The organism is Acidaminobacter sp. QWL-03, from assembly GCF_058683855.1.
In genome coordinates, this window is the sequence record NZ_CM178752.1 from 2,302,350 (window position 1) to 2,417,692 (window position 115,343).

Here is a 115,343-nt window from a genome sequence, read left to right on the forward strand (position 1 = left end):
CGCACTGATAGAACTTGAGTTCCGGACCGACGACGATAACCGAACGGCCTGAATAGTCAACACGCTTGCCGAGCAGGTTCTGACGGAATCGTCCCTGTTTGCCCTTCAGCATGTCAGACAGAGACTTAAGCGGACGGTTGCCGGGACCGGTGACTGGTCTGCCCCTTCTGCCGTTGTCGATCAGCGCATCGACCGCTTCCTGAAGCATGCGTTTTTCATTTCGTACGATAATGTCCGGAGCGCCGAGTTCCAGGAGGCGCTTCAGACGATTGTTTCTGTTTATGACCCGACGGTAAAGGTCGTTCAGGTCGGACGTTGCAAATCTGCCGCCGTCGAGCTGAACCATAGGCCGAAGATCCGGCGGGATGACAGGGATGACATCCAGAATCATCCATGTAGGATCATTGCCGGACTTTCTAAAGGCTTCGACAACTTCAAGACGTCGGATGGCGCGGATGCGCTTTTGGCCCGTGCTGTCTTCAAGTCTGGCGCGAAGCTCTTTGCTGAGCTCAACCAAGTCGATCTTCATGAGAATTTCCTGTATCGCTTCAGCTCCCATTGCCGCTTTGAAGAGATTTCCGAACTTGTCGCGGTTTTCCTGATACTCGCGCTCTGAGAGCAGCTGCTTATAGGCCAGCCCGGACTCACCCGGATCCGTTACTATATAAGACGCAAAGTAAAGTACTTTTTCCAGGGAACGCGGAGACATGTCAAGCAGAATCCCCATTTTCGAAGGAATTCCTTTGAAGTACCAGATATGGGAAACAGGCGCCGCGAGTTCAATGTGGCCCATTCTCTCGCGTCTGACCTTCGCTTTTGTAACTTCGACGCCACAGCGGTCACAGACGACACCCTTGTAACGAACGCGCTTATATTTGCCGCAATGACATTCCCAGTCTTTTGTAGGTCCAAATATTTTCTCACAGAACAGCCCCTCTTTTTCAGGCTTTAAGGTTCTGTAGTTAATCGTTTCCGGTTTTTTGACCTCACCCTTGGACCAAGAACGGATCTTGTCCGGTGAAGCCAGCCCAATTTTGATTGAATCAAAATTCGTAAACTCTAGCAAGGGCATTCCTCTCCCTTCGGATATCAGTCTTCGTTGTCAAAGAGATCTTCGTCCTGCGTGCCGAGATCTTCATCCTCATCATCGTAAATCGAAGCTTCGCTGTAGCCTTCGCTCACTTCGCGCTGCGCATCCTCGCGGATGTAGAGATCATGCTGCGGCAACTCATCTTCAAGCAGCTCGCTGTGAAGCATCATGCCGTCGTCATCATCTTCGCGGATTTCAATTTCACCGGCATCGTCTCTCAGCACCTTCACATCGAGCGCCAGGGACTGGAGCTCTTTGATAAGTACTTTGAAGGACTCTGGAATACCCGGTTCAGGAATGTTCTCACCTTTAACAATGGCCTCGTATGCTTTGACACGTCCTACGACGTCGTCTGACTTGACCGTGAGGATCTCCTGAAGTGTGTGTGCTGCGCCATAGGCTTCGAGTGCCCAAACTTCCATTTCACCAAATCGCTGGCCGCCAAACTGTGCTTTACCACCAAGCGGCTGCTGTGTGACGAGTGAGTAAGGACCTGTGCTTCTGGCGTGGATCTTGTCGTCGACAAGGTGGTGAAGTTTAAGCATATACATGTAGCCAACGGTGACGCTGTTGTCGAAGAAGTCGCCTGTACGTCCGTCTCTCACGCGCAGTTTGCCGTCGCGCGGATAGTTGGCTTGCTCGAGAATATCCATGATCTGAATCTCGTTGGCACCGTCGAACACTGCAGTAGCAATCTTCCAACCGAGTTTCTTAGCGGCAAGACCCAAGTGAATTTCAAGGACCTGGCCGATATTCATACGTGAAGGTACACCGAGGGGATTAAGGACAACCTGGAGCGGTGTGCCATCTTCGAGGAAAGGCATATCTTCTTCAGGCAGAATTCTTGAAATAACACCCTTGTTGCCGTGACGGCCGGCCATTTTATCACCGACGCTGATCTTTCTCTTCTTGGCAATATAGACTCTGACGAGAATATTGACACCCGGAGGCAGCTCGTCCCCATTTTCACGGGTAAAGACTTTAACGTCGACAATAATGCCAGACTCGCCATGCGGAACGCGCAGAGATGTATCCCGGACTTCACGTGCCTTTTCTCCAAAGATCGCTCTGAGGAGACGTTCCTCAGCCGTCAATTCCGTTTCACCTTTTGGTGTCACTTTGCCGACGAGGATGTCCCCGGAAATGACCTCAGCCCCAATCCGGATAATACCGCGCTCATCCAGATTTTTAAGTGCATCATCACTGACATTTGGAATGTCTCTGGTGATCTCTTCTGGGCCCAGCTTCGTATCCCTGGCTTCTGCTTCATATTCTTCAATATGAATGGAAGAAAGAACATCATACTTGACGAGTTCTTCGCTAAGCAAAATAGCATCCTCGTAGTTATAACCTTCCCATGTCATAAATCCAATCAGAAGGTTTGCGCCAAGCGCTATCTCGCCTTCGTCCGTAGACGGGCCATCTGCGATTATGTCTCCGGCCTGAACGCGCGCACCCTTCATAACCAACGGCTTTTGATTGATGCAGGTGCCTTGGTTGGAACGCTTGAATTTGAGAAGCTTGTGTTTTTCTTTCGAGCCGTCATCACACTTAATGATGATCTCATCCGCGGACACGAACTGTACCATGCCATCTTTTTGAGCGATTTCAACGACGCCTGAATCCTTCGCCGCGATATACTCAATGCCCGTACCAATGATAGGCGCCTGTGTCACGACAAGCGGTACTGCCTGACGCTGCATGTTGGAACCCATCAGGGCCCGGTTGGCGTCGTCGTTCTCAAGGAATGGAATCATAGCCGTTGCGACAGAAACCATTTGCTGTGCCGAAACTTCCATTAAATCTACTTCCGTTGAAGGGAAGAGTTTAATGTCCGCTTTTCTGCGGCAAACGACGGACGTGTTCTCAAAAAAGCTGTTCTCATTCAGTCTTTCATTTGCCGGAGCTATGATGAACTTTTCTTCAGTATCCGCTGTAAAATAAACCACCTCTTGCGTGACAACATTGTTCTCTTTGTCGATTATGCGATAAGGCGATTCAATAAAACCATACTCATTTATACGCGCATACGTGCTTAAGGAACCGATCAGGCCTATGTTCGGACCTTCCGGCGTCTCGATTGGGCACATGCGGCCGTAATGAGAGTGGTGGACGTCCCGGACTTCGAAGCCTGCACGTTCTCTGGAGAGACCGCCAGGGCCCAGAGCAGACAGTCTGCGCTTGTGAGTCAGTTCTGCAAGCGGGTTCGTTTGGTCCATGAACTGAGAGAGCTGTGAACTGCCGAAAAACTCTTTAATGGAAGCGACTACAGGACGAATATTGATCAGTGCCTGCGGTGTAATGGTCTCCATATCCTGAATGGTCATTCTCTCGCGAACGACGCGCTCCATCCTGGACAAGCCAATTCTGAACTGGTTCTGCAAGAGCTCGCCAACTGAACGAATTCTGCGGTTGCCCAAGTGGTCGATATCATCTACATCACCGATACCATGTGCCACATTCAGAATGTAGCTGATGGACGCGAGAATGTCATCTACAATGATATGTTTTGGAGACAGTTCTTTAAGTCTCTCACGGACAGCTTCCATAATTTCGTTTTCAGTAGATGCCTGATTGAGGATATCCATTAAGACCGGGTAATAAACCTTGTCTGGTACATTAATGCCTGTAATGTTAGGCACAAACGCTTTAAGATCAACAAATCGGTTGCCGACGACTCGGACGATTTTATCATCTTCAGCGTACACGTCCACAAAACGGATGCCTGAATTTTCAATGGCAAATGCCTTTTGTCGACTGATTTTCTGATCTTTTTCCAGCAATAGCTCGCCGGTGTTCGGATCAATGATATCGTGGGCGGCAATGGCCCCTTCTATACGATTGCTGATTCCGAGTTTTTTATTAAACTTATATCTGCCAACTTTTGCAAGATCATATCGCTTGTCATCAAAGAACAAGGACTGAATCAGGCTTCTGGCACTGTCCACGGTTGGCGGTTCACCCGGACGGAGTTTCTTGTAAATTTCGAGCAGCGCTTCTTCCTCTGAGCGCGTGCTGTCCTTATCCAATGTCTTGAGAAGTCTTTCATCCTCTCCAAACATGGAAATGATTTCCTGGTCCGTAATATAACCTAATGCCCTGATCAGAATTGTCATAGGAAGTTTTCTGGTGCGGTCGATTCTGACCGAGAGAACATCATTGGAATCCGTTTCGTATTCCAGCCATGCGCCGCGGTTAGGAATCACCGTTGTGGAATACAGTTTTGTACCCACTTTATCCAGCTTCATATCGTAATAAGTTCCCGGAGATCTGACGAGCTGGCTAACAATGACACGTTCCGCGCCATTGATAATAAACGTACCTTTGTCTGTCATGAGTGGGAAATCGCCCATAAAGACTTTCTGCTCTTTAACTTCTCCGGTTTCCTTGTTGACGAAACGGACCTGGACTTTGAGCGGAACCGCATAGTTTACGTCCCGTTCCTTACATTCCTCTACGTCATACTTGGATTCTTTTTCCAACTCGTAATCAATAAATTCCAGAACGAGATTCCCGGTGTAATCCTGGATTGGAGAAATATCCTCAAAGGCCTCCATAAGGCCTTCTTCGAGGAACCACTGAAATGACTTCTTTTGAATCTCAATCAGATTCGGAATGTCAATCAGCTTGCCAATCGTAGAAAAACTCATTCTCGTCTTGCTCCCGAGTTGTATAGGCTGTGGCATCAAGTCTTCACCCCTCATTAATAGTCAGACAGAATACAATGGATAACAACGTTTTATAAGCTAAATCTGGCGTTTAACAAAAAATAACGATAAAACGCCATCTTAACAATGACATTTTACTTACATACTTATGGCATTATAAAATAATAGCACAGTGAATTATCGAAGTCAACAACAGAATAGTCCGCAGAGGAAATTTTTGCGCTGTCTTTTGTTCGAAGCCACCTAAGCTGCTCAAAAACAAACCGCCGAATCTGATACACGGTGTTGATCCCGGTACCATCGGCAAGCCGGCAGTGTTTTTCAACTGCTTCAAGCGAAAACAAGGGATCGTCCGGCCGCACAAACGAGCAGGACAATCCCTTGATGACTCTAGCTTTATTACTTGAGTTCGACAGTAGCGCCAGCGCCTTCGAGGGCAGCTTTAACTTTGTCAGCTTCTTCTTTAGGAAGTTGCTCTTTAACTGGCTTTGGAGCGTTGTCGACAAGGTCTTTTGCTTCCTTGAGACCAAGGCCTGTAAGTTCGCGGACAACTTTGATAACTTCGATTTTCTTTGCGCCTGCAGCAGCAAGAATGACGTCAAACTCAGTCTTCTCTTCTACAACAGGACCAGCAGCAGCAGCACCGACAACAACTGGAGCAGATGCAGAAACGCCGAATTCTTCTTCACATGCTTTGACAAGCTCGTTAAGTTCGAGCACAGTCATACCTTTGATTGCTTCAATAATTTGCTCTTTAGTTACCATTTAGGTACACCTCCATAGATTAATGTTTCAGGATGCGGCCGGGAATCTCCGGCCAGGTTTTGGATTAAGCAGACTTGCCTTCTTGCTTGTCGATAATGTTCTGCAAGAGGTAAGCAAAATTGGAAACAGGCGATTTGATACTGCCAAGGAATTTCGCGATGAGCACTTCGCGTGATGGGATATCAGCGATAGCCTTAATACCGTCGAGATCATAGTAAGTGCTCTCAATGACACCTGACTTAAGCTCAAGATTCTTATGATCTTTTGCGAAATCTTTCAGAATCTTCGCTGGAACAACCGGATCACCATAGCCGAATGCAATAGCGTTCGGGCCTGTGAGATCATTCGCCAGCGTTTCGAAAGCAGTACCTTCGAGCGCGAGCTTAACAAGGTTGTTTTTGTAAATTTTATAATCGACGCCAGCTTCTCTGAAAATTTTTCTAAGCTCAGTTGCTTCCTCAACTTTGAGGCCGCGGTAGTCAACTATGACGACCGATTTAGCTTGTTCAAATTTTTCTTTGATTTCCTCGACGATTATCTTCTTTTTGTCAAAGTTATTAGACATCAGTCCACCTCCTCTGTGACTTATCTGGAACAAAAAACCTCTCTTCCGTAGACAAGAGAGGTTAAAAGCAAAACTGAGCTGCTCTATAATTGACCTCGGTAGGATATTAAGCGCTAAGGCACCTACTGTCTACGGTGGATATTCGATTGGTTGTCCGGTACTGAGTCCTCGGGTATTGTATCACTTGAAAAGTGATCCGTCAACCCCAAGATTACAGCTTCGCAGCGTTGATGCGAATGCCCGGGCTCATAGTGCTTGCAACCGTGACACTGCGCAGGTAAGTACCTTTGGCAGCTGCTGGCTTCGCTTTAATCAGCGCATCCATAATAACACGGAAGTTTTCGACGAGTTTCTCGTCTTCGAATGAAATTTTACCGATGACAACGTGAACAATGTTCGTCTTGTCAAGTCGATACTCAACTTTACCAGCTTTGATCTCGTTGACAGCGCGAGCGATGTCAAAAGAGACGGTGCCGGATTTAGGGTTTGGCATGAGTCCTTTAGGACCGAGCACACGGCCAAGACGGCCGACGAGACCCATCATGTCAGGTGTTGCAACCATGACATCAAAGTCAAACCAGTTTTCATTCTGAATTTTGTTGATCATGTCTTCAGCACCGACGAAATCAGCACCGGCATTCTCAGCCTCGACTGCCTTTTCGCCTTTTGCAATGACAAGGACTTTCTTAGTTTTACCGATACCGTGCGGCAGTACTACTGCGCCACGAACCTGTTGGTCCGCGTGACGGCCGTCAACACCAAGCTTGACGTGAACTTCAACAGTCTCATCGAATTTAGCGCGAGCGAGCTTTTTGACGAGTGAAATAGACTCATCCACATCATAAAGCTTGCCAGCTTCGATCAACTTTGCAGCCTCGGCATAATGTTTTCCAACTTTAGCCATTCTTTTTCCTCCTCGTGGTTTTAGCGGATATCCTCCCACTGATTGTCAGGGATTACTCCTCGACAACGACGCCCATGCTTCGGGCAGTACCCATGACCATGCTCATTGCAGCTTCTATGCTGCCGGCAGTGAGGTCTGGCATTTTCTGCTCAGCGATTTGACGAACCTGGTCCTTGGAAATCTTCGCAACTTTTGTTTTGTTAGGTACACCTGAGCCACTTTCGATATTGCATGCCTTTTTGATGAGGACAGCAGCCGGCGGTGTTTTAGTGATGAAAGAGTAAGATCTGTCTTGGTAAATCGTGATTACAACCGGGATAATAAGACCCGCTTGATCAGCAGTTCTTGCGTTGAAGTCCTTACAGAACTGCATGATGTTGACGCCGTGCTGACCAAGCGCCGGACCAACTGGCGGAGCCGGGGTTGCTTTAGCTGCAGGAATCTGAAGTTTGACCATACCTGTTACTTTTTTAGCCATCTTGATTACACCTCCTTGATGAAAAGATGTCAGTTCATGAACTGGATGAAATCACCAGCCGCATAAAGTTTCTGACGATCCATCTTATATAAAAAGCCGGTTAAAGCTTTTCAATCTGATCGAATTCGAGTTCAACCGGTGTTTCACGGCCAAACATCTCAATTCTCACTTTGACGGTCTGCTTTTCAGGATGAATTTCCTCTATGGCGCCGGAGAAATTCTGGAACGGACCATAAATCACCTGAACCACATCACCTTTTTTATAGTCCACTTGAACGACTCTGTGTTTTTCGATCCCCATTTTCCTGACTTCATCTTCCGTCAGCGGGATAGGCTTCGAGCCCGGACCCACAAATCCGGTAACGCCGCGTGTATTTCTCACGACATACCATGATTCATCCGTCATGAACATTTTCACGAGGACATATCCGGGGAAAATCTTACGGGACTTCGTCTTTCTCTTGCCATTTTTGATCTCAGTAATGTCTTCGGTTGGAACGGCGACTTCGAGGATTATGTCATCCATGCCGCGGTTTTCAACGATTTTTTCGATATTGGCCTTAACTTTGTTTTCGTGTCCCGAATACGTATGGACAACGTACCACTTTGCTCTTTCAGACATAATACGACCGGTTGTCTTTAAACAACCTCTGCCCCCCTTCCTTCAACTTATCCTTCCAAGATCCTAGAGGAACAGATTCAGTCCGGAAGTAAACACTGAGTCGACTGCCCAAAGAAACACAGCCATCAATATACACATGACTACTACCACTGAAGTATAGGAGATCATGTCTTTTCGATTTGGCCAGTTGACCTTCTTCAATTCCGCCTTGACACCTTTGAAGAATGCAGAGCTCTTCTTCGCTGTAGGATTTGATTGTGTTGTCATCTAATCACACCTTCACGTTTATAATCGAAGCGAAGCATTACTTCGTTTCCTTGTGTGCCGTGTGTTTCTTGCAGAACTTGCAGTACTTTTTGATTTCAAGTCTGTCCGGATCATTCTTCTTGTTCTTGGACGTATTGTAGTTACGCTGTTTACAATCTGTGCAAGCCAAAGTAATATTGAGTCTCACCTAAAACACCTCCTATAGGTTTGTTTATTATATTTAAGAGCGCACTCTTCTCCAGTGTAGCAGTACTGAATTAATCTATCACAGTTTAAATTCTGTGTCAACCTTAAAACGAGAAGCACGACAAAGAAAGAGCCTTTGAATCGGCTCCGAAGTTCCCTGAGAATTTGAAAGAGCCAGGTAGCCTGGCTCTTTCCGCATGACCCTATTTTATCTTTTAGGTTTCTTAATTACTTAATGATCTTGATAACGGAACCAGCGCCAACCGTACGGCCGCCCTCACGAATGGAGAACTTGAGGCCTTCTTCAACAGCGATAGGTGAGATCAAAGTGATCGTCATCTCGATGTTGTCGCCAGGCATACACATTTCTACGCCTGCAGGAAGGTGTGCAGAACCGGTAACGTCTGTCGTTCTGAAGAAGAACTGCGGTCTGTAGCCGTTAAAGAACGGTGTATGTCTGCCGCCTTCTTCTTTCTTAAGGACGTAAACTTGCGCTTCGAACTCAGTGTGTGGGTTGACTGAACCCGGCTTTGCAAGAACCTGACCGCGCTCGATCTCTGTTCTCTGTACGCCGCGAAGCAGTGCGCCGATGTTGTCGCCCGCACGACCTTCGTCGAGGAGCTTCTTGAACATCTCTACGCCTGTAACGACAACTTTGCGTTTCTCTTCTGCAAGGCCGACGATTTCAACTTCTTCCTGAACCTTGATAATACCACGTTCGATACGGCCTGTTGCGACTGTACCGCGGCCAGTGATGGAGAAAACGTCCTCGACAGGCATCAGGAACGGCTTGTCGACGTCGCGCTGTGGCTCTGGAATGTAAGTGTCGATGACTTCGAACATTTCGACGATCTTCTCTGCCCATGAAGAAGTTGGATCTTCAAGTGCAAGCAGCGCGCTGCCGCGGATGATCGGTGTGTCGTCGCCAGGGAACTCATACAGGTTGAGAAGGTCGCGAACTTCCATCTCGACGAGCTCGAGGAGCTCTTCGTCATCAACCATGTCGCACTTGTTGAGGAAGACGACAATGTATGGTACGCCTACCTGACGTGCAAGCAGGATGTGCTCGCGCGTTTGCGGCATTGGGCCGTCTGCTGCGGATACAACCAGGATGGAACCGTCCATTTGCGCTGCGCCTGTGATCATGTTCTTGACATAGTCGGCGTGGCCTGGGCAGTCAACGTGAGCGTAGTGACGGTTAGGCGTCTCGTACTCAACGTGTGCAGTTGAAATTGTGATGCCGCGCTCTCTCTCTTCTGGTGCTTTGTCGATGTTGTCGAATGCGACTTCTTCGCCAAGGCCATATTTTGTAAAGAGAACTTTTGTGATTGCTGCAGTCAGCGTCGTCTTACCGTGGTCAACGTGACCAATTGTTCCGATGTTGACGTGCGGCTTGTTTCTAAGAAACTTTTGCTTACCCATTTACGGAGTTCCTCCTTTTTGTATGCATTCACAGTTTAGATGACTTTAAACAACAACGCGATTCATTGGTGACTTAAACTATTGTGGAGCCCACGAGCGGACTTGAACCGCCGACCTCCGCCTTACCAAGGCGACACTCTACCTCCTGAGCTACATGGGCACGAAAGATCACCAATAAATCGTTTTGAGAGACTAGGAAACTAATTCTTTTCTTCCTGAAGAAACTTTTCAAGTTTGCGTTTCACTCTCTGTAAAGCATTATCTATGGATTTGACATGTCTGTCAAGGTCTTCCGCAATTTCTTGATAGGATTTTCCTTGAAGATAAAACATGAGGACTTGCCATTCAAGCTCGCTGAGGACCTCGCCAATTTTCGCCTCAATACTGTCGAACTCTTCCCTTGAGATCAATAATTCCTCAGGATTTGAAATGACTTTACCTGACAGAACATCCAGCAGCGTGCGCTCAGATTCCTCATCATAGATGGGTTTATTCAGGGAAACGTAACTGTTCAGCGGAATGTGCTTCTGCCGCGTCGCAGTTTTGATGGCAGTAATAATCTGCCTTGTAATGCATAATTCGGCAAATGCACGGAAGGATGACATTCTGCCCGGCCTGTAGTCACGAGTGGCTTTAAACAGTCCAATCATGCCTTCCTGGATAATGTCTTCCCGATCCGCACCTATTAAAAAATAAGTTCGGGCTTTGGCGCGGACAAAGTTCTTGTACTTCTTGATCAGATATTCCTGGGCTTTGGCATCACCAGTTCTGGCAAGCGCCACAATATCTTCCTCATGGCAGCTGTCCAGGTCGGACACCTCTTCAAACCGAGAATAGATCTCCATAAACTTTGCCCCCTGCAATATGCCGTCTTTTTCATTATACCTGATCCAGAATTGTCACGTCAAGATTTATTCCCTTTTCGAATGGTATCCAAAAGTGCTTTTGCTTCGCCGGAAAGCTGCGCCTCTATAGAATCCCCTGTTTTAACCTGCTTGGGCAGACGTTCCTGGATTGCCTGCCGTACCCGTTCCAGTTCAAAGCAGAACTCGCGCGGCGTCATTCTGACCGCACCGCTTCCCATGACCACCTGCTGTTCAGCCCAGTCCGAAGTGACTACGCGAACAAGATGCTTGGGGTCTTGAACTAAACGTTCCACTTCCGATTCAATATAGCTGTCAGCCGTTTGATGCTCCTTAGTATAGATCACAACAACCCCTTTGAACATCTCACGTTTGATCTTTTTGCCCTTGGAGGTGTATGCATCAAAGACAACCACCACAGCATCTCCAGTGAACGCCTGGTAATCGACAAGATCATCCAGAAGGGCGTAGCGGGCAGATTCAAGAGACGCCCTGGACAGCGATTTGTAGCGTTCTACAGCGTGAATGACGTTGTAGCCATCCAGCATTAAGAATTTATTTCTCCCTATCAGCCTTTTGTTTTGTCTTGGTAACTTAGGTCTGTTTTCCATAGCGCTGTCTGAACACTTCATACATCAGAATGGAAGCAGCCACAGAGGCATTCAGCGAAGAGACTTTTCCCTTCATGGGAATTTGCACGAGAAAATCACAGTGAGACTTAACCAGGCGGCTGATGCCCTGACCTTCACTGCCTATGACAAGGGCAATGCTTCCTGTCAAATCCGCGTCGAAATGGGCAACACTGCCCTCCATTTCAGCAGCCGCGATCCACAGCCCTCTCTTTTTGAGCATCTCAATGCTCTGGCTTAAATTTGTCACTCTGCAAACCGGCACATATTCAAGTGCACCTGCACTGGTCTTGGCGACTACCGCCGTCAAGCCAACGGAGCGCCGTTTTGGAATTACAACGCAATGAGCGCCAACCGCGTCCGCAGTCCGAATAATCGACCCGAGATTGTGAGGGTCTGTAATCTCATCGCATAAAATCACAAAAGGCTTCTCACCCCGTGCTTCGACCTGATCGAGGACTGTTTCAAGATCCGAATAATCATAGGCAGCGACATAAGCGATCACACCCTGATGACTGTCCGAAGTCGAGATCTGATCCAGTTTAGCCCGCGCGACTTTCTGAATAATAATATTCTTTTCACTCGCCATGGCGAGAATTTTTTTGACAGAGCCTTCTGCTGCGCCTTCAGCGACCAGAATCTTGTCAATTTCCCTGCCTGCCTTTAATGCCTCTATGACCGGATTGCGGCCCTCAATAATATCGCTCATAGCGCCTCCAACTTACAATTGTTTAAATTTTTCGCGAATTTCCACTATTTTCCCACAGGTCATGACGCCCTCTGAACAAGGTCCGCTGGCACAAGCCGGTCCAGCACTCGCAAAGACATTTGGCGCCACTTGTTTCACCAGGCGAAGCATTTCTGTAGCCAGCGCCCTGATTTCCCACTGTGCGCGCTCACAGCAGCGATGCCTGAAGAAGTTCATCAGACTCCTGGCGTTCATAGTCACGACAATTTTTGTCTCACAGGCATTGGGAAAGACGAACCGCGCATCCTCAATAGCTGCTTTCTCAGCGTTTAATGCCGCCTTTTTCGGAGAAACCCCTTCAGCGAGCATCCTGGCCTCAATTTTGGGCTTCAAGATCTCAACCAGCTCGTCATAAGCCTTTTGAGCCGACGTCATGGACGCCTGGAACAACCTGGTGGCCGCTTCATCCTGCGCAATTTCCGGCGGTGTAATGTACTCAAAATGATCGAGCCGGACGTAGCGCTGGGACTGCTGGGAGTAAGACGCGATCCTGTGCCTGACCAGCTGATGGGTCAGCACCCGGCTGACGCCTTCAACGGCAAAGGTAAAGGACATGTGTTCAATTGGGGATTCGTGACCGAGTTCTCCAAGAATTGTCAAAAACTTCGAAATCGACTCCGGATCGAGGGTTCCCGCCAAATCAGACGCGCCGGTTCTCGAGTAACACAGTTTGGCCGCCGCCGCAACAACCCTTTCAGGCTCCGGCGTATGCGCCAAAAGTTCAACATGCATTATGGATTTCCTCCCGTCTGGATGGTTTTAATGGCAATATAGTCACCATAGGGCATAACCCCGAACAGATATTTCCTGAATTTTCCTTTGTAAGCTGGCTGACCTTCAGAGACGATCTCCTCAAACTTGACCATCCTCACGATTTTTAGCGGAGGCACCTCGAGAGAGTCTATGGTTTCCTGCCTGAAGGCCTCCACCTCGGGCGACTGAAGCGCAACAGAATCCAAAAAAGCGGACTTGACGACCAGCAGCGCCAGAGAAACTGCCAAAAGGAGGAACAACATCTTTTCATAACGTGTCAGAGTTTTTTTCATGCCTACCGCTCCTCATCAGCTGCTTCAGCACCGTGCGTCGCCTTGGCAGACTGAACCGAGCACTGGTCGATAATTTCCATGGATTTAGCCACGACCTCTTCCAGCCGCTTTGAGTCCTTTCTGAGGCTCAGATAACCAATCAGCGTCTCAAAGCCGGTCGCAAGACGGTAATCTGAGGTCTGCGTATTTTTAGGTGCGCTGTGCCCCTTCTGGTTGCGCCCCTTTCGAATCATGTCGCGTTCCTCTTCCGTCAAAAAATTCTCCAGATTCTTGACAACATACGCCTGCGCCGTTGCACGCACATAGCGCGTTGACTGACGGTGAAGCAGATGAAGGCCGCCTTTGGTCTTATGAATCACGGCCATGCGGACATAGTGTTCATAGACCGCGTCCCCAATAAACGCCAGTACCAGGGGATTAGCCATCTTTAAATCCCGCATTTCCTTTTCGGTAATGCCCATCAACCCCAAAAACCGTTTCATGCTGCCGATGGTTTCCATTACCCCAGCCTCGTTTCCCACTTCATACAGATTTTCGACCGTCTGCCGGGCAGGATTCCCGGCAGACTCGCTTTTATTTCTCATCATTTGACTTTTGACCATTTTACACCTTGAGGTGTATCCTCGAGCACAATGCCCATAGCTTTAAGTTCATCCCTGATCTCATCAGATCTGGAGAAATTCTTGTTCCTTCTGGCTTCCTGACGCTCGGCGATCATGGACTCCACCTGTGCGTCAAGGCCGCCCTTTTCCCTGCCAAGAATCCCCAGAACACCTGACAGTTCCATCAGAAGTTTATAGGCATTCTCAGCGAAAGTACGGGTAGGTGCATCCTGAAGGTTGGTGTTGATGTCCCGCACGAGTTCGAAGATCGCCGAAATGCCGTCTGCAGTATTGAGGTCGTCATCCATAGCTTCAATAAAGCGCTCCTTGTGGCGTCTGAGGCCGGAGAGAATCTCGATCTCTGTGACTGTCAAAGGTGCCTCGCCGCCGGTTTCCATGGCATAGAGCAGATTCTCCTTGGCATTGTAAAGGCGCTCAAGGCCGCTTGAAGCCTGCATGATGAGTTCTTCGCTGAAATTGATTGGGTTTCTGTACTGCGCCGAGAGGATGAAAAATCTGAGAACTTCAGCTTCATACTGCGCCAGAATATCCCTGACCGTGAAGAAATTCCCTTTGGATTTGGACATTTTTTCGTTGTTGATATTGATATAGCCGTTATGCATCCAGTAATGGGCGAAAGGCTTGTCCGAATAAGCTTCGCTCTGGGCGATCTCGTTCTCATGATGAGGAAAGATCAAGTCCTGACCCCCGGCATGAATGTCAATGGTTTCACCTAAAAATTTTGTGCTCATGACGGAGCATTCAATATGCCAGCCGGGACGCCCTTCACCCCAAGGGCTGAGCCAGCTCGGTTCACCGGGCTTTTTGGCCTTCCAGAGCACAAAGTCGGCTGGATGCTTTTTTTGCTCATTTACTTCAATTCGCGCGCCTGCCTCCAGATCATCAAGGCTCTGACCGGAAAGCTTGCCGTAAGTCTCGAACGTCGACGTGTCATAGTACACATCTCCGCCCGAAACGTAGGCATTGCCTTTTTCAATCAGCTTTTCAACATAAGCGATTATGTCCGGAATGGTATCAGTCACCTTTGGATGATGTGTAGCCCTTCGAATGCCCAGCGCATCAGCGTCCTTGAAGTATTCTTCAATGTATTTCTCACTGATTTCCAGACTCTCCAGACCTTCTTCCTGAGCGCGTCTGATGATTTTATCATCTACATCTGTAAAATTCTGAACATAATTGACCTCATAACCCCTGTATTCCATATAGCGTCTGAACGTGTCGAAAATCAGGAATGGTCGCGCGTTGCCAATATGAAAAAAGTTATAGACCGTTGGTCCACAGACGTACATGCGGATTTTGCCTTCTTCAATGGGGACAAACTCTTCCTTTTTTCGGGTAAGGCTGTTGTACAGCTTCATCTGATCTTCACCCCTTTACGAAAGTCTTGCAATGGCGTCTTCAACCCTTGAAATCAGGCGCTTTTTCCCAAGGATCGTCATCAGATCCACCATTTCCGGTCCATGAAGCTGTCCGGAAATCGCGGCGCGGATTGGCATGAAGAGCGCCTTTCCTTTAAAGCCGGTCGCCGTCTGGACATCCTTGAAAACTTGTTTGGCAAACACAGGATCCACTGTATCAGCGGCTTCAACCAGACCTTTGAAGACACCCAGCATCTCCACCACATGTGGCTGCTTCAACATTTCAAGTGTTTCCTCGTCTTCCGGCTCAACCGTTTTAGCCCTGAACAGCGGCACAAGATCCGTGCTCTGCGCCAGGTAATTCATGGAATCCTTCGAAATACGTACGATGTCAGCCGCAAAAGCACGACCGTGCTCGCAGCCCGGATCGACATAACCCTTTTCTATAAAGTATGGCATACAATAATCTACCAGAGTCTCCAGCGGCATTTCCTTAATATAGAGACTATTCATCCAGTTCAGTTTTTGGACATCAAAGACAGCGCCGGATTTGGACACGCGCTCTAAAGAAAACTTCTCGACCATTTCAGCCATGGACATCTTTTCTTCGTTGCCCTCCGGACTCCAGCCCAGGAGAGCGATGTAGTTGACCAGAGCTTCCGGGAGATAACCCTTACGCTGGAAGTCCTCTACGGCGACGTCGCCCTGGCGTTTGCTCAGCTTCTTCTTGTCGGGATTAAGAATGTTTGGAAGGTGAACGTGTTCCGGCGCTTTCCATCCGAATGCTTCATACAGGAAGATGTGCTTAGGCGTGGACGGCAGCCATTCCTCACCGCGTATGACATGCGTGATCCCCATATTGTGATCATCTATGACAACCGCCATGTGGTAGGTCGGAAAACCATCGGCTTTCATAAGCACTTGATCGTCCATGTCATTCGTGTTCACGGTCACACGGCCGCGTACGATGTCTTCAAAGGAAATATCGAGATCCGCCGGAAGCTTGAGACGGATGACGTGCGACTCGCCGTTTTCAATTCTGCGGCGGGCTTCCTCCAATGGAACGGAGCGGCAAAGGCCGTCATAGCGCGTGATCTTGCCCTCGATCTTTTGGGTTTCTCTGAGATCATCCAGCCTCTCCTTGCTGCAGAAGCATGGGTAAGCATGGCCGTTGTCGAGCAGCGTCTCAACATGTTGCCTGTAAATGTGAAGACGTTCAGACTGGACGTACGGACCGAACTCGCCCTTCTGAACCACCGAGCCTGCCTCGAGGAACGGACCTTCATCATGATGGAGCCCAGCCCAGTCCATAGCGGTCAGCATCCCTTCGACAGCGCCCTCAACCAGACGAGTCTGGTCGGTATCCTCAATTCTGAGAATATATTTGCCGCCGCTCTTTTTTGCAAACATAAAATTATACAGCGCAGTTCTAAGACTGCCAATATGGACATAGCCTGTCGGGCTTGGCGCGAAGCGCACTCTTACCGTCATGGTCATCCCTCCTGATTTTATCTGATTTCGATTTCTTAATCATATCATAATTAGAGGTCTTCCGGCAGCATTTTCGCGCCTTCCATGACCAGACCCATCTTTTCCATAATCCTGTCATAGCTGTCCGGTCCGTGTGGGACTGAACAGTTGGTGCAATCCTTGATGCCGTTCTTGAGATATCTGAAATTCCCGCCGCACTGATCTTTCAACAGATAAAGCGGACAAAAGCAAAACAGACAGTTATAAGTCTCTTCGGGCACACCTTTATGACAGGGAAAGAATTCACAGCTGCGATGCGTCACACGCCGGTAGTTCTGAGTTTCCAGGCCACCCCTTAGACCTTTTGAGCCCCCGTCCATTTTAATACGCCTTAGCTACGTAGACCATGTGCTTCGCCGGTTTGCCGCAGAAGTGGCAGACGGCTCCAAGGTCTTCCTGTTCAAACGGCATGCAGCGAATGGTCGCCGCCGTATCCGCCTTGATTTTGTCCTCGCATTCGCGCTCACCGCACCACATGCCCTTCGCGAAGCCGGCTGTGGTCGCCATGCGGCTTTTGAATTCTTCATAATCCTCCACGACAAAGGTCATACTGTCGCGATGATTTTTCGCCTTTTCAAACATGTCATTGTGGATAGTGTCCAGCATACCAACGACGTTGTCCGCAAATCCATCCAGAGAAATTGGCGCTTTTTCGAGGGTGTCACGTCTGGCAGCCATAGCCTGGTTGTTTTGGATGTCTCTTGGACCAATCTCGATACGAAGCGGCACGCCCTTCATTTCGTATTCATTGAACTTCCAGCCCGGTGTATAGTTGGTGTCGTCATTCAACTCAACGCGAATCCCGCGCTCAACCAGCGCCGCTTTGAGTTCATAGGCCTTGTCGAGGACACCTGGCTTGTTTTGGGCAATAGGAATGATCACAACTTGAGTTGGCGCCACACGCGGCGGCATGACCAGGCCGCGGTTGTCGCCGTGAACCATAATCAAGCCTCCGATCAGGCGCGTCGATACGCCCCAGGAGGTGTGGAACGGAAACTCCAGCTCCCCGCCTCTGCCCAGGTACTGAATTTCAAAAGCTTTAGTGAAGTGCTGACCCAAGTTGTGGGAGGTTCCGGATTGAAGGGCTTTGCCATCGTGCATCAATGCTTCAATGGTATAAGTGGCATAAGCGCCGGCGAATTTTTCCTTTTCGCTTTTTCGGCCTGATACCATTGGAATCGCGAGAAGCTCTTCCGCCATTTGTCGATAGATGTTCAGCATTTGAATCGTCTCGTCCTGTGCCTCTTCATAGGTCTCGTGAAGGGTATGACCTTCCTGCCAGAGGAACTCGGAGGTTCTCAGGAACGGCCGAGTCGACTTTTCCCAGCGGACGACGGAGCACCATTGGTTGTAGAGGTAAGGCAGGTCTCTGTAAGACTGCAGCCATTTGGAATACATTGAGCAAATAATGGTCTCTGAAGTCGGGCGCACACAAAGCCGCTCAGCGAGCTCTTCCTTGCCGCCGTGGGTCACCCAGGCAACCTCCGGCGCAAAGCCTTCGACGTGCTCTTTTTCACGGTTCAGGAGACTCTCTGGGATCAGCAGCGGGAAGTACATATTTTTGTGGCCGGTATCCTTAAACCGTTTGTCCAGGAATGCCTGGATGTTCTCCCAGATCTCGTAGCCGTAGGGGCGGATGACCATAAAGCCTTTGACCGGAGAATAATCCACCAGTTCCGTTTTCAGAATAACATCTGTATACCACTGGGCGAAGTCGTCCTCCATGCGTGTAATTTCTTTTACAAATTCCATCTCTTTCTTTGCCATGATGAGCCTCCTATGAATCTTTGTCAAAAAATTAAAAAACCGCCTCTTAAGCTAGAGGCGGAATCCGCGGTACCACTCTAATTAACACAGCCGTCATGCAGGCTCACAGGCCCCGGCGTGTTCACTTGTCCCGGCTGTAACGCGCCGGCCGCGTGCTTTTCAAGAGCATGGCTCCAAGACAGGTTCAAAGCGCCGGCCGGAGTCTTTTCACCAAGCAGACTCTCTCTGTGCAGCATAGCCATCTTTTACTGGTTCTCTTCAACACCTTATCATTATATTCCTGACATACACTATATAATAGAAAAATTGAAGCTGTCAACGGAAATTTTAGGGGGTTATCCCGTCTGCTTTTCCAATAGACAAACCGCCGTCACCGAGATGCCTTCTTCCCGGCCCTCAAAGCCGAGCCGCTCCGTCGTGGTCGCTTTGAGATTCAAATCCTCTGCCTCAAGTTGAAGGATTGGGCCCAGCGCCGACTTCATGAGCGCCATAAATGGCAGCAGTTTTGGCCGCTGCGCCGCAATAACAGCATCGACGTTGCCCACGGTGTAACCCGTCTCCCGGATCAGCGCCATGACGTGCTCAAGAAGTTTAAGACTTGAGATCCCCTTATAAGCTGGATCTGTATCCGGGAAATGCCTGCCAATGTCACCCAGCCCCGCAGCGCCCAGGAGCGCGTCCATAATGGCGTGGGTCAGCACGTCGGCATCTGAGTGGCCAAGGAGGCCTACTTCGTGGGGAATTTCCACACCGCCCAGAATCAGTTTCCTGTCCGGTACCAGCTGGTGGACGTCGTAACCAATGCCTACTTTGATCTTCAAACCGTTCCCCCCTGCTCCTTTGAAGTGCTTTTGCCGATGGTAGGGGCAATCGCCGCCAAAATCGCTTCCGCCATGACCATGTCTTCCGGCGTGGTGATCTTCAGATTGAAATAATTGCCTTTCACAAGGTGCACCCGGTGCCCCAGGCGCTCAATCAGCGCACTGTCATCCGTAGCGTCCCACCCGTTTTCCTCAGCGAGTCGATGCGCCTGTTCGAGCCAATCCCGTCTGAAGACCTGGGGAGTCTGGACGAGAAACAATCGGCTGCGGTCCGGTGTGGATTCTACCACGCCGTCTGCCGCTGCGACCTTGATAGTGTCCTTAGCCGCCACTGCCGCCACCGCCGCGCCGGTTTCAGCTGCTTTCCCGACGCAGGCACGGATGGTATCCAGACTGACAAAGGGCCTTGCGCCGTCGTGGATCAAAACAAGTGCGGCTTCTTTGGAAAGCTTCTCAAGACCCCTTCGAATCGAAGCCATGCGGTTCTCACCGCCTTCCACGCATTGAATGGGAACACCTTCCTCATTGTGAAGCTGCCTGACAAGGTCTATGTATAGCGACAATTCTCCCGCCGGAACGACGACAACGCACTCAGAGATCATGCCTGAGGCACACAGCCGCTCCACTGCATGCGCAAGAATCGTCTTGCCGCCAAGGAGCATCCTCTGTTTACTGATCCCGGCACCCATTCTGGTACCCATTCCGGCTGCCGCTACTATTGCTGCTGTTTTGAGATCCGCTTTACTCACTTCATTCACCCCATTAGAGAGGTTTGACAAAAATCATACGCCCGGCTGCGGTTTGCAGCACGCTGGTCACAAGAACCTCAAGGGTCTCGTTGATGTGGCGCTTGCCGCCCTCGACTACGATCATAGTGCCATCATCGAGATAGGCGATGCCCTGATTGGACTCCTTGCCCTCTTTGATGACGTGGACGACCATTTCCTCACCCGGCAGGACCACCGGTTTGATGGCGTTCGCCAATTCATTGATGTTCAAAACCCGAACATCCTGCAGCTCAGCGACCTTGTTTAAATTATAGTCATTGGTAACGACAAAGCCATTGATCAGTTTGGCTAGTTTGAGCAGCTTGATGTCGACTTCACTGACATCCTCAAAATTGGTTGAGACAATCTTGACCTCAATGTTGATTTCTTTTTGGATGACCTTCAGGATATCCAGGCCTCTTCTGCCGCGGTTTCGCTTCAGACTGTCCGATGAATCAGCAATATGACGCAGTTCTTCAAGAACGAACTCTGGAATGATAATGGGACCTTCGACAAACCCGGTCTTGCAAATGTCAGCAATTCGCCCGTCAATTATGACACTGGTATCCAATATTTTAGGCTTCGCCCCCCCTTGGTCTTTGGACCCGGTCGACTTGGAACCGGTGCGGCGAAACATGTCTGGCAGCCTCGAAAGATCTGCCATATTTTTTGTGGCGAGTCTGGCGCCAAGGTAGCCCAGGAAAATATACGCCAAAATAGACAAGAATCCGCTGACAAAAGGAATGGGGATAATGTTGATTGCTCCGTTGATCAGATAGGCGATCATGAGGCCCAGAATGAGTCCCACTGAACCAAAGAGCATCTGGTTCGCCGGAATTTTTTCCAGCTCTTTTTCAGTGTGCTTGGCGACGCCCATAAATCTGCGGATCAGGTAAGGCGATAGCATATAAAGGATAAAACCGATTATAAGTGCGACAACCGTTGAAAATATGACCTTAAAAGCCATATCAGACGGATTGTAATTAAAAGCGGCCCGCAGCCATTCAAAATTAAGCATTAATACGCCAAGCGCGTAACCACCGGAGACACCAAGCAGCGTCAGGGCAGCTCGAATTATTCTTTTAAGCATTTCCAACCTCCTCTCTTGTTTTTTGATTTTGAAACAAAAATCGAATAAGCTTGATTTATACTAACATATCCGTTCTTAGTCCCACTATTTGTTTTTCAGATTGTAACGAAACTTTAACATATTTTAACAAACTTCGCTATCCGAAGTTGGGTGTCAAATTTTTGAGTGCCACGAGCATGAGCTGAAGACGTGGAAAAGCGCCCCCTTTATGGCGACGCCCTAGGCAGCTCTATGTGATTAATGCACCGAGGTCTCGATCATTTTCTCAATAGCCTTTTCATCCTGCTCCATGACCAGCACAATTTCGCTGATGAGAATCTGTTTCGTATTGTTCAGCATCTTTCTTTCTCCGGTGGATAATCCTTTTTCCCGCTCCATGTGAATCAGATCCCTGACGACCATGGCAACCTCAAAAATGTCACCGGATTTCACTTTCTCCATGTTGTTCCTGTAGCGCCTGTTCCAGTTTTGCTGGAGCTCAACGCCCTCTTCTCTCAAAACGCTGAAAACCTCGTCAATAGCGTCATCCTGAATGATTTCCCGGAGGCCGATGGTTTCGACATTGTCGACCGGCAGCATGACCTTCATATTTTTGAGCGGCAATCTCAGTATAAAATACTTGCGCTTTTCACCCAAGATTTCTTTTTCCTCTACGCCCTCAATAATACCGGCGCCATGCATTGGATAAACGACCTTATCGCCAATTCTGAACATTTTTCCACCCCCCGGATCTGTGACCCTAAGGCTATTATACAACATAATACGAGTTGCGGTCAATTGAATTTAATATTCTATCATAGGGACAAAGCCAATGTCAATTACAGGATTTTAATATTTATATAGAATGTCACCAGAATGTCACCTTTCCAGTGACGGTGTGGATAGGCAGGCGACCATCGGCAGCATGGGGTCCGGGAAACAGTTCCCATTTTAGTTTTACTATGTCGGCGACCTGTGCTAGAATTGAATCAAACCAACCAACAGGTGCAGAATATTGAGGTGATCCGCATGAGCGACATTATTTATGATCAGTTTCAGAATACCGTTCAGGAAGTTCTGATCCGTCACAACAGCTTGCTTGACATCATTACGAAGCTGGATGAGTCAGGCGCGCGCGTCAACCGCGCTGCCGTTAAAACCATTACATCCTGCGGCTGTCTGAAGCTTCACGCCGAGAAACAGGATCTCCCCGAGGATGCCGATTATCTGGATATCAAGAATTATGCCGGCACTGAGCTCTCAGGCGAAATTTGCCCGGTCTGCCGCGACAAAATTGACCAGGAGATTGGCTCACACCTCTTCTACCTGGCTGCGCTGTGCAACCATTTGAACATCAGCCTTTATGATGCTTTTCTCAACGAATATAACCGCATCAAGACACTCGGGCCGTACAGCCTGTATTAAAAGAAACGTCAAAAGAAGGTACCCCAGCCCCCGGTCGTCCCCGACCGGCAGCTGCGGCACCTTCTTTTTTCCTTTGGAAGCACCGCCCAACCATCACCTCAGCGTCGCGTCCAGCGCTTCCTCAACCGTCCTGACGCCCACGATCCGAACACCCGGCGCCGGTTTTTCAAGGCCATCTAGATTTCCGGCGGGAATGACAAAGGTCTTGAACCCAAGCTTCTGACCCTCCGAAATCCTGCTTTGCACGTGGGCGACATTGCGAACCTCGCCGGTCAGGCCGACCTCGCCAAAAAACATCATCTCCGGATCGATCACAATATTCTTGAAGCTCGACGCCAGCGCAATGATGATGCCCAGATCCGCAGCGGGCTCGTCGATGCGGATGCCGCCCACCACATTGATATAACTGTCCTGGTCCTGAAGCTGCATGCCAATTTTCTTCTCGAGTACCGCAATCAGCATGATCACCTTGTTGTAATCGACGCCTATAGCCGTTCTGCGAGGGGCGGAGAAGCCGGAGTGGCAAACGAGGGCCTGGATTTCCACAAGCATGGGCCGTGTCCCCTCCATGGTGCCTACGACTACGGAGCCTGAGGCTTCATCCCGTTTTTCCGAAATAAAAAGCTTCGAGGGATTGGAGACGCCAATCAGTCCCTGATTCGTCATTTCGAAGACGCCTATTTCGTTCGTCGAGCCAAAGCGGTTCTTGACGGAGCGCAGCAGCCTGTAAGTGTTGAAGCGCTCGCCCTCGAAGTAGAGGACCGTGTCCACCATGTGCTCCAGGACCTTTGGCCCCGCTATGGCGCCTGACTTGGTGACATGTCCCACAATAAAGGTGGAGAGTCCCTCGCGTTTCGCAGTCTTCATCAGAGACGCGGTGCACTCCCTGACCTGGGAGACGCTGCCTGGTGCTGACTGAATGTCCGAGCGGAACATGGTCTGAATGGAGTCCACGATCAGCACATCCGGTCTCAGGGTATCCACGGTGTTCATGATGGCTTCAAGATCGTTTTCCGAGATAATGTAGAGGGATTCTGAAGCAACACCCGTCCGGTCTGCCCTCAGCTTGGTCTGCTTGACGCTCTCTTCTCCGGAGACATAGAGAACTTTTTTCTTTGTAAAGGCAATTCTGTCTGCCATTTGAATCAACATGGTCGACTTCCCAATGCCGGGATCTCCGCCCACCAGGACGAGGGAACCCCGGACCACGCCGCCGCCCAGCACATTGTCCAGCTCCCGGATGCCGGTCGTATAACGGTCTTCCCGGTCCACAGACACATCGATCAGCCTGATGGGCTTCGCGGAATCAGAAATGCGCCCCTGTGCAGTGGTTTTTGGCGATTCTGCTCTGACATACTCTTCCACATAGCTGTTCCAGGCGCCGCACTCCGTGCAGCGTCCGACCCACTTCGGAGACTGCGCGCCGCAATTTTGACAGACATGGATGGTTTTATTTTTAGACATAGGTTCCTCCCAGGGCGGGCTTGACTGAGAGACCCGCCTCTTACATTATAACCTGCCGGGCGGCGAAAAATAAAGCGGGATCCAGATTAAGGGACCCCGCTTTTGACTTTTGTCGACGGTCTTTATGGTTTGTCTCTTAGTGATTGTTCTTTTCGGCTTTGGATTCCTCGACAATCTTGATGGCCAGCTGCATAGGCACTTCCTCATAGCGGTTGAACTCCATGCTGAAATAGCCGCGTGCCTGGGTCATGGATCTGAGGTCAGTGGCGTACTTGAACATTTCCGCTTCAGGCGCTTCCGCATAGACCTTTTGGTAGCCCATTTCGTCCGGCTCCATGCCGAGAATGCGTCCGCGGCGTTTGTTCATGTCGCCCATGATGTCACCCATGTATTCATCCGGCACAAAGATGGTGATGCGCATGATTGGCTCAAGGAGAATTGGCTGGGCGATCTCCATGCCCTTTTTGAAGGCGATGTGGGCCGCGAGCTTAAAGGCCATTTCGTTGGAGTCGACCGGGTGGTAGGAGCCGTCAACCAGCGTTGCTTTGATGTTGACGACCGGGAAACCGGCCAGGATGCCTTTTTCCATTGCCTCCCGGAGGCCCTTCTCAACAGCCGGTACATAGTTCTTCGGCACTGATCCGCCGAAGATTTTCTCTTCAAAGATGAACGGCTCGGTAGAGTGCTCAAACTTGATGTGGACGTCGCCAAACTGACCGGCGCCGCCTGTCTGCTTCTTGTGTCGGCCCTGAACGGTGACATTGCCTTTAATGGTTTCTCTGTAAGGAATCTTCTGGTCGATCATGTTGACGTCGACGCCAAAGGTGTTCTTGAGCTTGTTGACGATAATGCCGAGCTGCATGTTGCCCTGACCGCCAATCAGCAGCTGCTTCGTCTCGTTGTTCCTGCTGACGAGGAAGGACGGATCCTCCTCAGAAAGGCGCTGCAAGGACGCGCTGATCTTTTCTTCGTCGCCTTGAGCCTTCGGCTCTACCGCCATAAACAGACACGGCTTAGGCAGATTGATGCCGGTGTATTTGATAGGCTGAGTCTTGTCGCAAAGGGTATCGCCAGACTCCGTCAATGTCAGCTTCGCGGTTGCCCCAATATCACCGGCATTGATGTGATCGACTTCCAGCTGGCTTTTGCCTCTCATCAGGAAGACAGGACCTATTTTCTCAGTCTCTTCCTTGTTGGCGTTGAGGAGTTCAAGGTCGCGCTTAAGTTTGCCGGAATAGACTTTGAACAGAGAAATCTTGCCCACAAACGGGTCGACAATGGTTTTGAAGACGAATGCAGATACCGGCTCAGCGTCATCCACTTTACGGGAGACTTCCTCTCCTGTCAAAGGATTGACGCCCACTGTAACGCCCCCATCCATATCTTTTGGCGTCGGAAGGTAGTCATAGATCATGTTGAGCAATGTATGAATACCGATTCTGTTTTCAGCAGAACCAATCAGAACCGGGACGATTTCGTTGTTAATGACGCCTTTTCTGAGGCCGGCGTGAATCTCTTCCGTGGTGAATTCGTCACCGCCGAAATATTTTTCCATGAGCGCTTCATCACTTTCAGCGACGGATTCGATGATCATATCGCGAAATGGCTTGATGCGCGGTTCCATGTCAGCCGGCACCGATATGTCGATACACTCTTTTCCAGTGTATTCTCTGCCGATCAGATCGACGACGTTGACGAAGCCTTTGAATTCATTTTGCTCGCCTAACGGAATACAGAACGGCGCGATTTTCTTTCCAAATTTATCCTTGAGATCTCGGATCAATTTGACATAATCAATATTTTCTTTGTCCATTTTGTTGATGAAGATGATCTTTGGCATATTGCGTTTCTCTGTGAACGTCCAGGCTTTTTCTGTGCCGACTTCAATGCCGGAGCCCGCGTCCATAACGATCACCGCGCCGCCCGCAACTCTCAGCGCGCTGAACTGGTCGCCGACAAAATCAAAGTATCCCGGCGTGTCCAGGAAATTATACTTCGACTCATTCCATTCTACAGGAATGACACTGGTACCAATTGAAAACTGACGAGAGATTTCTTCTTTGTCAAAATCTGAAACAGTATTGCCTTCCGTGACTTTTCCCATGCGTTTGGTAACGCCTAGTGAAAAAAGAATCGCTTCCGTCAAAGTCGTTTTGCCACAGCCGCCGTGGCCGAGCAACGCAACGTTGCGAATTCTGTCAACACTGTAATTCTTCATGTGATTCTCCCCGCTTTCTGATGTGTTGGATTTTGTGCGTCCGTGTTAAATTCTACATTACATCTCAAATTCCTTTTTTTCATCAATTCATTTTTTTAATATTGTGATAATTGTAAAAAATCAGTATGCACTGTCTATACCCAATTTTGTGATCCCTACCAACAAACTTTCACCAATGTTATAATGATAAAAATGTTTGAAGATGGAGGAGAGCTATGAGGCGCTTTGACGAACGCGATATCCCTTTTGCCCGCTTTAACTACGAACAGGATTCCGAGGTCTTTGACGACTACTACCGCAGACACCCTGAGAAACTTGAACGGGATCTGCGAATCCGCTCGCTCCCCCAGTTATGCTCAGAAGGGACTATGACTTGGAATCCGCTGATGAGTCCGGTCGCAGACGCTATTTTTAAATTTTTGGGCGACCTCAATCCGCTGTCTGAACAGCCAGTGCGCCGGGAAACCCCATTGCCGGTCGATCCGGCACTTCTGACAAAAAAGGTCAAGGCGCTCGCAAAGCATTTGGGCGTGCAGGATGTCGGAATGACGTGTCTGAAAGACGAACACCTCTATTCGCACCGCGGCAGAAAGGCAGAGCACTACGGTGAGCCCGTCGTTCTCGATCACACTTATGCCATTGCCTTTACTATCGAGATGAATGAAGATATGATTGACCGATCCCCTCAGCTTGAGGAGGTCATCGAAACCAGTACCGGCTATCTCAAGGCCGGCATTGCCGGCATGATCCTCTCCTACTGGCTGAGAGAACTCGGTTACGACGCCCGCAACCACATGGACGGCAACTATCTGCTGGTGGCGCCGCTGGTGGCCGTAGAGTCAGGACTGGGCGAAATTGGACGAATGGGACTTCTGACGACTCGAAAGAGCGGGCCCCGAGTCCGGCTGGGCATTGTCACGACGAACGCCGAGTTAGTCCCTGATGCACCGGACACCTTTGGACTTGATGCATTCTGCGAAATTTGCGGAAAGTGCCAGATGACTTGCCCGGGTAAAGCCATTCCCCTAGAAAAGAATGCGGTCTACGAAGGGCAGGCCTACTGGAAGATCGACCACGATAATTGTTATGAGCGCTGGAGGAGCCTGGGAACCGACTGCGGCATCTGCCTGTCGACATGCCCGTTCAGCCATGGCATTGAATTTCCGGACAGCGGCAGTTTTGAAGGGCGTCCGGAGGCGATTCGGGAGGCGCTGGCAGCCTCTCAGGAAAAATACGGCATGCGCCGCTATATCCGGGAACCTCTTGAGCTCATGAAGTAAGTGCTTAAAAAAGGCGCGAACGCGGATTGTCCTGTCCCTTGACAATCTGCGTTCGCGCCTTCGTTCTTCAGTTAATATTCAAGAGGAAATCTCTCTGAATCTGCTCGGCAGCAAACGTCCTTACTCTGCATCCACCAAGGCTTGCAGCGCCGTTTTAACCGTTTCAAAGTCCAGGTCCTGCTCCGTGCAGAAGGTCTTGATGACCGTCAGAGGATTTGGCATTTCTGACCCAAGAGCCCGTTCAAGATCCGCTTCGCTGACGCCGGCGTCAAGCACTTCTCTGAAAGTGGTTTTTCCTTTGATCAGCAAATCTGCTGCTGCAGCGTTGCCATCAGCCTCACCAGAAATCGGCGTTTCTACAGTGCTTTGTTCAGCGCTCTCTTCAGTCGTGACACTGCCAGCTTCGACAGCCGGAATCTCGACCGCAATCGACTTAAGCGCTTCCGCTGCTTCTCCCGCAACTTTTCCTTCCTCGATCAGAAGCGCCACTGCCGGCTGAGGCAGATAGACTTCTTCAGTAAGTTCATAGGGCAGTCCGGTGTATAAGGCTACAAAATATCGAACAGAGCCCGTTCCCACCTCAGTTCCCGCCTCAGCGAGAGCTTCATACATAGTTTCCAGTGATTTCAGCTGGAAACCCTCAGATTCCGCCGGATCGACGCCAAAAGCCTCTGCCAATATCTCAGACTCGATATCAAACGCCGCTTCCACATCCCCAAAGCTGTAAGACCCGCGGATATCCGCTGGATCTGCCTCGCCTGCGAATTCTCCGGTTGAAATCACAGCCGGCGTTTTCGTACTCTCTGTTTGCCAATAGCCAAGGGCGTCAGAGATCAAAACCGACCCAAACATAATGCCCACCGCGACAACGCCAAGCATCCAGGCTCTCATCTTCATTTCGCGTCACCACCCAACACCTTGAGCTCTACCGTCGCAGGCACCGGGCAGTGATATTCCGATGTACACTCCAGGCAGGAAATACACTGATGGTCTTTGACGACTTCCATCCCAGATACTCTGATCCCCATCGGACAAGCCCTGTCACAAGCTCCGCAGTCAATGCAGGTGGAGGTTGCCCGGCGAATCCTGAAAATCCGGATCTTGTTGGAAAGCCCCAAAACTGCGCCGTATGGGCAGGCATATTTGCACCAAGGCCGCTCCGTGATCAGAGACAGGAGCGCCGTCGCTCCGAGCACTGCGAGAGCCGCCGGCGCGAGCTCCTCCGACCAGAGGTTGAAGAGCGCGTAATAGGGATCCACATCCTGAAAAATAAGTTTTCCGGTGACCGCTGTTTGATAGATCACCCAGGCCAGAACCGCATAGCGGAAGTATCGCAGAACACCGTCCACCTCAGAAGGTATGTATTTGCCAAACCGTTTACCGGTCAGCTTTCTTCCAAGCTTTGAAATCCACTCCTGAAACGTCCCCAGCGGACAAATCCAGCCACAGAGTACCGGACCGGCCAGAACTGCCAGCACGAACGCCGCCGCCATCAGCACAAAAGCAGACTCGTGAATCTTTTGAACGAAGGTACCCACTGCGAAAAACTGGTAAAGTGAAACGACGCCGCCAAAAGGGCAGATCGCGTGCAGTGACGCCTGAGGCCAGAAGGGGATCGACTTTCCGCTTTCCTCAAGCAGGTGGTTGAGACTGGTGATCAGAACAAAGATGAAAAAAAATCCCTGAATCCATGGCCGAACTTTAACCGCCTTGTTCCGGCTTGCTGCGTTGTTGGTATGCACAGACATGGGAATGCCTCCTCACAAGTTGTCAAACAAGGCCCGCTTTGGATGCAGCCTCGTAAACCTTACTATGACTTTACGCCACAATTGTGAAGAAAAAATGAAAATTGACCGCCGTCTCCATAAATTTTACAACATAATGTGTTAAGTGCCGCGTCCATCGGCAAAAGGTCTTAAAAACGTTCTGCCGATGGTCGCCTGAGCTTCAAACCGCCAGAATCCCAGCCATGGTGACAACCTCCAGCCCCATGCGCCTCCAGGCCTCCGCGATCTTGCGAAGTCCAATAGAGTCCGACGCCATGTGCCCAGCGATAATCACATTGCCGTAGCCCTGTTCCTCAACCGCCTTCTTGACGTCCTCTGGCATGTGCATTGCAATAATCGTCCCCACGCCGGCATCGAAGTAGGCCTTGTAAACCTCTGCCCCGCCGTTCGTGCCGCCTGCCATCAGAACGGCGATTTTTCCGGCATAATCCTTTTCGGAACCCACTCGGATCACCGGTCCGGCCGGCGCGTTGGCGTATGCCTCCATCCCTTTGAGAAAATCCATCACCTCTCCAAGGGTCGCCTTGGGCTCGCTGCCGAAGCGCTGGTCCAGCATGGTCTGGACTTCGTTCTCAGTCATCAGATCCGCGGGCATATGCACATTGAAGTAGGCCAGATCGAGAAGCCTCGCCGCACTGGCAGTGCGGTCGTAGTTGCTGACCTGCATGCCTATATCCACGCTGAGCTGCTTTTTCCTGAGTGCCTTTTGCGCCCGGTTGATAGGCACACCAAAGCTTACCATTTTGTCAATCTGAATCTCCATGACCTTGGCAAAATCGATCATGGCACTGCCCGCATGGGGATGATGGCTCACGACGCAGTCGAAGCCCAAATGCTTTGCCAGCAGCAGCTCCTGGGTTTCCATATCTATGCCGAACAGCACCCGGCGGACATCGTCGCCAGCTGTGATGATTTGAGAGTCGCAGGGCAATGCCTCAAGGCCTGCGAGCTCGAGGGCTTTTTGAACAAGATCCTGGGTTGTAATGGTCGCTTTCTGCATTTGATATTCCTCCTCGTGGTAGTCGCTAAAAAAATCCCCCGACAACCGCTTGTCAGGGGGAAAGGATTTATAAAAAGAGAGGTGTTAGCGAACCGGACACGCGCCGCTCTCACAGCCATCTGTGCCAATGTCAAAGACAGTTTCCTGCTTTTCATATTTGGCGATCAGAGATGGCCTAAACGGCTGCATGGCTTGTACACGGCGGTCGAATTCATTTTCTTCGATTGCTTCATAAGGAAGCAGCTCGTAGAAGTTGTCCTCCAGGGACAGGAACGACAGCGCCATGACGTCGTCCCAATTGTTCCAGACCCATTCCTCAACCGCTTCCCACTCATGGTTTCGGACGTGAATTGTGATGGAACAGTTGTGGTCGACATAGTTTTCCATAAAGAGTTTATAAATCTCAAGTTGCTCAAGGGCCGAAACCTCATACTTGGTTTTGCCGATAGGCGCCTTGACCGGAAACTCAATGACTTTCGTCGAACATGTCTCCAGATCCTGGCCAACCTCCGGGAATACCGGATAATTGAGCTCCTCGCAAACTTTAACCAACGGATCATCCGCACTGATCCGAACGCGACGGATATAGTACGGCGAGTGAGAGAAGTGAACGCCACTGGAGACTGTAGGCAGCTGGCTCAAAGTCCCTTCCGGCTTGATGGTCGTCACCAGGATTGGCACACGTCCGCCAAGTTCAACCGCGTAAACTTCAACTTCTTTCTTTGCCACCGAGCGGAGTTTGCGAAGAAGATCCGCTTGCTGCTCGACTGTCATCTGGGTCGCGTTGACCATGTCCTGCCAGCCTGTAAGCGAGCAGCCGACGAGTTTGTCTCTCTGCTGTACCGCGTCCCAGGTTGGGATTTCGAGCTCAACGCAAGTCATTCTGTAACCCGCCTTCGCCGACAGTCGCTGGGCTTTGAACAGACCGTTGTAATCCAGTGTGCCGTCAGGCCGTACAAACGCAAATACGTTGACCGTCGTGAGATTACATAAGCCCTTGTTGTCCAGCAGGATCTCCCCGCACGGGTTGACCCCGTTGAAGTTTGGTCTGCGCTTGGCGCCCGCTTCCGCGTTTACCCAGCCCGGTTCACCGGAATATCGCATGCGGTCGATTTGCCATCTGAGGCGCTCACGGCTCGGTTTTCTCGTATAGTAGATTGAGTTATTGCTCATTTGCCTATGGATAATATCCTTGTCCACAACCCACTGACCGTCAATCTGCTTGTAAAGGTTGGATTTGGCATCGATACATTCCTCGTCATCCTGATCGATCAACAGAATTTCCGCTGTTCTTCTGACACCGCCGACCACGACATTCTCACCGATGATATTGGCAATATCCAGGCAATCCAGCGGCTTGAGCTTGACGCGCTTTCTTTCATCCAGCGCTCCGTCGCGAAGTCCAGCCTTCTTGATGGCTTTGTTGATTTTCTCAAACATATTCTTCAGGCTGATATGGCCGCTTGCCGTACCGCCGAAACTCTTGAGCTTCTCGCCTTTAGGCCGCACATGGTCATAGTCGATGATAATCGTCTTAATGTTGCGGTACTCATTGCTGTACAAAATCTTGAAGAAATAGTCGATCGACTGAACCCAGCCTTCCTTGCTGTCACCCACTGTAATTTTGACTGTGTGGTTGTAGAAATACTCAAGGCTGGTGGAATCTTCGCGCTCTGACATTGAGATCGCGCTGTAGTCTTTGTGGATCAATTCAAAGTCCGTGCGAACCTTTGGAAGCTGTGCGATATCCTCTTTTAGAATTCTAACCCCTACGCCGGAGCCAATCATGAGAAGGTAGAAAACATCCCTGAACGCCTCAAAGCTGTCGATAATCTGGAAGGAACAGTTGAAGTTCGCCATAGGATAATTCTTGGCAACGCTTGTGTTCCCCACCCAGAAGGTTCTGCCTGATAAAAACTGACGCAGGTAAAAGATGTTGTCGAAGAGCTCTTCCGCTTCCGCCCGGGTCGTCGGGACCAGGCTGCAGTTGTATTCTACAGAGCGTCGTACCGTTTCCCACCAGTACTCACGACGTTTTTCCTCCGGCAGCCATCTGGAATAAGTCCGGTAGTAAACGAAGCTGCCCAGCTGATTCATAGGGCTGTCAAGGTGCTTGTAGCGGCTGATGAATTCATCCGTGAGCAAGCGGCTGTCCGTCTTGCGGATCTCCCTGGTCTTGCTCTGCTCGTTTCTGTAAATAATATACTGCTTGGCGACGTCCTTGCGAGGACTATCCATCAAGTATGTTTCCACCAAATCCTGAATCTCTTCTACTTCCATAGGGAGACCGCTGCCAGCAGCAACCGCCTCTATGCGCTTGGCGATTTCAAGGCTTAGTTCGGAGTCAATGCCGAGTTCAGTCTCCTTCATAGCCATCTCAATTGCCCTTTGGATCTTTTCAGGCTTGAACTCAACCACCGCTTTGTTCCGCTTCATTACTTTTGTCACGTCTGGTTCCTCCCTATGAGCTGCAGGTATTATTTTGTCTATATATTGTATAATTATTTGCTTTTGTTGCTTCTAGACACTAGATATTGTACCACTCCAAGATGGCGAGCGCAATATTCAGATGCTCAGCATCTCCATTATTTCTCTCGCCGTATCCAAAACATAGCCCCCTGCCCGATAGTCCCGCATCATCACAATGCGTTTAAGCTGGTCCTCGCTCTGCTCCAAGTCCCGGATGACTTTTGGCCTTTCCACAAAAACCCCCAAAGGATTACCCTGATCATCCAGCGGCACAATGGTGGGGATTCGCGCCTTGATGCCATCACCGAGACCTATAATCACTTCTTCATTGCCATCCCTTGGCTGCACCCTGACTTCCAATATTTTTACCTGTTTCATTATGCCCGCAAGCGCTGCGGCATTGATGACGCAGTCAGGACACCACAGCTCTCCAAAAAACAGAATGCGCATTGGCATCTCAGGTGTCTCAATCCAGGTGAAATCTGTTTTTTCCAGTATATCAAGGATTGTTTTTCTCTGATCCGCGTCTGCGCTTTGAAGAAATTTATCGAAAGAAAGTCCGTGTTCGAACAGGTTTTCCAAAGAGGTTTCAAACTCATGCGAATGTGTCACAGCAAGCCCTCCCACTATATATTGTATCTACTCGTCTATCATATCACTATATGCGGTGATCCACAATAGAAAAGACTGAAGAAAGGAGCGAAACTGGGTGTCTGACACCGAGTTTCTTTTTGAGGAAACTGGGTGTTTGACACCGAGTTTCGTCCTGTTATGCAATAAAAAACGGACATCTGCGTAATGCAAATGTCCGTTTTTTGTTACCCGGCGACGACTTACTCTCCCAGGGGGCTGCCCCCCAAGTACCATCAGCGATGAAAGGCTTAACTTCTGTGTTCGAGATGGGAACAGGTGTGGCCCTTTCTCTATAGTCACCGGATCGTTAGCTTCAAGAGGCGGCAAACTTGCCTTGCGCTCTGATCTAACCAAGTCTGAAAGTATGATTCACACCTTCAAAACCGCATACGGAAGATTACTCTAATATCGATTTGTAAACCTTGATCAAGCCCTCGACCTATTAGTATCTGTCAGCTGAAAGCGTTACCGCTCTTACACCTCAGACCTATCAACCTGTTAGTCTATCAGGGGTCTTACTTCTTTCGAATGGGAAATCTCATCTTGAGGGGGGCTTCGCGCTTAGATGCCTTCAGCGCTTATCCCTGCCGCACATAGCTACTCGGCCGTGCTCCTGGCGGAACAACCGATACACCAGCGGTGCGTCCATCCCGGTCCTCTCGTACTAAGGACAGCGCCTCTCAAATTTCCTGCGCCCACAGCGGATAGGGACCGAACTGTCTCACGACGTTCTGAACCCAGCTCGCGTGCCTCTTTAATGGGCGAACAGCCCAACCCTTGGGACCTACTTCAGCCCCAGGATGAGACGAGCCGACATCGAGGTGCCAAACCTCCCCGTCGATGTGGACTCTTGGGGGAGATAAGCCTGTTATCCCCGGGGTAGCTTTTATCCGTTGAGCGACGGCCCTTCCATTCGGTACCGCCGGATCACTAAGTCCTACTTTCGTACTTGCTCGACTTGTCTGTCTCGCAATCAAGCTCCCTTTTGCCTTTGCACTCTTCGCGCGATTTCCAACCGCACTGAGGGAACCTTTGAGCGCCTCCGTTACATTTTGGGAGGCGACCGCCCCAGTCAAACTGCCCACCTGGCAGTGTCCCCAAGCCGGATCACGGCTTCGGGTTAGAACAGCGATATTGAAAGGGTGGTATCCCAACGTCGACTCCGCACAGACTGGCGTCCATGCCTCTTAGTCTCCCACCTATCCTGTACATCCAATACCAATGTTCAGTGCCAAGCTACAGTAAAGCTCCACGGGGTCTTTCCGTCCTGCTGCGGGTAATGGGCATCTTTACCCATACTACAATTTCACCGAGTCCATTGTTGAGACAGTGCCCAAATCGTTACGCCTTTCGTGCGGGTCGGAACTTACCCGACAAGGAATTTCGCTACCTTAGGACCGTTATAGTTACGGCCGCCGTTTACTGGGGCTTCAATTCAGTGCTTCGATCGCTCTGACACTTCCTCTTAACCTTCCAGCACCGGGCAGGCGTCAGCCCCTATACATCATCTTTCGATTTAGCAGAGACCTGTGTTTTTGTTAAACAGTCGCTTGGGCCTGTTTTCTGCGGCCCCAGTCGGCTTTGACACCGTCTGGGGCACCCCTTCTCCCGAAGTTACGGGGTTATTTTGCCGAGTTCCTTAACAATGGTTCTCTCGCTCGCCTTAGTATTCTCTACTCATCTACCTGTGTCGGATTGCGGTACAGGCGCCTTATAACTCGATAGAAGCTTTTCTTGTCAGTCTGAAATCAGCAGCTTCGTTACTTAGTTTCACTCCCCATCAAGCGTCATCCTTATACAGGGGGATTTGCCTCCCCGTACAGACTTCGCCCTTGGACGCACTCTTCCAACCGTGCGCTCTGCCTATCCTCCTGCGTCACTCCATCTCTCAAACGCTATTTGGCGGTACAGGACTCTTCACCTGTTGTCCATCGCCTACGACTTTCGTCCTCAGCTTAGGTCCTGACTTACCCTGGGCGGACGAACCTTCCCCAGGAAACCTTAGATTTTCGGCGGGCAGGATTCTCACCTGCCTCTCGCTACTCATGCCAACATTCTCTCTTGTGTAATGTCCAGCACGCCTTTCGGTATACCTTCTGCCCTTACACAATGCTCCCCTACCCCTGATGCATAGCATCAAGCCGTAGCTTCGGTAGCAGGTTTTAGCCCCGGACATTTTCGGCGCAGAACCACTCGACTAGTGAGCTATTACGCACTCTTTAAATGTATGGCTGCTTCTAAGCCAACATCCTAGTTGTCTGTGCAATTCCACATCCTTTTCCACTTAACCTGCATTTTGGGACCTTAGCTGACGGTCTGGGCTGTTTCCCTTTCGACCATGAATCTTATCACACATGGTCTGACTCCTAAAGTTAAGATCACGGCATTCGGAGTTTGATAAGCTTCGGTAGCCGGTGAAAGCCCCTAGGCCATTCAGTGCTCTACCTCCGTGTCTCATTCTTTAAGGCTAGCCCTAAAGCTATTTCGGGGAGAACCAGCTATCTCCGAGTTCGATTGGAATTTCTCCGCTATCCACAAGTCATCCCAGCCTTTTTCAACAGACATGGGTTCGAGCCTCCACAAAATTTTACTTTTGCTTCACTCTGCTCATGGATAGGTCACCCGGTTTCGGGTCTACGTCACACAACTTTCGCCCTATTCAGACTCGCTTTCGCTTCGGCTCCGTACCTTAAGCACTTAACCTTGCTGCGTAACGTAACTCGTTGGCCCGTTCTACAAAAAGTACGTGGTCGCGCATCTTCAGGCGCTTCCACTGCTTGTAAACATAGGGTTTCAGGTTCTATTTCACTCCCCTCCCGGGGTTCTTTTCACCTTTCCCTCACGGTACTATGCGCTATCGGTCACCAGATCGTATTTAGCCTTGGGAGATGGTCCTCCCTGCTTCCCACAGGATTTCACGTGTCCCGTGGTACTCTGGATCGAGCTCTTTCAGTCTTCACCTTTCGTCTACGGGGCTATCACCCTCTACGGCAGCGCTTTCCAGCACTCTTTGACTAGGTTACCTCTTACTCTATGGCTCGTCCGCAACCCCGACGCCCGTAGGCCTCGGTTTGGGCTGTTTCCCTTTCGCTCGCCGCTACTCAGAAAATCGATACTTTCTTTCTCTTCCTTCGGGTACTTAGATGTTTCAGTTCCCCGAGTCTCCCTTCCGCACACTATGTATTCATGTACGGATATCTGCCCACTACGGCAGATGGGTTTCCCCATTCGGACATCTGCGGATCAAGGTTTGCTTGCAACTCCCCGCAGCTTTTCGCAGCTTACCACGTCCTTCATCGGCGTCTGGTGCCAAGGCATCCACCCTATGCTCTTTATTGCTTGATCATATGACGATCTCTCGTCATGGGTTTATCCTCGATATTTCTTCGTTTTCTTCCATATGCAGTTTTCAAGGTGCGAGGCGCAAAAGCTCGCAAGTCGATCGCCGACCTTACGGCGCTCTCCTTTCGACTTTTGCTCTGTTGATGATGCAAAGTTACCAAGTAACCTTACGCCAACAACTCAATATGATGTTTTTAAGAAATTGACTTTCATCAATCCCTCAAAACTAAACAGTGTACCCCAATTTTCTCCTTAGAAAGGAGGTGATCCAGCCGCACCTTCCGATACGGCTACCTTGTTACGACTTCACCCCAGTCATTGGTTTTACCTTCGACAGCTTCCTCCTTGCGGTTGGATCACTGGCTTCGGGTCCCCCCAACTTCCATGGTGTGACGGGCGGTGTGTACAAGACCCGGGAACGCATTCACCACGGCATGCTGATCCGCGATTACTAGCAACTCCAACTTCATGCAGGCGAGTTTCAGCCTGCAATCCGAACTGGGACCGGCTTTAAAAGATTTGCTTCACCTCGCGGTTTCGCTTCTCGTTGTACCGGCCATTGTAGCACGTGTGTAGCCCAGATCATAAGGGGCATGATGATTTGACGTCATCCCCACCTTCCTCCGGTTTGTCACCGGCAGTCCCTCTAGAGTGCCCACCATAATGTGCTGGCAACTAAAGGCAAGGGTTGCGCTCGTTGCGGGACTTAACCCAACATCTCACGACACGAGCTGACGACAACCATGCACCACCTGTCTCCTCTGTCCCGAAAGACCTGCGCTGCTAAGCGCCATTCAGAGGGATGTCAAGACCTGGTAAGGTTCTTCGCGTTGCTTCGAATTAAACCACATGCTCCGCTGCTTGTGCGGGTCCCCGTCAATTCCTTTGAGTTTCAGTCTTGCGACCGTACTCCCCAGGCGGAATACTTAATGCGTTAGCTGCGGCACCGGGCTTTGACCCCCGACACCTAGTATTCATCGTTTACAGCGTGGACTACCAGGGTATCTAATCCTGTTTGCTCCCCACGCTTTCGTGCCTCAGCGTCAGTTACAGTCCAGAAAGCCGCCTTCGCCACGGGTGTTCCTCCTAATATCTACGCATTTCACCGCTACACTAGGAATTCCGCTTTCCTCTCCTGCACTCAAGCTGACCAGTTCCAAAGGCTTACAATAGTTAAGCTATTGCCTTTCACCCCTGGCTTGATCAGCCGCCTACGCACCCTTTACGCCCAGTGATTCCGGATAACGCTTGCCCCCTACGTATTACCGCGGCTGCTGGCACGTAGTTAGCCGGGGCTTCCTCCTAAGGTACCGTCACTTCTTCTTCCCTTAGGACAGAGTTTTACGACCCGAAGGCCTTCTTCACTCACGCGGCGTTGCTGCATCAGGCTTGCGCCCATTGTGCAATATTCCCCACTGCTGCCTCCCGTAGGAGTCTGGACCGTGTCTCAGTTCCAGTGTGGCCGTTCACCCTCTCAGGTCGGCTACTGATCGTCGCCTTGGTGAGCCGTTACCTCACCAACTAGCTAATCAGACGCGAGCCCATCCTGTACCGCTTGTGGCTTTGCCCATTGGACCATGCGGTCCTTTGGGGTTATGGGGTATTAATCACCGTTTCCAGTGGCTATCCCCCTGTACAGGGCAGGTTGCTCACGCGTTACTCACCCGTCCGCCGCTTTCATAGTCTTCCCTTTGGCCGAAGCCTCCAGTCCAACTAATCGCGCTCGACTTGCATGTGTTAGGCACGCCGCCAGCGTTCATCCTGAGCCAGGATCAAACTCTTAATCATAATCCTTAAACTGCAGTTGTAACACTGACTTCCGTTATTTCCATAATCAGAAATCACTTCGCCGGTTCCAAGCAGAACCGACTTTTTATTTCAGAATTTTGGGTTGTACACTGTTTAGTTTTCAAGGATCGAATGTGTCTTGCCTGTCTTGCGTTTGCTCACCTTTGAATCGGCGACTTTTTAATTATATCTATGTCCTACCCCCGCGTCAACACTTTTTTCAAGTTTTTTCGAACTAAATTCATCAAATCGCCGCACGCCTTCAAATGACTGGGTTTCACCAACCCTCGATTTCGCTGTTGATTTACATAACTTTTTCAAACATTACAATTTTCAACTGGGAAACTACTTCATGATGTGATAATATGGTAAAAATTTAATAAACGAAAGGTGTGAGTTTAATGAACTATATAGTGGTGTCTCCAAGCTTTCCCGCCAATTTCATTCCGTTCTCGGTCGCGCTTAAAAACGAAGGGGTCAATGTCTTAGGTATAGGGGAAGATGCTTACGATACGCTTCCTGCGGACTTAAAAACAGCACTGACCGAGTACTACCGGGTAGATTCTATGGAAGATTATAATCAGATGTTCAAAGCTGTAGCCTTTTTCTCTCACAAGTATGGAAAAATTGACAGACTTGAATCCCATATCGAGCACTGGCTGGAGTCAGATGCCCGATTGAGGACCGACTTCAACATACCGGGCCTCAAAACAGAAGACATGAGCCGGGTCAAATATAAATCCGGCATGAAAAAGGTCTTTAAGAAAGCTGGTCTGGAAGTTGCACCAAGCACTTTGATTGGTACTATGAAAGACGCCGAGAAGTTTATCAAGAAGCACGGTTACCCCGTTATTGTGAAACCGGACCGGGGCGTTGGCGCCATGGGCACTTTCAAAATTGACTCCCCTTAGAAACTCGAAGCCTTCATGTCTCAGAAAGAAGCGCTTCAGGATCAGGCCATCTATATTATGGAAGCCTTTGTTAATGGCAATATTTATTCTTTTGACGGTTTAACTGACCAGGAGGGCGAAATCGTCTTCCACTCCTCACTGGTTTATGGCGCCGGTGTCATGGAGTCTGTCAACGACGGGAATGATACAGATTTCTACATACCAAAAGAACTGAATGCGAAGGTTGTCGAAATGGGCACCAAAGCCATCCAAGCTTTTAAATTGAAAGAGCGATTCTTCCATTTAGAGCTGTTCGTCCTCCCGGAGGGCGAAATCGTCGCCCTCGAATTGAACGCACGGCTTCCAGGTGGTAAAATTGTGGATATGTTCAATTATGCCAATGACATTAACATTTTCGAACAGTATGCCAAAGTTGTGACAAAAAATGTCTTTGACGCAGAGCTGACACGCCCTTACAGCTGCTTCTATGTTGGAAGAAAGGACAGTTTAAACTATAAGCGTCCTTTGGAAGACATCCTTGAAACTTACAAAGATGAGATCGTGCATCACTATAAAGTTGAAAAGATATTCTCCCTTGCTATTGGAGACTACGGGATCATCTTTAGGACTAAGGACCATGAGAAGGGACTTGAGATTCGACGTGAAATGATCGCCAAGCAGGCGTAAACTACAAAAGCTGTAAGATAGACTGATGGTTTTGAATTAATGACCATCGGCAGCAATCTTTAATAAGGTGAGGGACCCGCTATGAACGACTTTTCACAGCAAGATTGTACTTTCCTGCACCGGTTTTACTCCAGGGCTCTTGACAACTTCAGATCACTTTATATTTATTTGCCGCCTTCTTACAGACTCGAAGACCAGCGACATTATCCGGTCCTCTACATGCACGACGGGCAAAATATCTTCACCGGGGAAGCTTCCTACTCCGGCATGGGCTGGGAAATACATCAGACGGCAGACGAGCTGATCCGGGGTGGGGCAATGGAGGAAATAATCATTGTGGGCATAGCCAATATAGGCGAGGCGCGCCTGAGCGAATATGCCCACTATGACTACCACTCCTTTGGGAAGAACGTACCGGGCCGCGGCGCACTTTATGAACGCTTTGTGCTGGAGGATGTCATGCCGTTTATCGAAGCCAATTTCAGGGTGATGACAGGCCCTGAGAATACGGGGCTCATGGGGTCTTCCATGGGCGGGCTGATCACGTTTATGATAGGGACCCATCGGCCGGATGTCTTTGGTAAGCTTGGCATTGTCTCACCCTCATTTTGGTGGAGCCCCAAGGATCTGCTGCCCTACGTGGAAAGCCTGGATCCTGCAGGCATGCCTGAGAAACTTTGGATCGACATGGGCGATGCTGAGGGCGGGCTAAAAGAGGGTTTTGACGTGATTCTGGGCCGTCTGCTAGAACTGCGGGACAAACCCAACGCCAACTTTGAAATGGAAGCTTGGATCGTGCCCGGCGGGAAACACAGCGAATATGACTGGCAAATGCGCGCCCATTGTCCGCTGCTGTACCTCTTTGGCGACATTGGCAAGCCTGTCAGCCTCGAGCTGCATGCACCGGAGACAATCGTCCAAGGGGACCTGGCTCATTACCTGAGACCTGTCCTGGCCTACGACAGCGGCTTCTGTGTGACACCCTTTGAAGCCACATGCTGGTCAGCCTCACCGGAACTGTTAAGCCTGGGCTGGGACCTGCAGCTTTATCCCAACGCCGTCGGCACAGCCGTCTTGCATGGGTCCATCGATCAGTTGAAGGCTGCCTGTAAATGCACCGTCTTATCGCCTAAAAAATCCAAGCGTGAAGCTGGACGGCAGCGTGCCCGGTAAAATCGTCCGCAGCCACGCGCAGGGACCTTTCTGATGACTGCCACGTCTTGACCACACTACTGGTGGCGACATGAATCAAGCTTTGCGTTTCCAAACCACAAAAAAGCCGCTCATTGCCAACGAAATCGCTGGAAATGAGCGGCTTAACACTTTGCCTTTTAGTGATCCAATTTTGCGCTTACATGAAACTAAGCTTCTTCTTCCTCTGACGCTTCAGCGCTCTGCTTCTTACTTCCCGGTTCTTGTTTTCCGATAGGCTTCATAGTCGGGAATAGAATAACGTCGCGAATGGAGGCCGCGTTCGTCAGGAGCATTACCATGCGGTCAATGCCAATACCGAGGCCGCCGGTCGGCGGAAGTCCGACTTCCAGGGCATTGAGGAAATCTTCATCCATCATGTGCGCCTCTTCGTCGCCGCCTTCACGGGCATTGACCTGCTCTTCAAAGCGCTCGCGCTGATCGATTGGATCGTTGAGCTCAGAGAAAGCATTCGCAATTTCCCACGTGTTGGCAAAAGCTTCGAAGCGATTGGTGATCATTGGGTTATCAGGATTGCGCTTTGCCAGAGGAGACACCTCAACCGGGTGATGCGTAATAAAGGTCGGTTGAATGAGATGCTCTTCGCAGAAAGTTTCAAAAGCCTCGTTGATGACGTGGCCTTTTTTCATGCTGCTGTCAACGTCAAGACCAAGCTTTTTGCCCAACTCACGTGCCTCTTCATCCGTCTTGGCTGCATCAAAGTCAGCGCCGGCATAAAGTTTGACCGCTTCTGTCATAGGCAGCCTTCTCCAAGGGGGCGCAAAGTCGATCTCAACACCCTGATAATTGACCTTGGTTGTGCCATTTGCCTGGACGCAGCAGTGCGCGACCAAGTTTTCCGTCAGCTCCATAATATATTGGAAGTCTTCGTAGGCTGCGTAAACTTCGATTGCAGTATACTCCGGATTATGCTTGATAGACATGCCTTCATTCCTGAACATTCTGCCCATTTCATAAACCTTATCAAAACCACCCACAATGAGTCGCTTCAAATAAAGTTCGTTGGCGATTCTCATGTACATATCTATGTCCAGGGTATTGTGGTGCGTGATAAATGGTCTTGCCACAGCGCCGCCTGCAATTGTTCCAAGGATTGGCGTGTCGACCTCGAGGAAACCTTCATTGTCAAGGTACTCCCTGACCGCTCTCAAAATTTTATTTCGTTGAAGGAACGTCTTCTTGACCTCAGGATTGACGATCAAATCCACGTATCGCTGACGATAACGCGTATCCGTATCTTTCAGACCATGGAATTTTTCCGGCAGGATCTGAAGGGATTTGCTGAGCAGCAGGATTTCTGACACGCGGACAGAATCCTCGTTCTTCTTGGTCTTGAACACAGTGCCGACAATGCCGACTATGTCCCCTATATCATAAGTAGAGACAATCTCATATTCCGCTTCGCCTATGGCATCTTCACGAATATAAGATTGAATTCTTCCGTCCATATCCTGAATATCAAAGAACGATGCACGTCCCATGGTTCTCTTCGCCATAATACGGCCGGCCATGCGTACTTCTTTGCCTTCAAACGCTTCGAAATCATTGTGAATTTCTGCACTCATAGCAGTTCTAACAAACTTCTCGTGGATAAAAGGGTCTCTGCCCATTTCGCGGAGCTTTGCGAGCTTATCCCGTCTTACCTGCAGTACCTCGCTTAAACTCAGTTCCTCACTCACGTTCTGCCACCTCCGACTATCTTCCGATCTTCATGATCTGGAATTTTGCGAACCCATCCGGAACCTGAACCTCGATCGTTTCGCCAACACGTTTGCCGATCAGAGCTTTCCCGACAGGAGACTCATTGGAAATTTTATTTTCATATGGGTCTGCTTCTGTAGGCCCTACAATGGAATACTCCATCACTTCATCAAATTCAATATCTTTGACAGTGACCGTAGAGCCTACGCTGACCTCATCCTTTTTAATCTCTGATTCATCGATGAGCTTGACGTTGCCAACGATGCCCTCGAGCTTCATTATACGCTTTTCAAGCTCAGCCTGTTCATTTTTTGCCTCATCATACTCAGCATTTTCACTGATATCTCCGAAGGCGAGCGCGGCCTTAATCTTCTCCGCAATTTCTCTACGTCGGACGGATTTAAGATGATCGAGTTCTTCTTCTATTTTTCTGAGCCCGTCTGGTGTCATGAGCACTTCTTTAGACATCATCGCAAGTCACACCTCTCCATGAATTGATTCTCTACAGAGAAAAAAGCACCGAATGTTCAGTGCAGTTGAAGTAAAAAGCTCTTAAACCTTTGTTATTTCAAGCATTCAGCCTAATTTGAGCGAATGTTCGCAATAACTTATTTCACTATTATATTGAAGAAGACATTTTATGTCAAGGATTGCTTCTTTTTATTGCGCGGTTCTGCGATTGCGATTGCCTTACGATTTCCGTCAGGTCGTGGCATGGCTGAACATTACCCAGCGGGTTCTATTCACCCGGTGCGCTTCTGAGAAGCTGAATCACTCGATCCGGATCTTTCTCTACATTAATCAGTGTTCTCAGTTTTGCGGCGCCGTGGATGCCTTTCAGATACCACGCCGCGTGCTTACGCATTTCAAGGACAGCAACATGCTCTCCCTTTTCCTCGATTAACCCTAAGAAATGTCGAACAGCTGTTTCTATACGCGCTTTCTCAGAAGGCAGCTCCGGCACTGGCCGGCCAAGCAATGCTGCTTCCGCCTGGCCCAACAGCCAAGGATTTCCCTGAACGCCCCGCGCCGCCATGACCGCGTCCACGCCTGTCTGCGCCACCATACGGAGTGCGTCTTGATAGACAAAGATGTCCCCATTTCCAATCACAGGTACCCTAACCGCTTCTTTAACTTCCCGAATGATTTCCCAGTCGGCTGTTCCGGTATAAAACTGGTCTCTGGTTCTGCCGTGGACTGTAATTGCCGCAGCGCCTGCGGCTTCCATGCGCTTTGCGAATTCTACCGCGTTGATTTCTGCAGTGTTCCAACCCTTTCTGAATTTAACCGTGACAGGCTTGGATGAATGTCGTACCATGGTCCTGACAATGGCTTCAGCCAGCTCCGGATCTCTCATCAAAGCAGAGCCTTCACTGTTCCCAACAATTTTGGGCGCAGGACACCCCATATTAAAATCGATCACAGAACAGGGATGATCCTGAAGTGCGATAACAGCTTCTCCAAGTGTTTCCGGATCTGACCCAAACAGCTGAATCGACAGCGGCAGTTCCTCAGGAACGGTCACCAGCATCTGAGCAGTCTTCTTGTCCTTGAAGCTCATGGCCTTTGCGCTGATCATTTCAGAAACCATCAATCCCTTAAATTGTTCTCTGCAGATTTTTCTGAAAGCGAGGTCTGTGATCCCGGCCATTGGTCCGAGAATCACTGGGCTTTCGATTTCAAATGTACCAATTTTCAACAAAGCTTCCCCCGTTAATTCTTGTCCGTATTTAAGTGGTAGATCATATTGAGCCCTTCCAGTGTCAGAAATTTGTCGACCGTCTCGATCCACTTCGACTCGGTCGCAATGAGAGAGGCAAGACCACCCGTCGCGATCACCCGCGGATTTTTCCATTTCATCTCAAGTTTTATCCGCTCAACAATGTAATCCACAGAACCAACATAACCATAAATGATGCCGGATTGAATGCTCTCGGCTGTATTCCTGCAGACAACCGTCTCCGGTTTGATCAGCTCAACCCGCATCAGCTTCGCTGTCTTCTCAAAGAGGGCATCGCTCGAAATTTTGATCCCGGGCATGATCGTCCCACCGAGATACTCTCTGTTTTCCGTGATGGCACAAAAAGTCGTGGCGGTTCCAAAATCCACGACAATGGCCGGTCCGCCGTACTTCTCAATGGCTGCAACGGCATTGACAATACGGTCCGCACCGACTTGTTTCGGATTGTCATACTTAATGTTGAGACTGGTCCTGATGCCGGGACCAACCACCATAGCCTCAGTATTGCAATATTTTATCGCCATATGCTGAAGTGAATACATTATTGTTGGAACGACGGAAGAAATAATAACCGCCTTAACATCCGCCAGCGATAATTTTTCATATTTAAATAACTGATCGACAAATATGCCAATCTCATCCGCGGATCTCCCTTTGTCTGTGGACATGCGCCAATGGGTAAGCAGCTGATGATCTTTAAATACACCTAAAACAATATTTGTATTGCCTACGTCAAATGCCAGCAACATGGCTTTAACCACCTTTATGCGTAAAAGTCAAGGCCTCTGACCGAGACCTCGCCAAAATGTATGAGTTCGCGTTCTCCATCCGGATAGACAACCAACAGTTCGCCTTCCTTTGTGATGTCAATAACGCGTGCTGTTCGATTCTGTTTGCCCACCAGGCGAACTTCTTTCCCTAGTGTGGCAGATTTTAAGCGATACACTTGATGCATGCTCTCCAGCGCTTCATTGTCTGTCAGCGCGCTGAGATAGCCGCCAAATCGAGAGACCACTTCGGCAAGCAGTTTCTGGCGGTCAATGCGCCTGCCCGCCAAGAGCTGAAGCGATGCCGCTTTTTCCTTGATGTCATCCGGAAACAGCGCTTGATTCACATTGATGCCAATACCAACTACCAGATAGTTGACTGCCGTCATCTCTGCACTTAACTCTGCCAGAATGCCGCACACTTTCTTCCCCCGAATGACAAGATCGTTAGGCCATTTGATTTGTGTCTCCAGACCTGTTGCGGCTTCAACTGCTTCAGCGGCAGCTACTGCTGCGATCTGCGTAACCCGTGATGCTCTGGAAGGCTCAATGTCTGGCCGGATCAGCAAACTCAAGTAAAGACCTGTCCCCCGCTCAGACAACCACTGCCTTCCAAGGCGGCCGCGACCCGCTGTCTGCTCCTCCGCGACAAAGAGTGCCGATTTCTTAGGATGCTCCTCCGCAAACCGCTTGGCTTCAGAGTTCGTCGAATCAATTTGGTGAAAAAAGAAACCCACATCCAGATAGTCTGAACTCGCGGCAATCGAGGCTACCCCGGTCGGACCCAGAGCATCCGGTTCTTCTGCCAACTCATAGCCCAGTCTGGGACTCGAGCGTATGATATAACCCTCTGCTCTCAGTGCCTCAATGGCTTTCCAGACTGCAGTCCTGGAAACGCCAAACCGACCGGATATGTCCTGACCGGAAAGCGCCTTTCCCTTATGCTGTCTGAGAAGCTCAAGAAGTTTACCTTTCAATTGATCACCCACTTTGTTCATACTGCTAACAATAGTACACTGTTTCGTTCAAAATTTCAATGGATGTCAAAAGGACCGCCGCGGAATGAATCCATTCATTTCGCAGCAGTCCTAAAGGTTCAATTCATAACGCTTCAATTATTGGAACAGTGTCAGCAATATGCCGGCCGCAACCGCAGAGCCTATGACGCCTGCGACGTTTGGACCCATGGCGTGCATCAGAAGGAAGTTGCTTGGATTCTCTTTCTGACCGACTACCTGGGAAACACGCGCTGCCATTGGTACTGCAGATACACCCGCAGAACCAATGAGCGGATTGATTTTCCCGCCGGAAAGCTTACACATCACTTTGCCGAGGAGGACACCGCCCGCGGTACCAAAACCGAACGCTACAACACCCAGGATTACAATCGCAATAGTCTGAAGGTTGATGAATTTCTCAGCGGTTGTAGTAGCGCCAACAGAGACACCGAGGAAGATAACGACTATGTTCATCATGGCATTCTGAGAGGTATCAGAGAGACGCGGCACAACGCCAGACTCTCTGAACAGATTACCCAGCATCAGCATGCCGACAAGCGGTGCAGCTGGCGGGACAATCATGGAAACGAAGACCGCGACGAAAACCGGAAACACAATCTTTTCCATCTTGGAAACCGGACGAAGCTGTTCCATCTTAATCATGCGCTCTTCTTTAGTAGTGAGGAGCTTCATGATCGGCGGCTGGATGATTGGCACCAGCGCCATGTAAGAGTAAGCCGCGACTGCTATTGGGCCAAGGAGGTGCGGTGCCAGCTTCGTTGTCAGGAAGATCGCTGTTGGGCCGTCCGCGCCGCCGATGATGGCAATGGAGGCTGCTTCTTGAGCATTGAACATTCCCGACGCGATCGCGCCAATAAAGGTGATAAAGATTCCGAACTGAGCTGCCGCGCCAAGGAGCAATGATTTAGGATTCGCGATGAGCGGACCAAAGTCCGTCATGGCGCCTACGCCAAGGAAAATCAAAGGAGGGAAGAGACCCAGTTTGACACCCTGATACATGTAATAGAGCAGTCCGCCAACTTGACCATCTTTTCCCGGATTCATCATATCCGCCAAAGGCAGGTTCGTCAGCAGCATACCGAAAGCAATTGGTACCAGCAGCAAAGGCTCAAAGCCCTTTTTGATCGCCAGATAAAGAAATACAAAGGCGATACCCATCATGACCAACTGCTGCCATGTGATGGCAACAAAGCCGGTACTCTGCAAAAATTCAATTACCGCATTAAACATTTAGTCATCTCCTTCCAAAGGGATTCTTTCGTTACGCGATGACGATCATAACGTCTCCGGAATTCACGGAAGCTCCCTTTGAAACGCTGATTTGAGCAACTTTACCTGCAACTGGAGCCATGATCTCATTTTCCATCTTCATGGCTTCAAGAATCATCAATACATCATTGACTTTAACTGTATCGCCTACTGCGACCTTAATGTCGAGAACGGTTCCAGGCATTGGAGCGCTGATGGTGGAGCCGCCCGCTACAGGTTCTGCTGCTGGCGCTGCAGGTGCCGGAGCTGCTGCAGGTGCCGGAGCTGGAGCAGGTGCCGCTTTAGGGGCTGCAGGTGCTGCTGCCGCCACAGGGCGCACCGGCATGGCCGCAGCCACGCCTCCGATTTCTTCTACCTCTACTTCATAAGCCTTGCCATTGACCGTGATATTAAACTTTCTCATGAAAGATCCTCCTCGGCTATTATTCATTCTTTTTGTAATTCAGGTTTTTCTTTGCTTCAAGCGCGTCACGCGGGTTTCTTAGAACCTGCTGCCCATCTGCTCTGTACGGCCGGCGCGCGACCATGTCGGCGTCTGATCCGGGAGCTGTCTGACATTCCTGACGACGATATTATGCATGGAGGTGTTCAGCGACGCTGCAATTGCCGCGGTCAAAATCGCGATGAGGTTTTCATCTTCCTGAGGCTCTGCAGCTGAGGCTGCAGGGGCAGCAGGAGCAGGGGCAGCAGAAGGCTTTGAAACCTCTACCGTAGAAGCCTGCGCGATCTTGTTCTTGTTCTCAATGCCCATGATGATTTTTGACATCAGTACCGTCATGCCCCAGATGGCAATCAGCGCGACAAAGGTTATGCCCATGCCGAGCAGCGTGACAAAAAGTGACGTGATGATTTTTTCACCAAGACCTATGGCGCCGATGGTCTCCGGATTAACAAAGTTTTCAAAATTACCCATTCATATCACTCCTCGCTGGATTAAAGCGGAATGTTTCCATGTTTCTTCGCAGGGCGGGTTTCACGCTTGGAAGACAGCATATTCAGTGCATCCGCGATACGAGGACGCGTTGCAGCCGGTTCGATGACATCATCGACAAAGCCGCGCTCTGCTGCCTTGTATGGTGTCGCGAACTCATCTGTGTATTCCTGTACCTTTTTAGCGCGCTCTGCTGCTGCATCCGCTGCTTCTGAGATCTCCTTGCGGAAGATGATGTTGGCTGCGCCCTGAGGACCCATAACCGCGATTTCAGCTGTAGGCCATGCGAGCACCAGGTCGGCCCCAAGATCTTTGGAACACATAGCCAGGTAAGCGCCGCCGTAAGCTTTTCTGACAATCAGGGTAATCTTAGGCACAGTCGCTTCGCTGTAGGCATACAGCATTTTAGCGCCGTGGCGGATAATGCCGCCGTACTCCTGATTCGTTCCCGGAAGGAAGCCGGGGACGTCGACTATATTGAGAAGCGGAATGTTAAACGCGTCACAAGTGCGGATAAAGCGGCCGGACTTGTCTGATGCGTTGATATCAAGGCAGCCTGCCAGGAACTTTGGCTGGTTGGCAATGATACCAATGGATTGGCCGCCAACTCTGGCAAAGCCGGTAAGTATGTTTTTAGCATAGTGCGGCATGTATTCCATGAAATCGCCATTGTCGACGACCTGACGGATGATGTCGTGCATGTCGTAAGCCTTGTTAGGATTGTCCGGCATCAAGGTATTGAGAGCTTCAGCCAATGTGTTGACATCCTCACCGGACTCAAACACCGGAGGGTTCTCCATGTTGTTGGACGGTAGGAAGTCCAGGAGTCTGCGAATCTCTGCGATACAGACTTCGTCATTAGCTGACATGAAGTGTGCGACACCGGAGATGCTGTTGTGGGTCATGGCGCCGCCGAGGGCTTCTGCGCTGACTTCTTCGCCGGTGACTGTCTTGATGACCTGAGGACCTGTGATAAACATCTGGGACGTCTGATCCACCATGAACGTAAAGTCTGTCAGTGCGGGTGAATAGACCGCGCCGCCGGCGCATGGGCCCATGATGGCTGTGATCTGAGGAATGACGCCGGATGCCAGTGTATTCTTGAAGAAGATTTTGCCGTATCCGGAAAGTGCGTCTACCGCTTCCTGAATACGAGCGCCGCCGGAATCATTGAGTCCAACCACAGGCGCGCCAACTTTGAGGGCGTTGTCCATGACCTTGCAAATTTTTGCGGCGTGCATTTCGCCAAGGGAACCGCCAACCACTGTAAAGTCTTGAGCATAGGCGTAAACCAGTCTGCCGTCGACATAGCCGTAGCCCGTGACAACGCCTTCAGCCGGAGCGTCGACCAGTTCCATGCCAAAATTGGTGCAGCGGTGCTTCATAAAGGCATCAAGCTCAACAAAAGTGTTCTCGTCAAACAGGAGGAGCATGCGCTCGCGCGCAGTCAGTTTACCGCTTTCGTGCTGTTTCTCGACGCGTTTTTTGCCGCCTGCTTCGATGATCTTTGCTTTTCTTTGGCGCAGATCCTCTATCTTATTGATGGACATACCGTATAACCTCCAGTCGATTTTTACTCGTTGCGTTCGCTGAGTTCAATCAGAACACGGCCTGTGCTCTTAGGATGCATAAACGCGATTTTCGCGCCGCCGGCACCGTAACGCGGTGACTCGTCGATCATTTTGAGACCTTTGTCTTTCATGGCCTGGATTGCCTCTTCAATGTTCTCGACTTTGAACGCGATATGCTGAATGCCTTCTCCGTTCTTCTCGATAAATTTTGCGATTGGGCCATCCGGGGATGTAGATTCAAGGAGCTCCACTTCAGTGTCGCCTACAGGAAGAAATGCGACCCTAACCTTTTGCTCTTCGACAACTTCTGTTCCTGCAAGTTCAAGACCAAGCACTTCTGTGTAAACCTTAACCGCTTCGTCAAGATTGCTGACAGCTATGCCAATGTGGTCAACTTTTAAAGCCTTCATGCCTGTTACCTCCAATTCAACATTTTCAAGCTGGTTTACTTTCTATAAAATCTTAACCCGTTATGTTTAGAGCACACTCTGAATCAACTCTTCTACTGCTGTCAACGGATCGACGATGCGCGTCGCAACGTCCATAGCCAACTTTTCGACGCGCTCTGCCTTGACATCATGATTCAGCAGCTGCTCGACAACACGGGATTTTACCATTTCCAGAAGTTCATTTCTGGCATTTTCAGCCCTTCTCAGCATGAATTTGCCGTCTTCCATCATGTAATGCCGATGGTCTTCAATAGCAGCGAACAATTCCTCAATACCTTTGCTGTCCACCGCAACAACCATTTTAACCGGCGGTCTCCAGTCGGCGTGAGAAAAATCGAGCATCATTTCAATTTCTCTCGCTGTTCGGTTCGCACCGTCACGGTCCGCTTTATTGACCGCAAAAACGTCTCCAATTTCCATGACGCCGGCTTTTATTGCCTGTATGTCATCCCCGAGACCCGGCACACTGACCATAACGGTCGTGTCGGAGTTCTTGACAATATCCACTTCAGACTGACCTACACCTACGGTTTCAATGAAAATATATTCTGCACCATAAATGTCCAGTATTTTCACCGCGGCGCTGGTAGCCTCGGAGATCCCGCCAAGATGTCCTCTGGCACCCATGCTTCTCACAAAGACACCGGGATCTGTCGCCAGATCCGACATGCGAACCCGGTCGCCAAGAATAGCGCCTCCGGTAAAGGGACTGGTTGGATCCACTGCTATGACGCCAACCTTAGCGCCAGTTTTTCGAACATGCTTGACGAGTTTGTCCGTCAAAGTACTTTTGCCAGCGCCTGGCGGCCCCGTAATCCCAATCACGTAGGCCTTCCCGCTCTGGCTGTACAATTGACGCATGATCTCTTGAGATTCCGGATCCTTGTTTTCCACCATGGAGATCAGGCGCGCTGCCGCGCGCCTGTCTCCCATGAGCAGCCTTTCAGCAAGTTCCATGTCATCACCGCTTATCGCTTGATGTTGTTTCGAATGAATTGAATAGTCACATCTGTAGGCGTACCCGGCGTAAAGACTTCAGCAACGCCGTGCTCTTTAAGAAAAGGAATATCTTCTTGCGGAATAACACCGCCTGCGACGAGCAGGACATCATCAGCGCCTTCTTTTCTAAGAAGTTCCGCAATTTTAGGTATCAAAGTGCCATGTGCACCTGAAAGAATGCTGACCGCAACACAGTCGACGTCTTCCTGAATGGCAGCGTTTGTAATTTGCTCAGGCGTTTGTCTGAGGCCGGTGTATATAACCTCCATACCTGCATCTCTAAGTGCTCTCGCAATAACCTTGGCACCGCGGTCATGTCCGTCAAGGCCAGGCTTTGAAACCAATACTCTAATAGGTCTATCCATGATTGATCCTCCCATTCCCTTCGATTACAGATTTACGCTTTGCTGATATTCGCCAAAGACTTCACGCATTACACCACAAATTTCTCCGAGCGTTGCATAAACGCGAACCGCGTCGAGAATGAAAGGCATGACATTTACTGTGCCCTCGCAAGCAGTCTTGAGCGCTGCAAGAGTTGCTTCAACCGCTGCATTGTCACGCTTGGCACGAAGCTCAGCGAGTCTTGCTTTTTGGTTTTCGCCAACAGAAAGGTCAACGCGAAGCAGGCCTTGCGGCGCAGCTTCTTCGACTTGGTATTTGTTCATGCCTACGACAATGCGCTGGCTGGATTCAACTTCTTTTTGGTATTTATAAGACGCATCCATGATTTCCTGCTGGATATAGCCGAGATCGATAGCACGCGGCGCGCCGCCGAGTTCGTCGATCTTGCGGATGTATGCCATAGCTTGTTCTTCAATTTCTGAAGTTTTAGCTTCAATATAGTAAGAGCCTGCAAGCGGGTCTACTGTGCTTGTAACGCCGCTTTCATAACCGACGATCTGCTGTGTTCTGAGTGCAACTTGAACGGAAGCTTCGGTTGGGAGCGCCAGGGCTTCGTCTTTTGAGTTTGTGTGGAGGGACTGCGTGCCGCCGAGGACAGCTGCCAAAGTCTGGATTGCAACGCGGACGATATTGTTGTCAGGCTGTTGAGCTGTCAGCGTAGAACCACCTGTTTGCGTGTGGAATTTAAGTGCCATGGATTTTGGATCTTTTGCGCCAAAGCGATCTTTCATGATTTTAGCCCAGAGTCTTCTTGCTGCTCTGAACTTAGCCACTTCTTCGAGAAGATCGTTGTGGGCGTTAAAGAAGAAGGAAAGTCTTGGTGCGAAGCTGTCCACGTCGAGGCCAGCTTTGATTGCCGCTTCAACGTAGGCAATGCCGTCAGCGAGTGTGAAACCGACTTCCTGAGCTGCTGTGGAGCCCGCTTCACGAATGTGATAACCGGAGATGGAGATAGTGTTCCACTGCGGGACCTCTTTGGAGCAGAATTCGAAAATGTCTGTAATCAGTCTCATGGACGGATCAGTTGGGAAAATGTAAGTGCCGCGTGCAATGTACTCCTTGAGGATGTCATTCTGAATTGTACCGCGGAGTTTTTCTGCAGATACGCCTTGCTTTTCGCCTACAGCGATGTACATTGCAAGGAGGACAGAAGCAGGCGCGTTGATAGTCATAGAGGTGGAAACCTTGTCAAGCGGAATGCCGTCGAAGAGTATTTCCATATCCGCAAGTGAGTCAATAGCGACGCCAACCTTGCCAACTTCACCCTCTGAAAGAGAGTGGTCTGAATCATAGCCAATCTGAGTAGGAAGGTCAAATGCGACAGAAAGTCCGCTTGAACCTTGCTCTACGAGGAACTTGTAACGCTTATTGGACTCTTCTGCAGTCGCAAAGCCAGCGTACATACGCATAGTCCAAAGCTGACCGCGGTACATGGTCGGCTGAACGCCGCGTGTATACGGGAATTGGCCAGGAATGCCAAGATCTGTCTCGTAATTGAGGCCCTCTACATCAACCGGTGTATAAAGTCTGTTGACTGGTTCGCCAGAACCCGTTTCGAAGACCTTATAGCGTTCAGGACGCTTGGCGAGGGAAGCTTCTGTCTTTTCATTGTAAGCATTGACTTTCGCTTTTAGTGCGTCAATCTTTTCCTTTTCGTACATGCAAAATTTCCTCCTCTTGATTGCTCGGTTTTTAGAATATCAGATCTTACAGTTTCGTCAAAGTCATGAAGCATGGAATTCAGGCTGAGTCGGTTTAATAACAACGCCACTTCCTGCGCTTGGCTTAATTTATTTAGCCGATGCTCCCGACTTGAAACAGACACGCTTTTCAGAATGATCCTCGGAGCATTCCTCCCTTTATTATGTAATCTGGAAACGTATAGATTAGTGACAATAAAAAAAGTTAGATTCCAAAAAAAGCTACAATAAAGCATAGCCAATCGGTCATCTAACTGGTGATCCTCAGGGTGTGAGCAGAAGGTCATTCTGCCCAATTGAAAATCAAGTTAAATTTCCAGGCGTCTCTGAATTAGGATTCGCTGAGGACCTGCCTGTACTTCTCGTATGCAATTTTAATTGCAGAAATTAACGCTTTTCGGGCTGACCCAAAATATCTTAGCGTTAGGGCTTCTTCAATTTCTGTGATGTGATCCAGCGACTTCCCAACCAGCAATTCTTTTATGAACTTTTTGGCGAGATCTGTGACTAAAGAGCACTCAGCGTCCAAAATCAGCCCGGTATTTCTGTCGACAATCATTCCGACGACCATGACAGTGTACATCTCTTCAGCTGTGATACCTTGTGGCAATCTGGCATATCCCGAGACGAAAATTTCGGATGTTTTCATGCGCGCACCCACCAAAAATGAAATCTTACTTTCATATTAACATGAGGTTTTGATTTTGTAAATTTAATAACAAGGATTTCAGGACAAAATAATAAAAAAAATCCGCATATTTCAACGCTTGTATACAATTATACCCGTATAATTAGAAAAAAGGCACATTTGCAGCCAAATTTGCAGGATGACTTTATGTTATCCTTCAGCAAAATGAATGCCTGTGCCTTTTTTAATGATTTTGTGCTGCCGATGGTCTCTTGCCCTCCTTACAGAGCCTAATCCACCATCGGCATCCTATCTTGCAACGCCGCTGTCGGCCGCAGCCTTACGCACAGCATCTGCAACATTTTTTGCAACCTGAGGATCAAATGCTTTTGGAAGGACGTATTCCGGGGTCAGAAGATCCTCGTCCACGGTCGCCGCAATGGCTTCCGCAGCAGCAATCTTCATGGCCATGTTGATATCGCGGGCCCTTACATCCAGCGCACCTCTGAAGATGCCCGGAAAAGCGAGTACGTTGTTGACCTGGTTCGCAAAATCAGAACGGCCGGTACCAACGATATAAGCCCCTGCTTTGAGTGCCTCATCCGGCATAATTTCCGGGATAGGATTGGCCATAGCGAGTACGATCGCTTTGTCCGCCATGGCAGCAACCGCTTCCCCATTTAGGATATTAGGACCGGAAACGCCAATAAACACGTCCTTGCCGCTGAGAACCTCCGCCAGCGAGCCTTGCTCGTCGCGCTTGTTCAGACGAGGCATGAGCTGGCGCTGGGCACCGTTGGCATGATCGCTGAGGCTCGAGAGTGCGCCGCGGCGATCACACACTACAATATTGCCCACGCCGCGTTCGAGAAGGAGCTCTGCAATGGCAAGTCCAGCTGATCCAGCGCCGCTGATGACAACATCCAGCTCAGAAAACTTTTTGCCGGTGAGTTTGCAGGCGTTGATCAATGCGCCAAGAACGACTATAGCCGTGCCGTGCTGGTCATCGTGGAAAACCGGAATATCCAGTTCTTCTTTGAGTCTGCGCTCGATCTCAAAGCAGCGCGGCGCGGAGATGTCCTCCAGATTGATGCCGCCAAACACCGGCTCAAGCAGCTTGACCGCGTGTACGATCTCGTCCACGTCTTTGGTTGCCAGACAGATTGGAAAAGCGTCGACATTCCCAAAAGTTTTAAACAGAATCGCTTTGCCTTCCATGACCGGAAGCGCAGCTTCCGGACCAATGTCGCCCAGGCCAAGGACCGCTGTCCCGTCAGTCACCACCGCTACGAGATTGCCTTTGCTGGTATAACGGTACACTGCTTCTTTATTTTCAGCAATTTTTCTGCACGGCTCAGCCACACCAGGCGTGTATGCCACGGATAAGTCAACGCTGTCCGCAACGTCTACTTTGGACACCACTGCAATTTTCCCTTGATGTTTCTCATGTAATTCCAATGCCATTTGATTATAATCCATCATTTAGCCACCTTTCTCTTCTGAAAACCTTATGAAAACCTTATCTCATTCATATTATGATTGATTATGCAACCCGTCAAGCGCTTGCGCTTTGTTTTTTTGATGGGATGGAAGCTGGAGTCTGACACCGACTTCCACATTGACATCGACTTCCATCTTAATTTAACTCAAAATCACAAAAAAGAAAAAGGCAACCCGCTCACAAGCGGTGCCTTCTTCAAATAGTAAATTAACGCTGCGTTTTAGCTCTGTTCATCTTCCGTCTTATCCGTTGTCACCGCTTGAGCAGTTTCGGACGTCTGATGCTCTGACGCCGCTTCGGACTTTGGCTTCGAATTCGCCTGGGGTTGGTCCGCTTGCTTTTGTGCCTCTTCGCGCGCAGCCTTCAACCGATTCTGCTCCGCTTCATAAACAGCGATATCCTTCAGACGATCCGCCTCAATTTGCTTCTCTTCGTGCTCTTTCTTCTCCTTGAGTGCTTCAAATCCGGACTCGAGTGCAATGCTGAACTCTTCGCCGTTAATGGTTTCGTACTCGAGAAGCGCATTCGCGACTTCATGAAGCTTGTCTATATTCTCGCTCATTATACGCATTGCCTCGTCATAAGCGTCATCCACCAACCGTCTGACTTCGCGGTCAATATCCGCCGCTACCTGCTCAGAGAAGTTGCGGCGCGTTGTCATGTCACGGCCGAGGAAAACCTCTTCTTCGCTGCCATAAGACATGGAGCCGAGGTTTTCGCTCATGGCGTATTTCGTCACCATAGCCCGGGCAATGTCACTGACCCTGGAAAGATCGTTTTGAGCCCCGGTGCTGATGTCATGCAGGATGAGCCTTTCAGCGACGCGGCCGCCCAGCAGAACGATCAATTCATTTTCCATATGGCGCTTGGTCATATAGTTTCGGTCTTCCTGCGGCAGCTGCATTGTAAAGCCACCCGCCCGGCCATGCGGAATGATTGTAATCTGCTGCACGGGATCCATTTCAGGGATGATCGCTGCAAGTATAGCATGCCCCGCCTCATGGTAGGCTGTGAGGCGACGTTCTTTTTCACTGATGACGCGGGATTTCTTCTCAACGCCCGCAATGACCTTGGTAGTCGCTTCTTCAATAGTTCTCATTCTTATTTTACGTTCGCTCTTTCTGGCTGTGAGAATAGCGGCTTCATTCAAAAGATTCTCAATATCCGCCGGCGTAAAACCAGGGGTTGCCTTTGCCAGTGTCTTGAAGTCAACGTCATCAGCGACAGGCTTGTTTCTTGCGTGAACGCGGATGATCTCCTCGCGTTCCTTCACATCAGGCCGCCCTACTGTGATCTCCCTGTCAAAGCGGCCCGGTCTGAGAAGCGCCGGATCCAGGATGTCAGGCCTGTTTGTGGCAGCCATCAGAATAATACCCTCGTTCTCACTGAAGCCGTCCATCTCAACAAGAAGCTGATTGAGGGTCTGCTCGCGTTCATCATGGCCGCCGCCGAGACCGGCGCCGCGCTTACGTCCAACCGCGTCAATTTCATCAATGAAAATAATGCACGGCGAATTTTTCTTTGCATTTTCGAAGAGATCTCGAACACGGCTGGCGCCGACGCCTACAAACATCTCGACAAAATCCGAACCGCTGATGCTGAAGAACGGTACCCCGGCTTCACCGGCGATCGCTCTTGAAAGATAGGTCTTACCGGTACCCGGAGGTCCAATCAGCAAAATACCTTTTGGGATCCGCGCGCCAAGCTCAATATACTTCTTGGGATTCTTAAGGAAGTCCACCACTTCGTACAGCTCTTCCTTTTCTTCCTTAAGTCCCGCGACATCTGCAAACGTAATCCTCTTGGAGTTATCCTCCTTGATCATTTTCGCACGGCTTTTTCCAAAGGACATAACTTTGTTGCCGCCGCCCTGGGAATTTTGCATGAACACAAACCAGAGTACGACTAAAATCAACACGCCAAAGATCATAGGCAGCAGAGACAGAATCCATGGCTCCTGCGCCGGTGCTGTACCGGTAACCTCGAGCCCCGCCCTGGTCATGGCGTCAAACAAATACTTTCCAACATCTTCAGTCATGACGGAAGGAATGTACGAATAGAAGACCGCGTCATCCTGAAGTGTGCCCTGGACACTGTTGTTCTCAACCAGATTGATGGTTTTAACTTTTCCTTCTTCAATACTGCTAACCAGTTCCGTCAGCGTCAGATTCACAATTTCCGGTTCGGTCGTTGGAATCACCTGTCTCGCGATCATCAGGATCAACAGAAAGACAAATATATAAAACGCTGCGTTTTTAAACATCTTTCGCATATAATTCCTCCTAGAGCTTTAGTGCATACTCGTCATTCTAACATATTTTCAACAAGGGAACAACTCAGACTGCCACTCAAAAATTGAGCTTTATTCCACCCGCCTGAGCGTCAGCCAGCCGATTCTGACTGTCGACTGTCCAACTCGGACTTCTTCAGACATACGATACCCGTATACCCAAATGATCCGGTTCTCATCACATACCAGAGGAATTTTATGTCTCTTTGCCTCAGGAATTTTTTCATCAATCATAAAACGTTTGAGTTTTTTGCTTTCCTTCATGCCAAAAGGCTTGAAACGGTCTCCCGCTTCACGGTACCGGACCCGCAGAGTTCCTTGAATCAGATCAAGATCCACGGCAATCCCATTCGAATTGCCCCGCCTCATCAACCATTGCTCATGGGTGATAGGCTCCACAAGCACTTCCCACACCAGCGGGCTTTCGACGCACTGTGTGCACTTCAGTCCCGGCGCCGCTTCAGAATCATCCAGATGCTCCGCGCCTAGCCTGCGCATCCACAGGACGTCATAGACCCGCTCGGCCTCCACGACACCAAGCTGAAGAGATTTGCTCCCCTCATGAAGCATTGCCAGCTCCAGAACCGCGTCCGTGTGTGCCTGGCTGAAATCCGTCAGGACCCCGCCGCAGGCCTCTCTGGCAAGATGCCGGATCAGCCTTCGTTTCAGCGCGGGTTCATAAGCCGAAAATGTCTTCAGGGACATACCAGCTTCATGCGCTGACGCACCGGCTGAAGGCAGCCTGATCAACTCATACGCCTCCTGAGTCACGCGATCCAGAAGCCGTTCGTCTTCCCTGAACAGCTCTGCGGTTCTGGCCAAAGTGTCTGCCAGTCTTGGATTAAAATGCGATTCCAAAAGGGGAATGACCTCCAGTCGAATTCGGTTCCGTTCGTAATCCGCCTCCATATTAGTGTGATCCACTCTCGGCTCTAACTCATTCAGGCTGCAATAAGCCTCAATAGCCGTCCGCGGAACCTCGATCAGCGGACGTATAATGCGTCCGTCTCTGACTGGCAGGATGCCGCCGAGTCCTTTGAGCCCGGAGCCTCTGAAGAGCCGCATCAGCACCGTCTCGCACTGGTCGTTCAGGTTCTGGGCCACGGCAATTTTGGCGCAGCCCTCTTCCAGTGCGACCTGATCGAACGCCTCATAGCGAAACTTTCGTCCTTCCATCTCAAAGGAGGTGCCGGATGCCTTGGCCAAAGCACTGATATCCGCCTCGAACAGGTAAAAAGGCACTTCGTGATTCAGACAGAAAAGCCGTACAAAAGCGGCATCCGCATCTGCCGCAGCGCCGCGGAGACCATGGTGAACGTGAACAGCCACAAGTCTCAGACCCCAGCTTTCCCTGAGCGTCAGCAGCGCATGCAGGAGCGCCAGCGAATCCGGCCCTCCGGATACCCCGACTACGATACTATCTCCCTGTTCAAACATCTGATAGCGCTGATTCGTCTTGATCAGCTGAGCTACCAAATCGACCCTTAAGACCTCACTATCGACCAACGTCGCTTTCACCTCTGCACACAACTCATTCCACAATCCACTTCATCTTACCATGTCCCGTCAACTTTTTCAGGCTATCCTTCAAGATTTCACCAAATCTTAAGGAATTGCACCGGAAGCGCTTCATTTAACGCTAAGGGCCCCGGCCTCAGCTGCCTGAAATCGAAAGGACACCCACATCCAGCGACGGAGCGCCAAAGGCGCTGCTCCCGCCAACGGATTCAAATTTCAGATCGTCCGCCGCCGCGCGGATCCCTTTAAGCAGTTCAAAAAAATTGCCTGCTGCCGTAATCTGCGTCACCGGTGCGCCTATGCGGCCGTCCTCTATTCTAAAGCCCCTCGCCGAGAGGGAAAAGTCCCCAGAGATGGCGTTCAGCCCAGCATGAAGTCCGTCAAACGCCGTAATCAGAAGGCCGTCACCAATGCTTTTCAAGAGACCATCGGCAGAGATTCGTCCTGGCTCAATATAAAAATTGGTGGGCGCAATCCCCACACTGGACTTGTAAGAACCCCGAAAACCGTTCCCCGTAGGCGCCACGCCGGATTTCGCAGCCGTGCGCAGATTATGGAAATAAGTCGTCAGAACGCCCCGATCCACCACACGCTTGAGCTGTGTCGGCACACCCTCGCTGTCAAAAGGCGCACTGGCCGGACCATCTTTTAGATGGGGATTTTCAACAATGGACAGGCAGTTCGAGGCAATTTGCTCGCCCAGCTTGCCCTTCAGCGCTGAGAGCCCCTTATCCACCGCTTCCGCAGAAAAAATCGACACCATAGCTTCAAATAGGCTGACTGCTGCATCATAACGGAGCGCCGTCCTGTATTCGCCGCTCGCCACAGACGCCGCACCCAGCATGGCTACGGAAGCTTCTGCTGCCTCCACTGCCACCGATCTAAGCAGATCCCGGTCAAAATGGCGCATAAGTGCAAATTTGTGTTCGTTCCTGGTCTCCTCGCCCTGCCGAACAATGGGTGCAAAGACTGTATAAGCCAGATCGCTCTCATGTGCAAGATCCAGCCCCAGCGTGTTCCGGATCGCCACACGCCCGCAGCCTTCGCTGTAAAGATTGTAGCTGACCTTGCTGATCTGCGGATACTGAGCCATGACCTCTGCCTCGAGCTCGATCAAAGCCCGGGTTTTTTCGGCCGGCGGTGTGTCAAAAAATGTCGAAGGGGTCGTCTCAACCACTGCGTAGGACGTGTTGGCCGATGGTCGGTAAAGCACCGGCTCAAGCTCACTCTCATTGAGCGCGGCATTATCACTGCAGCTTTTTAAGAGCGTCTCCAGATCCGCCTCTGTCTCCAGAATTTCCGTAAAGGCGTAGCCCATCTTGCCGTCTCGAATGCCCCGGACGGATACTCCGGCAGAACTTGCCAAATTAAAAGTATCAATCTCTCCCTCGAACACTTTCACACTGAAGTGGCTCCCGCTCTCGCTATAGACTTCAAGGGCTTCAAAGCCGAAATCAGCAGCTCTTCGAAGCGCTTCTTCCATCCAGAATGTCTTCACTTGCTCTCGCCTCCATTTCTGCCACCCACAGTAATTTCGCTGACCCGGATGGCCGGCTGGCCGACAATGGCCGGAATGGAACCGCTGGACGAGCCGCACATGCCATAACCGTAAGCGAGGTTGTCCCCCACTCGGTCAATTTTTTTGAGAATCTCGCTGCCCGTGCCAATCAGCGTCGCGCCTTTGACCGGCTCGGCCAGCTTCCCGCCACGGATCATATAAGCTTCATTGACCGAAAAATTGAATTCGCCAGTCGCAGGATTGACGGAGCCGCCCCCCATACTGCTGGCGTAGAGACCATAATCTGTCTCCGAGATCATGGTCTCAAGCTTTGAGGTTCCAGGCGCTATAAAGGTATTGCTCATCCGGCTTGTCGCGGCGAATTTGTAGGATTGTCTGCGGCCAGCGCCGTTTGACGGCAACCCCAGCTTCTTGCCGTTGAAGCGGTCCACCAGAAAGGATTTTAGAATCCCGTTTTCAATTAAGACCGTTCTCTGAGTTGGGGTTCCCTCGTCATCCACGTGACCGCTGCCCCATCCATTCAAAAGTGTACCGTCATCAATGGCGGTAAGGAGCTCTGAAGCGATTTGTTCCCCCATTTTTCCCGTATAAACCGACGTGCCTTTGGCAATAAACGCCGCTTCCAGACCGTGACCGCAAGCTTCATGGAAAATGACGCCGCCAAAGCCGTTGTCAATAATGACAGGCAGACGACCACTCGGCGCGTGTTTGGCTTTCGCCATGGTCACCGCGATTTGAGCCGCCTTCAGGGCCAGCTCGTCCGGATTTACATCATTGTAAAGCTCAAAGCCGGAAAGCCCTCCCAGATTGTGGCCGCCGGACTGCATTTCGCCTTCATGCTCGGCGACACAATTCACCGACGTTCGGGTACGCACCCGGCGATCCTGGGTCAGCAAGCCCTCAGAGTTTGCAATTTGGATGGTTTGGTCCTCATCCATATAGGTGACGACCGTTTGCCGAATCATGGGATCATAGGCAGCAGCCCTAGACGAGAGGTCTCTGATCCACTGAAGTTTTTCATTGGCATCAACCGCTGAGGGCAAAATCCTGAAATGATGACGCGGCTCATAATTCCGTTGACTCAGTTTTACCGCGGCTTTTAAGTCATTTTGACCGGCCATGGCAGACAGGCTCCTTGCAAACTGAATCAAAGCAGCCTCCTCTGTGTCTGAGGTATAAGCATAAAAGCTGTTGATGCCTGTGACAATCCTGAGTCCGAGGCCGTACTCACGTCCCCCCAGGGCATTTTCAAGTTTGCCGCCAATCATTTCAAAATGGGTTCTGCTTTTATCTTCCGCAAAAAGTTCCGCGAACTCTCCACCTCTGGAAAGCGCGGATTCAAGTATTCGTTCGAGCAGCGTTTGCTGAAGCAATTTGAATCCTCCTCAAGTCTTATGGTAATCTTTTTTTTCACATTACTCTATTCCAATTCAATCCCATTTGCTTCTATGGTATAATTGTAACACAAAAAACCAACCTGCGAGGAGGGTGAATCCACTTGAGCAACGAGGTAAATAACGGCAGTGATTTCACCTGCGAGACTTTCACCATCCGGGAGCGGGTCGATCAGCTGAATAACCAGGCTGAATTCATTGAACGGACGACGCCTGCCGAGACGTTGAGATTATCCCAAAAAGCGCTCCAAATGGCCGCTTCTATTCATTATCCGAGCGGTATCGCCAAAAGCCTTTATCTGATTGGCAGAGGCCATCTGCGGCTCGGAAGTCTGTCTGATTCTGAAGAATTTCTTAAAAGAGCTTACAATCAGGTTAAGATACTGAATGAACCCAGTCTGGAAGCGGATATTTTAAACGCACTGGGGATCGTGAACCTCTACTTTAAAGTCTATGATCTAAGCTTCAAGTACTTTCAACATGCCTTAACACTGTGTAAAAAAATCGAGAATCCCTCCATTGAAGCCCGGGTTCTAAACAACATTGGAGAAATTTACAGGGAGTTGAAGGATTACACAAAAGCCTTGGAATATTACCAGCTCAGCCAATCCGTCCACCTCGAAGTGAGCAGTCCCATCAACAAATCTGTGGCGGTTTCCAATCTCGCAGGACTTTATCTTGAAATGGAGGACTACGACAACGCCACGCTTTACATAGACAATGCGATTCAACTTGCCAAAGATGAAGAGAATCTCATGATTGAATCTGCCTGTTACCATTACGCGGGCATAGTTGCAAGAAAAAAAGGAAATTACGAGGTGTCTCTGACCCTGTTGAAAAAAGCCTTGCAATTGAATCAATCCACCATGGAGATGATTCACGAAGCTGAGGTTTTGATTGATCTACATAGAACGCTGTTTGAAAAGGGTGAGCGAAGCCGGTCGCTTAAAGTACTGTTTGATGCACTTAAAATCGCTCAGAAACTTAACTCCGAAACACTGCTCCTTCAGGTTTACAACGAAATGATCCCCGCCTGTGAGACCCTCGGCAAACTGGAAGACGCATTAGCCTATTCCAAAAAGCGCCACGACTGCATCCAGGCTATCGAAAAGATCGAGTTGGAGCAGCGACTGCGCGGACTCACCATTCAATTGGAGGCTGATACTTCTTACCAGGAGAAGGAAGCCTACCGCAAACTCAGTCAGGAACTCGAACAGAAGGCCAAGGAATTGGAAGATCGTTCCAACGAGCTTCAGGATGCCTATCACACGCTGCAGGTCATCAGCGAGATTGGAAAACAGATCACCGCGGTCCTGAGTCTGGAAAATATTTTTACAATCATACATCAGCATATATCCGACCTCATGACTGCGGATCTCTTTGGCATAGGCCTCTATAACAGCGAAACGGATGCCATCCACTATGACTACCTCATCGAAGACGGCATCAGACTGCACAATGTTCAAATTCCAATGTCCAGAGAAAACAGCTTTGCTGTTTGGTGTTATAAGAACCGCAAAGAAATCATGGTTAATTCCGACGCCGGCGTCCTACCGGACTCCGTGAGCAAGTTTTCCTCAAGCTTTGGCTCTCTGATGCCCGCCATTATGTTTCATCCCCTGATTGTCGAGGACCAGATCATTGGGATTATCACAGTCCAAAGCCGAACCTGCAACGTCTTTACCAGACAGACGCTTGAAACCCTCAGCACCTTGTCCGCTTACCTTTCGGTCGCTATACAGAACGCTCAGAAGTCCGAGCGCTTACACCTGGAAATTCAGCAGCGCGAAGCGGCACAGCAAGAACTTTCACAGCTCAATCAAGAACTGTCTGCACTGTCTGAAATGGATGGCTTGACTGGGATCGCCAACCGACGTCGCTTTGATGAGTTCTACCTGCAGGAATGGGGTCGAGCCAATCGGGCAAAAGAGCCTCTGTCGCTGCTTATGATCGACATTGACTTCTTCAAGCAATATAACGATACTTATGGTCATATCACCGGTGATGAAATGATTATTCGCATTGCATCCCTCATCAGCCAAAACGTGAAGCGCACCAGCGACTTGGTCGCTCGGTATGGGGGCGACGAGTTCATCGTCTTGCTCAGCAACACAGACGAACATGGCGCCCTCAAAGTCGCCAGCGAGATCCGCAGTACGCTGTCCGCCGCAAGTCTTCCTCATGAACGCTCTCCACTTGGCGGGGTCGCGACACTGAGCATTGGCATGTCGACGTGTATTCCCGGCGCTTCTTTGTCCATTGCCGAGCATATCCAGTCTGTTGACGCCGCGCTTTATGAAGCCAAGCAAGCCGGCAGAAACCGAATCGTGGCGTGCAGCATGACCGAAAAACGTTTTACGGAATATGCCTCCTAGACAAAGGGATCATGGGGATCACAGCGAAGCGCCTCCCCTCGGCATTTTAATCACCTGACCATTCACCATGTAATTTTTACCAGTCAAATTTATTATTATTCAAGCCCGGTTCGCGGTTGACGCTGACCGGGCTTTCTATTATACTTACTCATTATTAAATGATTTTTCAGATCGATCAATGACACACCCGCGAGGGTGAAAGCCAAATTGTTCTTGATAGCCTGAGAGTGGTGGGTCATCCGACAACGGGGGACCTCTCACTCTTTTTTTGTTGGAAATCAACAATCCAGGTGATGTTTCCAACTCAATTATATTAAAGGGAGGCTTATTCAAATGACAACCAAGTACATCTTTGTCACAGGCGGTGTGGTCTCATCCATCGGCAAAGGGATCACTGCAGCGTCGCTGGGAAGGCTTCTGAAGTCCAGAGGCATTCGAGTCGCCATTCAGAAGTTTGATCCCTATCTCAACATGGATCCCGGTACCATGAGCCCCTACCAGCACGGCGAGGTCTTTGTCACTGAGGACGGCGCCGAGACCGACTTGGATCTGGGACACTACGAGCGTTTCATAGACCTCAATCTGACCAGAAACTCCAACGTGACCACCGGCAGGATTTATTGGTCTGTCATTTCCAAGGAACGCCGGGGTGAATATTTGGGGGCAACCGTTCAGGTCATTCCCCACATCACGAACGAGATCAAATCCTGGGCTTACCGGATTGCTGAGGACACCGCGCCGGAAGTGGTTATAACAGAAATCGGCGGCACCGTGGGTGACATCGAGAGCCTCCCCTTCCTCGAAGCCATTCGCCAAATTCGATATGACCTCGGCCGTGAAAATGTGATGTACATCCACGTGACCCTGGTCCCCTATCTGGAAAAGTCCGGCGAGCTTAAGACGAAGCCTACCCAGCATAGCGTCAAGGAGCTGAGAGAGATCGGCATACAGCCGGACATGATCGTTTGCCGGACAAGCGTCCCATTGTCAAGTGAAATCAAAGAAAAGATCGCCTTGTTCTGCAATGTTGGCTCAAAGGACGTCATACAGAATCTCGACGCCGAGACCTTGTACGAGGTGCCATTGAAGCTGGAAGAAGAAGGACTGGCGGATAAGGTCTGCCAGCGTCTGGCCTTGTCCTGCTCTGAGCCGGATTTGTCAGAATGGCGGGCCATGGTCGACGCAGAGAAGACAGCCAGCCAGCATCTGCGTATCGCATTGGTCGGGAAATACGTCGAGCTCCACGACGCCTACCTTTCCGTGGCAGAAGCGCTAAAGCACGCCGGTATTGCCAACCAGACCAAGGTCGAGATCAACTGGATCCACTCCGAGCTGGTAGATGACGAGAACGTCAGGGAAAAGCTGGCTGATGCCGATGGTATCCTTATCCCAGGCGGCTTCGGCGATCGGGGAATAGAGGGAAAAATCACCGCGATCCGCTTCGCGCGCGAAAACAACATCCCCTTCTTCGGCATTTGCCTCGGGATGCAGCTCGCCGTCATCGAATTCAGCCGGAATGTTCTTGCACTCAAGGACGCCAACTCCTCCGAACTGAATCCGTTGACGCAGCACCCTGTCATTGATCTGATGCCGGATCAGCACGGCATCATTGACAAGGGCGGGACTATGCGACTGGGACGTTACCCCTGCGTCGTCAAGGAAGGCACACAAGCTTTCGCCGCCTATGGCAGCAACTTGATTCACGAACGCCACCGGCATCGATATGAGGTCAACAACAACTATCGGCCGCAGCTGGAATCCCACGGTATGGTCTTCAGCGGCTTGTCCCCGGACGGCCGGCTCGTCGAGATGATCGAGCTGCCGGACCACCCTTGGTTTGTCGCAGGCCAGTTTCATCCGGAGTTCGTCTCAAGGCCGACCAGGCCTCAGCCGCTGTTTCGGGATTTTATCAAAGCCGCCAAAGCACTGCGGTTTCAGAAGCGTTAGACTTCGGATTAAAAAAGCATTAAGTTTGCCGGATAGCCATTGCAGAAAATATAGTTTCGTCAGATACTGAGGGTATAAAGACCAAGACAAAGGAAGGGATCCACGGTGAAAAAACTGGCACCCATTGTCATTACAGCTATCCTCATTGGTTATCTCGCCTTCTATCTTTGGATTCCGTTCAATTTAACCCTCGGGCCGGAGCCGTGGTTTGGCAAGATCATAGCTGCCGCTGTAGGTGCCGGCGCTGTTGGCATGATGACTGCCGCAGTTTACACGCTCATCATTCGTCTCAAAGAAATAGACAAAGAGGAGAAGGATAAAGATGATCTTAGTAAATACTGATTTCATTACGGGAAAAGAGCTTGAAACCCTCTCTATCGTCAAAGGGTCCACCATCATGTCCAAACATTTGGGAAAAGACATCATGAGCGGACTGAAAACGCTGGTTGGCGGGGAACTGACAGAGTACAACGACATGATGAACGAAGCCCGGGCACTGGCTACCAAACGCATGGTCGAAGAAGCGACTGAGATGAGAGCAGACGCTGTCATCAATATCCGCTACGCCTCCAGTGCAGTAATGCAGGGCGCAGCAGAAGTTATTGCCTATGGCACGGCAGTCAGATTCAAATGATGAATCAGAATGCGCAATTTACATAAAACAAAAGGAAGAAGGCCGCGGCCTTCTTCCTTTTGTTTTAATTTTGGCTTGCTGAACAGCATAAAATCAATTTACGACAGCTAAGTACTTGATTCGTATTTCAAGATTTAGATATTGATTCATTCATTTGCAGTATGTGTTAATAGTTCTGTACTTGAAGCGCAGGCCGTTCTTTTCGTTAACTTCTTCACAACAACCAAGTTAAGGACGATGCCCACCAGGCACATCAGAATGGCAATAATAAATGCGGGTGAATAATCACCTTGATTCATAATTTTTATAACAGCAGCCATACGCGGCCCTATAAAGGCTGCAAATCCATAAGCCAGGAACATGATACCAAAATTGATGGGCAGGTTTTTTGATCCAAACGTATCTGCAGTTAAAGAGGCGATCATTGACATAAAACCGCCATAGCAAGTGCCAATGAACATAACCATCACTACAAAAAGATACTGCCCCGTAAAGTAAATCAATCCTAACAATGCGAGGGCTGTAATAGCATATAAAAAATAAATCGTTTTTAGTCGGCCAATCCTGTCAGAAGTCCATCCCCAGAACAGTCTGCCAAGTGTATTACACAGCGCCAGGAATCCAAGCATAGCCGCTGCTTTCTGCGGCGTAAAATTCATGATTTCCTGAAACATTGGAGAGGCGTGTCCAATAATCATGACGCCGGAGGTTGTACCTGTTGTAAAGATCCCTGCCATTAAATAGAATATCGGATCTTTCAGCATAGCCTTCCAATCCTTATCTGCTCCAGTTAAGGTCTCTGTGGTTTTCTTGGGTATCCATCCCTTTGGAGCGTAGTCTTGCGGTGCGGTGTCAATGAGTAACGAAAGCCCGCAAATAATTAATATGAAGGCAATGCCAATAATCCTAAAACTAGGCATAACACCAAAATTCGAGATCAGCGCTGCAGCCAGCGGGGCAAGGATGACCGCGCCGCTTCCCATGCCAGCAGCCATGGCACCAGAACAAAATCCGCGTTTATCCGGAAAAAATCTGACCATGTTGGACAGACTTCCTGAATAAACAATACCAACACCCAGTCCAACACCTACGCCATAAACTAAATATAACTGAGCAAGGGACTGGATTGATCCAGAAAAATATACTGAACCACCCAAAAGAAGGCCTCCTGTGAAAACAAGAACACGCGGTGATATATAGGCTTGTGCCATACCAACCAATGCCATGGGCAAAGCGGAGACCCCCATAACCAAAGTGTACGCCAGAGACGCCTGAATCGCGTTCCATCCAAACTGCTGCATCAAGGGGTTTTGGAAGACACTCCATGCATAGCCAAAGCCTGCACAAATATTTATGATAATACCAGCGACCAACAGGATCCACCGTTTAGATTCATTATTCATGATTATAGCCTCCTGATTAATTATGTAGCCATTGATAAATAGGGATTTTTAAACAGATCACCATGTATTTATGGCAGACTGGTTCTAAATTGTATTTCAAATAATTATTTGAAGATAAAATTGGGACATAAGCGCGGTCTATCCTATTCAAATCGAAAAAAGCCAAAAAAGTACTGCAGTTTTGGGTTCTCCATAAACTGCAGCAGCCTTCTGAATCAACTTGCTTCAACCTCTTTCAGCAAGTCCTGAATCAGTTTCTCTCTTCATCTTACATTGCTGCCAGCTCTTTAAACAATTCCACCGCGGTTTCGATGATGTCATCATTGAAGTCATAGTTAAAGGAGTGGACGTTAGGGTAATCCATTCCATTTCCAATGTAACAAATCGCACCTTTAGTCTGCTTAAGATAATGGCCAAAATCCTCCGACCCCCGGAATGCCTCCGGCATTTCCACAACTTCAAAGCCTTTGTTGAAAGCTGCTTTTCGAATCTGATCCGAGCTCTCTTTGTGATTAAAAGTCTCCGGGAAGTAATCCTGATAGGTGAAGGCGACCGTCATCCCCTGGTCTTCTGCCAGTGAGGATGCCAGATTCTCAAGATTTTGCTGCAGCCGGTCCATTTCTGCCTCATAAAGCGCGCGGATCGTCAGCAGAAGTTCGCCTCTGCTGGCATTGACACCGAAAGCCTTCTCCCCCACATCAACTTGGATCACGGTACAAAGCACCATGCCCTTGTTTTTTTCCGGCGCAATAAAGTCAGGAATAGCATCGATAATTTTCGCAAATGCAAAGGCAGGATTGACCCCCTTCTCAGGCTCGCTGGCATGAGAAGGTTTCCCTTCCATCCGAATGATCATCCCTTTTGAGGCGCAGTTGCTCGCGCCATCTATGACATTTATGGATTTGAAGGCCATGCCGCTCATGTTGTGGTACGCAAAGATTTCTTCAATGTCGTTTTCTTTTATGAACACAGCACACTCCGCCGCGCCATCGCCGGTTTCTTCCGCGTGTTGAAAGAGAAAGAAGATATTCTTGTCGGCGCCCTTTTGATCAATTTCCAGCGCAAAGCCCGCCAGCGAGGCAGAATGACCGTCATGACCGCATTTATGAGAAACGCCGGGAAAGACGGAAGCATGAGGCAGCTCAATGCCCTCGTTCATCTTTATGGCATCGAAGTCCGCGCGGAAGGCTATGTTCTTCTTGTTCTCTCCCGCACGATACACGCCGTAAAACCATCGGCCGCGGTCAATGATCTCCAGCTTTGTATTGGCTTTGAGAAAATCGATCAAGTGCTGCTTCGTCCATGTTTCATGATTGGAAAGCTCTGGGTGCTGATGAAGCTTGCGGCGCAGCTCTATCGCCAGCGCCAGGTTCTGTTGTTCCAAAATGTCCAACTCCTTTATCTTCGCAAATCGTCTTTTGACCGGAATAATTTGTGTGCCTTTGTTTGATGCTAAGTAATGCAATATCGATGCCAAAATGGAACTATTATTCCAAGACTACTCACTTGCGAAAGACAAGGCCTGCCATTTGTTGGCCCGCACCTGCCGGGTGTTCTGAATTTACCCGTGTGACAGATTCTATGAAACCCCAAAATTTTCAGACAACTTTAATTCATGTTGAGAATCAAAAACGATATTAAACAGAAACCTCTCGACCAGCTAAAGCACATTGTAAAAATGACTGTGCAGATCGTAAATTTATTTTTACACCTCACATACTAAAACGCTTTCAGATCACAGCGCAATTTATCCAACACGCGGACCGTCAGCGTACTGCCTCAACTCACAAAAAACTGAATCCATCAATTTGGACTCAGTTTTTTTATCCCCTATTGCGGCTCTTATACCAGCGGGTCCCTCTTCTCCACAAACCTGACCCTGGCTTTCATGAACCGCCTGATGATGTGCCGCTCCTCATTGAATTCCCTGGATTCTATGAACAAGTTCGAGAAGGTTTCCCACATGAAGACCCATCCCCCAACAAACAGCCCGTCCTCCATGATTCGGACCGCCAGCGTATCTGCCTTAAATGGCCCCATATAAGCAATGATAAAAAACAAAATACCAAGCGCAAAGTATTTCGCGGCTTCAAGCCGTTCCTTCTGCAGCTTCTTCTCATTGCGAATCTCCATATAGTCAAAATGGTGCATCAGGGCACTGACTAAAATCTGCTCTTTCTGTACGTTTTTAAGCGCCGCAGGAATGAAAAATTCGAAAATGATGTCTTCTCGCTTTGGTATGTCTTCCACTGAATCCCACAAAAAGTCGAGAAATTCATCCTCAATATCCCTCATTTTAAACGGTGAAGGATCCCAGTCATCAAAAACGTCATCATAGCTGTCCAGCCAGATTGGAATGATATAGGCGTCCGTTTCCCGATCTCTATAATAGTTTTCAGTGAGCTTCTTCTTTTTCTTCTTAAAGTTCATCCGGATCACTCCATTCACCTCCCCCAGCGACCTGTTTCATTCATACATACCCACTGAGATTCAGACATACCCGTTCGTTTGCAGTTTATGGCAAATAAAAGACCACCGCCCGCAGGATAACCCCAAATGGGCTTAAACTGCGTATCGATGGTCAAAAGGGGAACAAGTTATTGTGCGGTCGCAATCCCGGCTGTGAACAATTTTGCGTTCACAATCTGCCGCTCGACCTCAGTATATGACGTACCGCCAAAACTATTCCTATTGGCGATGCAATTTTCCACACTGAACTGGGATAAATTTTCGAGTTCAACCGGGAATTCGACAAGATCCAAATCCGCTTTCCCAACCTCTGCGAAAGTCATTTTCCTGTTTTCACAGTATTTGACCAACCGACCGACGATCTCATGGGCCTCCCTGAATGGGATCTGCTGCATGACCAGAAATTCCGCGAGGTCTGTCGCTTCAATGAAACCTTTTTTCAGCTGCTCTCTGAGCACATCTTCATTGAAGGTGATATGTTCAAGCATTCTTGCGAAGATGAATAACGTTCGGTCAAGCGTATGGATACTGTCGAACAGCGCTTCCTTGTCCTCCTGATAATCCTTGTTGAGTGTCAGAAAAGTGCCCTTTAGCACTGTCAGCAAGGTGACAAGATTTCCAATCGCTCTTCCGGCCTTGCCTCTGACAAGCTCCGCAATATCTGGATTTTTCTTCTGCGGCATAATACTGCTGCCCGTGCAGAAGCTGTCATCAATGGTAATAAAATTGAACTCTTGAGAATTGAAAACGATTATTTCTTCGGCGAAGCCGCTCAAGTGCGCCATGCAAAGCGCTGCATTAAACAGATATTCCGAAATGCTGTCCCGGTTCGCGACAGTATCCATAGCGTTTTCTGAGGCTGCCGAGAACCCCAGGAGCCTCGTGGTGACCATACGATCCGTCGGCAGCGTCGTTCCCGCCATGGCACAGGCACCAAGAGGATTGACATCCAGACGTCTCAAGGTGTCTTGAAACCTCTCCACATCCCGCTTCAGCCCCTGAAAATGGGCCATATAGTAGAATCCCGCTGTAATGGGCTGAGCGTGCTGCAAATGCGTAAAGCCAGGCATAATCTTATGAGCTTCTTCCTCAGCCTTGACAGTAATGACTTCCAGCAAATCTTTAAGATGTTCAATCGTCTTCTTCACAGCATCCCTTAAAAACAGCGTTTCATCCACAGCATTCTGATCATTTCGGCTTCTGGCAGTATGCAGATACTTGCCCGCATCGCCAATCTCCTTAATAAGTTCCTTTTCAATGATCATCATAATATCTTCATCAATGAGGCTGAATTCAATCTCATTATGATCCAGTTTATTTTCGACCACTGACAGTCCGCGCAGAATCTCGTCCCGGACCTCCATACTGACAATACCCTGTTCTGCCAGCATCCTGACATGGGCTGCGCTCCCCATTATGCTGTATTTGTAGAGTTTGTGATCAAAGCTGATGGATTCGTTATAATCTGCCGTAAAATGCGCCATTTGCTTTGAGAACCGTCCGCCCCAAAGGTTAGACATAAAAGTTCGCCTCCCTGGACGATCCTTTTGATCGCCCGTCAACTGTGCCGCTTAGGAACTATGCTTCGCGGCTGATAGCTTCAAGCGGATCGACAAAAGGAATGCCATGCTTATCCGCTGTTTCTTTCAGCGTCAGCAGCCCTTTGTAGGTCGTCAGTCCACGCCTCAAATGAGGGTCTTTCTTCAGCGCCTCGACAATGCCTCGATTCGCGATCTCCAGTGCATAAGGCAGCGTTGACGCAGACAGCATTTGTGATGCGGTCTCGGCGAAGCCGGAAGGAATATTGTCCACGGCATAATGAAGAATGCCTTCTTCAAAATAGACAGGATCGTCGTGAGAGGTGCTTCTGCAGGTTTCAACAGCACCGGCGTCGTCACAGGCTACATCTACAATCATAGCGCCATTTTTCATCATCTTTAAATCTTCCCGGAAAACCAAATGATCTTTGCGAGTTTTAGGCCATAGGATGCAGTTAATGAGCACATCCGAACGCTTAAGGCAAGTCTCTAAATTTTCCCTGTTTGAATACAACAGTTCAACGTTGACCGGCAGCTTGGCCCTGGCGTTTTCCATTGCCTTTTTACTGATATCCAGCATGGTCACCTTGTTTCCAAAGGCAGCGGCGAGCTCAGCAGCGCCTATACCCGACCATCCACAACCAATTATGGTGATCTCCGGCGTTGGAACACCCACCACTCTACTGAGCAAAAGTCCCCTGCCTCCATGGACGCTTTGAGAAAAATGAAGGGCCGCCAAAAAACCGCCTTTCCCCGCAAGGATACTCATGGGTGCCAGCATTGGAAATTCGCCATGTTCGTCATCTACATCCTCATAGCACAGTCCGGTAACGTTTCGTTTTAACAGTTCTTCCGTCATTTCCCTGTGTGCGTTTGAGTGGAGATAGGACAGCACAATCTGATTTTCGTGAAGCATTTCATATTCCGAAGCTTCAATTTCTTTAACCTTGTACAGCAGATCGCAGCGCTCATACAGCGCCTCTCTAGGCGTAATCTGGGCGCCCGCCCTGACATATGCCTCGTCAGGATACCCGCTGCCCGCACCGGCATCAGGTTCCACCAGCACTATGTGGCCATTTTTTACAAACGATGCTGCCGCTGAAGGTATCGCGGCAACGCGGCACTCATTTTTTTTGATTTCCTTGGGTATGCCGATGATCATGTTATCGCTCTCCCGTCTCAAATCATCTTTTCAGTCCCGCATGATGACTCGCCAATTCTATCTTCCGTTGACAACATAACAAGCCACAAAATGCTCAGGCGCCGTCTCAACAAAATCAGGATCGCGCTGTGAACACTCAGGAACCGCATAGTCACACCGGGAGGCGAATCGACAGCCAGGTTTTACATTTACAGGACTGGACACTTCCCCTTTAATCAACTGGAATTCCTTATTGCGCATCCGGATATCAGGCTTTGGAATAGCTGCCAGCAGCGCTTTAGTGTATGGGTGCTGCGGGTTTGCAAACAGCTCGTCCGAAGTCGCTCTTTCGACACATTTCCCGAGATACATGACCATAATATCATTGGAAATGTGTTTGACCACAGACAGGTCATGGGTCACAAACATATAAGCCAGGCCAAGTTCATCCTGAATGTCCATCAAAAGATTCAGGTTTTGCGCTTGTACGGAAACATCCAGAGCTGAAACCGGTTCATCGCAAACAATGAATTTCGGATTGAGCGACAACGCCCTGGCTATGCCTATGCGCTGACGGCGTCCGCCATCAAGCTCATGGGGATAAGAGTTCGCGTATCGCCTGGCCAGACCGACCATGTCCATAAGGCCAGCAGCTTTATTAAAGGTATCGACCCTGGATTTGTAGAGTTTATGAATAAACATATACTCCGAGATGATCTCTATGACGGATTTCCTTGGATCTATACACGAATAGGGATCCTGAAAAATGATTTGCATATCCTTGCGTACGGGCCTCATCTTGCTGACTGAGTATTTTGTTATGTCATTTCCTTCAAAAAGAATCTGACCGGAGGTCGGCTCAAGTAATTTCAGGATGGTTCTTCCAAGCGTAGATTTTCCGCAGCCGGATTCTCCAACGACACCCAAAGTTTTTCCTGCATAGATCTTCATATTGATGCCGTCCACCGCGTGGAGATGCGAACCACCTTTTAACTTAAACAGCTTGCGAAGCTCAATGGTTTCAAGTAATGGTTTGGGTTGATTGTCACTGGGCATTTAGATCTACACCTGCCTTTGAATTGCCTGATGCTTCAGAAAATAAATAGCACCTGATCTTGTGAGTCCCCTGTTCAAAAACATCCGGACGTGCTTCCAGGCAGATCTCCATGCGGTGCTCACAACGCGGCGCAAAGACACACCCTTTTGGAAGATTTGTCGGGTCAGGCATAAGACCAGCTATTGGACTGAGCCTCTCGGATTTCACATCAAGATTCGGGATTGAATTAAATAATCCAATTGTGTAAGGATGATGCTTATCCCCTAAAAAGATGTCTTCCGCCGAACCTGCTTCGATTATGATGCCTGAATACATGACCGCGACATCATCACAGGTTTGAGCTACGATGCCTAAATCGTGAGTGATCATCAGCATGGAAGTCCCAAGTCTGTCCCGCAGCTCCCGGATCATGGTTAAAACCTGAGCCTGTATTGTAACATCCAGCGCGGTGGTCGGTTCATCTGCTATCAAAAGTTCCGGCTCGCAGGAAAGTGCCATGGCAATGACCACGCGCTGCTTCATCCCGCCTGAAAACTGATGCGGGTAATCTCCGCTGCGAGAAGGCATGATCCCAACCATATTCAGAGTAAAGGCAACTCTATCATCCACCTCTTGCTTCGTCATTTGAGGATTATGCAGCTGAACCGCTTCCGCGATTTGATCTCCTACGGTCAGAACCGGATTCAAGCTTGTCATAGGATCTTGGAAAACCATTGAAATTCGGTTTCCTCTAATGGTTTGCATGTCGTGCTCACTTTTCTTGATAATGTCCTCGCCATCAAAATAGATCTCACCTTGCAAGATCCGTCCGGTGATGGAAGGTAAAAGTTTGAGGATCGACAGCGCTGTTGTCGTTTTACCCGCGCCCGTTTCACCGACCAGACCCAGTGTCTTTCCTTTTCCGATTTTCAGGTCCAGACCATTGACAGCTTCAACTACCTCCAGATCGGTTTTGTATATAACCTTGAGGTCTCGTATTTCAAGTATGTTTTGGGTTTCTGTGTGCGCCATGAACAAACCTCCCGGCTATGATTTCAGATGAGGATCCAACGCGTCGCGCAGGCCATCTCCCATTAAGTTGATCGAGGCAGCGGTGATGACGATGGCTGCAGATGGAAACAGCATCAGCCACGGTGCCGTTCGCATGAATTCACGCGCCTCAGAAAGCATCAAACCCCATTCAGGCTGCGGCGGAGGCATGCCAAGTCCAAGGAAACTCAGCGTTGACTCATATAGAATGATTTTGGCAACATTCAGAGTCGTATTGACGATGATAACACCCACTGCATTCGGTATGATGTGCGATAAAATAATCCTCGCGCTCCCCGAGCCACCCGCACGGGCTGCTTCAACGTAGTCCTGCTCCGCGAGATTCAGCACCTGAGAACGCACCAGCCGCACGTAATTGGTAAAATAGGCCAAAGTGAGGGCGAATAAAAGGTTGGTGAAGTTCGCGCCCAGCGCATAGACTACAGCCATGGTAAAGAGAATGTCCGGTACCGACATAAAGATGTCCAGGCTTCGCATGATAAAGCTGTCGACTTTCCCGCCAAAAAATCCCGATATAGCACCAAGCGCACTTCCTAGAACCGCTGAAGTGAACGTGGCAATCAGCGCGATACTGAGTGATGTCCGACCACCATGAAGCAGCCGCGCGAAAGCATCCCGGCCGTAGCCATCCGTACCGAAGAAATGTTCACGCGAAGGCGCGGCTAATTGTTGGGAGAAATCCTGTTTTATGGCGGCTTCGTATGGCACGATAAAATCAGCTGCCAGCAGCATTACAGCAATAATTGAAAATAGGACAAATCCAATTACCGCGCCCTTGCTCTTGCTGAACCTCCTCCAAATCTCTTTGGTTTGGCTGGGACGTTTGAAGCTATCCACTGTCGTGGACTGGACCTTTTGAGGGCTCATTTTAATTTCCACGATAGTCTACCCCTTTGTATTGGAATATTTCGCACGAATGCGAGGATCAATAAAAGCATAAATGATGTCTACAAGCAGCATGACAAGTGTGAAGCATATGGAGATGAGGATTGTCCCTGCGATGATGACCGGTTCATCCTTGTAAGCGATGCGGTCGACGATCAGGCTTCCAATACCGGGTATTGAAAATATTTTTTCCGCCACAACCGCGCCTGCGATCAAAACGCCCAGGCTCAGGCCAATCTGTGTCACAACCGGAAGCAATGCGTTCCTCAGCGCGTGTTTCCATACGACCGTCCGCTCCGCAGCGCCTTTGGCCCTCGCCGTCCGGACATAATCCTGACGAATTGCTTCAAGCATGGAGGATTTTGTGAATCTCATATTTTGTGCCGCAGGCGGGATGGATATGGCGAGAGCGGGCATTATGTAATGTTCAAACGAGCCAATACCGTAAGACGGCAATAAGTTCAATTTCAAAGAGAAATAGTACAAAAATAACAGTCCGAGTACAAAAGAAGGGAATGCTGCCATAAAAAAGGCTACCAGAGAAGGAATCGTATCCCACAGGGAATACTGCTTAACGGCAGCATAAATTCCAAAGGGGATCCCAACCGAGGCGGCAATAAAGACGCCCAAGAATGCCAACTTAAGTGTTTCAAGGAATCTCGGCCAGATTTCATCAAAAACAGGCTGTTTTGTCAGGTATGAAAATCCAAAATCCTGTTCAAAGACCATGGCCTTCACGTAATTGAGATACTTGATTGGAAACGGGAGATTATATCCCAGCGCTGCATTATAGGCATCTACATCAGCCTGTAAGGCGCTTGTTCCCAGCATCGCTCGGCCGGGATCACCGGGGGTGATGCTCATGACGGCATAAATAATCAGCGTGACACCCAATATTGTCGGAATAAGAAACAGGAGTCTCTTAATGACATATCTGTACATAATCGAATCTCCTTTATAAAGTATGGCATCCCCACACCTCAAACACGGGAATGCCATACTTGTCGATGATAGTCTGTATTACCTCTGCTGACTAATTAGATTATTGAACCCATTTAAAATTGTAAATGTGGTAGTAAGTAGGTGATAATCCACCCGGATCCAGCTTGGATGACCATGCGATCCCAACCGGATTGTGGTACAAAGGAAGAATAGTAGCAGAATCCATGACCATAGACCAGAGTTCTGTGTAATAGCCGAGGCGTTCCTCGGTATCAGCAGTGGATACACCAAGCGCTACCAACTCTTCGAGTCGCTTATAATCCAGCGGACTCTTGTCATCAGCGTATTTGACTACATACATGCCTGTAGACTCTGAATGGACCTGTTGTCGGATGTTATTGAAGTCATAGTTTCCGCTGTCTCCGAAAATACACATGTCATAATCTTGCGCATAGAGCTTAGGCGTGACTTGTGCTGCTTCAGCAACATAAATCTCACATTTCAAACCGACTTCTGCAAGATTTGCCTGAATAACTTGGGCTGCCTTGGCTTTTTCCGCAGTAGCTGCGCCGTAAGTCATCAGGGTGCCGACATCAATGCCCTCTGCGATTTGCGCATCCGTAAACCCAGCTTCTTTAAGCATGGATTTTGCTTTTTCAGGATCATAGTCATAAATCTTGAATCCGCCGTCTTCATAGGATGGTGATGTTGCTACATATTCATGAGGCATATATTCGTAAGCTGGCGCTCCGTAGCCGCTGGCTGCAGCTGCATTAATGTTGTCTTTGTTGATTGCATAGAATATTGCTTCGCGAACTTTCAAATTCCCAAGAATATTGTTGTTCGTTGGTGAGAGATAATTGATCGCCATGAAGCGAATGTTGTTGCCTTTTGTAAGTGAGTTATTTTCGCCCGAAGCAGCTACCAAAGAATCCCACTCGGAAAGCGGCGCATCCGGCAAGTATTCAAGTTCGTCGTTCTCAAACGCAATAACCGCAGCAGCATCATCTGAAATGACGATGTACTCGACATTCTTAATATTAGGTACGCCTTTCCAATAATTTTCATTAGCTTTTAACTTTAGGCCGGATGCGACATCATACTCTGTGATGATGTAAGGACCCGTCGCTGCAGTATGAGGGACCGTACCAAATTTGTCGCCTTGCTCTGTGACTTCTCTTTCGCTAGAGATCTTGATAGACCAGAAGGTGTGTGAAATTGCGGAGTAAGGATAGTCAAGCGTGAAAACAACGGTCTTGTCATCCGCTGCTTCAACAGATTTGATCATAGAGGTAACGTAGTTGAAGCGGGAGTTTTCCATAGCGCGTTTGTAACTGAAGACAACGTCAGAAGCTTTTAAAGGATCTCCATTTTGGAATGTGGCATCTACTAATGTGACTGTGTAGGTCAAGCCGTCCTCGCTGATGGCCACTTCTTTTGCAAGCTGGTTCTGATAACCGCCGGCTGCTTCATCAATAGTATAGAGACTTTCAAAAACCTGTACCCACATGATCTGCATGTCAAAGGTGTTGGTAGTTGCCTCCCAGTCTGTGGATTGAAGTGAGGCTGTTTTCCTGATGGTCAGAACCTCTTCATCAGGATTCACGGCCGGTGTTTCAGTTCCGCCTGGCTCTTCAGCCGGTTCAGGCTTCTGTCCGCAGCCTGCGAGAACAGACACCATCATCAAGAGCATAAGTAAAAGTGAAAGTAAGCGCTTTTTGTTCATTTGTTTTCCCCCTTTAATTATGATCAACATCCGTGATGGTTATCATCACGTTGTTAATTCAAACAGTAACAGATCTCGCACCTCAGCTTCAGAAATGTCAAATGATGCTGTTTTCCCAACCTTCTCAAGAATCTCTTTTTAGGAACGCGGTCATGCAATGTACAGAGCCTTTGCCTTTGTTGAGCTCCGACAAATCCAACACATCGACTTTGACACCGGCCTGTTCCAGCAGTTCAACTGTTCTCGGCGAGCCCACAGAAGTCACAACGTGACCGGGCTCGATTGCGACAAAGTTCACGGAGTAACCATATTTCGCTTCAGTCTGCGAAGGCGTCTCGATAATTCTATACCCTTTTTTCTTGAGGGTATCCACGACCGTGTAAGGAACCTGGCTGGCATGGATTACGGCTGCCTCGGTTGAAGCCAGATTGAGCAGTCCATCAATATGAGCGTGCCCATAAGGGATCTGCATTGGAATAATCTCTTTAACACCCTGACGCCTGAGTTCATATTCCATTTGGTCATAGCCTTCGCGATTGGCACGGACACTAAGTGAAAGAATACAGGTTTCACGGTCGACCCACATGGCATTGGCACCTTCAAAAATCCCTCTGCCGGAAATCGTCCTGACAATTGGTACGCCAATGCGGCCCAGCGCCTCTGAAACGTAGCGCTCTTCTCCCCGTCGTTCTGCCATAGCCAGTCTGCAGACAATAGCGCCTTCTGGTGTCATAAACAGCTTGTCGCGGCAGAATACCGCGTTAGGTCTGTCTTCTCGAACCTTTTCCGTGTAGTACACCTTCACACCTTGAGATCTGTAGTATTCCGCCAGCATATCATGCTGTGCCTGAAACTTGACAGGATCAACGGGCTCCCTAAAGCGGACCTTATCATAGTCAAAGCTGTTCAATTCGCTTCCCGGCCTGTGCAGAAGCACCGCCCTAAGCCGGTTGTACTCTGATGCACAGCCCCAGTCGCCGCCCCAGTATGGCACCATGTCTTCCTCGGAACTTGTGTCGAGCGCAAACCAGCGCTCACCTCTGACAGCCTGTAGATCCGGCAGCGGTTTTCCTTCTTTGATGAGTTGGTCGAAATCCAAAACCCTATCGCTCATGACAGCCTCCTCAATATTTTTTACACTAGCTGGCTAGATCTCTGTGAAATTTTTTGAACGTGAGCTGGTTGCGTTTGGCGCAAAATCCAGCTTCCTATCTTGAATGCCCAGAATTTTTTCTGGCTGGATCCAGGGCTTGCCCTGAATTGCAGATGTTTCTTCGTGAGTCAGATAGCCTTTATAGGCAGTAAGACTCCTCCTATAGTAGCCATCCGCCACACACGTTTCTTCGACACCATTATTCAAAATGCTGAGAATCAATGGCAGCATGATGGCTGCATACGAGACAGATGTACTGTATGCGACTGCGCCTGGTATATTCGAAACGCAGTAGTGGACGACGCCATTTTCAACATATCTAGGATTGTCATGATGGGTCTCGTGGCTGCTCTCTATAGCGCCCGGATCGTCATTGCTGATGTCAACCAATACAGAGCCCGGTTCCATGAGTTTCAGCATTTCTCTTGTGATGAGGAAGTCTTTGCGCTGCTTAGGCCATTTGACACAATTAAGCACCATATCCGTCTGAGGGAGGACAGAAGCAATGGTTTCCTGATTACAAAACATGGTATTGATTTTACCGCTATATTTCGCAGAAGTGGAACGGAGCACACCCACATTGATGTCCATGACCGTACAGTTGGCACCAAGTGCGTATAAAACTTCCAGAGCGCCCTGCCCAACAATTCCGGCACCCATGATCAGAACGTTCATGCCGGGCGCGCCAACGAAGCCCCCAACATACTTGCCCTTTCCGCCATTGATCGTCAGCATCGATTCCAGGCCGAATAGGGCACCTTGCTTACCGGCAGCTTCACAATTTGGCGAGCCATAACGGTGCGAATCCTCAGCAGTAAAGGCGATGCAGCCACTTTTCAAAATAGCGTCGACCTCTTCAGGGTGGCCCGCTGGATGGATGCAGCCCAGGAGAATTTGATCTTTTCTGATCAAATCAAATTCAACCGGTTCAAACTCTTTAACCTTTGCCACCATATCACAGCGTATGTACATCTCTTCCATAGTTTCAACAATCTCCGCGCCTGCTTCTATGTATTGCTGATCAGTAAAATTGGAACCTAATCCGCAATTTTTCTGCGCCAGCACTTTGTGACCAGCTGCAATGATGCTGCGAACTTCTATTGGCGTGCAAATGACTCTGTTTTCACCTTCCTTTATATCCTTAAGAATGCCGAATATCATAGTAACCCTCCCGAATATTTAAGTGATGATTCCACAATTGACTGACGGTTTTGTATTTTCAGATTATTTAACGACGATTACTATTAAAGCAATTATCATGCCATGCAATAATACACGTTTTTTTGAGTTTTTTTGTATTTTAATAGGTTTATATGGCTTTATTTAAACCTATTAAACCTATTTAAGAGCCTTTGACTAAACCGACACATTAGCTCAAAAAACCATTCAGCGCATCCCGGCAAAGGGATGCGCTGTTTCTTATACCTCATAAAGGTCTGGCACCAACCTGACAATAATACTGCGTAGTCTTAGGACCGCGAAACGTGCTTCAAGCGCTTAATGTCCTCGAGCAGCTCACTTCCCGCCGCCGTCATCCGGCTGCCTCCCCTGCCTTTGGCTGATTTGATGTAACCCATGTCACTCAGCAGCCGCAGCCCGTTTCGAATCTCGGTTTCAGTAAACTCAAAACCGCGAACAGCGAGTGCCTCTTCCAGACGAATCCTGCCCCATCTCTGATGCTTGTCAAGATCTGTGCCCAGTACTGTGAGAATCCCTTCAAACAGCTCAAACTTTCGGCCTTCTCTCAGCAGGAACTTCAAATTGGTTTGGTATTCCCCCATCTCTGGCTGGGATGCATAGCGGTGGTCGGACATTGTGTTCTTGACCTGGTGAATGTAATCCGGAAGATCCTGAATATCGACAAACCGCTTATCCAGACTGCACAGGAATTCCGCCGCATTTCTAAGTTCTCTGACGTTGCCTGGCCAGTTATAACCGCAAAACATTTCAAGGGCTTTTGGAGAATACTTCCAATCCCCATGCATGGCTGCCATAAAATGATTCAGCAGGACCGGGATGTCCTCCTTGCGCTCCCTAAGACTAGGGGTCTGAAGGGGGAGCACATTCAAACGGTAGTAGAGGTCTTCCCTCATCTTTTTTTCACTGATCATGTCCTTGAGATTCCTGTTGGTCGCCGCTATGACTCTGGTATCCACGTCGATCAGCTTCAGAGATCCAATCCTTGAGACTTTTTTCTCTTCAAGAACCCTGAGGAGCTTACTCTGTAGCGGCAGCGGCATTTCACCGATTTCATCCAGAAATATCGTGCCCTTGTGGGCGAGTTCAAACAAGCCGGCTTTTCCACCCTTTTTTGCACCGGTAAACGCGCCTTCCTCGTAACCGAACATTTCACTTTCCAGGAGATTTTCCGGTATGGCGGAGCAGTTCAGCGCCACGAAACTGTAGCGGCTCCGAGTCGAAGCGTTGTGGATGCTTTGCGCGAAGACCTCTTTTCCGGTACCGCTCTCACCCGTGATCAGCACCGCGGCATCCGATCTGGCGATACGCCTGGCGCTTTCAATAACTTCGATAATCTTCGGACTGATGCCCTTGATATCTTCAAAGACATATTTTGCCTCGTGTCGCGTCCCCGAAATTCGGGAACGGATCGAGTGCTGCTGGTCTTCCAGTTCATCAAAGCTTCTCAGCGTAATGATGTTGCCCCGTTTGGTCTTATCTGAAAAAATGGGGGATACTTTGATGACCAGATTGACGCCGCCTACCGAAATCAGTTTTTCCGAAGCCTTCAGGCGCCTGGAATCGTCCCCCATCCGCAGTTCCGGAAGAATATCCGAAATCCCGAAGCCCTCAATGAATTCCGACCGGTTTCTGAGCATGGACTTCGCCTTCTGGTTGGCAAGATAGATCTGACTCATCAAATCTGTGAGAATGATGCCGTCATCCATCAGCTCCATCAGTGCTTTAATCTGATCCAGAAGATTTTCGTTTTCACCCAGCAGTTTCGTGACACCGCCAGAGGTCAGCACCGCACTGCTGCGCGCGTTTCTGGCTTCTTCCGAATTGAAAATGCCGTCAATCTGCATCTTTTCAGCGAGCTCAATCACGCTTTCCACGTCCAAAACCCGCTCACCAAAGTTGATGACCTGTTCCATCCCAGGCGGCATCAGCTGCATTTCGTTTGGCGTAATGGCCACTCTGATGCTCATGTCTCTGGTACTTTCATCCCCATAGTACGGCACTAAATCTAAATTTTTGTAGCCCGCTTCATAGATTTGTGTGATAACTTCCATGCACTTCCTGTTGTCAATATTGACCAGCAGAATCTTCTCTCCGGAGGGCAGATCCTTCAGCATGTCAATCTGCGCTTTGCTCATGGTGAACCGCAGCGCTTGCAGCACCGAGGACTCTTTGATCTTGTCATAGATCAGCTTGAACACCGTAAACCCCGAGATCGCGATATATTTTTCCCGGATATATGGCATGCTGTCAACGGCCTCCGCGGAGTAGGCGTTGATTTTCGCCTGATTTCCAAAATAGACTGTCAGACACTCTTTTATGAAATCAGCGTAACTTTGCTCATTCGCAACGACGGCTATTTCTTTCATACCCATAAATTCCTTTCATTTATGATGCCATTCACCTAATCTGACTTTTTTGTGATTACCTGGCAACTGTCCCTTTAACTCCGGCCAGTACCTGAGCACTTTAGCCGATGGTCACGTTTCCAACCATCGGCCGAATCCCGCCAGCCTTGTACCGACAAGAAATTCCGCCAAGTCTTACTTTCTCAAAATTTTGTCCATGGTTTTCCCTTTGGCCAGCTCGTCGATCAGCTTATCCAGATAACGCACTTCCCTCATGACGGGATCCTCAATATCTTCCACTCTGACACCGCAAATCACACCTTTGATATGAGCCCGGGAAGGATTCATCAGCGGCGCCTTGGCAAAGAACGTCTCAAAATCTGTCTGCTGATCCATCAGCGCCACAAGCTCTTCCTGGCTGTATCCCGTCAGCCAGCGGATGATCTCATCAACTTCCGCCTTCGTGCGCCCTTTTTTCTCCGCCTTCGCGACATATAAAGGATAGACACTGCCCACGCGCATTGCATAAACGCGGTTTTTATCCATGATCCAGCCTCACTTTCCATGATAATTTCGGTATTTCATCTCACTTCATCCATGCTGCTGTTTCTTTATATTTATTATAGCAGATTAGAGTGGTTTCCCGTCAAACTATAGAAAAAACGAAAAAATGCCAGATTCTCAACTCGTGAGAATCTGGCATTTCCAATGGTTTGAAGTGGAGCCGGCAATGGGACTCGAACCCGCGACCTGCTGATTACGATTCAGCTGCTCTACCAATTGAGCTATGCCGGCATGATCAAAGAAATCAAAAATGTGGTAGCGGTGGGCGGATTCGAACCACCGACCTTCCGGGTATGAACCGGACGCTCTAGCCAACTAAGCTACACCGCCAAGGCCAGGATTTGAAGCCATGCTCCAGGCACCCTGTAAACACATACATTATATTACACGATCCCTTAGACCACGTCAAGCCAGTATTTTACCATTTTTATGCCCACCGAAACCCTGCCGCCCCGGCTCGATCTCATACTGTGCTGGATTTTAACCACTTCACAGTTTAAGATAACCCCTCGACACCAGCAGACCTTCAAGATTGTCATAGTCACTGACCTCATAACCAGTCATGTCAAATGCCTTCAAAATCGTCTCCAGCACCAGCGCCCCGGCAATAATGATATCCGCCCGCTTAGGCTGCAGCCCGGGCACCTCGCGCCGCGCCTCGAGCGTCATTCCCGACAGTCTGAGGATCATGTGATCCAGAGCCGAAGCGGAGATTTCAAAGCCTTGAATGCGTTCACGGTCATAATCTTTCATTCCAAGCGCAATTGCGCCAAGCGTCGTCGCCGTTCCGCCAATCCCCACGGCTGACTCCGGCTTATATCCAAGCACGAGCTCCCGCCATGTCTTCAGCTGTGTCAGCGCGTCTGCCCTAAGCGCATCCAGCTCCGCCTCTGCAGGTGGATCACTCATAAGCCACCGCTCAGTCATCCTCACTGCCCCAAGTGGCAGAGAAACCTTATGTGCGATACCCTCAAAATCCCCCAGAATGAGTTCTGCGCTTCCGCCGCCAATATCTATGACAAGCACCCGGCCAGGATGCACCATGCCGGCTAAGACCCCTTGGAAGCCCAGTACAGCCTCCTCATCACCGCTGACAATTTCAACCGGTACATCCGTCTCAAGCTCAACGCGTCTTGCGAAGTCCTGACCATTGCCCGCTTCACGAACTGCGCTTGTTGCAAAAGCGCCTAAAAGCCGGGATCCGCGACCATCGGCCAAAGCCTTGAACGCTTGGACCGCTTCAACGGTCTCATCCATGGACGTCTGCCGGAGCAGCCCGGTCTGGTCCACACCCGCGCCCAATCGCGTCATGCTGAGCAGCTTCTCAGCACCGACCAGCTTTTCGCCTTCCAACTCTGCCATAAGGAGACGAATAGAATTACTCCCCATATCAATGACCGAGATTTTCTCCACCCTGTTCCACCTCTTCTTCAATTATAAAAAAAATCGCCGGTCCAGGCCGGCGAATTGTACTACTTTGTTTTCGTGCTGAAGCCGTTGCCTCTGCGGCTCGACTTGGCATTCTTTTTAATGCCTTTAAGTTTGTCATCCGAGTCTTTCATAAAGCTCGTCAGCATATCTTCAAAGCCACCGCCCGAACTAGGCCGATCGGATCTAAAATTCTGAGGCTTTGGTGAAAAATATGGTGCCGGACTTGAAGGACGATTACCTGGACGCTGATCTCTTCCTGATTCAGAAGATCTCGGCGCGTAGCCCTGTGATCTCGGCGCGTTACCCTGTGGTCTTGGCCCGTTGCCATGTGGTCTTGGCGAGCCGCCTTGAGGTCTTCCCTGATAACCTTGGCTTGGGGCGGAAGCCGGAGCGTTTTCCGGTTTAGGCATAGCCTGGCGAATTGACAGACTGACCTTGCCTTTATCATCAATGTTGATGATCTTGACCTTGACCGGTTGTGATTCCTTCAGGAAATCAGAAACATTCTTTACGTAACTGTCAGCAATTTCTGAGATGTGACACAGTCCTGTTTTTCCATCCGGAAGCTGAATAAATGCTCCAAAGCTGGTAATTCCGGTGACAACCCCATCAACGATTTTTCCGATTTCAACAGCGGACATAGTAATCAATCATTCCTCCTAAATGTTTTGTTCCTTCCAATTATAGTGAAAGCAGGTCGGACTGTCAACCTCGGCAGTCCTGTATTTTGTAAATTTTGTTCACGAATCAGCCTATTCCTGGATCACGTAGATAATCTCGTTTGGCATAACCATCTTCAGTTTTGACCTCGCAATTTTTTCTATGTTGTCCAGGCTTTGCGACTCTTTCAAGTCATTCTCAAGTTTCTCTTTTTCCTCGCTAAGCCGCTCGATTTCCTGGTTCAGCCGCACCTCTTCAACCCTCAGGTCCCTTAGCCTGATCTCCTGGTTGATGATAGTGACGACAAAGTAGATCGAAAATGCAATGATGAACAGGACGAGGAATTTATGCCTGAGCAGCGGATTCTTTTTTTTGACCGGCTTCATGGGATCTCCCCCCTGCAATGATCTTTACCAAAATGTTTTGTGCAATGTCCTAATTCTCGTCTAAAATGCGATACATCTCTTTGGCGCTGTCCTTGGTGACATGCTCCGTCAGCGCCAGAACCTCGACCGTTATGTAACTCTCACCAAGTCTCAAGGTGACCTTGTCTCCCACAGCGACATTGGCGCTGGGCTTAACCTGTTTGCCGTTGATCTCAATGCGGCTCTGCTCGCAAGCATCCTTGGCCACCGTACGGCGCTTGATCAGGCGGCTGTTCTTTAAATACTTGTCAATTCTCATTTTCTTCAGGTGCCTCCATGCTCTTGGTAAAAAAAAAGCAGCTTGCCAGCTGCTTTTTCTTATAGTGACTACAGATTGACTAATTCTTTAAGCGCTTTACCGGCTTTAAATACAGGTGCCTTCGATGCTGGGATCGCAATCACTTCTTCTGGATTTCTTGGGTTTCTGCCTTTTCTTGCTTTACGCTCTCTGACGTCAAACGTGCCAAAGCCGACGAGCTGTACCTTATCGTCTTTCGCAAGCGCTTCCTCGACGCTCTTCATGAATGCGTTTAAAGCAGCCTCAGCGTCTTTTTTAGTCAAACCGGACTTTTCTGCCATGCTTGTTACCAATTCAGCCTTGTTCACTAAAAACCCTCCTCATCTAAGTATTTCGGCTCGTTATAAGCTATTACTATCTTATCCTGTAAGTACCTGTCATTTCAAGACATTTTTTAGGATTTTGCCTACAAATCGTTGATTTTTGCACGATTCCAGAGGTTATCCATCTCTGATAAGGATAAATTTTCCAATCCTCGGGCTTTTGCGGGCTCACTTTCCTCAATCACTTGGAAACGCCGGATAAATTTCTCAATGGTTTTGTTGAGCGCAAGCTCCGGATTGACCTTCAAAAAACGGCTGACATTGATCACCGCGAACAACAAATCGCCAACCTCACCGGAGAGTTTCGACTCATCGCGCTCTTCAGCATGCATTTCCTCCAGCAGCTCATCGATTTCCTCATGGATTTTCTCAAAGGCACCCTGGACATCCGGCCAGTCAAAGCCCACACCGGCGGCTTTTTTCTGTGCCTTGTAAGCCCTCAGTGTAGACGGCAGCGCCATAGACAGTTGCTTCATGGCCTCCGTCACTGACTCAATGGCCTTTTCTTCTCGCTTGATTTGCTCCCAGTTGGTGACGACTTCCTCCGCGTCCTCCACAGAAAGGGCCCCAAAGACATGTGGGTGCCGATGGATGAGTTTCCTGCAAATACCCGAAATAACATCCGTGACATCAAAATACCCGTTCTCGGCGGCGATCTCACTATGGAAAACCACTTGCAGCAGGACGTCGCCGAGTTCCTCTTCCAGAGCTGGCAAATCGTCATTGTCTATGGTGTCCACGACCTCATAGGCCTCTTCAATCAAGTATTGACGCAGGGACTGGTGTGTCTGCTTGCGATCCCAGGGACAGCCATTCACGTCCCGGAGTCTCTTCATGATAGCAACCAGCTCGCTGAACCTATAGCGATGATCCACCTTGGTGTCGATTCTCGGGATCCACAGCGAGGTCAAATGATCCAGGGCATCCAGATGTTCCGCCCTATCCAGCTGGTACAGGGGGATCCGCGTGACTTTTTCTTCCCCAGGTATCCCCGCTGCTCTGACTATGAGTATATCATGGTCATCCGGATAAAAATCCATAAGCCTCAGTTTGACCATGGAGCCAATCGCCTGGTCGTAAACTTGGAGAATCAGCAAATCCATAGTTTGCACAATTTCCGTGGCTTCGATCTTGAAGGCGTCCAGAATGGAAAGTCCGGAGACCGGATCTAGTTTTAAAGTATGGATCATGGCATCCAGAAAACTGGTCCCATGAACAAAGTCGAGCTCAATGCCTTGAACGGTTGCCTGTTCAATCAACCGCTCCACAGTATTTTCCGCTACAAAGGGGCTCCCTGGCACCGCATACACAATGTCTTCCAGCATGGCGCGCTTCAGCAAATCCGAGGCGATTGCCTCATAAACCTCATCAAAGGTCTCGTACTGCTCATAATAATCATCATAGGACACAAACCGGCAACCCAGGTCCTCCAGCGGCTTGACCACCGGATGCCGGGCTGTTCGCAGCCTCACTACGGGCGCATTCTTCAAGGTTTCAAGACTTTTAATGGTCATAAAATCCAGCGTTCCGGGGCCCATGCCCACTACGGTAATCTTCGCCATAATCAGGACCTCCCGCCTTTGCGGAGGCGCAGCTTCGCGCCGAGCTTCTTAAGCTTTGCGCCGCCGGGCATCATGTCCATGTCCTCATCCGTAATAGTTTCCGTCACGAAAAGCATGATCAGATAGACAAAACCACCCAGCAAAATGGAAGCGACAGTCGCCAGGCGCCCTGGTATAAATTGCGTGAACAGGGCAAAGGAAGCCACAACCACTATACCCATAACCACCGTATCGATGATTGGACGTGTAAATACCTTGGATATGTTGAGATTGATTTCCTTACGGGTCATGATATAGACGACATTGAGGACGGCCGCCACAGCAAAGGCCGTTACGGTCGCAATGGCTGCGCCAAGAACATTCAGGCTTGGAATGCTGACCAGCGTATAGTTCAGCACAAGTTTAAAAACTGCGCCTGCCATGAGAAAAATTGCCGGCAGGACAGGCTTTCCAAAACCTTGAATAATTCCGGTCGTGATCTGGTACAGCGACAAGAAGATAATCCCCCAACCATATACCGCCAGGATTTTTCCCGTGGTCACCCAGACATCCGGCTGATTGAAATAGAGCAGACGTATAATGGGCTCCGCCAGGAGGGAGATGCCCGCAGCAGCAGGCAGTCCAATAATCATGGCAAGACGCATGCCTGTCTCCACATTGTGGGTCAGACCCTTGTTGTCGCCTAAAGTTTTAAGGTTCGCAATAGCAGGCACTATGCTGATCTGTACGGCAGCGGTGATGACCTGCGGCAAATTGACAATGGACTGCGCAAAGCCAGAGAGCTGCCCATAGAGGGATTCTGCATCTGCGCCGCTGAAGCCGATCTCCTTGAGTCTGACAATGACAATGGAGGCGTCAAACAAGCCCATAATGGGCATGACCGAAGCGCCGATGGTGATAGGAATGGCAATCATGAGAATCTCGCCGAGAACTTTCCAGAACGACTCATGCTCGCCGGTACCCTGATTAAAATCAACCCCGCTGGTTTTGACAAATTTTCTGTACATGTAATAGACCGCCGCAAACCCAATAACGGCACCCGTGGTGGCGCCAAAGGTAGCGCCGGCCGCAGCAAATTCAAAGCCGGACTGAAGAAAGACAATAGCGAGTCCAAGGCCACCGACAACTCTGAACAGCTGCTCGATGACTTGGGAAATGGCGAAAGGTTCCATCATCTGACGACCTTGGAAGTAGCCGCGGTAAACAGCCATCATAGACACAAAGAACAGCGCCGGGGCAAGAGCGCGCATGGACATCAGCGAACCGTAGTTTTCGTTGGCTTCCGTGATCCAAGGCGCGAAAATGAACAACAGAAGAGCAGAAGCCGCACCTATGACGAGCATGAGGATATTGGAGACTCTCACAATGCTCATGGCCCCTCGTTCATTGCCTTTGGCCAGACGTTCTGAGACAATTTTGGCTATGGCGGTCGGAATACCGGCTGTGGAAGCCGTCAACAACATAATGTAATAGGCGTAAGCGCCCTGATAGTAGCTCATTCCCTTGTCGCCAATGATATTCCCAAGAGGAATCCTGAAGAAAGCGCCAAGGATTTTTACAAGAATCGCTGCAGCGCCGAGAATCGCGGCCCCGCGTATAAAGGTGGACGAACTGTTTTTCTTACTGTCGGGTGTAGGCATGTTGATCCCTCCGTAGATTTGCTGTGACTATTATATCACGAAAAAGGGATTGAATAGTCGGCCTAGTCAATCCCTCAGGTCTTTCAATTCAAAGTGCTGTGTTTGTTTTTCCTGTGACCGCTGCTGATCTTCCGGACTATTTAATGCGCTCAGGGAAAGTGTCCACCGTGGCTTCAGCTCTTAGGGCGTCAATCTTCGCCTGGTAGGCATCTTGTGCGATATTGCTGAGCAGCGCCGATTTCTGAATCTCAATCTCCTGCTCTGAGGCGCCGTTCGCTTTCATGGTGTTGAGCGTTTGCACGTCATGCACCTTAATGATGTGATATCCGAACTGCGACTGGATGACTTCGCTGACCTCACCTGCTTTTAAAGCAAAGGCTGCTTTTTCGAACTCTTCAACCATAGTACCTCTTCCGAACAGTCCAAGCGCGCCGCCGGTTTGAGCTGATCCTGTGTCAACAGAATACTGTTTTGCCAGTTCAGCGAAGTCTTCACCCGCGGCAATTTTTCCTTTGATTTCATCTGCCAGAGCGGCTTCCGCGACCAGGATATGGCTTGCATCGACTTGTAGCGGGTAGGTATCGTACAGACTTTCAAGATTGGCAGTGTCGCTTTCTACTTCCGTATAAACCTGGCGCTCGAATTCTTCCGTATAGAGCTTAGATTCTATTTGGGATTTTATATAAGCTTCATCAATGCCGTTTGCCTCATAAAACGCTGTCAGATCCGCATCCTCTGCTGCCGTTTCCATAAACGCAGTATAGGCCTCTTCAACCTCTTCTTCACTGAGTTTATAATCCGTGGAAGAGACATGCCCAATAATGAGTTTTTCAACAACCATAGCTTCAAGAATTCGCTCGCGGATCATGTCTCTGACCGTCTGACCCTGAATTTCCTGTGTCCATATGGTATCTCCGTAAAGCTCATTATAGCTGCGCTCTACCATGGCAAACGCCTTGTTGAATGTCTCGAGATCCATAACCTCACCGTTGACAACAGCAACCGCGTTTTCAGGAACCACCGCACCGTTGCTGTCTTTTTTCTGGCAACCCCCTAGTGAAAGCGCCAATACCAATATCAGAGCCAGTGTCAGGCTCAATGATCGCTTGATGGTTTTCAAAATTTACACACTCCCTCATTATGTTGACTCGAACTCGATTATATAACAAATCAGTTCGTGTTCATAGAGATTATTTTTAACAATAAGGTTTCAAGTTCTCTAGCTTTGTCTTCTTTTGTCAGCTTTGGCTGGCTGAACTTATACTTGAAATAAGGCTTTCCGCTCATGTTGAAGGCAATTCTGCGTCCATAGACCGCCGTGGTTTCCGCCACTACCTGAATCCCCATCCGCTCATTGTGCTGGAAGTTCGCGATCACATGATCTTCTCCTTCGCGGATCAGCCGGATACCCAGCTTTTGAGCCATGGCTTTGACGTGGGCGATCGCAAGAAGGTTATACACGGGCTTTGGCAGGGTGCCGAACCGGTCTTCAATCTCTTCCTCAATGTTAAAGCGATCCCTCTGATCCCGAATGGCTGCGATCTTCTTATACAGCTCAAGCTTATGGTCACTGTTGGCCACATAGTCATCAGGGATAAAGGCATTGATGGAAAACTCAATTGTGGTCTCAAACTGTTCTTCCACGGTTTCGCCCTTGATCTTCCGAACATGCTCTTCGAGGAGCTTGCTGTACATTTCATAACCAACCTGGGACATATGGCCATGCTGGTCCGATCCCAAAAGGTTGCCCGCGCCTCGAATTTCGAGATCCTTCATGGCTATTTTAAAACCCGCGCCCAGCTCAGTAAATTCCTTGATTGCTTTGAGTCGTTTTTCCGCCACTTCGGTCAGTACTTTGTCCTTTTGATACATCAGATAGGCATAGGCTATTCTGTTGCTTCTGCCCACCCTGCCTCTCAATTGGTAGAGCTGGGACAGTCCCATTTTATCCGCGTCATTGATCAGGATGGTGTTGACGTTGGACATGTCCAGTCCCGTCTCAATGATAGTCGTACTCACCAGCACATCGAACTCATGGTTCATGAAGGAGACCATCAAATTCTCAAGCTTATGCTCCGGCATCTGGCCATGGGCGTAGTCAAAACGAACCTCGGGCATCATCTCTGACAGCCGGGCCGTTACGCGGTCAATATCCTGCACGCGGTTGTGAACGAAGAAGACCTGCCCGCCTCTGTCAACTTCTCTTAGAATCCATTCCCGAATCAGACTCGCGTCATATTCCACCACATAGGTCTGAATAGGGTAACGGTCCTCCGGCGGATCTTCGATTAAGCTCATATCGCGGATCCCAGAAAGGGACATATGAAGCGTTCTCGGTATAGGTGTTGCGGTCAGGGTAAGAACATCGATCTGAGCCTTGAGTTTTTTTATGGATTCCTTGTGGCGCACGCCAAAGCGCTGCTCCTCATCGACCACCAGGAGCCCAAGGTCTTTGTAGACAACATCCTTGGACAGTATTCTGTGCGTGCCCACGACAACATCCAAAAGTCCCGTTCTGAGATCATCAACGATTTTATCCTGCTGCTTTTTCGTCCTAAAACGACTGAGCATCTCCACTTTGACGGGATACTTTGAAAACCTGTTTTGCATGGTGTTGAAATGCTGCTGGGCCAGAATGGTGGTCGGCACCAAAAAGGCGACCTGCTTACCATCCATCACCGCCTTAAAGACAGCTCTGATGGCCACTTCCGTTTTCCCATAGCCAACGTCGCCGCAAAGAAGCCGCTCCATGGGCTTCGGCATCTCCATGTCCCGCTTGATCTCCTCAATACAGCGGAGCTGGTCCGGCGTCTCCTCATAAGGGAACATGTCTTCAAAGTTTTTTTGCCAGTCGTTGTCCTCCGCGAAAGCATAGCCCACCGCTTTGCTTCTGGCGGCGTAAAGAGCCACGAGTTCTTCCGTCATATCCTCAATAGCTTTCCTGACCTTAGCCTTAGCCTTGGACCACTCTGCAGTTCCCAGCCTGGAAAGCTTGACGCTGGCCTCTTCAGCACCTACATAATTTTGGAGGGTGTCCATATTTTCCACCGGCACATAAAGAAAGTCATCTCCGGAATACCCTATTTTAATGTAATCCCGCTTGAGGCCATCCACTGTAAGCTGATCCACGCCAATATAGCGTCCTATGCCGTGAGACTCGTGCACGACGAGACTCCCGACAGTGAGCTCGTTAAAGCTCTTGATCATCTGGCCCTTTGACTTCGATTTGGTCGTGCGGCGTTTCTGCGGCGCACCGAAAATTTCTCTGTCTGTCAGCAGTGTCACCCTGGCGCTCATCAGTTGAAAACCGGCCGCTACAGTACCCAGACAGACCGAAGCCCGCCCTGTTATTAGCTCAGGAGCCCCAGTCCGATAAACATCAACTGAAAGCCCTGCATTTTGCAGCTCCTTTGCGACATTGTCGCGCCTGGACTCACTGGACAGCGCCAGCAGAACACTTTGTCCATGCCCAAGCCAGCGTTCCAAATCTGCGATCAGCAGTTCCATCTTACCGTAATAAGGCGCGCTCTCCATAGTCTCAAATTTGACGCGTTCACCTGCGACAAAATCCGGGGTGCGCTTAATGAGGGCATCCACCGTTAAAAGCCGGGTATGGCGCATATGATCAAACATCTGATTAAGTGCCGGGATCCGCTCAGCCATTTCAGGGAGCGTTCTGCCGGATTCCAGATAATTTTTAAAATTCTCAAGAAAACCTTCATAGGTCATTTTATAGCGGTCGTGAACTCTGGCGTCGTCGAGGATGATAATCAAATCCTCACGTCCAAAATAATCCATTAAGGTTGAATACGCCGCTTCGAAAGCGAGCGGATAATACTTGTCGTGATCATCAGAGGCATATCCCTGTGAAATGGCTTCCCTCACCTCTTCAAGATGAGCTAAATATTTTTCATCCAAATTCTTCTTTTTAATTCTTTTGTCCAGTTTTTTTATTATGGCATCCGCAATCTGCGCATTGAGAACGAATTCAGTCGCAGGCCTCAGCCTTACGCCGCTCAGTTTTTCAACGGAGCGCTGGGACTCTGGGTCAAAAGAGCGGATCGAGTCAATTTCATCGTCAAAAAACTCGATGCGCACCGGTTCTGCACGATCCACCGGATAAACATCAAGGATTCCACCGCGCACAGAGAACGCGGCCGGACTCTCGACGATCTCCTCTCTCGTATAACCGAGGCGGCCAAGCTCTTGAACCAGCATTGAAATTTCCATGGTCTGACCGACTTCAAGCTTGATTAATCCTGCGGCAAAAACCTCCGGCGGTGCCAGTTTGGTCGACAACGCTTCGACCGGCGCGACATAGACCTTGCCATCTTCATGGTCCAGCAAACTGCATAAAGCAGCAACCCTTTGGTCAATGACGCTTCTCGAATGGGCGAAGGAATCGAATAAGGCCAGCTCTCTCGCCGGGATATAGACCGCATCCTCGGAGAAGCCGGCGTACTGGTCCAAGAATTCCCTGGCCTCACTGTCATTGGGCGCTATGACGAGCATCCTGCCCCTCAAATCCTGACGCAGTGTCGCTACCAGAGCACCCATAGCCCGGCTGTTCAGTCCGTCCACCGAAATAGTCCGGACTTCTCTGCCATAAGCGTCCATGAGTGTGCGGTATTCTTTTGTACTGGCAAAAGCCTGCAGTAATGCCTTCACTTAAATCCCTCTTATCCTTTGATATTATGGCGGTTCATGGCCAGGTCAACGCCGCTGTCGACGATGCAGAGCGCGGCGTCTGCGGCGCTTTTAACAGCTTCTATCACTACAGGCACCTGCTCTTTATCAAATCTGGACAACACAAAATCCGCCATAATCCATCCCGGACCAGGGCGGCCGATGCCAATTCTTATACGCGGAAAGCTTTCATCTGTCAGTCTGTAGATGATGTGCTTCATCCCATTGTGTGAGCCAGCGCTGCCGCTCTTTCGAATGCGGATTTTCCCGATCTCAGTGTCAAAATCATCATAGATGACGATGAGATTAGAAACAGGAATGCCATAATACCGCATCATGTCGTGTACCGCTTCGCCGCTTAGGTTCATGAAGGTCTGGGGCTTTGCCAGGATCACCTTATGACCTTTATACACCGTTTCGCCTATCAAGGCTTTGAACTTGATTTTGGATACCTTAACGGACAATCGGTCAGCGAGGACATCAATGGCATCAAAGCCTACGTTGTGCCGTGTCGCGTCATATTTCTTCCCCGGATTGCCAAGGCCTACGATCAGATACACTTTTATTCCTCCTACTTATAAGACAGATTCATTATAACAAAAAAATGGCCGGAAAAAGAAGTCCGGCCCAATTGTTGTCCTATTGAGTTGCAATTAATTTTAGTCAAACAGCTTTGACACCGAATCATTGTTGAAAATTCTGCGGATAGATTCCGCGAATATGCCCGCTACAGAGAGTTGGACCAGATTGTCGAGCTTGTCGCGATCTTTCTGGTAAATAGTGTCAAGCACAACCAACTCATCAATACCAGAATCTTTAATGCGCTCAATGGCAGGTCCGGACAAAACAGCATGGGTGCAGCACGCGTAAACGTCTTTCGCACCAAGGCCTTTCAGCGCTTTAGCCGCATTGACTATGGTTCCGGCGGTATCAATCATGTCGTCGATCAGAATGACATTCTTGCCGGCGACATCACCAATAACGTTCATAATTTCACTCATGTTCGCTTTTGGACGACGCTTGTCAATAATGGCTATTGGTGCATCCAGCATTTCCGCAAACTTTCTGGAACGCGCAACGCTGCCAAGGTCAGGCGATACAATGACAAGGTCTTCAATCTGTTTGTTTGAGAAGTAATCCGCCAATATAGGGCCGCCTACAAGATGATCCACAGGAATGTCAAAATAGCCCTGAATCTGAGCCGCGTGAAGGTCCATGGTCAGAACACGGTCCGCGCCTGCCGCTGTCAAAAGGTTGGCGACGAGTTTTGCGCTGATTGGATCGCGGGCTTTGGCCTTTCTGTCCTGGCGAGCATAACCGTAATAAGGAATGACTGCGGTGATTCTGCCTGCCGACGCGCGTTTGCAGGCATCGATCATGATCAGAAGCTCCATGAGAAAATTGTTGACGTTGGGAATACTGGTGGACTGAATGATAAAAACATCCACGCCGCGAACTGTCTCGTTGATATTGACAGCGATTTCACCGTCACTGAAGCTGGTAACCTCAGCGTCTCCCAGCGGAAGACCGATTTCCGCGCAAATATTTCTCGCAAGCTCAGGATTTGAGTTGCCTGAAAATATCTTGATCTTTTTGCCTTTCGTGTGCATGTTGACCCTCCAGTCAGTCTTTTTGCCTTCCGGATCTCACTGTTTCCGGAAAATGGTTTATTTTAGGTTGTTCGCTCAACGGTTTTTTCGTTTGACCCAGCCTTCAATGTTTTTTTGCTTATCTCTGGCTATGGCGAGCGAACCACTTGGAACATCTTTGGTAATGGTGCTTCCTGCAGCGACATAGGCGCCTTCACCCACAGTCACAGGAGAAATCAAATTGACATTGCAGCCGACAAACGCGTCATTTTCCACTACAGTTCGGTGTTTCTTTTTACCGTCATAGTTGACGAAGACTACACCGCATCCAAGGTTGACATTTTCTCCGACGTCGCCGTCTCCAACATAAGTAAGGTGGGAGATTTTTGCATCATCCCCAATATTGGAATTCTTGATCTCGACGAAGTCGCCTACCTTAACGCGCTGACCGAGGACAGAGCCCGGCCTCAAATAGGCGTATGGCCCGACGGTTGAATCATCTCCCACAGTACTCTCAATGCCTGTGGAGTCTTTGAAGGTAACGCCATTTCCAATATGGCAGTGCTTCAGTCTCGCATTAGGCCCAATTTCACAGTCTTCCCCAATAACCGTGCCCTTTTCGATAATACAGCCCGGATAAACCACCGTATCACGTCCTACGACAACGTCCGCGTCCACATAGACTGAAGATGGATCAATCATGGTCACACCCTCAAGCATCAAAGCTTTATTAATGCGCTGGCGCAGCAGCGTTTCACATTCACTGAGCTGAACTCTGGAATTGACGCCGCTTATTTCTGCAGCATCTTGCGTTTTATAGGCGCCGACTCTCTCACCGGACTCACGCGCCAACTTGATTAAATCTGTCAAATAATATTCACCTTGGGCATTGTCATTTGTAATCCTCGGAATTTCCGCAAGCAGCGTGTCGCGTTTGACGACATAGACACCGGAGTTGATCTCTTTAATGCATTTTTCTTCAGCAGATGCGTCCTTTTCCTCGACGATGCCGAGTACATTGCCTTCTGAATCTCTCAGAATCCTGCCGTAACCATATGGCGATTCGAGTTCGGCGGTCAGCACGGTGCAGCCCGCACCAGATTTTTCATGATGCTGAACAAGCGCTTCCAAGGTCATTGATGACAGGAGCGGCGTGTCACCGCAGAGAATCAGAACGTGGGCCTCGTCACCTAACGCTTCCAGAGCGATGGAGACCGCATGGCCTGTTCCCAATCGCTCAGTCTGATGGGCATAAAAAATTTCACGCCCGCTGAGGGCCGCTTCGACCGCTGACTTGCCGCTGCCTACGACCAGTATGGTCCGGTCTGAACCGACTTTTGCCGCGGCATCCATAACGTGCTCCACCATAGCTTTCCCTGCAACGCGGTGCAGTACTTTGGGGAGTTTTGACTTCATTCTCGTCCCCTCTCCGGCTGCGAGAATAATTGATGCTAAACTCATGCCTTTCGACTCCTTATATCTTAAATTATGATTTTTTGATCCGTTTGATCGCTTTTCAAAGGGATTATACCATATTTTTAACAAACCAAGGTAACAGAAGAAATAAATCCTGAGGCGCATAGATAAAAAAATACTGAAGCAGGGCTCATGTTCGCCCGTGCTTCAGCACAGTCCGTTCCATCCTGAGCCGCAGACACCACGTCAACTCATATCCTCGGAACGCTTAAAGGTCGGTCAGTTCTTCCGCTTCGTCAAATTCTCCGATGGTCTTCGCGCGGTCGTACTCCGCAAAGATCACATCCTGAAGCATTCTACGCGTCTCCTGGTTGATAGGATGCGCAATGTCACGGTAGTCGCCCTCGCCGACTTTTCTGCTCGGCATGGCGACGAATAAGCCACTCTGGCCTTCAATGATCTTGATGTCGTGAACGACAAAGACATCATCCAGTGTCACCGACACGACGGCCTTCATTTTGCCTTCATCCCGCAGTTTGCGAATCCTGACGTCAGTTATTTTCATCCTCTCGAACCTGCCTTTCGCTCTGTCTGAGTTAACGCGAGTAACAGATACTAATTCAACACCGACACCAGAAATCCTTCATTAATAAAAATTTTTTCGAAATATTTTAAATATTGTGTTACATTTTTTGCCGATGGTTCCTCAGTCGACCATTATTGTTTCAGCCTGACAACGATTTCCTCTCTGGAAACCCGGTCCAGCGTCAGCAGCGCCGTATAATCGCTCACCATTTTATTTTCAGGCTCCGCAGTTTCAAGCAGTACACCAACGCCTTCCACCACACTGCCCAGCTCGTGGACCAGGTCAATCAGACCAAGTACCGTACCGCCGGCACGCATAAAGTCGTCAATAATTAATACTTTGGATCCAGGTTTAATAGCGTTTTTAGAAACATACATGGTTTGAATCTGTCCTGTCGAGCCCGAGACATAATTTATGCTGATGGTTGCACCTTCTGTGACACGGTTTTCGTTGCGCGCGACAACCAGCGGACAGTTCAGCCCGTTTGCCGTCATCATGGCCAGCGGGATGCCCTTGGTCTCCACAGTCAGGACGTAGTCGATCCCTCTGTAAGAAAACATTTCTGCAAAAATCTCCCCGACATCCTTCATAAAATACGGATCATAAAGCAAATCACCTATATAAAGAAATCCACCAGGAATAATCCTTTTTGGATCGCGCATTTTATCTGCAATCTGCTCGAGTATTTTTGTCCTGCGCTCCGGCACAACCACCGGGATGTATTTGACTCCGCCCGCTGCGCCTGCGATGGTTTCAACACGACCAAAAGACATGGTCTCCATGATTTTTTTGACGATGACAAGATCTTCACTGATCGTCGACTTTGCTGCATTAAAAAGCTCCGTAAAATAACCCAGGGTGAAGATCCTGTTTGGTCTGTCGCAAAGTACTTTGACTATAGCCCCTATCCGTTCATTGCGTTTCAGCTTATTGTCCATGAACGCCCTCCATCCGAATGTTATAAAGATTTATCTTTAGTTTATTCGCTTTTTTCTAGGATTTCAAGAAGGATTTTAGTTGAATCTTCGTATTTTCGGATTATCGGGCGGATTTTTTGTTTTTTTAAAGCTTCCACCTCAGGCCACTGATGTATTATCTCAGAATTATGTTGACCTCGATTTAATACTATATATTCTTTCCGGTTATTTATGGTATAATGTCTTCTGACCTTTTATTGATTAAACCACCAAATGTACCCGCGGCTTCAGTCAAGGGTAACCGGTGCCTGATGTATAGTGCTGTATTTAATTGTCCAAAATGAGGAGAATCGATATGCTGGAATTGAATCCTTTCAATAAAAAGTACCATCTGATCGGAATTGGCGGCGTTGGCGTCAGTGCTATTGCAGAAATTCTGCACAACCGCGGCTACCAGGTCTCCGGTTCTGATCTGAAGCACAGTACACTCACTGACAATCTGGAGCAGAAAGGCATTAAAATTTACTTCACCCACGAGGCCTCTCATGTGGATGATGTGGATGTCGTCGTCTATACGACCGCTGTTGGTGCTGACAATCCAGAACTGGCACGCGCCATTGAGCGCGGCATCCCGTGCATTACCAGAGCAGATATGCTCGGCATCATTATGCGGGAATTCAAGCAAAGTCTGGCCATTTCAGGCTCGCACGGCAAAACGACCACGACCTCTATGGTCTCTGTTGTCCTCAGTCAGAGCGATCTGGATCCGACGCTCCTCATTGGCGGAGAAGTTAAAGAAATTGGCAGTAATGCCCGCGTTGGCCATGGAGATATTATCGTCACTGAAGCCTGCGAATATAAAGAGAGTTTTCTGAGCTTCAAGCCTAAGATTTCCGTTGTCCTCAACATAGAAGCAGACCATTTGGATTACTTCAGGGATCTTAACCACATCAAGGATTCCTTCAGACGCTATATTTCCGACACACCTGCAGACGGTGTTCTTATTTTGAACGGTGATGATCCCAATTGTCTCGAAGTTGCGGATGCCGCCAAGTGTCGTGTCATAACTTTCGGACTTTCTGACACGTGCGAGTACCAGGCGACTGACATTGATTTCACTTCGTCCGGATTCCCGCGCTTCAACATCAGCCACAAAGGAAAAATCCTCGCCGCGCTTCACCTTGAAGTCCCCGGAAGGCACAATATCTACAACGCTTTGGCCGCGTTCATAGGCTCCACCTATGTGGGCATTCCGGCGGAGGAAGCTGCCTTGGCGCTCTCCAGATTTAAGGGCGCTGTCCGCCGTTTTGACCATTTAGGCGAAAGGGATGGCGTCAAAATTATAGACGACTATGCCCATCATCCTTCAGAAGTCAAAGCTACCCTCAACGCAGCGAAGAATGTGCCTCACAATAAGATTTTCTGCGTATTCCAGCCCCATACCTATACTCGGACTCACGAGCTGCTGAACGATTTTTCAACAGCCTTCGACCAGGCTGACGTCGTGATTATTACAGATATCTACGCTGCCAGAGAAAAGGATACCGGCCTGATCCACTCAAGGGATCTCGCAGAAATGATTAGGACTTCAGGCAAAGAAGCCTACTATATTTCATCCTTTGAAGAAATCGCCTCCTATCTGAAAGACCACACTGCTTCCGGCGACTTGGTCTTCACCATGGGTGCGGGCAATATCAACGAGCTTGGAAAGTTAATACTTGAATAGATGGTTCGAAAAGGGGTCCTGTGCCAATTTCAAACGAAATTGGCACAGGACCCCTTCTTCATTCGGGATATTAAATATCAAACTTAAACGGATGCCCACTTACGGAGCACCCGTTTATTGCGTTAATTTGTATTATCTTCACTTTCAGCGCCAGCTTCCGCTTCAGCAGCTGCCGCTGCTTCCGCCGCAGCATCACTCTCCGGCGTGCGTTCGTAAATGCCTTTCATTAACTCATAAGTCTGCTCGGGATCGTGGAACAGGTAGGATCCGCCATTTTTCATGCCGACCTCCCCTGGAATAGTCGTGGACTCGAGCTTCGAAAAGTCGACGCCAATACCCACAGAAGCCAGGTAAACCATATCCCCCAGGTTCATGTCTGTTTCAAGGTAATCAAAAACCGTTTTGATGACCATAGGCAGTTTAAGGCCAATAGCTTTCTTGGCGAGCGTCACGACAAATTCCTGCTGACGTCCAATTCTTGGCAAATCGCCCTGGCCCTCAGAGCCGTTGTTTTTACGCCACCTGAGATATTCGACCGCTTCCTCGCCGTTTAAGGTCTGCAAACCCTTGTCGAAATGAATGTGCAGCGGCGGATCCGCGTAAGGATCGTCATAGTTCATGTCGAAAGGCACGTCAATTTCGATGCCCTTAACGACGTCAACGACCGCCTCAACGGCTTCATAGTCGAGTTTCACGTAATGATGTACCGGCACGCCCAGGATGGCGCTGACTGCCTTGGCTACACCAGGGGCACCGCCGTCGTCTCCTTTAAAGCCGTAAACCGCGTTGATCTTTCTTAAATCTGCTGCGTCTTTGCCTTCAATGTGAAAATAGGTATCTCGGGGTACTGAAACAATATTCCCAAGCTTATTTTTCGGATCAAAGGAAAGCAGCATCAGCGTATCACTTCGACCACCGTCCACACCTACCAGAAGCACATTGATCCGCTTACCGTCTTTGACCATTCTCTCCAGTTCATTGGAGGGTTCCTGCTCAGCTGGATCGCCTGGATTCAACGGATCGACATCACTTCCTCCGCCCAGGGTATAGAATTTTTGATAGGCAAAAATTCCACCGGCAAATAGGAGTGAAAACGCGATAAACGCGATAAAAAATACTTTGACATAGTATCTCATTGAATTCCCCTTCCACGGCTCAAGGCAGAAACTGAGACCGCCAAAAAATCACTATTCATATCATACCACAGAATTATTTTTCGACTAGGGGCCAGCCAAAAATTAATTCTTTCTTAAGAATATTACTTTGCACTGTAGTCGTAGAAGCCCTTTCCGGACTTTCTGCCCAGCAGGCCGCCACGCACCATTTTTCTCAGAAGCGGATGCGGCCGGTACTTGGAGTCCCCAAACTCATTGTAGAGGACTTCCATGATGGCCAGATTCACGTCATTGCCAATCAGATCTGCCAGTGCCAGAGGCCCGATGGGGTGATTGGCGCCCAGCATCATTGCTTTGTCAATGTCCTGAGGTTCTGCTACGCCATCTGCCAGCACGCCTATGGCTTCGTTGATCATAGGGATCAGGATCCGATTGACGACAAAACCCGGTGCCTCTTCGACACGGACCGGTTCCTTGCCCATGCGCTCGGACAGCGCTTTTATAGCCTCGTAGGTCTCAGGGGAGGTTGCAATGCCGCAAATGATCTCAACAAGTTTCATCAGCGGTACCGGATTAAAAAAGTGCATGCCTATGACCTTATCCGGTCTGTTCGTCGCAGAAGAAATTTCCGTGATGCTGAGAGATGACGTGTTGGTAGCTAAAATAGCGCTTGGCTTAACTACACGATCCAGAGCAGCGAAAATCTCCTTCTTGATCTTCATGTTCTCAACGGCAGCTTCGATAATCAGGTCACAATCGGCAAGATCTTCATCCTCTGTGGTCCCGAATATTTTATGGAGCAAGATGTCCATTTGCGTCTGATCCATTTTTCCCTTTTCAACGAGCTTTGAAAAGGTTTTGTTAAGCGTCGAAAACGCCTGATCCAGCAGCTCATCATTAAGCCCCTTCACGACAACGCGCTCGACGTCGCTCATTGCGACAGCCTGAACAATCCCGAGGCCCATAGTGCCAGTTCCAATAATCCCTATTGTTTTCATGCTTGTCTCCCCCTAGCGGTGCTTGGCTGTGTATTTTGACTTATCGACAAATGCCTTCATGGCGCCCTTTTGATCTTCGGAAGAGAAGGTCAGGCCAAAGACAGCGCTTTCGTAAGCGCAGCCCTGACCTATTTCAAGATCCAGACTTTGACGCATGGCTTTCTTGGCGTACTTGACCGCCACCCACGGGTTGGCAGCGATTTTCTCAGCGAGTGCCAAAGCCTGTTCCATTAGCGCCTCATCCTCGTAGACATGGCTCACCAGCCCAATTCTCAGAGCTTCCTCAGCTTTGATTAAAGAACCCGTCAATATCAGTTCCATGGCTGACGCCATACCCACCAGCCGCGGCAGCCGCTGGGACGCGCCAAAACCGGGCGTGATTCCCAAAGTCACCTCAGGCTGCCCCATCTTAGCGGACTTGCCGGCAAGGCGCAGATCACACGCCATTGCGAGTTCGCATCCACCACCTATGGCGAAGCCATTGATTGCAGCTATGACAGGCTTTTCAAGGGTTTCAATCCGAGTCATCACCTTCATGCCCAGTTCGGAGAAGCGCTGCCCCTCTTCAGGCGACATGACGGACATGGCCTGAATGTCCGCGCCCGCTACAAAAGCTCTGCCTGCCCCTGTCAAGATCACTGCTCTGGTCTCAAGTGCCGAGTTAAGCTGCTCCATACACTCGTAAAGTTCCACAAGCACAGCTTCATTAAGCGCGTTCAGCACCTCAGGCCGATTCAGCGAAACAACCGCAACGGCATTTTTCTGTTCGACTTTCAAATAATCGTATGACATAGTGCCCCCTCCTCTTACAGTGATCTATTCAAAGCTTCGAGCAAAAACCCGAAGACAATGGCCGTAATCCCAAGCAGCCCCGGCAATACCCCAAAGGACTCATAAGTTTTGGCATTTTTGGGTTTTGCGCTGTCTGAATCATACTCCATCTTCATGTAGTATTCAAACCGCTTTCTCGGTGTTCCCACCAGCATGGCCGACGCGTAAAGCAGACAAAGTACGCCCACTGAAAATAAAACGACATAAATGCCCTGCAGCAGTTTCAGTTCCGTCAGAAGCGCCGCCAAAATGCCGATTATCACCGACGCACCCAGCATAATGCCTGTAAATTTAAGATAAGACTGCAAGAACGCCATTCGCACAACTCCTTCACAATACCATCGGCAAAAGCCTGTAATGGCCTGTCTATCACATTATACACCACTTCCGAGCCGACCGCGAGGGAATCTTGACGGCCTCTTAAAGGGCTTATTTGACAAGTTGCATTCGCGGATCCCAATCTGTGAAATTGTATAACTGCTAACAGAAACCTTTGCCGATAGTCATTAAAAGTTAGAATTTTCTGGACTCTGACATTGCATTTCGTGAAGCGATTTTGTATGATAGTTAAAATGTGTTTCCGCGGGTTGCCCTAAGCCGACTTCAGCGGACATAATATACAGATTGCAGGAGGTTTTTTTATGAGTAACTCATTCAGCATGGTCGCGCCGCATTCAAAGCGCCCCGTCGTTCCTGACGTCATTTTCGGCACCGGCCGAGAGGCCCAGGACGCTGAAGCAAAGTACGGTTTTGAAAAAGTGATCAATTCCACCTTGGGTGTTCTGATGGACGACAGTGGTCAGCTGGCGTTTCTTCCAACGGTCATGGAGCGGTTTCACGCCTTGCCGGATGCCGAACTGGGTGCCTATGCCCCCATCGCCGGACTTCCGGATTATTTGAGTGCCGTTCAGGACGCGTGCTTCAGAGGTCATAAGCCGAATGCTTATTCTGAGGCGGTTGCGACGCCGGGCGGCACAGGGGCCATCAAGCATGCCGTCTGGAACTACACGGAAATGGGCGATGAGATTCTGATCGCCAACTGGTACTGGGCACCTTATAAGACCATTGCCGAAGAGCACGGTCGCCGGGTCAGGACTTTCGATTATTTTAAAGGAGACGGCATGAACGTCGACTCGTTTAAAGCCGCAGCGTCAGAGCTGATCGCCGCCCAGGAACGCGTCCTGATCATCCTGAACACACCTGCTCACAATCCGACAGGCTATTCCATCTCCGACGGAGAATGGCAGGACATCATGGGCTTCCTCAGGGAAAAGGCAGCGGATCCTTCCAAGAAAATCATCCTCATGGTGGACGTCGCCTATATTGATTTCGCTGGCAGCATTGACAGTTCCAGAGACTTTTTCAAGCACTTCGGCGACCTGCCGCAGAACTTGCTGATTCTGACGGCCTTCAGCCTTTCAAAGGGTTACACCATGTACGGCATGCGGGGCGGCGCCATTATCTGCCTGGCGGCTACACAGGATTTGGCTGCGGAATTCAAAGACGTCTGCGCCTACTCCAACCGCGCGGCTTGGTCGAATGGCACACGGGCCGCCATGCGGATCCTGGCGGATATTTATAAGGACCCTGCGCTGTTTAACAAGGTCGAAGAAGAGCGCCAGGTCTTTAAGGCGATGCTGGACCGCAGAAATGCAGTTTTCATGGAAGAAGCCCAAAAGGTCGGCCTTGAAACCTGTCCCTTCAGAGATGGCTTTTTTATCACCATTCCGTGCAAGGACCCGGCTTCGGTTTCAAACGCGCTTAAAAAAGAGAACCTGTTCGCGATTCCGCTTCAAGGGGGACTCAGATTCGCACCGTGCGCGGTTTCTGAGGAAAAGTGCCGCATAGCGCCGGCCATGATTAAGAAGTACGTCTAAGGCTAAAGCCTGAAGCAGGGACTGTTTCCAATTTCACTCACTATCCAAGTATGAAAGAAGCGGGCCGCGGCCCGCTTCTTATTTGTTGAATTCATGACATTGGAATCGAAAACTTGAGGATCACAATGAGCAGCTTTGCCCAACGTGGAAATTGGTGTCAGACACCTATTTCCTTTTTCAAAAATCAAGCGCTTTCCCATCTACAATCACATAGAGCATCAACGCAATGGTCCCCACCGTAATAAAAATGTCCGCTACATTAAAGACCGCGAAATTGATCAACGTGAAGTCGAAGAAGTCGACCACGTAATTGTAGCGCATCCGGTCGATCAGATTGCCTAAGGCGCCGCCTATGATCATGGCAAGCGACAGCAGGAGAAGTACTGAACTTCCGCTCTTGATCTGACGGTACAGCAGCCCAATCATGAACAGGATCACCAGCGAAGTGAAGATGATCAGGATCAGCTGTTTATCTCTCAAAATACTGAACGCCGCGCCGGTATTGCGCGTAAACGTCAAATGAAACACATCCGGTATCAGTTCAATGGAACGCACCGGCAACAACTTGCTGATCGCCAGTTGCTTCGACCACTGGTCTATGGCAATAATAGCGATAATCAAACCCCAATAAATCATGTTTCCCTCCTTGTTTGCTATTGCAACGGCGATACCAGCCTGCCGACAGCTTCCAGCAATTTTCTGCGGAACGGCCGTTTCTTGAATGCGTCGTAGTCCAGCAAGCTGCTGTCCTCCATGTCCCTGTAAAAATCCTCTTCCAGCCTGCGCACCACTTCAGGATCGTAAATAAAGGCGTTCACCTCAAAGTTCATCTCCAGGCTGCGAATGTCCAGGTTGGCTGTGCCAACTGAAGCCGCCACGCCGTCCATGAGCAGCACCTTGCTGTGAATAAAGCCGTTCTGGTACTCGTAGACTTTGACGCCGGCCTCCAAAAGCTCCTCAATATTATCCTGCGTTGACCAGAAGACAAAGAAATGGTCCGGCTTGGATGGGATTATAATTCTAACGTCGATCCCGCTGAGCGCCGCGGTGATCAGCCCCATTTTCAGGCTTTCCTCCGGCACCAGATAGGGCGAAGTGATCCAGATCCTGTCCTCTGCCGATGAGATCATGGCAAAATACGCCTGCAGAATCGTCTTCCAGTTTGAATCCGGCCCGCTGGAGATGACTTGAGTCATGGTCTCACCGTAATTGAAAAGCTTCGGAAACATCCCCTCCGGCTTGACATCCATCCCAGAGACAAACGCCCAGTCGTTTAGAAAAATGTCCTGGAGCGAGTAGACGGATTCGCCCTCCATCATGATGTGCGTATCCCTCCAAAAGCCCAGTTGCTTTTTGCCCAGATACTCATCCCCGACATTGTGGCCGCCCAGGAAGCCCGTATGGCCATCCACAATGACAATTTTCCTGTGATTCCTGTAATTCAGCTCCCTCGACAACACGGGAAAGGTCACCGGAAAGAACGGACAGACCTCACAGCCATTGTCCTTCAAATCTTGAACGTACCCTTTTCCCAGCTTCCAGCACCCGACGCTGTCATAGATGAGGCGAACGCGGACGCCTTCCCTGGCCTTTCGGATCAAAAGCGCCTTAAACTGGTTGCCCAGAATGTCGTTTCTTATGATGAAAAACTCGACATGAACGTGGTCTCTGGCCTGTTCTATGCGCTCGAAGATGCGCTCAAAAGTTGCCTCTCCGTTGGTCAGAACCTCGACCCTATTATTGATGGTAAAAGGCGAGTTGGAATTTCGAAGCAGCAGATTGATCATCCGGTTATTGACCGTGTCCGCTTCACCTCGAAACAACTCAATGTAGTCTATGATTTCCTTCTGAATCTCAGCGGCATTTTCCATATTGGACCGCGGATAGTCGCCGCTGCGCTTTTGCCTCACCCTGTAACGGTCGCGGTAGTGCCCGCCAAAGAGGATATAGAAGACAAATCCCACAAAGGGCAGCAAATAGAGCACCAACAGCCAGGAAATGGTCTTGGATGGATTCTTGTTCTCAATCAATATAACAGTACCCACCAAAAAAATATAGATGGCAAACCCCCAGTTGATAAAGGTTTTGAGCCCCGCTAAAAAAGCCTGTTCAAAGAAGGCGCTCTGCATCAGAAGGACATACGCTTCAAAGATCAAAGCGCCGACGGCAATCAACACCAAAGCGACGATGCTTCTTCTCAGGATTTTATCCATGTCTTATCGCAGCTCCTTCCCCAGAATTTACAGCTGTTATTTCAGAGACTTGAGGCTGATCTCCACATAGTGGATGGGCATGCCCAGTCTGGTGAAACGATCCTCATACTCCGTCGTGATGATGCCCTCCGGTGCGCTTCGCTCGAACTTTCCCCGCGGCAGAATGCCGTGTAAATCGAGGGACAGGTTTCTGAGCTTGAGGTCGAGATCGAAGCACTGATTGAGGGTGAATTCGAAAAGGTCGCGGTTGTCGGTTTTGACGTGCACCCAACCATCGGCAGACAAAATCTTTGAATAGCTCTTAAGGAACCTGTGATGGGTCAGGCGGCGCTTGTCGTGACGGCCTTTTGGCCACGGATCGCTGAAATTCAGATAGAGATGCGACACCTCATCGGTTGCGAACCAAGTGTCAAGTTCTCGGATATTGCCGTGGATAAACCTGATATTGGAAAGGCCCTGAGCCTCCGCGCGCTCTATGGCCTGCAGGATGACTTCACCCTTGATTTCCACCGCCACAAAATTAAGGTTGGGGTAACGGGCTGCGAGCCCCGTCACAAACTGGCCTTTGCCGCACCCCAGTTCAAGGTGGACAGGCATATCATTTGAAAAGACCTTATGCCAACGGCCTTTAAATTCTTCCGGCTTTCTGATCAGCAACTCGCCTTTGACCGACAGCTTCTCGTCCGTCCCGGGCTTTTTTCTCATACGCATGTTGAATCCCTCCAGAGAGATTATACCACAACCCTTTGACAGGTAACACCTTGGCGCTTTTAACTTCAAGGGCACTTATTTCAGACCTTATTTCAGACGCCGCTCAAAGCAAAAGGAGCGCGCCCGCGCTCCCTGCAAATACTTATTAATTCGAGATCTTCAGGCACTGCCAAGGAGCGCCCTTTAATCTTCCGTAAAAATCCTCGGATTATCGCTGAACTGCGCAAGCCGCTCTGCCTCTTCCCGGGTCAGTTTCCCCTGGTCGCGGAGCAGCTCCAGCAGTGTCGGATAATCCGTCAGTGTCTCATAAGGCATGTTGCGCTCTGCCAATCTGAGCTTCATGGACTCAAAGCCGTAGTTGAAAATGCCGTAGATCTTAAGCACCTCCAGGCCTTCCGCCTCCAGCGCCTCCACGCATTTCAGCGAGCTGCCGCCGGTGGAAAGGAGGTCTTCTACGAGGAGCACGCGCTGCCCGGCCTTGTAGGGCCCTTCGATCTGATTGCCCTTGCCGTGCTCTTTCTGGCTTGAACGGACATAGACCATGGGTTTCTCCAGAATGTCGCTGACCCACGCGCCATGAGGAATGCCGGCAGTTGCCGTCGCGGCGACGAGGTCAAACTCCGCCCCGAAGTCTTCCGTCATCTTCTGGGCAATGCCTCGGGCTATGCTCTTTCTGATGTCCGGGTAACCAATGACCAGCCTGTTGTCACAATAAATTGGGGACTTGATCCCGGATGCCCAGGTAAACAAAGCGTCCTCTCCCCGAATGCTGACAGCGCCTATGGAAAGCAGCATCTCCGCGTAATCCTTGCCTGATTTTATGTCCATTTCCATCCCTCCACGTGATTCATTCTTTTTAAAACTTTGCCGATAGTCGCAAATTCAAACTTTCTCGCGCCACCCTAAAAGCAAATCATCATTTCAACGCGCCAGACGTATAACTGTTGCCTGCGTTCCAAAGGAGATATTCATCCACCCCGTTTGCCTTCAGCGCCTCAATTTGGGCTCTGAGTTCAGCTTCACCGTAACGGATGTGACCTCTGACCCAAGTGGCGGTAAAGTCCTGAATCCACGGGCGGAGCGTTCCAGGCGTTTCAATGTTGAGGTTGCGGTCCATGGAATCCTTGATCCCCTTGTCAATGACGCCATACGGGTTGGCATCCGGAACGGCATAGCCGTAATTGCCCGGACCATAGTGGCTTGGATACATCATTGGACACAGATAATCTACGACATTTGAGATGGCTTCCCAGTGCTGTCCTATGCCGACGTCATTCTGGGAGGATGCCGCCCAGCCAAAGACGTCAGCTGCTGTATAGACACCAAGCGGGCTCAGCCGTTCATGGGCATAGACAAGAAATTTCTGAATGGCTGCGGTCTTGGTCTCATTTTCTGGATTTCTGTAGTCCAGGGAAGCGTCAAGCTTGCCGCCGTTCGACGCCGGAAAGCGCACGTAATCGAACTGGATTTCGTCAAAGCCGAGTCTAGCCGCTTCTTCTGCCACAGAGACGTTATAATCCCACAGCATGCGGTCATGAGGAGATACCCAAAGGATTTTATCATTGCCTACATAGGGCTGACCGGTAGCGCGGACCGTGATCGCACGCTCCGGATGTGTCTTAGCGAATTTAGGCGATTTAAAGGTGACAATTCTTGCGATCAAATAGATGTCCTTTTCCTTCAGTCGCTTAATGAAGGCGTCCATGTCCTTGATATAAACTTTGTCGTTGACACCAGGAACGAATTCTTCTGCCTTCTCGCTCTTAAAAAGAAGGTGACCGTTGTCGTCCAGCACGTCGATGACAAAAGCATTGATATCTGTTGTGTCCGCCAGATGGATCAACTGCTCAAGCTTAGCGCCTGCCGCCGAATGTCCTGTGACGTAGACGCCTTTGACCTTAACCCTTGGATTTTCGGGATATTCATAGGGCCTTACAAACGCCTCATAGTCCGCACCCGCGTATGGCGACTGGATCAGCTCTGACCTGGAAGCCGCGAGTCCGTTTGAATCCATCCATCCCAGGGCTGCGGCATCCTCATAAGTCCGCTTCACTTGAAGCAGCTCACCTGACCCATTAGCCGCGGATTTCCTGCTCACCACGTAGAAGGACGTACCTTTCCTAAAGGTGCCTGCAGCGGGCTCTGCCAAGCTTTCAGCGGTGTAGACCGACTTGCTTTCGGCTTTGACATAAACTGTATTTTTTAAGATCTCTTCCCTCAGCCTCGCCTCGAGAACGGCACGGCCTTTTTGTATGGCATCTCTGATGTTAAGGTTGCTCGCGATTAAGGCGTGATCCGCGGTTGTTATGATCTGGCCGGATTTAAAGGCATCCCCAAAGCCGTTCACCGTCTCCTGTGCCGGACTCGCGCTGCATGCGCCCAGTGTCAGGATGGCAAGTGCACCTGCCACAATGCCGACTGCGCGTCGACCATGGCGCTTTGGTGCGTATGACTTTCTTTTTTCAATAATAAACTTAAACACAGGCCACCTCATTCTCGACTGCAAAACTGAAGACAGGAATCACTTTTCAGGCTTCCTGCCTTCAGACATAACAGTTCGATTTCTTTATGTCGTTGCTGGCATGATCCACTTTAAACCATTATCAAAAGGTTTGGCACTAACTCCGCCAATCCACTGTTTCGTTTAAATTTTATCATACCCATCCCATTTCTGTCGATGGTCATTCGCTTGTTGGTTTTACATAATCTTTTTATCAGAGGTTCTCTTTCTCTCTCGAGCTTTTCCGCAAGCACTTATTGCCACGTTATTCAATGACGATGACAGACGCTTCACCAATACTGATCCAGTCATACAGGAATTTCGCGTGGCTGGTGTAGTTCCTCACACATTTGTGGGATCTCGGAACTGTCCCAAGTCCTGACGAGAATTCGATCATGCCGGGATCCTTGTAATCGACGATTCTGACCGCCGTCACCGCAGGGGTCACAACATTGCCCGCAGCGTCGTAGACCGCAGGAGAGATGACCACGCGCTGTCTGACCAAGGTATAGTTGACCGGCACGCCGTGAATGAAGGCCCCGCCATTGAAGCGGATGGCATATGGCGCGTAACCGGCAAGTTCTTTGGTTTCGTCGTCCAGATAAAGGAACTTGTCTCGGGTATAAATCGCCATAAAGTCCCCAAGATCTGTTGGATAGCGATACTTGTCCTGGGCGCCTGTCGTCGCGTAGACATAGGAGATCAAATGCCATTTGCCGTCGATTTTCTCAAAGACGCCTTCATTTTGATTTTTTCTGTCAATGACGATTGTCTGCTTTAATTCCTGAATCGAATTTCTTTCAGTGATATACTTCTTAGGAATATAAAAGGTTTCCCTAAGGTCAATGACGTTGACTTTGTAGAAGTTGCCGGACTCACCCAAAATGTCCACCAATCGTCCGTCCTGGATATACCTGAAGGTCGACGAAGTGTTTGGCTCCTTATAGCCGGGAGCGGCTTGATAGCGCTCGATACCGTAGTTGTCCTGGGCATATTGGCCCTGGAACAGCGGCGGTGCACCGTTTACATTTCTGAAATTGTCAATATAGCCGGTTCTCTTACCATTGACGTTCTTTTCAAGGTGCAGCAGTTCAGCGACCATTTTGTCAAATTGGAATTCCCTCTTCGTCGCAAGATCCGCCGTGATGAAGCCAAAACGGTTTATGCCGTTGATATCTTTCCAGTACACGCGGTACCAGTAAGGGCTGCTGGTGCTGCTCCACTTGCGGCCTTCCACCTTTTGGATGACTGCAAGCTTTTCGTTAAGTTGAGCTTTTTTGATGACTTTCCCGTCAAGTCCGGGTTTACTGCGGATGTTGGTCGTTCCATTCAACATCACAACATAGTGCTCCGGCGCAGGGTATCTGTCATATTTGAGTGTCACTGACAGGTCTTCGGGCAGTTGAGAGTAATAGGTTTCAAGGATGGTATAAGGTTTCCCTGCATCAATGTCAACACCATAGGCATAGGTGCTGCTGATCGCCATGGTCAATAATAACATGGCTGTGATCAGGATTTTTGGCAGTTTATGCGTGTGCCGTTCTGATGCGGTGGTCTTCTTTCGACTCCAGGTCATCATAGCAGCAATCCTCCTTTTGCCTGTCTTCCCGAGACACCAAACAGACTCTGCGACAGATTGTTTTCAGCCTGCAGAATATCCAGTTTTTGGGTTGCATGGTGTTAAGCTCTAAAACTTGTAACAGCCTGCGATCCAGTAGTCTCCAGGAATCATAGCTTTTTCAGCGCACTGCGTTTCACCGACAAGCCAGCTTCCGGAAAAACCCTTGCTCTTCATGGCGCTGTCCAGATAGAGCATAGCAATTCCGGCGTCGATCAGACCTGTGTGCGCTTCGAGAGTTTCGTTGCGCTTCATGGCCAAAATCAGCCTGTCTGATTGTAAGACGAATCTCCACGGCTGTAGGTTCCCCCAAGATGGTGCAAAACGCATATAGAAAAATACTTCTTCGAAGCCGAGCTGCTCGATTTCTGTCAGCGACATGACATTGCCAAAAGTTTTGTTGAAAACTATTTCGCTGATTGACATCCGATCACTGTGAGATTCATCCTTGTAGGAAGCGTCAATGTACGGATAGCCAAATTTTGTCAAAGCAGATGCTGAGTGGTCTCCAGAAGCGTCATAAATTCTCGAAAGTCTGGTGCCGCCTTTTGGCTCGCCAAAAGCGAGTATGGATGCTACCACAAGGTCGCTCTGAATGCCGAGTTTCTCTTTGACGAGATCACTTTTAGCCGCCGTCTGAAGCCAGCAGCTGCCCAGGTCAATCTTGGTAAGCTCAAGGCTCAGCCACTCTCCTGCATGACCTGCCGCAATGAAGTTCTCTTCACGGTCTTCACACATCATGACGAGGTAATGAGGTGCTTTAATCATGATACCATGATACCCGACAGTGCCGTCTAAAGCCTTAAAAACACTGCTTCCATCCTGAAGCACGCCAATTTCGACGCTGGCTGTCTCCGTGAGTGGGGGTATGCTTGTGATGGTCTCCCGGACGTGATTCATTATATTGGCGGAAAGTGCTGCGTCTTTGTACTCTCGGGTCGTTTTGCGTTTTTCCATGACTTTGATCATTTTCAACTGGATCACCTCATTAAAGTATTCATACACTG

General features: G+C 49.5%; 100 protein-coding genes, 3 tRNA genes, 3 rRNA genes and 2 other annotated features (1 of these 108 only partly in view). Of the genes, 11 read left to right on the forward strand and 95 right to left on the reverse strand.

Translation table 11 applies throughout. The annotated features are described in order from the left end of the window. The 25 genes from rpoC to AC4PHM_RS11050 all read right to left on the reverse strand — a co-directional run. Positions 1–1,066 carry the 5' end (the start) of a DNA-directed RNA polymerase subunit beta' gene (gene rpoC / locus AC4PHM_RS10930; RefSeq protein WP_492017803.1) on the reverse strand. Its footprint begins 2,450 nt before the window's first position, so the window shows 1,066 of its 3,516 coding nt (coding positions 1–1,066); its start codon is at positions 1,064–1,066; the stop codon falls past the left edge of the window. Between the two features lie 23 nt (positions 1,067–1,089). Continuing rightward, entirely contained in the window at positions 1,090–4,776 is a 3,687-nt protein-coding gene (gene rpoB, locus AC4PHM_RS10935; protein WP_492020498.1) for a DNA-directed RNA polymerase subunit beta, read from the reverse strand. A gap of 381 nt (positions 4,777–5,157) precedes the next feature. Then, entirely contained in the window at positions 5,158–5,523 is a 366-nt protein-coding gene (rplL, locus tag AC4PHM_RS10940) for a 50S ribosomal protein L7/L12 (RefSeq protein WP_300689797.1), read from the reverse strand. A gap of 64 nt (positions 5,524–5,587) precedes the next feature. Then, on the reverse strand, positions 5,588–6,088 hold the full coding sequence (gene rplJ / locus AC4PHM_RS10945) for a 50S ribosomal protein L10 (RefSeq protein WP_492017804.1): 501 nt from the start codon (positions 6,086–6,088) through the stop codon (positions 5,588–5,590). Between the two features lie 22 nt (positions 6,089–6,110). Continuing rightward, positions 6,111–6,241, reverse strand: a sequence feature (ribosomal protein L10 leader region). A gap of 58 nt (positions 6,242–6,299) precedes the next feature. Further along, positions 6,300–6,992, reverse strand: a complete 693-nt coding sequence (gene rplA, locus AC4PHM_RS10950; RefSeq protein WP_492017805.1) for a 50S ribosomal protein L1 — start codon at positions 6,990–6,992, stop codon at positions 6,300–6,302. Between the two features lie 52 nt (positions 6,993–7,044). Continuing rightward, the gene (gene rplK, locus AC4PHM_RS10955; protein WP_300689793.1) at positions 7,045–7,470 is read right to left on the reverse strand and encodes a 50S ribosomal protein L11; all 426 of its coding nucleotides are present in this window, start codon (positions 7,468–7,470) and stop codon (positions 7,045–7,047) included. 100 nt (positions 7,471–7,570) lie between these two features. Next, positions 7,571–8,092, reverse strand: a complete 522-nt coding sequence (gene nusG, locus AC4PHM_RS10960; protein ID WP_492017806.1) for a transcription termination/antitermination protein NusG — start codon at positions 8,090–8,092, stop codon at positions 7,571–7,573. Positions 8,093–8,155: 63 nt separating this feature from the next. Next, positions 8,156–8,359 carry a preprotein translocase subunit SecE gene (gene secE / locus AC4PHM_RS10965; RefSeq protein WP_492017807.1) on the reverse strand — a complete coding sequence of 68 codons (204 nt, stop codon included), beginning with the start codon at positions 8,357–8,359 and terminating at the stop codon, positions 8,156–8,158. Positions 8,360–8,396: 37 nt separating this feature from the next. Then, complete coding sequence (rpmG, locus tag AC4PHM_RS10970; RefSeq protein ID WP_300689785.1) at positions 8,397–8,546, reverse strand: 50S ribosomal protein L33; 150 nt, start codon at positions 8,544–8,546, stop codon at positions 8,397–8,399. Positions 8,547–8,773: 227 nt separating this feature from the next. Then, positions 8,774–9,967 carry an elongation factor Tu gene (gene tuf, locus AC4PHM_RS10975; RefSeq protein ID WP_492017801.1) on the reverse strand — a complete coding sequence of 398 codons (1,194 nt, stop codon included), beginning with the start codon at positions 9,965–9,967 and terminating at the stop codon, positions 8,774–8,776. Between the two features lie 84 nt (positions 9,968–10,051). Further along, positions 10,052–10,127, reverse strand: a tRNA-Thr gene (locus AC4PHM_RS10980). Between the two features lie 40 nt (positions 10,128–10,167). After that, positions 10,168–10,812, reverse strand: coding sequence for an RNA polymerase sporulation sigma factor SigH (gene sigH / locus AC4PHM_RS10985; RefSeq protein ID WP_492017808.1), 645 nt, complete (start codon positions 10,810–10,812; stop codon positions 10,168–10,170). Positions 10,813–10,871: 59 nt separating this feature from the next. Then, positions 10,872–11,378: an NYN domain-containing protein gene (locus AC4PHM_RS10990; protein WP_492017809.1), complete on the reverse strand. Its 507-nt coding sequence runs from the start codon at positions 11,376–11,378 to the stop codon at positions 10,872–10,874. A 46-nt stretch (positions 11,379–11,424) separates the two neighbouring features. After that, positions 11,425–12,168: a 23S rRNA (guanosine(2251)-2'-O)-methyltransferase RlmB gene (gene rlmB / locus AC4PHM_RS10995; RefSeq protein WP_492017810.1), complete on the reverse strand. Its 744-nt coding sequence runs from the start codon at positions 12,166–12,168 to the stop codon at positions 11,425–11,427. Between the two features lie 12 nt (positions 12,169–12,180). Continuing rightward, positions 12,181–12,939 (reverse strand): FAD-dependent thymidylate synthase, encoded by a 759-nt coding sequence (gene thyX / locus AC4PHM_RS11000; protein ID WP_492017811.1) that lies wholly within the window; start codon positions 12,937–12,939, stop codon positions 12,181–12,183. Continuing rightward, entirely contained in the window at positions 12,939–13,253 is a 315-nt protein-coding gene (locus AC4PHM_RS11005) for a hypothetical protein (RefSeq protein WP_492017812.1), read from the reverse strand. Before AC4PHM_RS11005 ends, thyX begins: the two co-directional genes overlap by 1 nt. A 2-nt stretch (positions 13,254–13,255) precedes the next feature. Next, positions 13,256–13,840 (reverse strand): Mini-ribonuclease 3, encoded by a 585-nt coding sequence (locus AC4PHM_RS11010; RefSeq protein ID WP_492017813.1) that lies wholly within the window; start codon positions 13,838–13,840, stop codon positions 13,256–13,258. Next, entirely contained in the window at positions 13,837–15,234 is a 1,398-nt protein-coding gene (gene cysS, locus AC4PHM_RS11015; RefSeq protein WP_492017814.1) for a cysteine--tRNA ligase, read from the reverse strand. Before cysS ends, AC4PHM_RS11010 begins: the two co-directional genes overlap by 4 nt. A 15-nt stretch (positions 15,235–15,249) precedes the next feature. Beyond that, complete coding sequence (gene gltX, locus AC4PHM_RS11020; protein ID WP_492017815.1) at positions 15,250–16,725, reverse strand: glutamate--tRNA ligase; 1,476 nt, start codon at positions 16,723–16,725, stop codon at positions 15,250–15,252. A gap of 50 nt (positions 16,726–16,775) precedes the next feature. Then, positions 16,776–17,084 (reverse strand): cysteine-rich small domain-containing protein, encoded by a 309-nt coding sequence (locus tag AC4PHM_RS11025; RefSeq protein ID WP_492017816.1) that lies wholly within the window; start codon positions 17,082–17,084, stop codon positions 16,776–16,778. Between the two features lies 1 nt (position 17,085). After that, entirely contained in the window at positions 17,086–18,531 is a 1,446-nt protein-coding gene (gene proS / locus AC4PHM_RS11030) for a proline--tRNA ligase (RefSeq protein ID WP_492017817.1), read from the reverse strand. A gap of 50 nt (positions 18,532–18,581) precedes the next feature. After that, positions 18,582–18,802, reverse strand: a binding site (T-box leader). Positions 18,803–18,866: 64 nt separating this feature from the next. Next, positions 18,867–19,346 (reverse strand): 2-C-methyl-D-erythritol 2,4-cyclodiphosphate synthase, encoded by a 480-nt coding sequence (ispF, locus tag AC4PHM_RS11035; RefSeq protein ID WP_492020500.1) that lies wholly within the window; start codon positions 19,344–19,346, stop codon positions 18,867–18,869. A 2-nt stretch (positions 19,347–19,348) separates the two neighbouring features. After that, positions 19,349–20,101: a 2-C-methyl-D-erythritol 4-phosphate cytidylyltransferase gene (gene ispD / locus AC4PHM_RS11040; protein ID WP_492017818.1), complete on the reverse strand. Its 753-nt coding sequence runs from the start codon at positions 20,099–20,101 to the stop codon at positions 19,349–19,351. A gap of 13 nt (positions 20,102–20,114) precedes the next feature. Beyond that, positions 20,115–21,209 carry a PIN/TRAM domain-containing protein gene (locus AC4PHM_RS11045; RefSeq protein WP_492017819.1) on the reverse strand — a complete coding sequence of 365 codons (1,095 nt, stop codon included), beginning with the start codon at positions 21,207–21,209 and terminating at the stop codon, positions 20,115–20,117. A gap of 237 nt (positions 21,210–21,446) precedes the next feature. Beyond that, entirely contained in the window at positions 21,447–21,923 is a 477-nt protein-coding gene (locus tag AC4PHM_RS11050) for a CarD family transcriptional regulator (RefSeq protein WP_291400517.1), read from the reverse strand. A 294-nt stretch (positions 21,924–22,217) separates the two neighbouring features. On the opposite strand from AC4PHM_RS11050, the gene AC4PHM_RS11055 reads away from it, so the two are divergent. Next, a complete protein-coding gene (locus AC4PHM_RS11055) occupies positions 22,218–22,613 on the forward strand; it encodes a DUF1573 domain-containing protein (protein ID WP_492017820.1) in 396 nt (131 codons plus the stop codon). A 93-nt stretch (positions 22,614–22,706) separates the two neighbouring features. Here the strand turns inward: AC4PHM_RS11055 and radA are convergent, their stop codons facing one another. Next, a complete protein-coding gene (gene radA, locus AC4PHM_RS11060) occupies positions 22,707–24,077 on the reverse strand; it encodes a DNA repair protein RadA (protein WP_492017822.1) in 1,371 nt (456 codons plus the stop codon). Positions 24,078–24,213: 136 nt separating this feature from the next. Then, on the reverse strand, positions 24,214–26,295 hold the full coding sequence (gene fusA, locus AC4PHM_RS11065; RefSeq protein ID WP_492017823.1) for an elongation factor G: 2,082 nt from the start codon (positions 26,293–26,295) through the stop codon (positions 24,214–24,216). A 215-nt stretch (positions 26,296–26,510) separates the two neighbouring features. On the opposite strand from fusA, the gene AC4PHM_RS11070 reads away from it, so the two are divergent. Then, on the forward strand, positions 26,511–27,575 hold the full coding sequence (locus AC4PHM_RS11070; RefSeq protein ID WP_492017824.1) for a 4Fe-4S dicluster domain-containing protein: 1,065 nt from the start codon (positions 26,511–26,513) through the stop codon (positions 27,573–27,575). A gap of 120 nt (positions 27,576–27,695) precedes the next feature. On the opposite strand, the gene AC4PHM_RS11075 is transcribed toward AC4PHM_RS11070, so the two are convergent. The 8 genes from AC4PHM_RS11075 to AC4PHM_RS11110 all read right to left on the reverse strand — a co-directional run bounded on the left by AC4PHM_RS11075 (position 27,696) and on the right by AC4PHM_RS11110 (position 38,594). After that, complete coding sequence (locus AC4PHM_RS11075) at positions 27,696–28,472, reverse strand: hypothetical protein (protein ID WP_492017825.1); 777 nt, start codon at positions 28,470–28,472, stop codon at positions 27,696–27,698. Next, positions 28,469–29,323: a 4Fe-4S binding protein gene (locus AC4PHM_RS11080; RefSeq protein WP_492017826.1), complete on the reverse strand. Its 855-nt coding sequence runs from the start codon at positions 29,321–29,323 to the stop codon at positions 28,469–28,471. Before AC4PHM_RS11080 ends, AC4PHM_RS11075 begins: the two co-directional genes overlap by 4 nt. Positions 29,324–29,522: 199 nt before the next feature. Further along, positions 29,523–30,362: a hypothetical protein gene (locus AC4PHM_RS11085; protein WP_492017827.1), complete on the reverse strand. Its 840-nt coding sequence runs from the start codon at positions 30,360–30,362 to the stop codon at positions 29,523–29,525. A gap of 84 nt (positions 30,363–30,446) precedes the next feature. Continuing rightward, positions 30,447–32,810 (reverse strand): ribonucleoside-triphosphate reductase, adenosylcobalamin-dependent, encoded by a 2,364-nt coding sequence (gene nrdJ, locus AC4PHM_RS11090; RefSeq protein ID WP_492017828.1) that lies wholly within the window; start codon positions 32,808–32,810, stop codon positions 30,447–30,449. Positions 32,811–32,927: 117 nt separating this feature from the next. Continuing rightward, a complete protein-coding gene (locus AC4PHM_RS11095; protein WP_492017829.1) occupies positions 32,928–33,443 on the reverse strand; it encodes a thioredoxin family protein in 516 nt (171 codons plus the stop codon). Positions 33,444–33,651: 208 nt separating this feature from the next. Further along, a 5S ribosomal RNA gene (gene rrf / locus AC4PHM_RS11100) occupies positions 33,652–33,768 on the reverse strand. Positions 33,769–33,886: 118 nt separating this feature from the next. Then, a 23S ribosomal RNA gene (locus AC4PHM_RS11105) occupies positions 33,887–36,809 on the reverse strand. Positions 36,810–37,062: 253 nt separating this feature from the next. Then, positions 37,063–38,594 (reverse strand): 16S ribosomal RNA (locus tag AC4PHM_RS11110). Together the 16S, 23S and 5S rRNA genes form the textbook arrangement of a ribosomal RNA operon. Before the next feature lie 401 nt (positions 38,595–38,995). Here AC4PHM_RS11110 and AC4PHM_RS11115 point away from each other — a divergent pair. From AC4PHM_RS11115 to AC4PHM_RS11125, 3 genes are all read left to right on the forward strand, one after another. Continuing rightward, positions 38,996–39,505 (forward strand): ATP-grasp domain-containing protein, encoded by a 510-nt coding sequence (locus AC4PHM_RS11115; RefSeq protein WP_492017830.1) that lies wholly within the window; start codon positions 38,996–38,998, stop codon positions 39,503–39,505. A 15-nt stretch (positions 39,506–39,520) separates the two neighbouring features. Next, positions 39,521–40,171, forward strand: coding sequence for an ATP-grasp domain-containing protein (locus tag AC4PHM_RS11120; RefSeq protein WP_492017831.1), 651 nt, complete (start codon positions 39,521–39,523; stop codon positions 40,169–40,171). Between the two features lie 81 nt (positions 40,172–40,252). After that, positions 40,253–41,344 (forward strand): alpha/beta hydrolase, encoded by a 1,092-nt coding sequence (locus tag AC4PHM_RS11125; protein WP_492017832.1) that lies wholly within the window; start codon positions 40,253–40,255, stop codon positions 41,342–41,344. Positions 41,345–41,532: 188 nt separating this feature from the next. Here AC4PHM_RS11125 and lysS read toward each other — a convergent pair whose 3' ends face one another. From lysS to AC4PHM_RS11220, 19 genes are all read right to left on the reverse strand, one after another. Next, the gene (gene lysS / locus AC4PHM_RS11130; protein WP_492017833.1) at positions 41,533–43,062 is read right to left on the reverse strand and encodes a lysine--tRNA ligase; all 1,530 of its coding nucleotides are present in this window, start codon (positions 43,060–43,062) and stop codon (positions 41,533–41,535) included. A gap of 16 nt (positions 43,063–43,078) precedes the next feature. Continuing rightward, positions 43,079–43,555 carry a transcription elongation factor GreA gene (gene greA, locus AC4PHM_RS11135; protein WP_492017835.1) on the reverse strand — a complete coding sequence of 159 codons (477 nt, stop codon included), beginning with the start codon at positions 43,553–43,555 and terminating at the stop codon, positions 43,079–43,081. A 268-nt stretch (positions 43,556–43,823) separates the two neighbouring features. Continuing rightward, positions 43,824–44,783 (reverse strand): tRNA dihydrouridine synthase DusB, encoded by a 960-nt coding sequence (dusB, locus tag AC4PHM_RS11140; protein WP_492017836.1) that lies wholly within the window; start codon positions 44,781–44,783, stop codon positions 43,824–43,826. Between the two features lie 14 nt (positions 44,784–44,797). Continuing rightward, positions 44,798–45,574, reverse strand: a complete 777-nt coding sequence (locus AC4PHM_RS11145; RefSeq protein ID WP_492017837.1) for a type III pantothenate kinase — start codon at positions 45,572–45,574, stop codon at positions 44,798–44,800. A gap of 14 nt (positions 45,575–45,588) precedes the next feature. Then, on the reverse strand, positions 45,589–46,569 hold the full coding sequence (locus tag AC4PHM_RS11150; protein WP_492017838.1) for a biotin--[acetyl-CoA-carboxylase] ligase: 981 nt from the start codon (positions 46,567–46,569) through the stop codon (positions 45,589–45,591). A gap of 138 nt (positions 46,570–46,707) precedes the next feature. Next, on the reverse strand, positions 46,708–47,841 hold the full coding sequence (locus tag AC4PHM_RS11155; protein WP_492017839.1) for a sodium ion-translocating decarboxylase subunit beta: 1,134 nt from the start codon (positions 47,839–47,841) through the stop codon (positions 46,708–46,710). A gap of 31 nt (positions 47,842–47,872) precedes the next feature. Continuing rightward, the gene (locus tag AC4PHM_RS11160; protein ID WP_492017840.1) at positions 47,873–48,283 is read right to left on the reverse strand and encodes a biotin/lipoyl-containing protein; all 411 of its coding nucleotides are present in this window, start codon (positions 48,281–48,283) and stop codon (positions 47,873–47,875) included. A gap of 78 nt (positions 48,284–48,361) precedes the next feature. After that, the gene (locus AC4PHM_RS11165) at positions 48,362–48,793 is read right to left on the reverse strand and encodes an OadG family protein (protein ID WP_492017841.1); all 432 of its coding nucleotides are present in this window, start codon (positions 48,791–48,793) and stop codon (positions 48,362–48,364) included. Positions 48,794–48,813: 20 nt separating this feature from the next. Continuing rightward, on the reverse strand, positions 48,814–50,361 hold the full coding sequence (gene mmdA, locus AC4PHM_RS11170) for a methylmalonyl-CoA decarboxylase subunit alpha (RefSeq protein WP_492017842.1): 1,548 nt from the start codon (positions 50,359–50,361) through the stop codon (positions 48,814–48,816). Between the two features lie 23 nt (positions 50,362–50,384). Further along, positions 50,385–50,792, reverse strand: coding sequence for a methylmalonyl-CoA epimerase (gene mce, locus AC4PHM_RS11175; RefSeq protein ID WP_291399812.1), 408 nt, complete (start codon positions 50,790–50,792; stop codon positions 50,385–50,387). Positions 50,793–50,858: 66 nt separating this feature from the next. Further along, on the reverse strand, positions 50,859–51,788 hold the full coding sequence (gene meaB / locus AC4PHM_RS11180) for a methylmalonyl Co-A mutase-associated GTPase MeaB (RefSeq protein ID WP_492017843.1): 930 nt from the start codon (positions 51,786–51,788) through the stop codon (positions 50,859–50,861). 11 nt (positions 51,789–51,799) lie between these two features. Beyond that, entirely contained in the window at positions 51,800–52,195 is a 396-nt protein-coding gene (locus tag AC4PHM_RS11185) for a cobalamin B12-binding domain-containing protein (protein ID WP_291399808.1), read from the reverse strand. A gap of 24 nt (positions 52,196–52,219) precedes the next feature. Continuing rightward, positions 52,220–53,896, reverse strand: a complete 1,677-nt coding sequence (locus tag AC4PHM_RS11190) for an acyl-CoA mutase large subunit family protein (RefSeq protein WP_492017844.1) — start codon at positions 53,894–53,896, stop codon at positions 52,220–52,222. Positions 53,897–54,266: 370 nt separating this feature from the next. After that, on the reverse strand, positions 54,267–54,584 hold the full coding sequence (locus AC4PHM_RS11195; protein WP_492017845.1) for a DUF3870 domain-containing protein: 318 nt from the start codon (positions 54,582–54,584) through the stop codon (positions 54,267–54,269). A 288-nt stretch (positions 54,585–54,872) separates the two neighbouring features. Further along, a complete protein-coding gene (locus tag AC4PHM_RS11200) occupies positions 54,873–56,042 on the reverse strand; it encodes an NAD(P)-dependent malic enzyme (RefSeq protein WP_492017846.1) in 1,170 nt (389 codons plus the stop codon). Between the two features lie 242 nt (positions 56,043–56,284). Continuing rightward, a complete protein-coding gene (gene ftsH / locus AC4PHM_RS11205; protein ID WP_492017847.1) occupies positions 56,285–58,336 on the reverse strand; it encodes an ATP-dependent zinc metalloprotease FtsH in 2,052 nt (683 codons plus the stop codon). 90 nt (positions 58,337–58,426) lie between these two features. Beyond that, on the reverse strand, positions 58,427–59,872 hold the full coding sequence (tilS, locus tag AC4PHM_RS11210; RefSeq protein ID WP_492017848.1) for a tRNA lysidine(34) synthetase TilS: 1,446 nt from the start codon (positions 59,870–59,872) through the stop codon (positions 58,427–58,429). A gap of 136 nt (positions 59,873–60,008) precedes the next feature. Beyond that, complete coding sequence (locus AC4PHM_RS11215) at positions 60,009–61,370, reverse strand: TldD/PmbA family protein (protein WP_492017849.1); 1,362 nt, start codon at positions 61,368–61,370, stop codon at positions 60,009–60,011. Then, positions 61,367–62,764 (reverse strand): TldD/PmbA family protein, encoded by a 1,398-nt coding sequence (locus tag AC4PHM_RS11220; protein ID WP_492017850.1) that lies wholly within the window; start codon positions 62,762–62,764, stop codon positions 61,367–61,369. Before AC4PHM_RS11220 ends, AC4PHM_RS11215 begins: the two co-directional genes overlap by 4 nt. A 125-nt stretch (positions 62,765–62,889) precedes the next feature. Here AC4PHM_RS11220 and AC4PHM_RS11225 point away from each other — a divergent pair, with 125 nt between their 5' ends. From AC4PHM_RS11225 to AC4PHM_RS11240, 4 genes are all read left to right on the forward strand, one after another. Then, a complete protein-coding gene (locus AC4PHM_RS11225; RefSeq protein ID WP_492017851.1) occupies positions 62,890–65,160 on the forward strand; it encodes a sensor domain-containing diguanylate cyclase in 2,271 nt (756 codons plus the stop codon). Positions 65,161–65,493: 333 nt separating this feature from the next. Beyond that, positions 65,494–67,107, forward strand: coding sequence for a CTP synthase (gene pyrG / locus AC4PHM_RS11230; RefSeq protein WP_492017852.1), 1,614 nt, complete (start codon positions 65,494–65,496; stop codon positions 67,105–67,107). A gap of 105 nt (positions 67,108–67,212) precedes the next feature. Beyond that, on the forward strand, positions 67,213–67,449 hold the full coding sequence (locus tag AC4PHM_RS11235; RefSeq protein WP_492017853.1) for a hypothetical protein: 237 nt from the start codon (positions 67,213–67,215) through the stop codon (positions 67,447–67,449). Next, positions 67,430–67,741 carry a YbjQ family protein gene (locus AC4PHM_RS11240; protein WP_492017854.1) on the forward strand — a complete coding sequence of 104 codons (312 nt, stop codon included), beginning with the start codon at positions 67,430–67,432 and terminating at the stop codon, positions 67,739–67,741. Before AC4PHM_RS11235 ends, AC4PHM_RS11240 begins: the two co-directional genes overlap by 20 nt. 146 nt (positions 67,742–67,887) lie before the next feature. On the opposite strand, the gene AC4PHM_RS11245 is transcribed toward AC4PHM_RS11240, so the two are convergent. The 30 genes from AC4PHM_RS11245 to purR form a co-directional block, all read right to left on the reverse strand. Further along, the gene (locus AC4PHM_RS11245; RefSeq protein WP_492017856.1) at positions 67,888–69,144 is read right to left on the reverse strand and encodes an L-lactate MFS transporter; all 1,257 of its coding nucleotides are present in this window, start codon (positions 69,142–69,144) and stop codon (positions 67,888–67,890) included. A 268-nt stretch (positions 69,145–69,412) separates the two neighbouring features. Further along, on the reverse strand, positions 69,413–70,528 hold the full coding sequence (locus AC4PHM_RS11250) for a M20 metallopeptidase family protein (protein ID WP_492017857.1): 1,116 nt from the start codon (positions 70,526–70,528) through the stop codon (positions 69,413–69,415). A gap of 458 nt (positions 70,529–70,986) precedes the next feature. After that, positions 70,987–71,583: a hypothetical protein gene (locus tag AC4PHM_RS11255; RefSeq protein WP_492017858.1), complete on the reverse strand. Its 597-nt coding sequence runs from the start codon at positions 71,581–71,583 to the stop codon at positions 70,987–70,989. Between the two features lie 158 nt (positions 71,584–71,741). After that, positions 71,742–73,133 (reverse strand): argininosuccinate lyase, encoded by a 1,392-nt coding sequence (gene argH / locus AC4PHM_RS11260; protein WP_492017859.1) that lies wholly within the window; start codon positions 73,131–73,133, stop codon positions 71,742–71,744. Positions 73,134–73,191: 58 nt separating this feature from the next. Continuing rightward, positions 73,192–74,313, reverse strand: a complete 1,122-nt coding sequence (locus tag AC4PHM_RS11265; protein WP_492017860.1) for an alanine dehydrogenase — start codon at positions 74,311–74,313, stop codon at positions 73,192–73,194. A 57-nt stretch (positions 74,314–74,370) separates the two neighbouring features. After that, positions 74,371–75,348 carry an ABC transporter ATP-binding protein gene (locus AC4PHM_RS11270; RefSeq protein ID WP_492017861.1) on the reverse strand — a complete coding sequence of 326 codons (978 nt, stop codon included), beginning with the start codon at positions 75,346–75,348 and terminating at the stop codon, positions 74,371–74,373. After that, positions 75,338–76,360: an ABC transporter ATP-binding protein gene (locus tag AC4PHM_RS11275; protein ID WP_492017862.1), complete on the reverse strand. Its 1,023-nt coding sequence runs from the start codon at positions 76,358–76,360 to the stop codon at positions 75,338–75,340. Before AC4PHM_RS11275 ends, AC4PHM_RS11270 begins: the two co-directional genes overlap by 11 nt. Positions 76,361–76,375: 15 nt before the next feature. Further along, the gene (locus tag AC4PHM_RS11280) at positions 76,376–77,278 is read right to left on the reverse strand and encodes an ABC transporter permease (RefSeq protein WP_492017863.1); all 903 of its coding nucleotides are present in this window, start codon (positions 77,276–77,278) and stop codon (positions 76,376–76,378) included. A 6-nt stretch (positions 77,279–77,284) separates the two neighbouring features. Then, complete coding sequence (locus AC4PHM_RS11285; RefSeq protein WP_492017864.1) at positions 77,285–78,226, reverse strand: ABC transporter permease; 942 nt, start codon at positions 78,224–78,226, stop codon at positions 77,285–77,287. A gap of 100 nt (positions 78,227–78,326) precedes the next feature. Continuing rightward, positions 78,327–79,952, reverse strand: a complete 1,626-nt coding sequence (locus AC4PHM_RS11290; RefSeq protein ID WP_492017865.1) for an ABC transporter substrate-binding protein — start codon at positions 79,950–79,952, stop codon at positions 78,327–78,329. Between the two features lie 124 nt (positions 79,953–80,076). Then, positions 80,077–81,066 carry a dimethylarginine dimethylaminohydrolase family protein gene (locus AC4PHM_RS11295; RefSeq protein WP_492017866.1) on the reverse strand — a complete coding sequence of 330 codons (990 nt, stop codon included), beginning with the start codon at positions 81,064–81,066 and terminating at the stop codon, positions 80,077–80,079. Positions 81,067–81,099: 33 nt separating this feature from the next. Beyond that, positions 81,100–82,266 (reverse strand): alanine dehydrogenase, encoded by a 1,167-nt coding sequence (locus AC4PHM_RS11300; RefSeq protein ID WP_492017867.1) that lies wholly within the window; start codon positions 82,264–82,266, stop codon positions 81,100–81,102. A 308-nt stretch (positions 82,267–82,574) separates the two neighbouring features. Continuing rightward, on the reverse strand, positions 82,575–84,671 hold the full coding sequence (locus tag AC4PHM_RS11305; RefSeq protein ID WP_492017868.1) for a sigma-54 interaction domain-containing protein: 2,097 nt from the start codon (positions 84,669–84,671) through the stop codon (positions 82,575–82,577). Between the two features lie 174 nt (positions 84,672–84,845). Further along, entirely contained in the window at positions 84,846–85,196 is a 351-nt protein-coding gene (locus tag AC4PHM_RS11310; protein WP_291405329.1) for a DUF2200 domain-containing protein, read from the reverse strand. Between the two features lie 173 nt (positions 85,197–85,369). Next, positions 85,370–85,445 (reverse strand) — tRNA-Thr (locus AC4PHM_RS11315). Positions 85,446–85,467: 22 nt separating this feature from the next. Then, a tRNA-Met gene (locus tag AC4PHM_RS11320) sits at positions 85,468–85,544 on the reverse strand. 159 nt (positions 85,545–85,703) lie between these two features. Continuing rightward, the gene (locus tag AC4PHM_RS11325; protein ID WP_492017869.1) at positions 85,704–86,627 is read right to left on the reverse strand and encodes a Ppx/GppA phosphatase family protein; all 924 of its coding nucleotides are present in this window, start codon (positions 86,625–86,627) and stop codon (positions 85,704–85,706) included. Between the two features lie 59 nt (positions 86,628–86,686). Beyond that, on the reverse strand, positions 86,687–87,286 hold the full coding sequence (locus AC4PHM_RS11330) for a S1 RNA-binding domain-containing protein (protein WP_492020502.1): 600 nt from the start codon (positions 87,284–87,286) through the stop codon (positions 86,687–86,689). Between the two features lie 111 nt (positions 87,287–87,397). Next, complete coding sequence (locus AC4PHM_RS11335; RefSeq protein ID WP_492017870.1) at positions 87,398–87,691, reverse strand: FtsB family cell division protein; 294 nt, start codon at positions 87,689–87,691, stop codon at positions 87,398–87,400. A gap of 49 nt (positions 87,692–87,740) precedes the next feature. Continuing rightward, entirely contained in the window at positions 87,741–87,989 is a 249-nt protein-coding gene (locus tag AC4PHM_RS11340) for an RNA-binding S4 domain-containing protein (RefSeq protein WP_492017871.1), read from the reverse strand. A gap of 68 nt (positions 87,990–88,057) precedes the next feature. Continuing rightward, entirely contained in the window at positions 88,058–88,336 is a 279-nt protein-coding gene (locus AC4PHM_RS11345; RefSeq protein WP_291399755.1) for an HU family DNA-binding protein, read from the reverse strand. Positions 88,337–88,434: 98 nt separating this feature from the next. Further along, entirely contained in the window at positions 88,435–89,913 is a 1,479-nt protein-coding gene (yabN, locus tag AC4PHM_RS11350) for a bifunctional methyltransferase/pyrophosphohydrolase YabN (protein WP_492017872.1), read from the reverse strand. A gap of 2 nt (positions 89,914–89,915) precedes the next feature. Further along, on the reverse strand, positions 89,916–91,553 hold the full coding sequence (locus tag AC4PHM_RS11355) for a putative polysaccharide biosynthesis protein (RefSeq protein WP_492017873.1): 1,638 nt from the start codon (positions 91,551–91,553) through the stop codon (positions 89,916–89,918). A gap of 136 nt (positions 91,554–91,689) precedes the next feature. Then, positions 91,690–92,673 (reverse strand): peptidylprolyl isomerase, encoded by a 984-nt coding sequence (locus AC4PHM_RS11360; protein WP_492017874.1) that lies wholly within the window; start codon positions 92,671–92,673, stop codon positions 91,690–91,692. Positions 92,674–92,723: 50 nt separating this feature from the next. After that, complete coding sequence (mfd, locus tag AC4PHM_RS11365; protein ID WP_492017875.1) at positions 92,724–96,221, reverse strand: transcription-repair coupling factor; 3,498 nt, start codon at positions 96,219–96,221, stop codon at positions 92,724–92,726. An 11-nt stretch (positions 96,222–96,232) separates the two neighbouring features. After that, positions 96,233–96,799 (reverse strand): aminoacyl-tRNA hydrolase, encoded by a 567-nt coding sequence (gene pth, locus AC4PHM_RS11370; RefSeq protein WP_492017876.1) that lies wholly within the window; start codon positions 96,797–96,799, stop codon positions 96,233–96,235. Positions 96,800–96,898: 99 nt separating this feature from the next. Beyond that, on the reverse strand, positions 96,899–97,849 hold the full coding sequence (locus AC4PHM_RS11375; RefSeq protein WP_492017877.1) for a ribose-phosphate diphosphokinase: 951 nt from the start codon (positions 97,847–97,849) through the stop codon (positions 96,899–96,901). A gap of 75 nt (positions 97,850–97,924) precedes the next feature. Beyond that, positions 97,925–99,289, reverse strand: a complete 1,365-nt coding sequence (gene glmU / locus AC4PHM_RS11380; RefSeq protein WP_492017878.1) for a bifunctional UDP-N-acetylglucosamine diphosphorylase/glucosamine-1-phosphate N-acetyltransferase GlmU — start codon at positions 99,287–99,289, stop codon at positions 97,925–97,927. Positions 99,290–99,512: 223 nt separating this feature from the next. Beyond that, positions 99,513–99,809 (reverse strand): septation regulator SpoVG, encoded by a 297-nt coding sequence (gene spoVG / locus AC4PHM_RS11385; RefSeq protein WP_291399738.1) that lies wholly within the window; start codon positions 99,807–99,809, stop codon positions 99,513–99,515. 152 nt (positions 99,810–99,961) lie between these two features. Then, positions 99,962–100,768, reverse strand: a complete 807-nt coding sequence (purR, locus tag AC4PHM_RS11390; protein WP_492017879.1) for a pur operon repressor — start codon at positions 100,766–100,768, stop codon at positions 99,962–99,964. A 334-nt stretch (positions 100,769–101,102) separates the two neighbouring features. On the opposite strand from purR, the gene murC reads away from it, so the two are divergent. Beyond that, positions 101,103–102,473: a UDP-N-acetylmuramate--L-alanine ligase gene (murC, locus tag AC4PHM_RS11395; protein ID WP_492017880.1), complete on the forward strand. Its 1,371-nt coding sequence runs from the start codon at positions 101,103–101,105 to the stop codon at positions 102,471–102,473. Between the two features lie 122 nt (positions 102,474–102,595). Here murC and AC4PHM_RS11400 read toward each other — a convergent pair whose 3' ends face one another. The 4 genes from AC4PHM_RS11400 to AC4PHM_RS11415 form a co-directional block, all read right to left on the reverse strand. Next, positions 102,596–103,609: an LCP family protein gene (locus tag AC4PHM_RS11400; protein WP_492017881.1), complete on the reverse strand. Its 1,014-nt coding sequence runs from the start codon at positions 103,607–103,609 to the stop codon at positions 102,596–102,598. A 122-nt stretch (positions 103,610–103,731) separates the two neighbouring features. Next, complete coding sequence (locus tag AC4PHM_RS11405) at positions 103,732–104,586, reverse strand: 3-hydroxybutyryl-CoA dehydrogenase (RefSeq protein ID WP_492017882.1); 855 nt, start codon at positions 104,584–104,586, stop codon at positions 103,732–103,734. Positions 104,587–104,598: 12 nt separating this feature from the next. Beyond that, complete coding sequence (locus AC4PHM_RS11410; RefSeq protein ID WP_492017883.1) at positions 104,599–105,378, reverse strand: enoyl-CoA hydratase-related protein; 780 nt, start codon at positions 105,376–105,378, stop codon at positions 104,599–104,601. A gap of 14 nt (positions 105,379–105,392) precedes the next feature. Beyond that, positions 105,393–105,734 carry a hypothetical protein gene (locus AC4PHM_RS11415; RefSeq protein ID WP_492017884.1) on the reverse strand — a complete coding sequence of 114 codons (342 nt, stop codon included), beginning with the start codon at positions 105,732–105,734 and terminating at the stop codon, positions 105,393–105,395. Positions 105,735–106,058: 324 nt separating this feature from the next. On the opposite strand from AC4PHM_RS11415, the gene AC4PHM_RS11420 reads away from it, so the two are divergent. Next, the gene (locus AC4PHM_RS11420; protein ID WP_492017885.1) at positions 106,059–107,294 is read left to right on the forward strand and encodes a pyridoxal phosphate-dependent aminotransferase; all 1,236 of its coding nucleotides are present in this window, start codon (positions 106,059–106,061) and stop codon (positions 107,292–107,294) included. 177 nt (positions 107,295–107,471) lie between these two features. Here AC4PHM_RS11420 and lspA read toward each other — a convergent pair whose 3' ends face one another. From lspA to AC4PHM_RS11455, 7 genes are all read right to left on the reverse strand, one after another. Beyond that, complete coding sequence (gene lspA / locus AC4PHM_RS11425) at positions 107,472–107,930, reverse strand: signal peptidase II (RefSeq protein ID WP_492017886.1); 459 nt, start codon at positions 107,928–107,930, stop codon at positions 107,472–107,474. A gap of 17 nt (positions 107,931–107,947) precedes the next feature. Then, positions 107,948–109,507 (reverse strand): cardiolipin synthase, encoded by a 1,560-nt coding sequence (gene cls, locus AC4PHM_RS11430; protein ID WP_492017887.1) that lies wholly within the window; start codon positions 109,505–109,507, stop codon positions 107,948–107,950. A 36-nt stretch (positions 109,508–109,543) separates the two neighbouring features. Next, the gene (gene trmB, locus AC4PHM_RS11435) at positions 109,544–110,218 is read right to left on the reverse strand and encodes a tRNA (guanosine(46)-N7)-methyltransferase TrmB (protein WP_492017888.1); all 675 of its coding nucleotides are present in this window, start codon (positions 110,216–110,218) and stop codon (positions 109,544–109,546) included. Between the two features lie 183 nt (positions 110,219–110,401). Then, positions 110,402–111,046 (reverse strand): orotate phosphoribosyltransferase, encoded by a 645-nt coding sequence (pyrE, locus tag AC4PHM_RS11440; protein WP_492017889.1) that lies wholly within the window; start codon positions 111,044–111,046, stop codon positions 110,402–110,404. An 88-nt stretch (positions 111,047–111,134) separates the two neighbouring features. Further along, on the reverse strand, positions 111,135–112,700 hold the full coding sequence (locus AC4PHM_RS11445; protein WP_492017890.1) for a putative glycoside hydrolase: 1,566 nt from the start codon (positions 112,698–112,700) through the stop codon (positions 111,135–111,137). A 283-nt stretch (positions 112,701–112,983) separates the two neighbouring features. Then, on the reverse strand, positions 112,984–114,297 hold the full coding sequence (locus tag AC4PHM_RS11450) for a L,D-transpeptidase family protein (protein WP_492017891.1): 1,314 nt from the start codon (positions 114,295–114,297) through the stop codon (positions 112,984–112,986). Positions 114,298–114,405: 108 nt separating this feature from the next. After that, a complete protein-coding gene (locus tag AC4PHM_RS11455; protein ID WP_492020503.1) occupies positions 114,406–115,305 on the reverse strand; it encodes a nitroreductase family protein in 900 nt (299 codons plus the stop codon). Positions 115,306–115,343: the final 38 nt, after the last annotated feature.

Bases quoted from the DNA above. Each gene is read 5' to 3' on its own strand.
- rpoB (WP_492020498.1), bottom strand. From the start codon at position 4,776: ATGCCACAGCCTATACAACTCGGGAGCAAGACGAGAATGAGTTTTTCT.
- rplL (WP_300689797.1), bottom strand. From the start codon at position 5,523: ATGGTAACTAAAGAGCAAATTATTGAAGCAATCAAAGGTATGACTGTG.
- rplJ (WP_492017804.1), bottom strand. From the start codon at position 6,088: ATGTCTAATAACTTTGACAAAAAGAAGATAATCGTCGAGGAAATCAAA.
- rplA (WP_492017805.1), bottom strand. From the start codon at position 6,992: ATGGCTAAAGTTGGAAAACATTATGCCGAGGCTGCAAAGTTGATCGAA.
- rplK (WP_300689793.1), bottom strand. From the start codon at position 7,470: ATGGCTAAAAAAGTAACAGGTATGGTCAAACTTCAGATTCCTGCAGCT.
- nusG (WP_492017806.1), bottom strand. From the start codon at position 8,092: ATGTCTGAAAGAGCAAAGTGGTACGTTGTCCATACGTATTCGGGACAC.
- secE (WP_492017807.1), bottom strand. From the start codon at position 8,359: ATGACAACACAATCAAATCCTACAGCGAAGAAGAGCTCTGCATTCTTC.
- tuf (WP_492017801.1), bottom strand. From the start codon at position 9,967: ATGGGTAAGCAAAAGTTTCTTAGAAACAAGCCGCACGTCAACATCGGA.
- sigH (WP_492017808.1), bottom strand. From the start codon at position 10,812: ATGGAGATCTATTCTCGGTTTGAAGAGGTGTCCGACCTGGACAGCTGC.
- AC4PHM_RS10990 (WP_492017809.1), bottom strand. From the start codon at position 11,378: ATGCTGGATGGCTACAACGTCATTCACGCTGTAGAACGCTACAAATCG.
- rlmB (WP_492017810.1), bottom strand. From the start codon at position 12,168: ATGAGCGATATTATTGAGGGCCGCAATCCGGTCATAGAGGCATTAAAG.
- thyX (WP_492017811.1), bottom strand. From the start codon at position 12,939: ATGCATGTTGAACTTTTGGCGCATACGCCGGAGCCTGAAAGGGTTGTT.
- AC4PHM_RS11005 (WP_492017812.1), bottom strand. From the start codon at position 13,253: ATGAAAAAAACTCTGACACGTTATGAAAAGATGTTGTTCCTCCTTTTG.
- AC4PHM_RS11010 (WP_492017813.1), bottom strand. From the start codon at position 13,840: ATGATGAGAAATAAAAGCGAGTCTGCCGGGAATCCTGCCCGGCAGACG.
- cysS (WP_492017814.1), bottom strand. From the start codon at position 15,234: ATGAAGCTGTACAACAGCCTTACCCGAAAAAAGGAAGAGTTTGTCCCC.
- gltX (WP_492017815.1), bottom strand. From the start codon at position 16,725: ATGACGGTAAGAGTGCGCTTCGCGCCAAGCCCGACAGGCTATGTCCAT.
- AC4PHM_RS11025 (WP_492017816.1), bottom strand. From the start codon at position 17,084: ATGGACGGGGGCTCAAAAGGTCTAAGGGGTGGCCTGGAAACTCAGAAC.
- proS (WP_492017817.1), bottom strand. From the start codon at position 18,531: ATGGCAAAGAAAGAGATGGAATTTGTAAAAGAAATTACACGCATGGAG.
- AC4PHM_RS11045 (WP_492017819.1), bottom strand. From the start codon at position 21,209: ATGCTTAAAAGAATAATTCGAGCTGCCCTGACGCTGCTTGGTGTCTCC.
- AC4PHM_RS11050 (WP_291400517.1), bottom strand. From the start codon at position 21,923: ATGTTCAGAATTGGCGATAAGGTCGTTTATCCAATGCATGGCGCCGGT.
- AC4PHM_RS11055 (WP_492017820.1), top strand. From the start codon at position 22,218: ATGAGCGACATTATTTATGATCAGTTTCAGAATACCGTTCAGGAAGTT.
- radA (WP_492017822.1), bottom strand. From the start codon at position 24,077: ATGTCTAAAAATAAAACCATCCATGTCTGTCAAAATTGCGGCGCGCAG.
- fusA (WP_492017823.1), bottom strand. From the start codon at position 26,295: ATGAAGAATTACAGTGTTGACAGAATTCGCAACGTTGCGTTGCTCGGC.
- AC4PHM_RS11070 (WP_492017824.1), top strand. From the start codon at position 26,511: ATGAGGCGCTTTGACGAACGCGATATCCCTTTTGCCCGCTTTAACTAC.
- AC4PHM_RS11075 (WP_492017825.1), bottom strand. From the start codon at position 28,472: ATGAAGATGAGAGCCTGGATGCTTGGCGTTGTCGCGGTGGGCATTATG.
- AC4PHM_RS11080 (WP_492017826.1), bottom strand. From the start codon at position 29,323: ATGTCTGTGCATACCAACAACGCAGCAAGCCGGAACAAGGCGGTTAAA.
- AC4PHM_RS11085 (WP_492017827.1), bottom strand. From the start codon at position 30,362: ATGCAGAAAGCGACCATTACAACCCAGGATCTTGTTCAAAAAGCCCTC.
- AC4PHM_RS11115 (WP_492017830.1), top strand. From the start codon at position 38,996: ATGAACTATATAGTGGTGTCTCCAAGCTTTCCCGCCAATTTCATTCCG.
- AC4PHM_RS11120 (WP_492017831.1), top strand. From the start codon at position 39,521: ATGTCTCAGAAAGAAGCGCTTCAGGATCAGGCCATCTATATTATGGAA.
- AC4PHM_RS11125 (WP_492017832.1), top strand. From the start codon at position 40,253: ATGAACGACTTTTCACAGCAAGATTGTACTTTCCTGCACCGGTTTTAC.
- greA (WP_492017835.1), bottom strand. From the start codon at position 43,555: ATGATGTCTAAAGAAGTGCTCATGACACCAGACGGGCTCAGAAAAATA.
- AC4PHM_RS11145 (WP_492017837.1), bottom strand. From the start codon at position 45,574: ATGTTGCTGGCATTTGACGTAGGCAATACAAATATTGTTTTAGGTGTA.
- AC4PHM_RS11155 (WP_492017839.1), bottom strand. From the start codon at position 47,841: ATGTTTAATGCGGTAATTGAATTTTTGCAGAGTACCGGCTTTGTTGCC.
- AC4PHM_RS11160 (WP_492017840.1), bottom strand. From the start codon at position 48,283: ATGAGAAAGTTTAATATCACGGTCAATGGCAAGGCTTATGAAGTAGAG.
- AC4PHM_RS11165 (WP_492017841.1), bottom strand. From the start codon at position 48,793: ATGGGTAATTTTGAAAACTTTGTTAATCCGGAGACCATCGGCGCCATA.
- mmdA (WP_492017842.1), bottom strand. From the start codon at position 50,361: ATGTCCATCAATAAGATAGAGGATCTGCGCCAAAGAAAAGCAAAGATC.
- mce (WP_291399812.1), bottom strand. From the start codon at position 50,792: ATGAAGGCTTTAAAAGTTGACCACATTGGCATAGCTGTCAGCAATCTT.
- meaB (WP_492017843.1), bottom strand. From the start codon at position 51,788: ATGGAACTTGCTGAAAGGCTGCTCATGGGAGACAGGCGCGCGGCAGCG.
- AC4PHM_RS11185 (WP_291399808.1), bottom strand. From the start codon at position 52,195: ATGGATAGACCTATTAGAGTATTGGTTTCAAAGCCTGGCCTTGACGGA.
- AC4PHM_RS11190 (WP_492017844.1), bottom strand. From the start codon at position 53,896: ATGTACGAAAAGGAAAAGATTGACGCACTAAAAGCGAAAGTCAATGCT.
- AC4PHM_RS11195 (WP_492017845.1), bottom strand. From the start codon at position 54,584: ATGAAAACATCCGAAATTTTCGTCTCGGGATATGCCAGATTGCCACAA.
- AC4PHM_RS11200 (WP_492017846.1), bottom strand. From the start codon at position 56,042: ATGGATTATAATCAAATGGCATTGGAATTACATGAGAAACATCAAGGG.
- ftsH (WP_492017847.1), bottom strand. From the start codon at position 58,336: ATGCGAAAGATGTTTAAAAACGCAGCGTTTTATATATTTGTCTTTCTG.
- pyrG (WP_492017852.1), top strand. From the start codon at position 65,494: ATGACAACCAAGTACATCTTTGTCACAGGCGGTGTGGTCTCATCCATC.
- AC4PHM_RS11240 (WP_492017854.1), top strand. From the start codon at position 67,430: ATGATCTTAGTAAATACTGATTTCATTACGGGAAAAGAGCTTGAAACC.
- AC4PHM_RS11245 (WP_492017856.1), bottom strand. From the start codon at position 69,144: ATGAATAATGAATCTAAACGGTGGATCCTGTTGGTCGCTGGTATTATC.
- argH (WP_492017859.1), bottom strand. From the start codon at position 73,133: ATGTCTAACCTTTGGGGCGGACGGTTCTCAAAGCAAATGGCGCATTTT.
- AC4PHM_RS11265 (WP_492017860.1), bottom strand. From the start codon at position 74,313: ATGATCATCGGCATACCCAAGGAAATCAAAAAAAATGAGTGCCGCGTT.
- AC4PHM_RS11270 (WP_492017861.1), bottom strand. From the start codon at position 75,348: ATGCCCAGTGACAATCAACCCAAACCATTACTTGAAACCATTGAGCTT.
- AC4PHM_RS11275 (WP_492017862.1), bottom strand. From the start codon at position 76,360: ATGGCGCACACAGAAACCCAAAACATACTTGAAATACGAGACCTCAAG.
- AC4PHM_RS11285 (WP_492017864.1), bottom strand. From the start codon at position 78,226: ATGTACAGATATGTCATTAAGAGACTCCTGTTTCTTATTCCGACAATA.
- AC4PHM_RS11290 (WP_492017865.1), bottom strand. From the start codon at position 79,952: ATGAACAAAAAGCGCTTACTTTCACTTTTACTTATGCTCTTGATGATG.
- AC4PHM_RS11295 (WP_492017866.1), bottom strand. From the start codon at position 81,066: ATGAGCGATAGGGTTTTGGATTTCGACCAACTCATCAAAGAAGGAAAA.
- AC4PHM_RS11300 (WP_492017867.1), bottom strand. From the start codon at position 82,266: ATGATATTCGGCATTCTTAAGGATATAAAGGAAGGTGAAAACAGAGTC.
- AC4PHM_RS11305 (WP_492017868.1), bottom strand. From the start codon at position 84,671: ATGAAAGAAATAGCCGTCGTTGCGAATGAGCAAAGTTACGCTGATTTC.
- AC4PHM_RS11310 (WP_291405329.1), bottom strand. From the start codon at position 85,196: ATGGATAAAAACCGCGTTTATGCAATGCGCGTGGGCAGTGTCTATCCT.
- AC4PHM_RS11330 (WP_492020502.1), bottom strand. From the start codon at position 87,286: ATGTCCGCTGTTGAAATCGGAAAAATCGTTGATGGGGTTGTCACCGGA.
- AC4PHM_RS11335 (WP_492017870.1), bottom strand. From the start codon at position 87,691: ATGAAGCCGGTCAAAAAAAAGAATCCGCTGCTCAGGCATAAATTCCTC.
- AC4PHM_RS11340 (WP_492017871.1), bottom strand. From the start codon at position 87,989: ATGAGAATTGACAAGTATTTAAAGAACAGCCGCCTGATCAAGCGCCGT.
- yabN (WP_492017872.1), bottom strand. From the start codon at position 89,913: ATGGCGAAGATTACCGTAGTGGGCATGGGCCCCGGAACGCTGGATTTT.
- AC4PHM_RS11355 (WP_492017873.1), bottom strand. From the start codon at position 91,553: ATGCCTACACCCGACAGTAAGAAAAACAGTTCGTCCACCTTTATACGC.
- AC4PHM_RS11375 (WP_492017877.1), bottom strand. From the start codon at position 97,849: ATGCACACGAAAGGCAAAAAGATCAAGATATTTTCAGGCAACTCAAAT.
- glmU (WP_492017878.1), bottom strand. From the start codon at position 99,289: ATGAGTTTAGCATCAATTATTCTCGCAGCCGGAGAGGGGACGAGAATG.
- spoVG (WP_291399738.1), bottom strand. From the start codon at position 99,809: ATGAAAATAACTGACGTCAGGATTCGCAAACTGCGGGATGAAGGCAAA.
- purR (WP_492017879.1), bottom strand. From the start codon at position 100,768: ATGGACAATAAGCTGAAACGCAATGAACGGATAGGGGCTATAGTCAAA.
- murC (WP_492017880.1), top strand. From the start codon at position 101,103: ATGCTGGAATTGAATCCTTTCAATAAAAAGTACCATCTGATCGGAATT.
- AC4PHM_RS11400 (WP_492017881.1), bottom strand. From the start codon at position 103,609: ATGAGATACTATGTCAAAGTATTTTTTATCGCGTTTATCGCGTTTTCA.
- AC4PHM_RS11405 (WP_492017882.1), bottom strand. From the start codon at position 104,586: ATGAAAACAATAGGGATTATTGGAACTGGCACTATGGGCCTCGGGATT.
- AC4PHM_RS11410 (WP_492017883.1), bottom strand. From the start codon at position 105,378: ATGTCATACGATTATTTGAAAGTCGAACAGAAAAATGCCGTTGCGGTT.
- AC4PHM_RS11415 (WP_492017884.1), bottom strand. From the start codon at position 105,734: ATGGCGTTCTTGCAGTCTTATCTTAAATTTACAGGCATTATGCTGGGT.
- AC4PHM_RS11420 (WP_492017885.1), top strand. From the start codon at position 106,059: ATGAGTAACTCATTCAGCATGGTCGCGCCGCATTCAAAGCGCCCCGTC.
- lspA (WP_492017886.1), bottom strand. From the start codon at position 107,930: ATGATTTATTGGGGTTTGATTATCGCTATTATTGCCATAGACCAGTGG.
- cls (WP_492017887.1), bottom strand. From the start codon at position 109,507: ATGGATAAAATCCTGAGAAGAAGCATCGTCGCTTTGGTGTTGATTGCC.
- trmB (WP_492017888.1), bottom strand. From the start codon at position 110,218: ATGCGTATGAGAAAAAAGCCCGGGACGGACGAGAAGCTGTCGGTCAAA.
- pyrE (WP_492017889.1), bottom strand. From the start codon at position 111,046: ATGGACATAAAATCAGGCAAGGATTACGCGGAGATGCTGCTTTCCATA.
- AC4PHM_RS11450 (WP_492017891.1), bottom strand. From the start codon at position 114,297: ATGATGACCTGGAGTCGAAAGAAGACCACCGCATCAGAACGGCACACG.
- AC4PHM_RS11455 (WP_492020503.1), bottom strand. From the start codon at position 115,305: ATGATCAAAGTCATGGAAAAACGCAAAACGACCCGAGAGTACAAAGAC.